The sequence below is a fragment of the Williamsia muralis genome (assembly GCF_002735905.1).
In the GTDB taxonomy this organism is placed as follows: Bacteria; Actinomycetota; Actinomycetes; order Mycobacteriales; family Mycobacteriaceae; genus Williamsia; species Williamsia muralis_A.
In genome coordinates this window covers 1-112,225 of the sequence record NZ_PEBD01000004.1, presented here as the reverse complement: position 1 = coordinate 112,225, position 112,225 = coordinate 1, and the positions used below count along the sequence as shown (strand labels likewise).

The window sequence follows — 112,225 nt, the reverse complement described above, 5'->3', positions numbered from 1 at the left end:
GCCGGCCTCATCGGGGATCTTGGCAGCGGATTTGGCCAGCATCGGTACCACCGGCGGCATCACAGGAAGGTCCATGATGTCCCATCCTTGCACTTGTACCCTCGTTCGGGTGAACGATTGCCGCCGAGACGAACCGGGCCGCCCGAGCGGTGCGGGACGGTACGCGCCGTCGCCGTCGGGTGATCTGCACATAGGCAATCTCCGTACCGCCTTGCTCGCCTGGTTGTTTGCCCGTTCGAGCGGCCGGCGCTTCGTGGTGCGAATGGAAGATCTCGATCGGGTGGCACCGGGGGCAGCAGACCGGCAGCTCGCCGATCTCGCGGCATTGGGGATCACCTGGGACCCTCCGGTGATGTGGCAGTCGGAACGTCGACTCTCCTACGACGCCGCCATCGACGACCTGCAGCGACGGGGACTGACGTACGAGTGCTTCTGCACTCGACGCGAAATCCTCGAGGCCCCGTCCGCGCCGCATGCGCCGGCGGGCGCCTACCCGGGGACGTGCCGCGACCTCACCGATGCGCAACGACAAGCCAAACGCGATACCGGCCGCCCGCCTGCCATCCGGCTTCGCGCGGAGGTCGCCGAGTTCACCGTCGTCGACACACTTCTCGGCCGTCATACCGGGATGGTCGACGACTTCGTCCTCCGCCGCGGCGATGGCACACCGGCATACAACCTGGCCGTGGTCATCGACGACGACGCCCAGGGAGTGGATCAGGTGGTTCGTGCCGACGACCTGCTCAGCTCAGCTCCTCGGCAGAGTTATCTGGCCGGGCTGCTTCGCATTTCACCACCTGCCTATGCCCATGTGCCTCTGGTCCTGAACACGGAGGGCGCAAGGCTCGCCAAACGCGACGGCGCTGTCACGTTGTCAGACCTGGCCCTGGGCGGCATTGCCGCACAGCGTGTTCTGTCACTCATCGCCGCGTCGTTGAAAATGGCAGCCCCGAACGAGCCGGTGACCATCGATCAGCTGCTCGCCCGATTCGATCCCGACGACTTGCCACGCGATCCCTGGGTCCTCGAACCGAGCGCAATGCTGAGTTGCTGATCGGCACCGGAACGCCGCGCCACAAGAACTTCACAGGCAGACGGCACGCCGAGGCAATCATTCGAATGGAATAGCGATCCGGCCTTGTATTCACGGTGCCGGTAACCAGTGATCGCCACAGACGCAGGCAACCGATCGACGTCGAAAATCGGCTGACCTGCTCAAACGCCAAGCGGCGGTCGATGATCGCTTACTCGAATCAACGCTGGCTAGACACCCCTCAGGGGTCGAAACAACCGGCAACGCACCTTTGTCCGGTTTAGACTCGTCACGACCATCAGGTAGGTGCGAAGCGTGCCTTCGCCGCGAGAGGAATCGAAAGTCATGAGCGGACCGCAGTACCCAGGCCCCGACCCCAACTACCCGGGCAACAATCCCCCGCCGAACCCGGACCTGGGTAAAGGCGGCCCGGCAGGTCCGCCTCCCGGTTCCTACCAGCAGCCAGGCACCCCGCCGCCGGCAGGTTCTTACCCGCCGCCGCAGGGCAACTATCCTCCGCCCTCGCAGGGCAGCTACCCCCCGCCGCCCCAGTTCGGCGACCAGTCCAGCTACGGGCAGCCGCAGGCGGGCGCCGGATTCGGGCAGACCGCAGGCGCCGGAATTCGCTTGGGCGCCAGGATCATCGACGCCATCATCGTCGGAGTGGTCTTGGCCATCGTCTCGACGATCGTCGTGCTGGTCGTCGACATCTTCATCGTGTCGCTGATCGTCTCCCTGATCCTGAGCCTCGCCGGGTTGGCCTACTTCGTGTTCTTCGAAACCCGTTCGGGCGCAACGTTGGGCAAGCAGCTCCTGAAGCTGAAGGTTCAGGGCGCGTCGGGCGGACTGCCCACCCAGGAAGAGTCACTCAAGCGGAACTCTTGGATGCTGATCGGCTTCCTGTCGTCGCTGCTCTCGTTCGTGCCGATCCTGCCGTTCCTGTTGAGCCTCGCCTCGCTCGGAATCCTGATCGCCATCGGCGTCACCATCAACAGTGACCCGAACAACCAGGGCATCCACGACAAGTTCGCCGGTGGCACCAAGGTCGTAAAGACCGGCTAGTTCACGAGGTTTTCGCCTGCGCGTAGTACCGGCCGAGGAACTCGTCCCGGAACTCGAAGTAGGTCCCGTCTTCGATGGCCTGGCGCGCCCGCTCCACCAACGTCACGATGAAGTGCTCATTGTGGATGGTGCAGAGTGTGGCCGCCAGGCCTTCTTTGGCTTTGAACAAGTGGTGGATGTACGCCCGGGTGTATTGCGTTGTGTAGTTCTCGATCTCGGGATCCAGCGGTCTGAAGTCGTTGCGGAACCGGCTGTTCGTCACGTTGTAGCGACCATCGAGTGAATAGATGGCCCCATTGCGCGCCACCCGCGACGGCGACACGCAGTCGAAAGTGTCGACCCCGTTCTCGATCGCCGTGAAGATGTCGTCCGGTTCGCTGATCCCCAGTAGATGTCGCGCTTTGTCCTGCGGCAGTTCCTCGTTCACCCACCGGACGATGGTGCCCAGGTTCTGTTTCTCCAGTGCGCCCCCGATTCCGTAGCCACCGAAACCGCGGCCGCCGTTGTCGACGTCGCGTTCGCTCATCGCCACCAGATCACGCGCTGCTTTGCGCCGCAGGTCTTCGTACTGCGCGCCCTGCAGCACTCCCCAGAGCGACTGGGTCGGTCGATGGCTGCGTTCGGCGGTCAGCCGGTTGTGTTCGGCCAGGCACCTGACCGCCCAGAGGCGCGTCCGCTCGAGCGACGTCTCCTGGTACTCACGGGTGTTCATCAACGTGGTGAGTTCATCGAACGCAAAGATGATGTCGGCGCCCAACTGGTGTTGGATCTGCATCGACACCTCAGGGGTGAACCGGTGGGACGACCCATCCAGATGCGATTTGAACGTGACTCCGTCGTCGTCGACGCGGGCCAGTCGTTCCTTGCCCTCGGCGATCACCTCGTCGTTCTGCATGCCGGTCACGTCCATCGCGATGACCTTCTTGAAGCCCGCACCGAGCGACATCACCTGGAAGCCGCCACTGTCGGTGTAGGTGGGACCGGGCCAATTCATGAACTTCCCGAGACCACCAGCCTCGTCGATGATGTGCGGACCGGGCTGCAGATACAGGTGGTAGGCGTTGGCGAGCACCGCCTGGGCGCCGAGGTCGCGCACCGCCTCGGGAACCACGGTCTTCACCGTCGCCTTGGTCCCGACCGGCACGAACGCCGGCGTCTTGATCTGCCCGTGCGGCGTATCGATCGTCCCGGTTCGACCGAGCGTGCCGGGCAGGCTGGTCCCGAGGGTGAAACTGCGGTCGGGGCCTTGTTGGGGATCGTTCACCGATGCATCTTCCCAGTGCGCCGCACCACCGGGCAAAACGCCGGGGAGTGGCGGCGCCTCCTTGACCAGTGGCGCCGGCGCTCAGCCGTCCGTCACGTCCGCTGCACGCGCCGACAACTCCGGCGCCGCCTGCGCGGCCAGCGATGCGAGCAGAGCGAGCTTCTCTGCGCTGTCGGATCCGGGCGCCGCGTGATAGATCACCAAGACAAGACCTTCGGATGCATCGACGGCAAGCCGGTCTTTGTAGAGCATCAGCTCGCCGACCTGCGGGTGGTACATCGGGGTCTGAGTGCCCACCCGCACCCGCACGTCGTGCCGAGCCCACAGTCGACGAAACTGCTCGCTCGCCAGGGACAGCTCCCCCACTATCTGCACCACACGCGGATCATCGACGTCGGTGCCTATCGACTGGCGAAAGCCAGCGACAAGGTGAGCCATGGCCAGTTCATGATTCGGGCAGAGTGCTTGTTCGCCGGGGTCGAGGAACAACGCCTTCAAACGGTTCCGACCGACGCGCAAGTTTGGTGACACGGCGCGGGCGAGGTCGTTGGCGGCGAGCACGTCGAAGTGTCGACTCTCCACGAAGGCCGGCATTCCGATGGTGGCAAGTAGTTGGCGGATACCCTCGGGCACCGTCTCGCGACGGTGACGTCGCGTGCGTTTGCGTGTCTGGGGCGCAGCGAGTCCGATGAGATAAGTGGTGGCCGTCTCGTCGAGTTGCAGTACGCGGCCGAGTGACTCGAGCACCTGCACTGACGGGTTGTGGTCGCGCCCTTGCTCCAGCCGGAGGTAGTAGTCGGAGCTGATGCCCGCGAGCATCGCCACCTCCTCGCGGCGTAACCCCGACACGCGGCGCTGCCCCACCACCGGCAGCCCGACGTCCTCTGGCCGGACGAGCTCCCGTCGGGCACGAAGGTAGTCGCCGAGTTGTCCGTTGCCGCTCATACGACGACCGTACTCAGACTTGCGGTCGACGTGACTGTCCCTGTCACTCCCAGGAAGACCGGGGCACTGGCACGGTCGCGTCGCTTCTCGCACGGTGGGGAGATGACAAACGCAACACGACTACCCGGCGGGGTCTTCCCCCTCACCGATAAGCTCAATCTCACCCGTTTCGGCTACGGCGCAATGCAATTGGCAGGTCCCGGCGTGATGGGACCTCCGGCCGACCGCAGCGCCGCGGTCAGTGTCCTGCGCGAGGTGGTGGAGTTGGGCATCACCCACATCGACACCAGCGACGCGTACGGGCCTTACATCACCAATCAGCTCATCAGACAGGCACTTCACCCTTACCCCGACTCGCTCCGCGTGATCACGAAGGTCGGCGCGCATCGTGACGCCCAGGGCGGATGGCCCCCGGCTCGATCACCCCAGCAGCTGCGCGACAGCGTCCATTCCAATCTCGCGAATCTTGGACTCGATGTGCTCGATGTGGTCAACCTGCGGGTGGGCAGTCCCATGGGCCCGGAGTCGGGATCCATCGAAGAGGCGTTCACGACCCTGGCGGAGTTGCAGCAGGATGGGTTGATCCGGCACCTCGGGCTCAGCAACGTGACACCTGAGCAGGTCGCCGAAGCCCGTTCGCTCGTGCCGATCGTGTGTGTCCAGAACTTCTACAACGTGGCCAATCGCCAGGACGACGCGCTGATCGACTCGTTGAACACCGAGAACATCGCCTTCGTGCCCTTCTTTCCCCTCGGCGGATTCAGCCCCCTGCAGCCGGAGGTGTTGAGTTCGGTGGCAACTCGGCTCGACGCGACGCCGATGTCGGTTGCTCTGGCGTGGCTCCTGCGGCGGTCGCCGAACATCCTGCTGATCCCTGGCACCTCATCGGTCACCCACCTGCGTGACAACGCGTCTGGCGCCGGCCTGCAGCTGTCCGACGCGGACTACGCCGAGCTGGACACGATAGCCGGGCCGTAGCCGAGTGGTTCCTCCCGCAAACGAACTCACCCCACCGGCTCAGCGAGCCGGTGGGGTGAGTGTTGTGCGCTAGGACGCTCAGACGGACACCTGTTCACGCCTGTCGAATTCCGCTTGCTCGGCGGCCAGCGTCTTGTTGAGCTTCTCGCCCTCGATGTCCACGTTGGGCAGGATCTTGTCCAGCCACTTGGGCAGCGACCACGCCTTGTCACCGAGAAGGGCGAGTACGGCCGGGATCAGCGTCATGCGGACGATGAAGGCGTCGAAGAAGACTGCGACCGCCAGCGCGAATCCCATCGCCTTGATGAACACCATCTCCTGCAGCATGAAGGCGGCGAACACCGAGATCATGATGGCGGCTGCGGCTGCCACCACGCGGGCGCTGTGACTGAAGCCCGTCACGATCGCGTCCTTGGCCGACGAACCGTGGACGTACGCCTCGCGCATCCGGGTCACCAGGAAAACCTGGTAATCCATCGCGAGTCCGAACACCACGCCGATGAGCATGATCGGCAGGAAGCTGACCAGAGGCTGCGGATTACCGATCAGCCCGAGGTCACCGTTGGTGAAGATCGCCACCGTGGCACCGAAGGTGGCGCCCACGCTGAGCAGGAAGCCCAGTGCGGCGGTCAGCGGGACCAGGATCGAGCGGAACACGATCATCAACAGGATGAACGCCAGTCCGACCACGACGATCAGGTACGGGATCAGTGCTGAGCTGAGCTGATCGGACACATCGATCTCGATCGCTGTCTGCCCGGTGACACCGTAGGTGAGGCCGGTCGACTCGGTGACACTCGATTCCAGGCCGCGTAGGTCCTTCACGAGCTGCTGCGTGGCCTCTTCTCCCGACGAACTCGCAGGGAGCACCGAGATGATCGCCGTATCGCCGGACGCATTCACGTCGCCGGGGCTGATCAGCGCTGTGGCGACATCGTCGACGCCCTTGATCTGGTTGACAAGACCGTTGAACGCGTCGATCCGCTGCGTCTCGTCCGCGATGGCACTGCCGTCGACAACCACCACAAACGGGTTGTTCTGGCCTGGACCATAGCCCTCGGCCACCAGCTCGTACGCCTTGCGCTGCGTTGTGCTGGGGTCGCCGCTGCCGTCGTTGGGCAGAGCCAACTTCAGACCGGCCATCGGAAGTGCGATCAGCGCGAGCAGGATGATCGGTGCGATCGCGAAGAGCGCGGGCCGCTTGACCACCTGGTTGATCCAACGCTGGCCGTTGTGGCGACGCGCCGGATCGGCGGGCGTCACATCAGGTGCGTTGAGGGCCTTGATCCGGCCGGCGAACACCTTGCCGCCGAAGAGACCGAGGATCGCAGGCAGCAACGTGAGCGCGACGAGGACGGCTACCAGCACCGTGCCGGCCGCGGCCAGGCCCATCGCCGTGAGGAACGGGATGTTGACGATGAAAAGGGCTGCGAGCGCGATGAACACGGTCGCACCGGCGAAGACAACGGCCGAACCTGCTGTGCCGACGGCTTTTCCGGCTGCTTCGGCACGAGACTTGGAGGTGTGCACCTCATGCCGGTAACGGGAGAGGATGAACAGCGCGTAGTCGATGCCGACCGCCAGACCGATCATCGTCGCGAGGATCGGGGTCTCCGAGCTGAGATCGAAGAAGAACGTGGCTGCCGTGACTCCCATCATGCCGATCACCACACCGACGATCGCGGTGATGAGCGGCATGCCCCAGGCGACCAGCGACGCGAAGGTGAGGATCATGACAATCGCACCGACGCCCATACCGATGAGCTCAGAGGTGAGACCGATCGCGGGTTGCGGCAGGGCCGTACCCGACATCTCGACCGTGAGGCCTCCCTTGCGCGCTTGATCGGCGATGTCTTCCATCTGTTCGTGAGCCTTTGCGCTCACGTCCGCGCTCGCTTCGACGTCGAAGGGCGCACCGAGCTGAACCATGGTCTGGTCCTTGTTGATCGGTGAACCGGCCTGCGCGTCGGCTGCCGCTTCGTCGGGCGACTTCCCGAACTGCTGGGTCTGGAACTCGGTGACCGCGTTCCAGCCGGGCCCGGGACTGTCAGGTGTGCCGTAGGTCTCGAATGGGTTGGCTATCGAATCCGGCTGCTTGACCTTGTCGAGCTGCTTCATCTGCTCGACCATGGCGTTGATGGTGGCCTGATTCTGCGGAGTGTTCAGATTCGAACCCTCCGGGGCCTTCACCACGTACTTGACCGACGTGTCCTCGGAGAACTTCGGCTTTTCCGGGAAGGCCTCGACCATCTGATTCTGAGCTTTTTCCGACGGAATGCCCGGAATCGAAAAACTCTCGGAATTGGGCTTCGACAGCGTTGCGGCCGCGACACCCATCGCGACCAGCACGAGTAACCAGATCGCGATCATCTTGAACTTGTTCAAATAGGCCCATTTGCCTATTCGATAGAGATAAGTGGCCATGTGCTGGTCCTTCCAGTGGGTCTTCGGGAGGTTCGGGAGCGCCGGTAGGCGTCAGGTCAGGGATGTGGTGTCGACATCGGGCGGGACAAGCCGCACTTGGTGAGACGGAATGCTTCGCCGAGGAATTCACGGAGGTCGGTGTGCGGGGCGAGCCCCTCGCTCCACATCTCCAACCCCACCCGCAGGGTCACCAACGCATTGCCGAAGACCAGGCGTTCGTACAGGCCCAAGTCGGTGGATTCACCGCGGCAACCGACCACCGACTCGAACCGGGCCTTCTGTTCCGCGGCCAGTCCGTCACTGTGTTTGTGGTCGGCCAGTGTCGGCTCGGTCTCGAGCAGACGGATCAGGGTCAGGAACTGCCCCGGATCGGCTTCGGTGTCGCAGGCGATCTCGGTCAAGGCGTACTCGACCGAGTCCCAGAGCACTTCTCCCCCGGGTCGTGACTCGATCAGATCGGCCAGGCGGTCGAGCATGACGCCGACGAAATAGATCAGCGCATCCTCTTTGCTCGGGAAGTAGTTGTGGAAAGTTCTTGCCGATACTCCAACCTCTGCAGCGACGGTCTCCACGGACACCGACTCGAGGCCGCCGTCCGAGGCATGTCGGAGCACCGCAGTCGCCAGAGCCAGCCGAGTGGCTGCCTTCTTGGATTCACGTAAGCCCATTTCTTGCACGACTTCCACCGTACGGAAGTTGCAGAGTTCTGCAACTTTTCTGTCGGGTGCAAAAATATAGAACACGTCACAGAGGGCCGCTGGAGTGGCAGGCATCACCCGATTCATGGATCCGTCGCGGTCATATGGGCCGGGATGCGGTTCGCTACGGTTGGCCCATGCGTACTGCTCTTCTCCGACTTGCCGGACCATTGATGATCGCCACGGGCGCGGTCGTCACACTTGCCGCCTGCGGCGGGGACGACTCCACCGCGTCTGGCAATTCGTCGACCGCGCCGAGTTCGGGCAACGCCTCGATCGGTTCGAGTTCTCCGGCGGAGTCCGGCGCCACCTCATCGCGCACAACGTCGACCGAAAACTCGAATGCACCCGCCGTACCCGGCCCGTCATTGCCACCGGCCACCTCGATACCCGACTCGAAGCGACTTCCCGCCATCGAGGGCGCCCGGTGCGAGACGGTCAATGGTCCCGACGGTGCGCTACAGGTCGTCATCTTCGCCGGAAGCAATGTGGATTGCGCCGCAGTGATGCCGGTCGCCAAAGAGTACGGCCCGAAGATCGCGACAGGGACTCCGCAGCAGGTCAGCGGCTGGGAATGTGGCCCATCACAAACCCGAGGGGTGCTCTCACGGTGCACCCGTGGATCGGACGCATTCGGCTTCGCCATCGAGTGATCTGGCTGTTCTGTCGCAGTCGGGGTCGCGTGCCTGATGGGCTGAGCGTTGGCGGGGCTTGCGAGCCCCTCGGCCAACCGGCACACGCTTGCCCCGTAGACCGAGCAACGGCAAGAACCGCGAGCCTGCGGAAGGTGCCGCTCACCCAACCCGCACACGCTCGCCCTACAGACCGCGCACCGACCAGAACCGCGAGCCTCCCGAAAGCGGCGCTCACCCAACCCGCAAACGCGCGGTCCGCAGACCGAGCGTTGGCAGGAATCGCAAGCCGGCCGATGCCGGAGGCCCCGCAGACCGAGCATCGGCCAGAACCGCGAGCCTGCGAGCCTGCGAAAGGTGTCGCTTGGTTAACCGGTAGTTGCTCGCCCTACAAACCGAACCTCGGCGACAATTCCAACCCCCGAAACCACCTTGTGCGACTTTTTCACACAGCAGTCAATCCACCTTTGTTTCGACTCCGAACACGTGTGGTAGACGTCACAAAATGCCGCATCGAAAAAGGAGCTCGAGAATGATTCGTTTCACTCGCAAGTCCGTCGTCGCCGCCGCAGCAGCCGGCGCGGGTGCCGCCGCCCTCACCTTCGCCGCCGCACCTACCGCCACCGCCGCTCCTGAGATCTGCCCGAGCCTGCCCGGCCAGACCAGTGCAGGTGCGAACTGCTACTCGTCCTCGGGTCCGACCGGCCTCACACTCGCCATCACCGCAGATGGCGGCGTCGCCGTGTCCACCGGCAACAACTTCTCAGGCCCGGCTGCCATCGCGCTGGGACCAGGGGCCGTTGTGGAGATGCAGGGCGTGAATCCCGGGTTGTCCATCGGTATCGCGGGGCCGGGAGCGACTGTGGTGGTCGACGGCCAGAACCGGGTGCAGTGCACTGACGGGATCAGCTTCGCCGGGGACTTCCAGACCTGGAGCGGCTGCTTCAACAACGGCACCACCCAGATCCCACTCGGCTGAGCGGTTGGGGCCCGAGACTCATCCATGTGAGTTTCGGGCCTCGATTCCGGCGATAGCGCTCACCCTCCATCACCTGGTGTTCTAGTTTGCTAAGTGAACCTTGCGTCGCGGACCGACCGCGATCGGTGCACTTGAAGATGGAGGAGCAATGCTCCGCACGGTGTTCGACGAAGAACATGAAGCTTTTCGAAAGGTGGTGCGCGACTTCATCGCACGCGAAGTCGCACCGGTGCACCACGAATGGGAGGAGCAGGGCCATCCGCCCCGCGACTTCTATCGCCGTCTCGGCGAGATGGGCATCCTCGGGATCGAGGCGCCCGAACAGTTCGGCGGAGGTGGAGCGGACACCTTCAAATTCAGTGCCGTGGTCACCGAAGAAGCGGCGCGCGCGGGTGTCACGTTCGGCACCTACTCGGTTCACTCGAACCTCATCCTGCCGTATCTGGTGAAGTACGCAACCGAAGAACAGAAGAAGCGCTGGCTTCCCGGATTCATCTCCGGCGACATCATGACGTCGATCGCGATGACCGAACCCGGCACCGGCTCGGACCTGGCCAACATCGCAACCACCGCAAAGCTGTCCGATGACGGCAGTCACTATCTGCTCAACGGCGCCAAGACCTTCATCACCGGCGGCGCCCTTGCCGATCTTGTCCTGGTGGTCTGCCGAACCGCGGCGAGCACCCCGGAGAACCGGCGCGGCGGTCTGAGCATCTTGTGTGTCGACACCACATCGCAGGGATATTCGGTGGGACGCAAGCTACAAAAGATCGGGCTCAAAGCCTCTGACACTGCTGAACTCTCGTTTGACAATGTCCGCGTCCCGGTAGAAGACCGACTCGGCGAGGAGGGCGAGGGCTTCAACTACCTCACCCACAACCTCGCGCAGGAACGCCTGACGATTGCGTTGCAGTCGTCGGCCGCCGCCCAGGCCGCGTTGCGGCATGCGCTGGACTACGTCAAGGACCGCAACATCTTCGGTAAGCCGCTGGCGGCTTTCCAGAACACCAAGTTCGTACTCGCCGAGTGCGCCACCGACGTCGAAGCCATCGTGTTGATGGCCGACCGTGCGCTCGAGCTCCACGATTCGGGTGACCTCACCGTGGCCGATGCGGCCAAGGTCAAGCTGTTCTGCACCGAAGGCGCGGGGCGGGTGATCGACAAGTGCCTGCAGCTGCACGGCGGATACGGGTACGTCACCGAATACCCCATCGCCCGTCTTTACGCGGACACGCGTGTGTCCCGAATCTACGGTGGCACAAGCGAAGTCATGAAGACCATCATCGCCAAATCCCTGGGCATCTGAAAGCCCGTCCCATCTCAGTGATCCGAAACAGCAGGAGAACAAACAATGCGTGATGCAGTGATCGTCGATGCCGTTCGAAGCCCCGTCGGCAGACGTGGTGGTGGTCTGTCCGGCATTCATCCGGTCGATCTGTCCGCCCAGGTGTTGCAGGCGCTCGCCGCCCGCAACGGCCTCGATCCCGAACGGGTGGACGACGTGATCTGGGGATGCGTTTCCCAGGTCGGTGAACAGGCCGGCTGCATCGGGCGGTATTCGGTCCTGGCCGCCGGCTGGCCCGAGTCGGTGCCCGGACTCACCGTGGACCGCCAGTGCGGATCTTCGCAGCAGGCAGTACATCTGGCTGCGGCCGGAGTTGTCGCGGGCCACTACGACGTGGCCGTAGCCGGGGGTGTGGAGTCGATGTCACGTGTGGTGATGGGTGCCGCACGCGCCAGTGGAGAGCACGGCGAACCCTTTGGGCCAATGGTGCGCGAGCGCTACGACAACTTCAAGTTCAACCAGGGTATCGGCGCAGAGATGATCGCCGACGAATTCGGTTTGAGCAGAACGGATCTGGACCAGCACGCCCTCGACTCCCACGAGAAAGCGGGCAACGCCATCGACGAAGGACGCTTCGTCGACCAGATCGCACCCATCACCGTCACGGCCGAAGACGGCACAACAACCGTGGTCACCACCGACGAGGGGGTTCGCCGAGGCGGCACACTCGAGAAGCTGGCGGGGCTCAAGACACCGTTCAAGGAAGACGGGGTGATCTCCGCGGGCAACGCCTCTCAGATTTCCGACGGCGCCGCCGCGCTTCTGGTCACCACAAGCGAACTCGCGTCGGTGTACGGATGGACCCCCATCGCCCGCGTGCATTCGGTGGCGGTGGTGGGCGCCGACCCGATCACGATGCTGAAGGGCCCGATCCCGGCCACCGCGAAGGTGTTGCAGCGCGCCGGAATGTCCATCGATCAGATCGGCACCTTCGAGATCAACGAGGCGTTCGCATCGGTGTCCCTCGGCTGGCAGAAGAGCACGGGCGCCGACTACAAGCTTCTCAATCCGGACGGCGGCGCCATGGCGCTCGGCCACCCGCTGGGCGGGTCCGGTGCGCGACTGATGACCACGATGATCCACCGGATGCGGGCGCAGGGCATCCAGTACGGACTGCAGTCGATGTGCGAGGGAGGCGGCATGGCCAACGCGACCATCCTCGAATTGCTCTGACCCGATCCAGCCGTTCAGGCGGCTGCCACCGGACTGGTGGCAGCCGCTCTGTGCGTCAACGGGTTCGAGTTGGTCCGTCAGTCTCCCGTGAACTGCCCGGGCCTACGCTCGACAAAGGCGGACAACGCTTCGCGATGATCAGCCGTGCCGTGCGAGATCGCCTGCATCGCAGCCGACAACTCCAGGATGCCGCCGAGGTGTTGCGTATCCGCTTCGCGTAACAGCTTCTTCGTGAGACGCAATGCATTCGGTGGATTCGAGGCCACGCGGGCGGCCAACTGTTTAGCGGTGTCCATGAGGGCGTCGGCGGCCACCACCCGCGACACGAGTCCCCACTCCAGTGCGGTCGCCGCATCCACGCGGTCCCCGGTGAAGGCCATCTCCGCGGCGCGTGCCGCACCCACTGCGCGCGGCAGCAGCCATGCGCCACCATCGCCTGGAATCAGGCCCAGCTTCACGAAGCTCTCCGCGAAAAAGGCGTTGTCCGAGGCGATTCGCATGTCTGCCATCAACGCCAGATCACATCCGGCGCCCACCGCGGGTCCGTTCACCGCTGCGATGATCGGCACCTCGCAACCGTAGATCGCCCGCGTCAGTCGCTGTATCCCGCTGGTGTACCCGTGCTGGATGTCGGCCTGATTGCCGCCGAACATGCCGACCCGGTCCACCATGTCCTTGACATTGCCGCCTGCCGAGAACGCCGAGCCGGCTCCGGTGAGGATCACCACGCGTACGTTTCGGTCTGCGTTGGCGGCCGCGGCCAGGTCCACCATCCGGGACACGACCTCGTCGCCTGAGATGGGATTGCGGGCCTCGGGCATGTTCAGCGTCCAGGTGGTGATGCTGTCCTCGGTATGAGCGACGACGACTTCATGTGACCCGGTCACATCGTTGGGGTTGGTCATGCAATGGATTCTCCCCCTTCGCACGCCGCCAGGCGATATGCTTTTCCCGCTTCGACCCGGGCTCCATCTTGCGGCACCCGAGCAGGATCGCGAAACGCGGAGCGAGCATGTACATGCCCTACCCTCGGACGGAAGTTTCCATGTTCGCTGTCATCGCCCGCACGGTGGTCGCTCATCCGTGGCGGTTCATCGCCGGCTGGGTGGTGATCGCTGTATTGATCATCCTGTTCTCGCCCAACCTCGAGGATCGCACGAGCAACAATCAGCAAGACTTCCTGCCATCGTCGTTCGAATCGGTCCACGCCCAGGAACTGGGGAACGAGTACTTCCCGGCCACGGCCGGGGCCGGCGGCAGCCTGGTGATATCTCGTCCGGACGGCGCCCCGCTGACGCCGCAAGATCAACAGACCGCCCTGGGTTTGGCAACAACGTTGCAGGACTCCAAGATTCCCGGCGTCACGAGCGTCATCGGTAGTCCCCAATCGTTCTCACCGGACGGCAAGGTTGCCGCGCTCCAGGTGACCTTCGCCGGGCAACCCGGTGACGAGACGGTCAACGATGCGGTGGCCGATGTGCGCGACGATGCCACCAAAGATCTCGAAGGCACCGGGCTCACAGCGGGTCTCACCGGCAATGCCGCGATATCCGTCGACAGCAACGCCGCCTACGCTGATGCCGAGCAGGTCATCACCATTGCGACGGTGGTCATCATCCTGCTCACGCTCGGGCTGGTGTTCCGCAGTCCCATCATCGCTATCCTGCCCATTGTCGTGATCGGCGTGGTCTTCATCGCTGTTCGTGGTGTGACAGCCATGGCCGCAGGCCTTTTCGACTTCGAGGTGAGCACCACCCTCGACGCGATCCTGGTGGTCGTGCTCTTCGGTGTAGGCACCGACTACATCGTCTTCCTACTCTTCCGGTACCGGGAGGAGTTGCGGCGGGGTGACTCTCACAATCCGGCGATCATTCTCTCGACGCGAGTTGTCGGTCGCGTGGTCGCGTCGTCGGCACTGACGGTGATCGGGGCCTTCTCCGCGCTGTTCCTCGCCAAGCTGGGCTCACTCAGTTCGCTGGCACCGGGTCTGATCATCGCTGTGGCAGTCATGCTGATGACCGCCCTCACGCTCATCCCCGCCATTTTCACCATCTTGCATCGCCACCTCTTCTGGCCCCTCGGACCGGGCCACGACCCCAGACGCTCGCCGTTCGCCGGGATCGGCCGATTCGTGGGCGGCCGACCGATCATCGTGGTCGGCACGGTGGTGGCGGGCCTGATAGTGCTGGCGGTCTTCAGCACCGGATACAAGGCCACCTACGACACCCTGGCCGAAATGCCCTCGGACACACCGTCTCAGCAGGCGTTTGACACGCTGGCCGACTCACTGCCTCCGGGTGCACTGAGCCCCACCCAGGTGTACGTGAAGACGCCCGGTCCGGTCCCGCAGGACCAGTTGGCCACGCTCGAGGCAAACCTGGCGAAGGTCCCCGGCGTGGCGTCGGTGCAGCCACCCAAGATCAGCCAGGACGGCACGGCCGCGCTGATCAACGTCATCTTGACCCAGAGTCCGTACACCACCGACGCTCTCGACACGGTGGAAGGCCCCGTGCGGCAGACAGCACACGATTCGATCCCCGGGGCCGAGGTCTACGTCGGCGGACAGACGTCGACCTTGGTCGACGTGCGCAAACAGCTCGGTTCCGACACCGGTCTGGTGTTCCCGGTGGCCGTGGTGATCGTCGGTGTGATCCTCGGACTGCTCCTCATGTCGGTTCTGGCGCCGATCAATCTGCTCATCTGCGTCGGGCTCACTTTCGCCGCCACACTCGGCGCCCTCGTCATCGTCTTCCTGCACGCGGCCGGCCTCGCAGGTATTGATTTCTCGACGCCGATCGTCCTCTATCTGTTCGTGGTCGCAATCGGCACCGACTACAACATCCTGCTCGCCGAGCGATTGCGAGAGGAGTTCCGCGACGGCCATTCACCTCCTGACGCGGCGCGGATCGCCATCGCCAACGACGGTCCGACCGTCGCCGCGTCGGGCACAATCTTGGCGCTGACCTTCGCCTCGCTCACACTCACCGGACTCGACAACCTGAAGGAGCTCGGTGCGGGAGTCGCGATCGGTGTCCTGCTCGCATCGCTTGTGATGGCTCCCACGCTGGTGCCTGCCCTCTCAGTGTTGCAGCGCAAGGCGTTCTGGTGGCCGGCGAACGACGTGCCCGGCGGGCCGAAGCAGTCGCCACCCTCGCGGTCCGATGGCGACGCGACCGCCAGCGGCCCCGCAGATTCATCAACTGCCCGCTCCTGACGGTGCCCGGCGCGTAGCATCGGGCTGGTGACAGAGGCACCGTCGCGTTCCAATCGTCTTGATGTGCTGCGGGTTCTGGTCTACAGCAGCGACGCTGCCACCCGCCGGCAGGTCATCGAGGCACTGGGCGACCACCCCCCTTCCGGACTCGCCCCGTTCACCTATGTCGAGGTGGCAACTCAGCCCGCCGTGCAAGCCAGGATGGACGAGGGCGGCATCGATCTGGTCATCCTCGATGGGGAGGCGTCTCCCGCGGGCGGCATGGGTATCGCCAAACAACTCAAAGACGAGGTGGACCGCTGCCCTCCCGTGGTCGTTCTCACCGGCCGTGCCGAGGACAGTTGGCTTGCCAACTGGTCGCAGGCAGAAGCGGTTGTCCCCCGGCCTCTTGATCCGTTCACCCTCACCCAGGCCGTTGTGGAAGTCCTGCGTCCCTCACGTTGACTCCCCTCTGACCCGCGTGGATTTATGCGCGATCGAGATAACTGGGATGACAAATCGGCAACCCGTGTCACCGCGAGAACCCTGCCGAGCACCGAGGTCTCACGAGTAGCGTGTGTCTCAGATCACACACAGCCCATGTGCGGTCGCACCTCGGACAGCCTGCTCGTCCGCCCGGTCGATGACCGCCGCTCCACCGCCACTCGCGGGAAAGGAGGATTCGGTGCCATGAATCTCTACGTGCCGATCCTCGTTCTCGGTGCCATCGCCGCCGCCTTCGCGGTCTTCTCGGCAATGCTCGCCTCGGCGGTGGGGCCCCATCGCTACAACCGCGCCAAACTCGAAGCGTATGAATGCGGGATAGAGCCCATTCCGAATCCCCTGCGAGGCAGAGACTCTGGGAGCGCCGGACTATCTGCCGGTCAGCGGATACCCGTGAAGTACTACCTGACAGCCATGCTTTTCATCATCTTCGACATCGAGATCGTCTTCCTGTACCCGTGGGCGATCTACTTCGACTCGCTCGGCTTGTTCGGCTTGATTGCCATGGCGCTGTTCATCTTCAACGTCTCGGTTGCCTATGCGTATGAATGGAGGCGGGGCGGCCTGAGCTGGGATTGATTGTCTGCTGGACACATTCGAAAAGAGAGTAACCACCATGGGACTCGAAGAGAAGCTGCCGAGCGGGTTCCTGCTGAGCACCGTCGAAGGTCTCGCCGGATACATGCGCAAGGGTTCCCTGTGGCCGGCCACCTTCGGATTGGCCTGCTGCGCAATCGAGATGATGGCCACCAGCGGTGGGCGCTTCGACATCGCCAGGTTCGGCATGGAAGCGTTCCGGGCGTCGCCGAGGCAGGCCGACCTGATGATCGTCGCCGGCCGGGTCAGCCAGAAGATGGCGCCGGTGCTCCGGCAGATCTACGACCAGATGGCTGAACCCAAATGGGTTCTGGCCATGGGTGTTTGCGCTTCATCGGGCGGCATGTTCAACAATTACGCGATCGTGCAGGGCGTCGACCACGTCGTGCCGGTCGACATCTACCTACCCGGCTGCCCGCCGCGGCCCGAGATGCTGTTGCACGCCATTCTCAAGCTGCACGAGAAGATCCAGGACATGCCGCTCGGGGTCGACCGGGTGGAGGCCGTCAAAGCTGCTGAGGCCGCAGCACTCACCGCCACCCCCACCATCGAGATGAAGGGGTTGCTGCGATGACGCCGCCCGATGACGAGCACTCCCGCGACGACGCTCCCGGCGAGGTCATCGGTGTCCGTCGGGGGCTGTTCGGCGTACGAGGCAGCGGCGACACGTCTGGTTACGGCCGCCTCATCCGGCCGATCACCCTGCCGGGCAGCACTCCTCGTCCGTACGGTGGCTACTTCGACGAGGTGGTGGACACCCTCGGGCAGGCGCTGAAAATGGTCGACACACCTGTCGAGATTCTCGACGCCCTCGAGAAGATCGTGGTCTACCGCGAGGAACTCACCCTGCATGTCTGTCCCGCGCATCTGCCGGTGATCGCACAGACACTGCGAGACGACCCGGGGTTGCGTTTCGAGCTGTGCCTGGGTGTCAGCGGAGTGCACTACACCGACGAGACCGGCCGCGAACTCCACGCCGTCTATCCGCTCATGTCGATCACCCATAACCGGCGAGTCCGGCTAGAGGTCGCCGTTCCGGACGCCGATCCGCACATCCCTTCGCTCCACGCGATCTACCCCACCACCGACTGGCATGAACGCGAGACCTACGACTTCTTCGGCATCGTCTTCGACGGCCACCCGTCGCTGACGCGGATCGAGATGCCGGACGACTGGGCGGGACATCCACAGCGCAAGGACTACCCCCTTGGTGGAATCCCTGTGGAGTTCAAGGGCGCGCGTATACCGCCGCCTGATCAGCGGAGGTCCTACAACTGATGAGCGACAACATCGACACGGGCAGCAACCTGTTCACCGCCACAGGCCAGGACTGGGACCACATCGTGAGTTCAGCCGCCGAGTCCGGCGAGGAACGCATCGTGGTGAACATGGGACCGCAGCATCCCTCGACTCACGGGGTGCTGCGGTTGATCCTGGTACTCGAGGGGGAAACCGTCACCGAGGCCCGCTGCGGAATCGGATACCTCCACACCGGCATCGAGAAGAACCTGGAGTTCCGCAACTGGACGCAAGGTGTCACGTTCGTGACCCGGATGGACTACCTGTCGCCGTTCTTCAACGAAACCGCCTACTGCCTGGGCGTGGAGAAGCTCCTCGACATCACCGATCAGATACCGGAACGGGTCAACGTGATCCGGGTGTTGCTGATGGAGTTGAATCGCATCTCCTCGCATCTGGTCGCGCTGGCGACCGGCGGCATGGAACTCGGCGCGGTGACCGCCATGCTGTTCGGTTTTCGCGAGCGCGAACTGATCCTCGACATCTTCGAGATGATCACCGGATTGCGGATGAACCACGCCTTCATCCGGCCGGGTGGGCTGGCTCAAGATCTGCCCGACGGGACGGCGGCGAAGATCGGCGAAGTTCTCGAGGTGCTCCCCGGGCGGCTGCGGGACATGGAAGGCCTGTTGAGCGAGAACTACATCTGGAAGGCGCGCACACAGGGGATCGGCTACCTGGACCTCACCGGCTGTATGGCGTTGGGGGTCACCGGCCCCATTCTCCGTGCGACCGGTCTGGCGCACGACCTCCGACGGTCTGCGCCGTACTGCGGTTACGAGAACTATGAGTTCGACGTGATCACCGATGTGGCATGCGATTCCTACGGTCGCTATCTGATTCGTGTCAAGGAGATGAAGGAGTCCCTGAAGATCGTCGAGCAATGCCTCGACCGATTGCGCCCCGGCCCGATCATGGTGGAGGACAAGAAGATCGCGTGGCCTGCCGATCTTGTCGTTGGCAGCGACGGGTTGGGCAATTCACGCGAACACATCGCCGAGATCATGGGCTCGTCGATGGAGGGGCTCATCCACCACTTCAAATTGGTCACGGAGGGCATGCGGGTGCCGCCGGGCCAGGTGTACGTGTCGGTCGAATCGCCTAGGGGCGAGTTGGGTGTGCACATGGTCAGTGACGGCGGGACCCGACCGTACCGGGTGCACTTCCGCGACCCCTCCTTCACCAATCTGCAAGCGGTGGCTGCCATGTGCGAGGGCGGGATGATCTCGGACGTGATCGCTGCGGTCGCGAGCATCGACCCTGTGATGGGCGGCGTGGACCGATGACTGCCGAGCCCGTCTTCCTCACCTTCGGTGATCCGGTGCCGCCGGCGCAGCGCTATCCCGCCGATGTGGTGGCCCGGCTCGAGCCGGACGCCCGCGAGATCATCGCCCGATATCCCGATGCGCGGTCCGCACTGCTGCCGCTGCTGCACCTGGTCCAGAGCGAGGACGGGTACATCACGCCGGCCGGGATCGCCTTCTGCGGAGGGCTTCTCGAGCTGACGCCGGCGGAGGTGACCGCGGTGTCCACGTTCTACTCGATGTACCGCCGGCGGCCGACCGGGGATTTCCTGGTCGGGGTCTGCACCAACACCTTGTGTGCGGTCATGGGCGGAGATGCGATCCTGGCCGACCTCATCGACCACCTCGGGGTGGCGCCGGGGGGGACCACCGCGGACGGGTCGATCACGCTCGAGCATCTCGAGTGCAATGCGGCGTGCGACTTCGCGCCCGTGGTGATGGTGAACTGGGAGTTCTTCGACAATCAGACGCCGGAGTCGGGCCGCGAGCTGGTTGACGCATTGCGTTCAGGCGAACAGGTCACTCCGACACGGGGTGTGCCGCTGTGCACCTTCCGCGAAACAGCCCGCATCCTGGCGGGATTCCCAGATCTGAGGCCTGGTTCCTCAGCGGCCGCCGGAAGCGCCGGCGACGCCAGTCTCGCCGGTCTCCGGATCGCCCGCGACCGGGGTATGGAGGCCCCCGCCTCCGATCACTCAGGCGTTCCGGACAAGGGATCTACCGACGTGGACCGGACCAATGAGGCCGACGAGGCAAAGGCAACCCAAACGGCCGCAGACAAGCCTGCGCCGGCACCGAATGCACAGTCAGACAACGATACTGCGACCACTGACAGCAAGGAGGTGTGAGATGCCGCTGGCACCGGTCCTGAGCCGCTACTGGGACGAGCCCGAGTCCTGGACGCTCGACACCTACCTCGAACACGAGGGCTACCAGGCACTTTCGAAGGCACTGGCGATGGAACCCGACACGGTCATCACCACGATCAAGGAGTCGGGCCTGCGAGGACGGGGAGGAGCCGGGTTCCCCACCGGGATGAAGTGGTCGTTCATTCCCCAGGGCGACGGCAAACCCCACTACCTCGTGGTCAACGCCGACGAATCCGAACCGGGTACCTGCAAGGACATGCCGCTACTCCTCGCCACCCCCCACGTGCTGATCGAGGGGATCATCATCGCCGCGTATGCCATTCGCGCGGCACACGCGTTCATCTACGTGCGCGGCGAGGTGGTCCCGGTCCTGCGCCGACTGCACAACGCCGTCGCCGAGGCATACGCCGCCGGATATCTCGGCGACAACATCCTCGGCAGTGGTTTCCATCTCGACGTGGTGGTGCACGCCGGTGCCGGCGCCTACATCTGCGGTGAGGAGACCGCGCTGCTCGATTCGCTGGAAGGGCGCCGCGGACAACCTCGTCTGCGTCCACCCTTCCCCGCCGTCGCGGGCCTCTACGCCAGCCCCACCGTGGTCAACAATGTCGAGTCCATCGCCAGCGTGCCGCCGATCATCCAGTACGGCAACGAGTGGTTTCGATCGATGGGGAGTGAGAAATCGCCGGGGTTCACCCTGTACTCGTTGTCCGGCCATGTGACACAACCGGGACAGTACGAGGCACCGTTGGGCATCACGCTGCGCGAGCTGCTCGACTACGCAGGCGGTGTTCGCGCCGGGCATCAACTCAAGTTCTGGACCCCCGGTGGCTCATCCACCCCGATCTTCACCGATGAGCACCTCGACGTCGCCCTGGACTACGAAGGCGTGAGCGCAGCCGGATCGATGCTGGGCACCAAGGCCTTACAGATCTTCGACGAGACCACCTGCATCGTCCGCGCGGTTTTGCGGTGGACCGAGTTCTACGCCCACGAGTCGTGTGGAAAGTGCACTCCCTGCCGCGAGGGCACCTACTGGCTGGTGCAGATCCTCCGAGATCTCGAGAACGGCAACGGATCCGAAGCCGACCTCGACAAACTCCTCGACATCTCCGACAGCATTCTCGGCAAGTCGTTCTGCGCTCTCGGTGACGGTGCAGCCAGCCCGATCATGTCGTCTCTCAAATATTTCCGTGACGAGTACGTGGCCCATGCCGAACACGGCGGCTGCCCGTTCGATCCGGCGCGAGCAACACTGTTCGCGTCAGCAGGTGCTCCGATGAACGCAGGTGCGCGATGACGGCCGTCGACAACAGCCCGGCGTCGGGGGGCTCGGCGGCCCTCGATCTCGTGACGATCACCATCGATGGCGTGGAGCTCAGCGTACCCAAGGGCACCTTGGTGATTCGCGCCGCTGAACTGATCGGCGTACAGATCCCGAGGTTCTGCGACCATCCCCTGCTCGAACCGGTCGGGGCATGCAGGCAATGCCTGGTGGAGGTGGAGGGCCAACGAAAACCTCTCGCCTCCTGCACCACCACCGCAACCGAGGGCATGGTGGTGCGCACCCAGATCACCTCGCCGATTGCGGAGAAGGCCCAGCGTGGGGTGATGGAACTGCTCCTGATCAACCACCCGCTGGACTGCCCGGTGTGCGACAAGGGCGGTGAGTGCCCGCTACAGAACCAGGCGATGTCCACCGGGCGGGCGGAGTCTCGCTTCGAAGGGGTCAAACGTACCTTCCCCAAACCGATTCCACTGTCGAGCGAGGTGCTGCTCGACCGCGAGCGGTGCGTACTGTGCGCACGATGCACCCGGTTCTCCGAACAAGTCGCCGGCGACCCGTTCATCGATCTCCTCGAACGAGGAGCCCAGCAGCAGGTGGGGATCGCGGCAGACGCACCATTCGAGTCATATTTTTCGGGTAACACCGTGCAGATCTGTCCGGTGGGGGCACTGACGGGTGCGGCCTATCGCTTCCGCGCCCGGCCGTTCGACCTCGTTTCCAGCCCCAGCGTCTGTGAGCACTGCGCAAGCGGGTGCGCACAGCGCACCGATCATCGGCGGGGCAAGGTGATGCGCCGACTGGCCGGGGACGACCCAGAGGTGAACGAAGAGTGGAACTGCGACAAAGGCCGATGGGCTTTCACCTATGCCACTGCTCGCGATCGCATCACCACACCCCTCATCCGGGACGCGGACGGTGAGTTGGTACCGGCATCCTGGTCACATGCGCTGGACATCGCCGCACGCGGACTGCGCGCGGCCCGCGGTCGGGCCGGGGTTCTCGTCGGTGGACGCGCAATGGTCGAAGACGCGTATGCCTATGCCAAGTTCGCTCGAACAGCGCTGCACACCAACAATATCGACTTCCGTAGCCGCGACCATTCGGTCGAGGAAGCACAGTTCCTGGCGGCCCACGTGGCCGGGCGGCTCCTGGACGTCACCTACACCGACCTCGAGAACGCGCCCTCAGTGCTACTCGCCGGCTTCGAACCCGAAGAGGAATCGCCGATCGTGTTCCTCCGACTGCGCAAAGCGGTGCGCACCAGGGGAATGGTGGTGCAGGCCATCGCGCCCTATCGCAGCCGCGGCCTGGAGAAGCTGTCGGCCCGGGTGATCTCGGTGGTACCGGGTGACGAACCCGGCGCACTCGCCGCGCTGACCGACTCGGCTCCCCTCACCCGGCCCGGCTCCATCATCGTCGTCGGCGAACGCCTCGCGTCCGTTCGCGGCGCATTGTCGGCGGCGGCCGCTCTTTCCCGTGCGACCGGCGCCAGGCTCGCGTGGATCCCCCGCAGAGCCGGTGACCGTGGTGCACTGGAAGTCGGTGCGCTGCCCGGTCTTCTGCCGGGCGGGCGACCGGTGGCCGACCCCGAGGCCCGCGCAGAGCTCGCAACCGTGTGGGGGCTCGATCTGCCGCAGGAACCCGGCTTGGACACCGGTCAGATCCTGGCGGCGGCGGGTGGTGGGTCACTGGGGGCGCTGCTCGTGGGCGGTGTCGAACTCGACGACCTTCCCGACCCTGACGCCGCACGCTCCGCACTGGACACCGCACCTTTCGTCGTGAGTCTGGAAGTGCGGACCAGCGACGTCACCGATCGCGCCGACGTGGTGTTCCCGGTGGCACCGGTGGTAGAGAAGAGCGGCACTTTCGTGGACTGGGAGGGGCGTCCCCGATCGTTCGCAACCGCACTGCCCGCCACCGACTCGATGCCCGATCTCCGCGTCCTTAATGCAATCGCGCGGCAGATGGGTATGGATCTCGGGCTCCCCGACCCCGGCAGAGCCCGAGCTGAGCTGGCCGGTCTCGGAGCCTGGTCGGGTGCCGGCGCCCCGGCACCCGACACGTCTGCGGCAGAACTGCCCACAGTTCGACGTGGCGAGGCCATCCTGACCGGCTGGCGCTTGTTGCTCGACTCCGGTCGTCTGCAAGACGGTGAGCCCCACCTCGCGGGTACGGCTCGGCGACCGGTGGCACGCATGTCGGCGGCCACCGCTGTCGAGAACGGCCTCGCGGCAGACGATCTCGTCACGGTCAGCACGGACCGCGGGGTCATCACTCTCCCGGTGGACATGGTCGACATGCCCGATCGGGTGGTCTGGCTGCCGCTCAATTCACCGGGCAGTCAGGTCTACGCCGAGCTCGGGCCGGCGATCGGCAGCATCGTCAAGGTGTACCGAGCAGACGCAGGGGTGCGGCCATGAACGACCTGTCCGAGTTCGGCCACGACCCCTGGTGGCTCATCCTCGCCAAGGCGTTGATCGTCTTCGTCTTCCTGCTGCTGACCACGCTGGTCGCCATTCTCGCCGAACGAAAGGTGATGGCGTGGATGCAAACCCGCGTCGGACCCAACCGTGTGGGGCCCATGGGAATGCTGCAGAGCCTGGCAGATGGTGTGAAGCTCGCCCTCAAAGAGGGCATCATTCCCCGTGGAATCGACAAACCGATCTATCTGCTCGCTCCGATCATCGCCGTCATTCCGGCCATCATGGCGTTTGCCGTGATCCCGTTCGGACCGGTGGTCTCGGTGTTCGGCCACCGAACCCCACTTCAATTGACCGATCTGCCGGTGGCCGTGCTGTACATCCTCGCCGTCACCTCGGTGGGCGTGTACGGCATCGTTCTCGCCGGATGGGCTTCCGGCTCAACGTATCCATTACTCGGTGGGTTGCGTTCGACAGCGCAGGTCATCTCGTACGAGATCGCAATGGGTTTGACCTTCGCAGCAGTCTTCCTCCATGCCGGCACCATGTCCACGTCGGGGATAGTCGACGGTCAACTCGACACCTGGTACGTCTTTCTCCTCCTGCCCTCGTTTGTCGTCTATGTGTTCTCGATGGTCGGCGAGACCAACCGGGCGCCTTTCGACCTCCCCGAGGCAGAAGGCGAACTGGTCGGCGGCTTCCACACCGAGTACTCATCGCTGCGGTTCGCGATGTTCATGCTCGCGGAGTACATCAACATGGCCACGGTATCGGCCCTCGCCGCAACGATGTTCCTCGGCGGATGGCATGCGCCGTGGCCCCTTTCGATCTGGGACGGCGCCAACTCCGGCTGGGTCCCACTGATCTGGTTTGTCGCCAAGGTCTGGGGCTTTCTCTTCTTCTTCATCTGGTTGCGGGCCACGCTGCCGCGGCTGCGCTACGACCAGTTCATGACGCTGGGGTGGAAGATCCTCATCCCGGTGTCACTGGGATGGGTCATGGTCGTCGCAACCATCCGTGCTCTGCGGGTGGAGGGCCACGACATCGGTTCAGTGGTCGACGTCATCGCCGGCGTGGTCTTCGCGATCGCCTTGCTGGCTGTGTTCTGGGCGATGAGTCGTTCCAAGCGACGTCGAGCCGGCGAGGCGAACGCAGGCCCCGACCTTTCCGCACCGTTCGACCCCATGGCCGGGGGATTCCCGGTGCCGCCACTGACCGGGCAGAGCCGGCCCGGCCAGACATCCCGAGGACAGACCGGATCCGCATTACCGGCCGCAAGACGTTCGGAGCCGACACCGGCCTCGCAACCCGTTCCGATGAAGGAGAGCAGCGATGCGTAATCCGCTTGAACCACTTGCCGGTTTCGGGGTCACGTTCTCGTCGATGTTCAAGAAGAACAACACCGAGTTGTATCCGGAGGAGAAGGCTCCGACGGCGGCACGCTATCACGGGCGACACCAGCTCAACCGCTACGCCGACGGACTCGAGAAGTGCATCGGCTGCGAGCTGTGCGCCTGGGCGTGCCCGGCCGACGCGATCTACGTCGAGGGCGCGGACAACACCGAAGCGCAACGCTTTTCACCCGGTGAGCGGTATGGGAGCGTCTACCAGATCAACTATCTACGCTGCATCGGATGCGGGCTGTGCATCGAAGCCTGCCCCACCCGGGCCCTCACCATGACAAACGAGTATGAGATGGCCGACGACAACCGGGCCGACCTCATCTATGGCAAGGACAAACTCCTCGCCCCGCTCGAACCGGGCATGGAGTCACCGCCCCACCCGATGCAACCGGGCAGCACCGACGAGGATTACTACCGCGGCTCGGTGATCGCCACAAACGAAGTGCCGCAATGAACCCGGCATGGGCAGCTGAGACGCTGACCCGGACGTCCACGGGCGAGGCGATCCAGTTCTGGGTACTCGGCACCGTCGCCGTCCTGGGCGCGCTGGGTGTGGTGTGCGCAACCAAGGCTGTGTACTCGGCAGTGTTCCTGGCCATGACGATGATCATCGTTGCGGTCTTCTACATCGCGCAGGGCGCGCTGTTCTTGGGTGTGGCCCAGATCGTCGTCTACACCGGCGCGGTGATGATGCTGTTCCTGTTCGTTCTCATGCTGGTCGGGGTGGACTCGTCCGATTCACTGGTCGAGACACTCCGTGGACAACGACTCGGCGCCATCTGCGCCGGGCTCGGATTCGGGATCCTGCTGATCGCTGGGATCGGAAGTGCCACGGTCACAACCTTCGCCGGAGTCGATGACTCGACGACGGTGGTGGCGAACCGTTCACCGGGAGGCGCGACCGGAGGCAACGTCGAAGGACTCGCCGAGCTGATCTTCGTCCGGTACCTGTGGGCGTTCGAGCTCACCGGCGCGTTGCTCATCACCGCGACCATCGGAGCGATGGTGCTGGCCCACCGCGAACGCCTCGGCGATCGGAACAGTCAGCGCGAGCTCTCCATCCGGCGCTTCCGCGAAGCCGGGCGCCGCACCCCTCTGCCGAATCCCGGTGTCTACGCCCGGCACAACGCCGTCGACATGCCGGCACTGCTACCCGACGGCTCGTTCTCCGACTCATCGGTGAGTGATGTTCTCGAGCCTCGGGATCCGACGGGCCCCAACCTCGGATCGGCCAAGTCGGATCGAGCCGGGGGGCGGCGCTCATGAATCCCGAGAACTACCTGTACGTCTCGGCTCTGCTGTTCACGATCGGGGCATCCGGGGTCCTGATCCGCCGCAATGCCGTGGTCGTGTTCATGTGCGTGGAACTGATGCTCAACGCCTGCAACCTGGCCTTCGTCACGTTCGCCCGGATGCACGGCAACCTGGACGGTCAGGTCATCGCCTTCTTCACCATGGTCGTCGCGGCCACCGAAGTTGTTGTGGGACTGGCGATCATGATGACCATTTTCCGAACCCGCCGCTCGGCCTCGGTCGACGATGCCGACCTGCTGAAGCTATGAGACACGGATGAACACAACCATCTGGATCCTTCCGGCGCTCCCGCTCGCCGGGTCGATCGTGTTGTTGCTCGGCGGCAGGCGCACCGACTCGTGGGGTCATCTGCTCGGCACCCTCATGGCGATCGCCTCTTTCGTCTACGGGTTGATGCTGTTCACCGACATGCTCGGACGCCCCGAAGACGAACGCGCCGTACACGAGAACCTCTTCACCTGGGTGCCCGTCGGTGAGCTGCGTGTGGACTTCGGTCTGCAACTGGACCAACTGTCGATGTGTTTTGTCCTGCTGATCACCGGCGTGGGCTCACTCATCCACATCTACTCGATCAGCTACATGGCCGACGATCCTGCTGAGATCGAAGGCAGCTCCGCAGGCTTCGTGCCCCGCCGCCGGCGGTTCTTCGCCTACCTCAACCTCTTCCTGGCAGCCATGCTTCTGTTGGTTCTCGCCGACAACTATCTCGGCCTCTACCTCGGATGGGAGGGCGTCGGACTTGCCTCCTACCTGTTGATCGGGTTCTGGCATCAGCGTCCGTCGGCGGCCGCAGCGGCGAAGAAGGCCTTTGTGGTCAACCGCGTCGGCGACATGGGTCTTGCCATCGGCATGATGATCATGTTCGCGACATTCGGGTCGGTGGGCTTCGCGGAGGTGTTCGCCGGAGCCGACGAGGCCGGTGAGACAGTGCTGACCTTCCTCGGCCTGATGCTGCTGCTCGCCGCGTGCGGCAAATCGGCGCAGGTCCCGCTGCAATCCTGGCTCGGGGATGCCATGGAGGGCCCCACGCCGGTGTCCGCGCTGATCCACGCCGCAACCATGGTGACCGCCGGCGTCTACCTCATCACCCGGTCGGGCCCGATCTTCGACCTCGCGCCGGGAGCCCAACTCGCGGTTGTGGTCGTCGGCGCGGTCACGCTCTTGTTCGGCGCGATCATCGGCTGCGCCAAGGACGACATCAAGAAGGCCCTCGCCGCCTCCACCATGAGCCAGATCGGTTACATGGTGCTCGCCGCCGGACTGGGGCCGGCCGGATATGCCTTCGCCATCATGCATCTCATCACACACGGCTTCTTCAAGGCCGGTCTGTTCCTCGGGGCCGGGTCGGTGATGCATGCGATGAACGACGAGACCGACATGCGCCGTCTCGGCGGCTTGCGTGCGCTGATGCCGATCACCTTCGTCACCTTTGGGGTCGGCTATCTGGCCATCATCGGAATCCCGCCGTTCGCAGGCTTCTTCTCCAAGGACAAGATCATCGAAACAGCTTGGGCAGCAGGTGGTGTGAAAGGGGTGATCCTGGGCATCGTCACCGTGCTCGGTGCCGGTATCACAGCGTTCTACATGACACGCGTGATGCTGATGACCTTCTTCGGCACGAAGCGCTGGCAGGCCGACACCCAAGGGGTGCACGCGCACCCACACGAGTCGCCTGCCCTGATGACCGGACCGATGATCCTGCTGGCCCTCGGATCCGTCTTTGCCGGTGGGTTCTTGGCATTCGGTGGTTCACTGCAGCACTGGCTCGAACCGGTGGTCGGTGAACACCACGACGAGCTGCCCGTTCCCATCTGGGTGATCACCGCCGGCACACTCGCGGTGGTGCTGGCCGGCGTCGCCGTGGCCTGGCGGCAGTACGCCCGCCGCGACATCCCCGTTGTCGCACCGAAGGGACGCGCACTCACCGTCGCAGCCCGCCGCGACCTCTACGGCGACGCATTCAACGAAGCGGCGTTCATGCGACCTGGCCAGAAGCTGACCGGAGCACTGGGGTCGGCGGACTCGAAAGGCGTTGACGGCCTGGTGAACGGACTCGCGGGCGCCGTCGGCGCCACATCCACGCTGATCCGAAGAGTGCAGACCGGATACGTCCGCTCGTACGCGTTGTCGATGTTCGCCGGGGGCGCCCTCTTGGTCGCGATGATGATGTTGGTGAGGGTGTGGTGAACGGAATCCCCTGGCTGACACTGTTGTGGGCGGTACCGGCGATCGGTGCGGTTGTCATCTTGATGTTGCCTCCTCGACTACGAGTGGTCGCCAAATGGGCGGCACTGGCAACGTCGGTAGGGGTGCTCGCCCTCGCCATTGTGTTGGCGGTCCGCTTCGATCCCGGTGGCGATCAATACCAGTTCGTCGAATCACGCTCATGGATACCCGCTTTCGGTACCCGCTACGAGCTCGGTATCGACGGCATCGCACTGGCGCTCGTGGTGTTGACCGCCGTGTTGCTTCCCCTCCTGCTCCTGGCCGGATGGAACGACGCCGACGCCGACCGACGGCGTGCGACCCATCGCTACATGGCACTGATGTTGCTGGTCGAGGCCATGGTGATGGTGTCGTTCACCGCGCTCGACATCTTCCTCTTCTACATCTTCTTCGAAGCCATGCTGATCCCGATGTACTTCCTCATAGCGGGTTTCGGTGCCGCAGAACAGGCTCCGGGCCAGCGGTCGCGGGCGGCGGTGAAGTTCTTGCTGTACAACCTCGCCGGGGGCCTGGTCATGCTGGCCGCGGTGATCGGCCTGTACGTGGTGACCGCCGACCAGGGCGGGGGTACGTTCGACTTCCGCGAGATCGTCTCGGCCGTCTCCTCCGGGTCGCTGGACATCGACCCCACTGTCGGCAAAGCCCTGTTCCTGGGCTTCATGTTCGCCTTTGCGGTAAAGGCGCCGCTGTGGCCGCTGCACACATGGCTCCCGGATGCGGCAGTGCAGGCCACCCCCGCCGGTGCGGTGCTGATGATGGCCGTGGTGGACAAGGTGGGCACCTTCGCGATGCTCCGGTACTGCGTGCAATTGTTCCCCGATGCGACAAGGTATTTCACCCCGTTGATCGTCACGCTGGCGGTCATCGGCATCATCTATGGCGCCATCCTCGCGATCGGCCAGACCGACCTGATGCGACTGATCGCCTATACGTCGATCTCTCACTTCGGCTTCATCATCCTGGGCATCTTTGCACTCACCAGTCAGGGACAGTCCGGTTCCACGCTGTATATGGTGAATCACGGCATCGCCACCGCGGCACTGATGCTGATAGCCGGGTTCCTGGTGTCCCGGCGCGGATCACGGGCGATCGCCGATTTCGGCGGGGTTCAGAAAGTCGCGCCGCTGCTGGCCGGCACGTTCCTGGTGGCGGGTCTGGCGACTCTGTCGCTTCCCGGTCTGGGTCCGTTTGTCAGCGAGTTCCTCGTCTTGATCGGCACTTTCACCCGCTACCCGGTGGCCGCCGTCTGCGCATCGGTGGCTTTGGTACTCGCCGCGATATACGTGCTGTGGATGTACCAGCGGGTGATGACCGGCCCCGTGAACAAGGGCACCGAGCGCCTCACCGATCTGCACGGCCGCGAAATGCTGGTGGTCGCACCCCTTCTGGCGCTGCTGCTGGCGCTGGGCATCTACCCCGCACCGGTGCTCGACATCATCGATCCCGCCGTGGGCCACACCCTCACCGTCATCGACGAGCGTGACCCCGCACCGGCTGTTGCCGAGCCCGATGGAGGTGACCGATGAACGGTTGGGCGCTGAATACTGCCCAGGACGTGCTGCCTGCGCCGTCGATCGAATACGCACAACTCTCACCGATGTTGATCGTGTTCGCGGCGGCGGTGGCCGCAGTACTGGTCGAGGCGTTTGCACCCGATCGATTCCGGTACGCGTTGCAGCTTCTCCTGAGCGTCGGTGGCCTGGTGGCAGCATTCACAGCTGTTGTGGCACTGGCAGGTACACGCGAATCGGTGGCGGTCGGTGCCGTGGCAGTCGACGGCCCGGCACTGTTCATGCAAGGCACGATCTTGGTGGTGTCGGCGTTGTCCATCCCCCTCATCGCCCAGCGCACCCTTGCGGGCGTGACCGTCGGCGCCGGGGTGGGCGCGGCCGCCGGTGGCCGGGTGAAGTCGCTGGACGCGTTCACATCTGCTGCGTCCACCGTGCCGGGCAGCGAGCCGGAACGACGAGCGACGACTGCCGGGCTCGCGCAGACGGAAGTGTTCCCCCTCATGCTGTTCGCGGTCGGCGGCATGCTGTTGTTCCCCGCGGCCGACGACCTGCTGACAATGTTCGTGGCGCTCGAAGTACTGTCGCTGCCGTTGTATCTGATGTGCGGTCTCGCACGCCGACGTCGGCTGCTTTCGCAGGAAGCAGCCTTGAAATACTTTCTGCTGGGAGCCTTTTCATCGGCGTTCTTCCTCTTCGGGGCGGCGTTCCTCTACGGCTACGCCGGGTCGGTCGATTTCCCGGAGATCGCGGCTGCCGTCGACGCCGAGGCCGGTGACAAGACGCTGGCTTTGATCGGGACGGGCCTGGTCTCGATCGCTTTGCTGTTCAAGATCGGTGCGGTGCCGTTTCACTACTGGGTCCCGGACGTCTACCAGGGCGCCCCAACGCCCATCACCGCCTTCATGGCCGCAGCCACCAAGGTCGCCGCATTCGGTGCGATGTTGAGATTGTTCTACGTGGCCCTGCCCGGTTTGAAAGACGAATGGCGTCCGGTGTTGTGGGCGATTGCGATCCTGACGATGGTCGTCGCCTCCGTCGTTGCGATCACCCAGACCGACATGAAGCGCATGCTCGCGTATTCCTCTGTGGCGCACGCCGGTTTCATCCTGGCCGGTGTTGTCGCCCTCAACCGGGCAGGACTGTCGTCCACGATGTTCTACCTCGTCGCCTACGGCTTCAGTACCGTCGGCGCATTTGCCGTGGTGACCCTGGTGCGGGACCGGGCAGGCGAGGTCGGCGAGATGTCGCGGTGGGCGGGTCTGGGACGGCAGTCACCGTTGGTGGCCGGGACTTTCGCGTTGTTCCTACTCGCGTTCGCCGGTATCCCTCTGACGAGTGGCTTCGTCAGCAAGTTCGCGGTGTTTCAGGCGGCCGCGTCCGGCGGCGCTGTTCCGCTGGTGATCGTCGGGGTGCTGAGCAGCGCAATCGCCGTGGTGTTCTACGTCCGGGTCATCGTGCTGATGTTCTTCTCCGAACCACCTGTCGACAACGCCCCCACCGTTGTGGTGCCGAACACCGCGACCACCTTTGTCATCGGTCTCGGTGCTGTCGCGACCATCGTCCTCGGCATACTTCCGCAGCCGCTCCTCGACCTCGTGGATCAGGCAGCGGTCTTTCTGAGTTGAGCCCCGCCCTCACACCTTGCCTTCTCGACTCGCGGACTCCACCCGCATGAGCCCGTGCCCGTTGAACCCTGCGGTCGCGGCGGTGAGGGTGATGCGTGCGCCGTGCCATGGCCCGTCCGTAAACCGCACTCTGACCACGTATTCGGCTCGGGGTACACGCTCGGTCGCCACCGCTATCTGGGCGTCCATGACCGTGGACATGTCGTCGGGATGGAACTCCGCGTTCTGAGTGGCCCATCGATCCAGCGGGGCAGGCGGCTCGGCCAGCCACTCGGTGACGATGCCCGTCGCGAAATCGACATGCCCGATGCCCCACTCCCCGTCCACAAGCCGCGCGACCACCCGGGCCGTCCGGCGGTTGTAGGCTGCGGCCGAGCTGGGTTCGCGCACGTCGGTGATGTCGTGGACGATTCCCTTCAACTCCCAGGCGTCGTAGCCATTCTTGACCGCGCGCATGGTCATGTACACCTGGGCCAGATCCCCGTCGTCCCGGCGGACGGTGATGTCGCTGTCGAATGCTTCACCGTCTGTGATGCTTCCCGACATGATGTCGGCCACATACGTGCCGAGTTCGCCCTCCCGGGGGAACGCCTCGAAATACTTGAACACCTCGGGGCTCACCCGCGTCGTCTGCGGATCGGTGATCCCGAGGATCTCGGTCTCGATGGTCGGTCCATGATGGGTCAGCTGTGTTGCCGGATCCCACAGGAACGCTCCGATCAGACGACGAGGCGGCGGCAGCTCGTGCTCGAGGCCCACCCACACCTGGACGCCGTACACGCTGCCTGCGGGTCCTTCGACAGGGTGCGCGACCATCCTCAGCGATTCGTTCTTGCCTGCGGAGAACACCCGGCGAACACTGCTCCGCGAGCCGACCACGTCGCCGACCATCGTCAACAGTGCCGCAGTCACCTGGGGACTCCGCAGATTGTCGCGCCGACGGATCGACGAATAGCGCCGTGGCCTCACCCTGTCGAACACGAGAGTGGGCTCTCCATTGCCCATACACTCGATGAGAATCCAGCCGTGACCCATGAACACCCCCACACAAGAAATCGCTGTCATGCAGCACCACCGCTGCGACGGATACCCCGGTCACCGATTACACCCCACCGTCCAGGTGCGACCTCATGCGGAACCATCGGACTCGATACAACACAGAAACAGCCCCCCACCTGGTTCAGGTGAGGGGCTGTTCGCTGGCGGTGGCGGAGGGATTTGAACCCTCGGTACGGGGTAACCGTACACAGCATTTCGAGTGCTGCACCTTCGGCCGCTCGGACACGCCACCGCCGAAAACTGTACCGCAGGGCCGGGCTGAGCCAACAATCCGCTGGTCAGTCCGGCTGTGCAGACAGCCTTCGGCGGTGTGAGCGGCTCTTAGTGGCCGGTCAGCTTGTCTTTGAGGTTGTCGACCCCACCCTTGACGGCGTCGGCGGCGTCAGACACCTTCTGCTTCGCTCCGGCGCTGGCCTGATCGCCCTTGCCTTCGTTCTTGAGGTCGTGGTCGTTGGTCAGGCTTCCTGCGGCTTCTTTCCCGCGGCCCTTGAGATCTTCGGCCTTGTTCTTGGCATCGTCGGATACAGCCATGGATCCTCCTAGTTGACTCGATCTGTGACCAAGGTGCTTCACACGCGACTGTCGCGTGATGCATGAGTACCCACTGCTACTCGATCCCAATCGGATACCCGGGAGTTCGAGATCACCGCGTCTGCTGTGCCCTCACGAGGGCCGTTGACCAGCAAAAAAGTCTCGCAGGACCGCAGCACACTCGTCGGCGAGTACACCGCCGCGCACCTGAGGACGGTGGACGTTGCGTCGGTCGCGCACCACGTCCCACAAAGAGCCCACTGCCCCTGTCTTCGGCTCCCACGCACCGAACACCAGCCGATCGAGTCTGGCCAGGGTGATGGCGCCCGCACACATGGTGCACGGCTCGAGGGTCACGGCGATGGTGCAACCAGTGAGCCGCCATCCGTCGCCGACCAGGTCGACCGCTTTTCGGATGGCAAGGATCTCGGCGTGTGCGGTGGGATCGGAGGTCACCTCGCGTGCGTTTGCGGCCTGCGCGATGGCAGTGCCGTCGGAATCGAAGACCACCGCGCCCACGGGCACGTCTCTGGGGTCGGCCCCGGCGGCGGCCGCCAGTGCCGCCTCGATCATCTGCTCATCGGTACCCATGTCATCCGACTCACGAAAAGTGTTCAGTGACCGAGCTTCTCGAGCGTCTTCGACAACTCGTCCGCGAAACCGAGTCGGGCGGCGATCATCCCGATCTGTTCGTCGGCATACAGATCCGTGTCACCGACGATGATGCTCATCACCGAGTCCGGCAGACCGAGGTCGGCGAGGATGGCCAGATCGCCTTCTTCCCACGGTTCGACATCGTCGATGTCGTCGGGGTCGATGTCGGGGATCTCGACATTGAGCACGTCGAGTACATCGGCGGCGATGTCGTAGTCGATTGCCGCTGTGGCGTCCGAGATCAAGAGTTTCGTTCCCGAGGGCGACGGCCGCACGACGATGAAGAACTCGTCGTCCACGTCGAGCAGTCCGAACACCGCTCCGGCGCTGCGCAGGCCCCGCAGCCGATTCTCGGCTTCACCGAGTTCGGCCAGTGCACTGCGATCCATTGCGGTGAGGGTCCACTTGCCGTCCTCCCGGACGACCGCAATGGCGAAACCATCTACATCATCCGCACCTGCAGCTGCCATGCGGTCACGGTAGCGGTCGGCGCGGGTAAACCCAACTCTCTACGAGCAGCCGCGTGACCTGCGTACCGCCCGCATGTGCCAATCTGATCGGGTGACCGCGACCTCGCCACAGCCCCGGCCCTCTGTCTGTGTTCTGGGCCTGGGTTTGATCGGCGGTTCGTTGCTGCGGGCACTGGCCGCCACCGGTCGGCCGGCCTTCGGTTACAACCGCTCCGACGCCACCGTCGCCGCTGCTGCCGAGAGCGGGTTCGACGTGTCGACCGACCTCGTCGCGACCCTCGCCCGCGCAGCGCAGCAGTCGGCGTTGATAGTGATCGCGACGCCGGCTCCCACAGTTGCCGCGATCGTCGCGGCCGTCGCCGAGCACGCTCCCCGGTGTCCGCTGACCGATGTGGTGAGCGTGAAGCAGCCGGTCGCCGACGCGGTTCACGCGCAAGGACTCGGCAGTAACTTCGTGGGCGGCCACCCGATGGCGGGTTCGGCCGAATCGGGCTGGACTGCCACCGACCCCACTCTCTTCGACGGCGCGGTCTGGGTGGTGGCCACCGACGACGGCGCCGATCCCCACGTGTGGCGGACCGTTGCGCACCTCGCCCTCGAGGTCGGGTCCCGCGTGATCCCCGCCGCGTCCGATGAGCACGATCGCGCTGTCGCGGGCATTTCCCATCTACCTCATCTAATGGCCGCCGTGACCGCTGTGGTGGGCGCCGGCGAAGGTGAACTCGCGTTGCGGCTCGCGGCGGGCTCGTTTCGCGATGGGACACGCGTCGCCGGCACCAAACCCTCTGCGCAGCGGGCCATGCTCGAGGCGAACGACATCGCCTTGCTCAATGCACTCAGCGAGACCATCGATCGCCTCACCCGTGCCCGCGACCAACTGCGCGACGAGGGCTCGGTGGAGATCCTCGTCGAAGACGGTCACCGCGCACGCAGGCGCTACGAGCAGATCAACGCTTCCGGCGACGTGCCCGTCACCGACGTGGTTATTGGTTCCGATGGCTGGGAGGCGGCCCTGCGTGACGCCGCCCGCCGCGGCGGGGTGTGGACGGGTCAGACCCGTTCGGCCAACCCCGGGTAGTTGATGACAAAACCGTTGTCGTCGACGGTGAGGGTGGTGTCGGCCACCGGTGAGACCACTCCGACTCCATCGTCACCGGGTGTGTACTGCAGCGTCGCCGACTTCACCTCACCTGTGGGTAGATATAGGTAGGCAACGGGGACGGCAACCGGCGTGGCCGCGGGTTTGCCCAGGCCCAGCCTGCGGATCGGCAGAGCGTTGAAGAAGGGGCTGAGCGCCAGGTCGACGTCTTGTGCACCGCCGAAGTCGCTGCGTTCCATGCCGCGGGCAGTCTGGACCAGCCAGGTGTCCTCGCCGTCGCGGGTGATCGAGATCTGGGCGTCCCCACCCGCTCGCACGAGGTGCAGCGACAACCGCTTGGTGACACCGGCATCGTTGGTGACCAGGTCGTACGACGCGCTGAAGGCCTCACGATCGGCGGTTGCCGCAGCAACGATCCGGCCGTACGCCTTCACCCGATTCCCGGTGACCGCGACACGCACCTGCTCGAGCCGGTCCTCGCCTATCCCACGCCAGGTCATCACTGTCTTGAAGTCGCTGTTGTCAGAGACACCGGCCGACCCTGGCTGGAGCACGGTTGCCTCTTGGGACACGTCTGGGGAATTCACACCTTCAAGGTAGGCGACCAGACCCCATGTTTCCGAACCAATGGCACACATTGGCCGGGCCACCCCTTTGATCAGGCGGTGGACAGGTCAGGAGTGCGTCGCAGCCGTCCAGTACCTGGGACGGATGCCCAGCTGACACCTGCGAGGATGCCGTCGAGAATCAGGGCCAACAGCGTGACCAGCAGCGACCCCGCGATCATCGGCGGGTAGTCATAGGTGGCGAGGCCGTCGAAGATCGGGCGTCCGAGGCCACCCAAGCCGGCGTAGGCGGCGATGGCTGCAGTTGCCACCACCTGCAGCGTGGCGTTACGCAGGCCACCCAGGATGAGTGGGAGTGCGTTTGGTAACTCCACTTTGAGCAGCACCTGCAGATGGCTCAAGCCCATGGCCCGGGATGCGTCGACCACTGCCTTGTCGACATTGGCGACCCCCGCATAGGTACCGGCCAGCAGCGGCGGGATAGCGAGGAGTATCAGCGCGATGATCGTGGGGGTGAGTCCGAGACCCATCCACAAGATGAAGAGCAGCAGGAGACCCAGGGTCGGCAACGACCGCAGCACGTTCACCAGTCCCACCACCGCCACCTCACCCTTGCCGGTGTGACCGATGAGCAGACCGATCGGGACCGCGATCAACGCCGCGACCGCCACTGCGTAGAAGGTGTAGCCGATGTGTTGGCCGATCTCGACCAGCAATCCCTCCGAGTCCTCGGTACCGGTCCAGTTCGTTCCGGTGGTCAGGTAGCTGACGGTGTCGCTGAAGATGTTGCTCATGCCGGTGCCGCCTCTTTGGCCAGGTTCATCCGGCTACGTGCCAACCTGCCCGGCCCCCGGCCGACGCGTGCCCACGGGGTCAGCACCCGGCCGATCACCACGAGGACCAGATCGATCACCAGTGCGAGAACCACAACGGCGATGATCCCGGCCACGATCTCGTCGGTGTAGTTGCGGCTATAGCCTTCGGTGAACAACCGGCCCAGGCCGCCGAAGCCGATGACCGCACCTACCGACACCATCGAGATGTTGGTCACCGACACCACGCGAATGGTGGCGATGAGCACCGGGATCGACAGGGGCAGTTCCACCTTGAGCACGCGTTGCCACGGCTTGTATCCGATGGCCTTGGCGGCGTCGACAGCGGCCGGAGGCACGGCGTCGAGCGCTTCTGGAACCGAACGCACAAGCAGCGCAGTCGAATACAAGGCCAGCGCCACCATCACGTTGACGTCGGAGAGAATGCGCGTGTTGATCAGCGAGGGCAGCACGATGAACAGAGCGATGGACGGGATGGTGAAGATGATCGAGCCGATCACGATCGTCACCCGCCGGGCCGGCCGGGACCGGTACACCAGGAGACCCAGCGGAATCGCGATGACCAGGGCCACCGCCAACGGGATCATCGATAGTTTGATGTGTTCGAGCGTCAGTTCCCAGACCTTCGAGAAGTGGTCGAAGAGGTAGTTCATGATGCCGACTTGCGCTGCTGTTCGAGAGCAGCGAGGACGTCGGCGGCGCGGACCCCTCCGCTCACGGTCCCTTGGCCGTCCACCACCACACCGATTCCCGAGGGCGATGACAATGCGGCATCGAGTGCCTGGCGCAACGAGCCGGACTCACTGAACAGCGACCCACCAGCTGAGCAACTGTCGTACAGCGACGCCCCACCGGAATGCGCCCGCACTCCATCGGCGTCGACCCAACCGAACGGGGTTCCGTCCACCGTCACCAGCCGCCACTCGTCGGCGCCGAGGACCAGCCCGTCGATCTGCGGTTCGGTGATCGGTTCGAGCGGCTCGACCTTCACGTCCTGACCCGAATTGAACTGCAGCAGACGATAACCGCGGTCGCGACCGACAAACGAGGACACGAACTCGTCGGCGGGCGCGGCGAGCAGTCGCGCCGGGGTGTCGAATTGGCGCAGGACACCGCCTTTGCCGAAGATCGCGATCCGGTCGGCGAGCTTGACGGCCTCATCGATGTCGTGGGTGACGAAGACGATGGTCTTACGCAGCTCGGCCTGCAGTCGGAGCATCTCGTTCTGCAGGTCCTCGCGCACGACAGGATCGACAGCACTGAACGGCTCGTCCATCAGCAGGATGGCCGGATCTGCAGCCAGAGCTCTTGCCACACCGACACGTTGTTGCTGCCCGCCCGACAGCTGGCCCGGGTACCGGGTGGCCACGGTCGAGTCCAGACCGACCCGCTCGAGGAGTTCGAGCGCCGCACGCCTGGCCGCCTTGCGCGACTCGCCTTCCAGCACCGGGACGGTGGCCACGTTGTCGACCACACGCTGATGCGGCATCAGACCGGCGCTCTGGATCACGTAACCGATACCGCGTCGCAGCGTCACCGGGTTGGTGGTGCTCACGTCTTGTCCGTCCACCTTCACGGTGCCGGACGTCGGATCGATCATCCGGTTGATCATGCGCATCGAGGTGGTCTTGCCACATCCCGACGGACCCACAAAGGCCGTGAAGCTGCCTTCTTCGATCTCCAGGGTCAGGTTGTCGACCGCGGTGGTGCCGTCGGGGTAGGTCTTGGTCACCGCATCGAAGGTGATCATCGGCTTCCTTCCATCGGTCATCTCATGACCCCAGTTGCTTGTTGAGCCCGTGGTCTCTCACCCAGCGTTCTGCCGCGTCCTCGACTTCGAGTTTCTGTGTGCCCGAAACCATCTCGTTCAGGCTGCGGAGTTCTTCGACGGTCAGCTGTGCCGACACCGCGTCGAGCACCTTGCGTAGTTCCGGCGAGTCCTTCGACTTCGCCAGCACCGGCACGATGTTGTTGGCGGGGAAGTTGTGTTTCGGATCTTCCAGCACCACAAGGTTTTCCGTGGTTATCGCGGGCGTGGTGGTGTAGATGTCGGCGGCGGTGACCCGTCCGCTGGTCAGCTCGTTGATGGTGGCCTGGCCGCCGCTGTCGTTGTTGGGTTTGAAGTCCACGTCCAGCCCATAGTTTCGGCGTAGGCCCGGTACCCCCACCTCACGGGTGGCGAACTCGCTGTTGGCCATGAAGCTGACGGTCTCCGACTGCGCCACCCGCGCGAGGTCTGCGATGGACACCAGGTTCCATTTCTCTGCGCTCTGTCGGGTGACGGTCACCGAGTCCGAGTTGGATCCGGGGAGCGGCGTGTAGGTCAGCAGATCGTCACCGAGTACTGCGGGCAACGCATTCTCGATGTCGGGCAACGACGTCAGCGACGAGTACTTCGTCACCTCTTCCTCGGACAGGCCGGGAGCGGACGCTGCCAGATACTGGAGCAGGTTGCCGATGTAGTCGGGAGCGATGTCGATGTCACCGGCGCGCAGGGCGGGAAGGTAACGCTCACGGGTACCCGAGTTGAGCTGGTTCTCGGCCGTGAACCCGTTGGCCTCGAGAACGTCGATGTAGATCTGACCGATGATCTGGCTCTCCAGCACGCCCCCTGATCCGACGACGATGTGACGGGGATCGGGATCGCGCGATCCCGCACGGTTGAGGGGATCGAAACATCCTGCCACGACGGTCGCCAGCAGCATGACGATCAACGGCACCAGGGTGAGCCTGATCCAGGTCCGCCGGCGAGGGAGCGTTCGCATCTGTTCCATAAAACACCACCGCAGCGATGGCGTCAGCACGGCCGGCCGATTTCGTTCATGGTGAGCCGAACTCGACAGACCGACCGCTCAGAGTCGGTGGGCGCGGTACACGTGCGTCCGGTAGGGCAACACGATGACGCCGTCGCCGTCGGCCACGTCATCCGCCAACTCCTGCACCCTCGCCAGGATCCGGGCGCGTTCGGCCTCGGCCGCGGTGATGACATGACTACGCGACGCTGCCATCGCAACAAGCTGTTCCGATGTCATCCGACGCTCCCAGTCGAAGGCCTTGTGTTCCAACGGACCGAAGTGCGTTCGTAACCGGGGTCCTCCCCTAAGCACGAACAATTCGGCAGCGCTGGCGGACATGATGTCGGTGAGCACGGCCACCCACGGAACCGACTCGTCCCGGATGTTCCACACCAGGCCGATCCGTCCACCGGGCCGCAGTACCCGGGCGGCTTCGGCGGTCGCCGGCTCGGGCTGCACCCAGTGCCAGGCCTGGCCGTAGGTCAGGACATCGGCCACCGAGTCGTCGAGTGTCGTCTGCTCGGCAGTGCCCGATACCGAGTGCACCGTCGGCAATGCCGAAGACAACGCGTCGAGCATCACCCGATCGGGCTCCACCGCGATCACCGTCCGTCCCGGCGAGAGGAGCGACGCGGTGAGTTTGCCTGTGCCGGCACCGATGTCGACGACCACTCGGGCGTCGGACGGAACGAGATGGGCGATCGCCGCTTCCGGATAGTCCGGCCGGCCCTTGCTGTACGACTCTGCCTCGCGACCGAACGACGTGGCCATCCGCGCTTGCCTGTCAGGGTCGGTCATTGCCACGACGTCCTGTCCCTGGTTGCGCTCACCACCACGTACGGGGCCGCGAAGGTCACCGAGCCGTCGGCGTGCGCGAGATCACCGAACACGTCCCGAAAACCGTTGACAACCTGCTGACCTCGTTCGTCGTCGATCATGGACAGCAGGTTGACGTGCACCGGGGACTCATTGGTCACCAGATGCATCGCCTCGTCCACGGAACCGAACTGCCACAGATGGTCGCGCTCGTCCACCACAACATCGATGAAGCCATCGGCCAGCCGCTGCTCGATGGCGGCCAGGTCGGCCCACGATTCGGGCGACACGTCACCGAACTGCGGCGCGGGCGACGGGCCGAGTACGTCGGCGATCGGAGCGAACAGCGGCTGCTCCGATCCCGACGCCCACGCGGTGTACGCGAATGTGCCGCCGGGCTCCAGCAATCTGCGGACCTCGGTGATCTGAGGTTCTGGCTGCACGAAGATGATGCCCACGCTGGAGAGCACCACGTCGGCCGGTGGCAGTCCGGTCGCGCTCGCGTCCGCACACACCCACCGGATGTCGAGGCCCGAACGTGCCGCCTCCACCTCTGCTTCTTCGAGCAGTTCGACGGTCAGGTCGACCCCCGTGACCTGCGCCCCTTCACGGGCGCAGAGCAGTGCCGCGCTGCCGGTTCCGCAGGCGAGGTCGTAGACGACCGCACCGGCCAAGGGGGTACGACGACCGGCAACGGCCACCAGGTCCCCCGCGAGCGGGACGAGGTGATCTGCCACCGTCCGGTACCGGCCCCGAGCCCATGGAGTGCTCATGAGCCGAGATGGACGCAGACCGCCAACACACCCTTCTCGTCGGCGACGACCTTCCCGTCGACCTTGATAGAGCACGTCACGTCATTGCCGTCGATCGAAAATGCACTGAGCTGCAACGTATCCGGCGCGCGGTCGATGGTCTTGGTCCACGGCGTGCGGGGATCGGACTCGGTCTTCTCGCCGTCACGATCGCTGTACAGGATCAGCATCGCCGAGCCGGTCACCTCGTACTCGACCGTTCCCGATGTCGAACCCGTGGTGGTGGTTTCCGTGGTGGTGGTGTCGTCGGTTTCGCGGGTGGTTGTCGTCTCCGTGGTCGTTGTCGCCGAGGTGGACGTCGCCGATGGGGAGTCGTTGTCGGAATCCCCCATCAGAGCCAGGGCCGCAAACGCTCCGCCGGCGACGACGATCAGTACGACCACCACGCCCAGGATGATCAGCAGGGCTTTCTTGCTGCCCCCATCGTCGGGCCCGTTCGGGGGACCGCCGTAGCCGCCTCCGTACGGAGGCTCTCCGTATGGAGGTCCGCCACCATAAGGGTTGTTGCCGTAGGGATTGTTCGGGTCGTACGGCTCCCCGTACGCGGGCTGACCTTGCGGACCGTAGGCGGGCGGGCCATACGCCGGTTCGCCGTATTGGTCACCGCCGTACTGGGGACCGCCGTACTGGGGACCGCCGTACTGGGGCGTCGAGCCGGATCCGTACGCCGGCATCTGGCTGGTGCCGCTGGGACCACCCTGGCCCGGCTGGTCCGGAGGCTGACCCCAGTACGGCTGTTGCGGTTGCCGAGGATCCTGGCCGCCCCAGTACGGTTCATCCGGCTTGTTGGGATCGTTCCCGTATCCAGGCCCCATACGTTTTGCTCCTCAGCTCGGCCGTCAGGAGTCAAACACTACCGGCGCGGCGTACGCAGGCCTAGAAACAGTTTCTCCGTATACGGGCACGGCAAACGGTACGATCAAAGCGCTTCGCGGGCGTCGAAAAGCACCGCGTCTCATCCAACGCGATGGAGTTCAAATGTCGAACGAACGTGGATTGATCGCTCCCGCATATACCGGCCGGCTCGCTGTCGAGGGTGTCCCGGCCCTGAGAATTCCGGACGATTCGATGGAACCGGAAATCGCGTACCGCTTCATCCACGATGAATTGATGCTCGACGGCAATTCGCGCCTCAATCTGGCTACATTTGTGACCACTTGGATGGATCCGCAGGCCGAGCGATTGATGGCCGAGACCTTCGACAAGAACATGATCGACAAAGATGAATATCCGCTGACTGCGGCCATCGAATCCCGGTGTGTGAGCATGGTCGCCGATCTGTTCCACGCTCCCGGACTCGACCCCGAGGACGCATCGACGGCCACCGGCGCCTCCACCATCGGCTCATCGGAGGCCGTGATGCTCGGCGGGCTCGCCCTCAAATGGCGCTGGCGCGAGAAGAAGACGGGTGGCACACCGAACCTCGTCCTCGGCAGCAACGTTCAAGTGGTCTGGGAGAAGTTCTGCCGTTATTTCGAGGTCGAACCGCGCTATCTGCCGATGGAGGAGGGTCGCTACGTCATCACCCCCGAGCAGGTGACCGAGGCGGTGGACGAGAACACTATCGGCGTCGTGGTGATCGCCGGGACCACGTACACAGGCGAACTCGAACCGGTCAAAGAGGTCGCCGCCGCCCTGGACAAGCTCGCGAGCGACGGCGGCCCGGACATCCCGATCCACGTCGACGCGGCCAGTGGTGGTTTCGTACTGCCGTTCCTGCATCCCGATGTGGAATGGGACTTCCGGGTGCCGCGCGTGGTGTCGATCAACGTCAGCGGGCACAAGTACGGACTCACTTATCCCGGAGTCGGTTTCGTGGTCTGGCGTGGCAAGGAGCACCTCGCCGAGGACCTGGTGTTCCGCGTCAATTACCTCGGCGGCGACATGCCCACCTTCACTCTCAACTTCTCGCGTCCCGGCAATCAGGTCATCGGCCAGTACTACAACTTCCTGCGACTCGGGCGCGCCGGCTACACCGACATCATGAAGGCGCTGTCGAGCACAGCCCAATGGTTTGCCGGGCAGATCGCCGAGGAAGAAGAGATCGACGTCCTGACCGACGGTTCGGCGATACCGGTCGTGACGTTCAAGCTGAATGATCCCTGCCCGTTCACGGTCTTCGACATCTCCCATGGTCTCCGGGTGTACGGCTGGCAGGTACCGGCCTACACGATGCCCGACGACGCCACGGACGTCGCCGTTCTCAGGGTCGTGGTGCGAGAGGGGTTCTCGCGCGACATGGCTCGCGTCCTGCACCAGCACCTCGTCGAGGTGATGAACGGACTGCGCAAGATACAAGCCGGCGGCCACATGGAAAGCCAGCATTTCGCCCACTGATTTTCAGGCGCAATTAGATGTGTCCTGAGTCACAGTTTTGTCGACGGGATTCCACCTCTCGCGACAATCGAGTCATTGTGGACGGAGCCGACACCATCCCCTCCCGGTGATTGGCCCGGGCTCTTTGCGCTCTCCGGTCGTTAATTTCGCATGTTCTTTTATTAACTCACCAGCAATTACTCATTGACCTGCGACAAGTAGGCGTCTCTCGTGCGACGGTCAGGGCAGTTGGCCAAGTGGCCAGCTGTCCAACCCATCCAGGGAGAACAAAATGCATTTGTCGACATGCCCACCGGTCACCACCCGAAAGCAGAGCGGTTTCGCAGCACGGGGGTTTGGAGCATGAAGGATCCGAAGCTGATGCTGAGTGTTGCCAATGCCATCGAGGAGCGCGCCGACTGGACCCGCACCATCCAAGGTGTCTCCGTCGGCATGTGGTTTGCCGTCGCGGTCCGTCCCGGCGCGTGCGGGTCACTTCTCAGCGGTATGGCCGCCATGTATTTCCCGGAAACCGAAGTGTTCGGCGACCCGGGTAAGGCGTTCTACGCCGCGGTGCAGGAGGCCCTGGTGATGAGTTGACCCACAGCCGGCCGTGCGATCGCCTCGGTGAGGAATGTGTTGCCTGATCGCCGACCATCGCGCCGCTGACTCTCGCAGCATGGCATGGACCACAACGAGGTGGTCCGATGTCATCCTCGAACTCCGTTCCCGCAGGATCACCTGGGACCGGAGGCGGTGACGCACGGCCGAAATCGTCCGAGCACGCTGGCGCAGGTGCCAGATCACTGATTATCTCTTAGGCTGACTCAACACCACACGTTGAGGAGAATGCCGATGGTCGACAAGGGCAGGGAGTCGACTGCATCCGACATCCCTCCGTCGGGCGCCGACGAGTCCGCGGGCGGAGCGGTCGCGGAGGCGGTCGCCGCGGTCCACCTCGACGACCACCGCTTCGAGATCCCGAGCCGGTTGGCCACAGAGATCTTCGACCAACTCGACGCGTCCATCGACACCACGCGCGCTGTCATGCTCACGCTGACCGACGATGCGTGCATCATGATCGCGCCCGACGACCCGATGGTCATCTTCGTTCAACGCGATGTGGTCGACACCGGTGCGTGATTCGCCGACGGGTGGTCATCGAAGGTTCTGGGTACAGGCCCGATATGACCCCAGCAGCGAGCACAGCGGACCAGTACTTCGACGTTCTGGTCATCGGCGGCGGTAACGCCGGGATCAGCGCCGCGGCCCGGTTGATCAAGAAGGGGATCACCGACGTCGCCGTCATCGAGCCTCAGAGGGTCCACACCTATCGGCCACTGCTGTCGTATGTGGGCGGCGGGCAGGCCACGTTGAACGACGCCGAACGAACCCAGCGATCGGTGACCCCCGAGCAGTGCACATGGGTACAGGACACAGCGATCTCGGTTGATGCGCCGTCGCAGACGGTGCTGTGCGCGTCCGGCCGTACCTACCGATACCGAGACCTGGTTCTCGGGCCCGGGCTCGTCCCGGATGCTGACGCACTACCCGGTGTCGACGCGGCCCTCGAATCCTCTGCTGTCGCCAGCAATTACGTGGACCGGGCCGAGGAGACTTGGGAGTTGGTCAAGACCATGCCCGCTCGGGGACGGGCCGTGTTCACCGTGCCTCGCGCGCCGGTGAGCTGTACCGGCACGACGCTCAAACCACTCTTCCTGGCCGCAGCCCACTGGCAGAAGACCGGCCGACTACCCGGGGTCGACATCTCCCTGGTGATTGACCGTCCCGAGTTGCTGGGTGTTCCCGACCTCGACGGCCGGCTGTACAGCCTTCTGGCCGACCTCGACGTGCGGGTGTTGCGCAATACAGCGGTCACCGAGCTCGATCCGGAGGGGCGGCAGATATCGGTGACGGGCGCCACCGGGTCGGTCGAACGACTGCCCTACGACGTGCTTCACCTGGTCCCGCCGTTCCGTGGGCCCCTGTGGGTCGAGTTGTCAGGACTTTCCGGCGCCGATCCCCGCGGTCTTGTCGACATCGACCCCCATACATTCCGTCATCACACGTATCCCGACATCTGGGGTGCCGGAGACGGGGCCGCGGTGGCCACTGACCCGTCCGGCGGTGCGCTGCGCCGGCAGATCGCGATCCTCGTCGACAACCTGATCGCTGCCCGTGAAGGAAAAGCGTTGGCGGAGTACGACGGATACACAGTCGCGCCCGTCGCCATCGACGGGCACAGGCTGATCGCCGGCGAGTTCGACAGGGCCGGCACCGTCGAATCATCGTTACCGTCGTTTGTCGACCCGCTCAAACCGCGACGATCGGCATGGGCCTTCGACCGCTACGGACTGCCGCAGATGTACTGGAACCTGATTCTCAAGGGTCGGCTCTGAGGTCGGAATGGGCTGCGGTGCGGACCATTCCGAGCGACACCGGCTCAGAGGTCGGGCAACGTCCACCAGCTGCCGAGTTCTTCATCGAAGGAATCCGGCGAATACCTGCCGAGCCCACTCATCGGATAGGCGGTGGTTTCGCCGAACCACACGTGTCCGTCGACGTCGTACAGATCGACTCGGAGGAAATCGAACCCGTGCGCGATGCGTTCGGCGATCGCGATCATCTCCGAGAGGTGAGGCGGCGCAGGCACCAGCGGGACATCCTCTGCCCCGGGATGCGTCGCGACCCGATTCCATGAGGTGTCGTAATACGAGGCCCGCGGATCTGCGACTCGGTCGGAGACCACCAGCACGTATCGCGCCACGCCTGCGAAGACGAAGAACTTGTAGTCCGAGGGGAGGGCATCGGATGTACCGATCCGCTCTTCGACCAGGATCCGCGGCGTGGCCCGGCTGTACCCCCACTCGCCCATCAGCTGCCAGTTCTCGTTGTCGAGCCACCCGTCGGTCCGGGCGAGCAGGTCGTCGATGTCGGGTTGCCCAAGGCCCACGATGATCTTGCCGAACCGGTGTGCCGGCTTGAGGATCCACCGATCGGGCAGATCGACCGAGCCCAGGTCCCGCAGATCGGTTCCCGCCCACAGGGTCTGCGGAACCCTCACAGAATCACCGGCGGCGGCAGACGCCAGTTCTTTCATGGCCAACTTGTCGCACGTCGGGGCCAGCAACTCGCGGCGGTCGTGGCGCACTCGCCAGTTGACCTTGTCGGTGAAACGTTGCGGATTCCGCAGACGCGGCAGGCGTCGGTGAAGGGCACCATAGAACAGAATTCGTCTCGGTGTCAGTGGAATTCGCATGATCGCGGCGAGCGCGACCCGCGCTACGGTGGTGTCAGACATCGGCATCAGACTAGCCCCCTATGGCGGAAGAGGATTACTTTGCAGGACATCACGATCCGGGATTGGTTCGACAGCTGGCGTCAGCTGATCGTCGACGTCGACTACGACAAGGCCCGCACGATGTTCGCCCCCGACGTCGTCGGCTTCGGGACCTACATGCGACTGGTCCGAGGCATCGACGAGTTGGAGAACGAGCAATGGCGTTCCATCTGGGGCCGTATCACCGAGTTCCGTTTCGATCTGGATTCGATGGTGACCGGCACGTCTGACGACAACCTCACCGGCTGGGGCCTGTGCCTGTGGACCTCCACCGGTTACACCGAGAACGGGACGCCGTTCGAACGGCCGGGCCGCTCGACGGTCTTGCTGAACCGATCCGACGTCGACCAACCGTGGCAGGCGATTCACACTCATCTCTCGCTCGTTCCCGGCACACCGCCGCGCACCTTCGGGCTCCCGCCCGCCGGCTGAGCCCACTCGAAACCGTTGCGGCCGTCCGTTCCTCGGTACCTGCTCAACCCGCAGCGGCTGCCGCTCACCGTGGGTGGGATCTTCGCAGCGGCCGTCCAGCTGATTGCCAGGTTGTCGATCAAGACTGATGTCATCCGGTTCGACGACTGAACCGGATGAATCGAGGAGGCAACATGACACAGCGCAGGCAAAGTGATTCGACACCGACCTACGAGGGTCGCCGACTGCCCCGGCCTGCCGACGAGGTGGTCGACCAGGGGTTGGCTTTCGACGTGGATACGTTGTTCAGTCGGCGCAGGATGCTGGCAGTGTTCGGATTGGGTGCAGCCACCGTCGGATTGGCGGCGTGCGGAGGGTCGAGCAATTCGAACTCGGCCACCGGCTCGGCGACGACGCCTGCATCGACCACGACAAGCGCTGGATCATCGACGGCACTGACCGAAATTCCTGACGAGACCGCAGGCCCGTACCCCGGGGACGGGTCCAACGGCCCCGACGTACTCGAACAGAGCGGTATCGTCCGCACCGACATCCGCTCGAGCTTCGGCGACTTCAGCGGCACTGCCGACGGGGTGCCGATGACCTTGCAGCTGACGGTCTCCGACCTCGCCAACGGAGGTGTCCCACTGCAGGGCGCAGCTGTGTACGTCTGGCACTGCACACGCGAAGGTGGGTATTCGCTGTACTCGGAAGGGGTCACCGACCAGAACTTCCTGCGAGGCGTCCAGATAGCCGACGCCGACGGAAAGGTCGAGTACACCAGCATCTTTCCCGCTTGTTACAGCGGCCGCTGGCCCCACATCCATTTCGAGGTCTATCCCGACCAGAACAGCATCACCGATTCCACCAATGCCATCGCCACCTCGCAGATCGCGCTTCCACAGAACGTGTGCGACGCCGTCTATGCGACCGCCGGGTATGAGAATTCCGTGGGCAACCTCGCCCGGGTCGGGCTCGACAGTGACAACGTCTTCGGGGACGATTCCGGTGCCACCCAGCTGGCCTCGGTGACCGGCGACGTCACCAGCGGTTACACGGTTGCCCTCGCCGTGGGGGTGGACGCCACCACGCAGCCCACCGGCGGCCAGATGCCCGGGGGCGGTGCCCCACCCCGAGGAATGCCGAACGGTGGCCCGATGGGCTAGCTCGTGCGACCGTCCACCAGCGCATCACGAAGCTGCAGGACCGCCGCTTTGACCCAGATGTTGGCCCCGAGCCCGCCGTGGCTGTCGAGGTAACTGCTGCAGAGCTCGGGCATCGTCGGTGCGTACACGGCCAGCTGTGCGTTCACTGCCGCATGCAACGTCGCCGAACTCACTGTCGCCGAGGCAGGACAGTGCCGGTCGATGAGGGCCATGTACTCGGTGAGCATCTCCGACGTCACGCTGCCCATCTGCTCGCCGGACGCGGCCGATGCCACTTCTTCGGGTAATTCAGCCAGCATGATCAGCGCCAACGGGTTGTCCGCCACTGTGAGCGCACGAGGTTGGGTCATACGTTCAGTGTGCACGTGACCACTCGAAATGCATATCGATTCGCACGGGCAGACAGGGTGGGGCGACGCGGGCGCCTTGCCGTGTCACCGATTCTTAGGCAGTGTTGGGGCATGAGCGAAAACACGAAGGTCACAGTCGAACGCACCATCGATGCGCCCGTCGACGCAGTTTTCGACGTTCTCTCCAACCCCGAACGCCACCAAGAGCTCGATGGCTCGGGGTTCATCCGTGGCGTGGACCACGCCGATCGGATCCAGCAGGTCGGCGAGGTGTTCACCATGAACATGCAGGGCGACCACATGGGCGGCGAGTACAAGACCGACAACCACGTCTCCGGTTACGCGAAGGACAAGTTGCTGGCATGGAAGACCGCACCCGCCGGTACGGAACCTCCCGGCTGGGAATGGCTGTGGGAGTTGGAGTCTCAGGGCCCCAACGAGACGCTGGTCCGGCACACGTACGACTGGTCCAAGGTCACCGACAAGAAGCTCCTCGAGCAGGTGAAGTTCCCGCTCGTCACCGAGGACCAGTTGACCGACACTCTTGCGCGACTGGCCGCCGCGACTGCTTCCTGACCTGCGCGCCAGGGATTTCGGCAGCGAGGACCTCGCGTTATCGACGGGACTCGGCGCTCGGCCGCGAATGTCCCGACGGCCTGCCTCGAAGGAAGCTATATGCTGGGCTTCGTGTTCTTCATCTTCGGTTTCGGCACCAAGCAGAAACACCTCGGCCCGGGGCAAACCCACACATGCCCTCACTGCCACAACACCACGCAGTGGGCACGGATCCGGCAGTACCAGCAATTCACGTTGTTCTTCATCCCGATCGCGCGTTGGAAGCGGCGCCAATTCGAGCAATGTGGCGTCTGCGGCATCGTCGCCGCGGTGTGAGTGATCAGATCGTTCCGCCCGAAGAAGTGATGGGCCAGCCGATCTCGGTTGTCCCGTCTTGGCCGGGAGTGCCTTCCAGGTAGGTTTCCCGCACCGGACCGGGTGCGCCGATACCGTGTTCGTTGACGTAGCCGCCGAGGTCTGCGTACACCTCGCCGATGGTCGCATCGTTGCCCCGGTGCGTCGCCACCGCCAGCGTCGCGGCGGGCAGTGATTCCAGTACGACCGGGCCGCCTTCGGGCGGTGCACTCGAGGGCGCAACCGGTTGAAAGAGGGCGCATTCGCCGTGTTCGTCCAGGAACAACTCGGTCGACCACAGTCCACCGCGCGGCCCATCGGTGGTGATGCTCGATCGCATGACAACGTCATCGAGGCCCGCGTTGGCACTTGTGAACCAAGCACCCAGATCAGCCAGATCGACGGTGTCGCGGATGACCAACGCAGACATGCTCGCGATGTCACGTCGTTCGATCCGCACCGGCTGTGTGTGGTCCGTCAACAATCGACGTAAAGACTCCACCGCGGACTGTGTGTGCGCCAGCCGTTCTTCCATACGCTGCAGATGGTCGGCGATGATGGCGTTCTTTGCTTCTTCGCCGGATGCCTGCAGCGCTCGGTGGATGTCCTCGACAGGCATGTCGAGCGAGCGGAGATGGTGGATGACCCGTGCATCCTCGATCTGTCCTCGACCGTAGTAGCGGTACTGGTTGTTCGGGTCCACGGCAGCGGGTTCGAGCAGGCCCACACGGTGATAGAACCTGAGCGCTTTGGCACTGAGACGCGTCGCGCGGCTGAAGTCACCGATGGTCATCAAACTGGGCACCACCTCAGTCTCCCCCTTCCCCAGAGGAGAATCGCAACCTTCGCGGTGACGTCGCCGGGCAGTTGACCTTCCCCTGAGGGGAACGGCCAGGGTGGGGTCTGCAACCAACCTCACGCCCGAAAGGAACCATCGAGATGACATCCGAAACCACTGACCTGCCAACCGCCGTAACCGAGTACCTCCAGGCGGCCCCGGACGCCGATCCCGCGGCCCTAGCGGACCTGTTCACCGAGGACGCCATCGTGGTCGACGACGGGAAGACCTACCGGGGTCGCGGCGAAATCGCCTCCTGGCGTTCAGAAGTCGCACGTTCGTTCACGTACACCACAACGCGGTTGCGAACCGAAGGGCATGCCGACGCAATCGTTGTGATCAACCGCATCGAAGGAGACTTCCCAGGCGGCCGAATCGACCTGGCGAACCGGTTCACGATGGACAAAGCGAAACGGATCAGCGCCTTGACGATCGCGCCGGCGACGGAGGGCTAGCTCACAAAGACTATGGCCGCGTTCCGCGCCGCCGCCGATTCACGCCGACCCACCCGACCGCGGCGAGGACAAGTCCACCTGCGACAACCAGCAGCGGCAACGGGACTGCCGCCGTCACCCTCGTCCACCAGCTGCTCGTGGCCGGGACCTCATCGGCGGCATCGAGCAGTGGGGTCGGCGTGGCGGGGTTCGGCGGCCGTGGTGGTCCGAAGTCCCGTTCGAGTACACCCCTCACGTCGGACGGCGACAGTGTGGCCGGCCCCATGCACAGGTTGCTCTCCCAGCCGCGGCCCACTCCTTCGCTGAGGCCGGCGTCGACGAAGAGCAGGTAGTCACGGCCAAGCTCGAACTTCCCGCCGCAGGAACCACCATCGGGTGCGGTGCCCACAACGGTGACAGCGTCCACCTCCCCCTTGAACACCTCGGCCACAGCGAACTCGTAGATGTCATCTGACCCGGACGACGCCTTGCCAGTGGCTCGGGCGAGAAAGACACCATCCGCGTTCGATGCGGCTTCCTCCGTCGTGTATCCACGGCAGCTGCACGCACAGGCCGGCCCGGCCGCACCTGCCGAAACCGCCAACGAGACGAGCGCTCCACAGAGCGCAACGGCGATCAGTCGCGGAATGGACGGCCGGAGCCGGTGCATGCGGCTGAGCCGCGGCCTGGGTTCTTCACTCATCATGAGCCGATCACCGGGCTGGTGCGGATCACCAACGCTCCGCTCAGCATGGCATCACCACAACCACCTGCGGGCCCCTTCATCGACCGCAAACGAATGACTTTGCAAGCTGCTGGCGCGGAACGAATCCGGCCACCTCGGTACCGGCGCAGACATTGCACTCGTCGCAATCCTCCGAAAAGGATTCGCAATTATTCTTGTGACTGCTGCCACATCGTGCTACTCATGTTACATAGAAACAGTTCTCGTATCACTGGACCAGTCGGGGTGGCAGAAAATATGTCCACAACCAACAGAATGCCGCACTGGCGCGAGAACTGATCAGCACAGCAGGGGGATCAATGAACGCTCTTCAACCGTGGCATATCGTTTTCGTCGTTGTTGTTTTCCTGATTCTCTTCGGATCGAGAAAACTACCCGACGCCGCACGCGGACTCGGCCGCTCGATGCGTATTTTCAAGAGCGAGATCAGCGAGATGAACAACGACGACAAACCCGCCGGAGATACTGCATCACAACCTGATTCGCATCCCGCTCTGGACAGCGGCGATGCCGTGCGGACAGGTACCGACCCGCACCACAATAGCCGAATGCAACGGCCCGCGTAGGTCACGATTCCCGGCCCAGAACCGTAACAGATACGAAAGGAGAAACGTGCTGTCAACATTCTTTTACCTCATCGAAGTCATCGGAAACACTTTCGGCGTTATCGCGCAGGCTGTAGCAACCGGAAGCGCCGGATGAGCAAGCCCGTATCGCAGGCCGCCACAGATATACGGCGGCCTGCGGTGCGGACGCAGCCAGAACTACGAGGGCAGGCAATGTCTTCCGCTTTTGAACCCGTCTCGGTGAACACTCCGCCGCCGTCGCCGACCCGGTCGACGACCGAAGATCCAGAGATGTACAGCCACGGCAGCCCCGCCACTGGCAGCCCGTTGAGATCGCTGATGGCCACGCGACGCAATGTGGCCCACTGGTTGTTTCCCCGGCGACTGTCCGAGTGACCTTCCATCCCGCGAGCAGCCCAGCCTGCGGTCATTGTGGGAGTTCCTGACTGCACTGCCCGCGCAGGCGACTACGCCGGCCACCGCATCGCGGACTCGCCAGTGCCATTTACCAACCAAGCACTTGCTAGGTATGGTGTCGAGGTGACTATCCCGAGCCCTCTCACCGCTTCCGAGCTTGGCGTCGACACCACCCCGGTGGCGTACGAGACCGTGGGCGCCGTCGCGTACGTGACGTTGAACCGTCCCGACTATCGCAACGCGCAGAACTCGGTCATGACGTACTCCCTCGACGCGGCGTTCGTGCGCGCCGTCAACGATGCCGACGTCAAGGTCATCGTCCTGCGTGCAGCGGGCAAACACTTCTCCGCCGGTCACGACATCGGCACGCCTGAACGCGACTTCCACGTCGAATACCCGAACACCGCCACCCTGTATTGGGACCACACCGACCGCACCGGCGGTGACCAGCGCCTGGCCCGCGAAGTCGAGGTGTACATGGGGATGTGCCGCCGCTGGCGGGAGATCCCCAAACCCGTGATCGCACAGGTGCACGGTGCCTGCATCGCCGGCGGGATGATGCTGGCCTGGATCTGCGACTTCATCGTCGCCTCGGACGACGCGTTCTTCTCCGACCCGGTCGCCCGGATGGGCATCCCCGGGGTCGAGTACTTCGCCCACGCATTTGTGCTCGGCCCACGCCGCGCCAAGGAGATCCTCTTCACCGGCCAGCGGTTCGGAGCCAAGGAAGCCCTCGACTGGGGCATGGTCAACCACGTTGTCCCCCGCGACGAACTGGCCGCGAAGGTCGACGAGATCGCCGGGAACATCGCCGAGATGCCCCAGCTGGGACTCGCGCTGTGCAAGAAGGCCGTCAACATCTGTGAAGACCAGATGGGCATGCGGAACGCGATGGACTCGGTCTTCGGCTGGCACCACTTCGCACACAGCGCCAATGCCGAAGCACCCGAGGGTGACCCCTTGGGCGGCATGGACGCCAAGTCGATGAAGTCCAGCGCTACCAAGCAGGAGTCCTGATGGATCTGCTCTTCGACGACGCGGCGAACACCTTTCGCGAAGAGGTCCGGGGCTGGCTGTCCGAGAACGTCCCGGAAAAGCCGCTGCGGTCCATGGACAGCGCCGAAGGCTTCGAACAACACCGACAGTGGGAGGCCACCATGGCCGATGCCCGCATGTCGGTGGTCAGCTGGCCCGAAGAGTTCGGCGGTCGCGAGGCACCGCTGCTGCACTGGCTGATCTTCGAAGAAGAGTATTACCGCAGCGGGGCTCCGGGCCGGGTCAGCCAGAACGGCATCTTCCTCCTGGCACCAACGCTTTTCGAACATGCTCACCCTGATCAGCTGACACGGATCATGCCGCGGATGGCACGGGCCGACGACATCTGGGGTCAGGCGTGGAGCGAACCCGAGGCCGGCAGCGACCTCGCGTCGCTGCGATCCACCGCAACTCGTACCGAAGGCGGCTGGCTGCTCAACGGTCAAAAGACCTGGAGTTCACGATCGAGCTTCGCGGACTGGGGTTTCGGCCTGTTCCGTTCCGACCCGGACTCGGTTCGGCACCGCGGGATCACCTATTTCATGTTCGACCTGCGCGCAGAGGGTGTCACCGTCCGGCCCATCAATCAGCTCGACGGCGAGCCAGGATTCGCAGAGCTGTTCCTGGAGAACGTCTTTGTGCCCGACGATCCAGATCAGCCCGGCGAGTCCGGAGTGATCGGCGAGGTGAACAACGGCTGGAAGGTGGCCATGAGCACCGCGGCCAACGAACGTGGACTGTCCCTCCGCTCCCCCGGCCGTTTCCTTGCCACCACCGACCGGCTGCTGAACCTGTGGCGCGACACCGCACCCGAGCTGCGCGCCGGGCTCGGCGACCGCGTCGCCGATGCGTGGATCGGTGCCCGAGCGTATGAGCTGTCCACGTTTGCCACCGTCAGCAGACTGGCCGAGGGCGGACAGCTGGGCATGGAGTCATCCATCAACAAGGTGTTCTGGTCACAGTGGGACATCGCAACCCACGAGACAGCGTTGGATCTGCTGGGCCCGGAATCCGAAGTCGCGCTTCGGCACCCGTCGGGCGACTGGACCGACGGGTACCTGTTCTCACTGTCGGGGCCGATTTATGCCGGTACCAACGAGATCCAGCGAAACGTGATTGCCGAACGACTGCTCGGACTTCCGCGAGGGGACCGCTAGATGAGATTTCTGCTGGAAGACGAGCACCGCGATCTCGCCTCGTCGATCGACGCGATGCTCGCCAAGAGCGATCTGCCCGCGGTGATTCGCGCGTGGAACACCGGGGACCTCGAACCAGGGCGCAAGGTGTGGTCGAAGCTGGCCGAGACCGGCGTCAACGCACTGCTGATCTCCGACGACAACGGCGGCATGGGCGCCGGCGCCGTCGAGATGGTCGTCGCGGTCGAGGCACTCGGCCGTTACGGAGTACCCGGGCCCGTTGCCGAAACTGTTGCTGCAGTACCGGTTCTGCTTGCCGATGCCGCACTGACCGAACCGTTGGCCGCATTGGCAGAAGGTGCACTGGCCACGCTGGCTCTGCCTCCCGAGGTTCCTTTCGCAGTCGATGTGGAAGTCGCCGAACAGACCTATCTCGTCGACGGCTCGACCTTGAGCACCGGGATGGGTACGGACCCGCGCCCGTCGGTGGATCTGGCGCGCACGCTCTCGGTAGTGCAGGCCGGCGAACGGCTGGCCGATGTCGATGCTTCCCGCGCATTCGACTTCGGTGCCCTGGCGACGGCGGCGCAGCTCATCGGCCTCGCGCAGACCATGCTGACCCTCACCAGCGAGTACGCGAAAACGCGGAAGCAGTTCGGCAGGGAAATCGGTTCATTCCAGGCCGTCAAACACCATCTCGCCGATGTGGCGATCGCCGTCGAGATGGCACGACCACTCCTGCACGGAGCAGCACTCACCCTGGACGGACAAGTACCCGAACCACAATTCGCCTCGCGCGATGTGTCAGCGGCCAAAGTCGCAGCGGGAGAGGCCGCCTACCTCGCCTCCCGGGTCGGCCTGCAAGTGCTCGGCGCCATTGGCTACACCCAGGAGCACGATCTGTCGCTGTACCTGACGAAGACCCGAGCCCTGCTGTCGGCGTGGGGTACGCCGGCCGTCCACCGGTCCCGCGTTCTGGAGTCGATCAGCGCATGAGCATCTACTCCCCCGGGATCGACACCGAAGAGCAGTCCGCACTACGTGATTCGGTTGCTGCGCTGCTACGCCGCAGTGGCGACTCCGCAAGCGTGCGAGCGGCGATGACGTCGGAGAACAGGTACGACCAGGCTCTGTGGTCCACCCTGTGCGAACAGATCGGCGTCGCCGCACTGGCGATCCCGGAGCAGTTCGACGGTGTCGGCGCGACGCTCACCGAAACCCATGTGGTCCTCGAAGAATTGGGCAAACACCTCTCCCCTGTTCCGATGCTCGGTTCTGCGGTTCTCGCCACGCAGGCCCTGCTCCTCAGCAGAGACGACGAAGCCTGCGCGCGTACCCTTCCTGACCTGGCATCGGGCGAGAAGGTGGCCGCACTGTGCTGGGCAGGCGAATCCGGCTGGAACGAACCCGGAGTGGAAGCGAGCAGCGGGATTCTCTCCGGTACCAGCCACTACGTACTCGACGGAGAGTATGCCGACGTGTTGTTGGTCCTGGCCCGCTCGGGTGAGCACGTCACGCTGCATCAGGTGGATGCGAACGCCGACGGCATCACTCGAGTAGCCCGTCCCACCATGGACCCCACGCGGCCGCTGACAACCGTCACCTTCGAGGATGTCGATGCCATCGCCATCCCCACGGCCGAGAATCTGGTGACCAACCTCCGGGCGACCGCATTCGTCGCGATCAGCGCCGAACAGGTGGGGGCAGCTCGCGCAGCGCTCGACCTGACCGTCGAATACACGAAGTCGCGCAAACAGTTCGGACGGGTCATCGGCTCATTCCAGGCACTCAAGCACCGGATGGCCGACATGTACGCGCTCACCGAGACTGCGCATTCCATCTCCTACGCAGCCGTCGACGCACTCGTCAACGGAACCGACGAAGCGCTTGCGCTCGCCGACGCTGCCCGGGTGTACTGCTCGGACGCGTTCAACCACATTGCCGCCGAGACCATTCAGCTCCATGGCGGAATCGGCATCACATGGGAGCACGACGCGCATCTGTACTTCAAGCGTGCACATGGGACTGCTCAGCTGATCGGTCAGCCCCACCACTCACTGGGACGACTGGCACAAGCGGCCGGCCTTTGAATTTTGCACCTCAGGCGCCGGATAGGGACGCCGAGCACCTCGGCACGGGTGTACCGGTGCTCGATTGGCGATTCACTGTGTTGACAGCCTGATCCGGCACGCGCCATCTCTCACCTCTGCTCATTCGATCAAACGCGGTTGGACGCTCCTCAGTCCTGACGAAATTCCAACACGTCATACCCCTTGACTGCCGGTTTGCTCATAAGTGACGATTTACTCAATTACCTGAGGAGATCACTTATGACGGTGCCGGCACACACCCCGCATGCCGATCTGCACAGTGGCGATGGCGCTCGCCCTGGCGATCCCGAGGACCGAGCGGCGGCACCCGTCATCAAGGTTGTCGACCTAGCCTGGCTCGAGTTCGAGAAACCGAACATCGCGCAGGCCGAACGGTTTGCTCACGACTTCGGTTTCACCACCGTCTCTCGGACCGCCGATCAGCTGTCCTTACGCGGTACCTGGGCCGGGGCGCCCTGCGTCCTGATCCGGCGGTCACATCGATCGAAGTTCATCGGACCGGCGTTCCGTGCGGCCGGCAAAAACGACCTCCTGCGACTGTCCCGTGAAACTGGGCGGCGCGTCTACCCTCTCGGCGACCTCGGCGGCGCGGCCATCGACCTCACCGATCCGTCCGGGATGGTAATCCGGGTGGTTGCAGGGCTGACCGACCTACCTTCGCTCCCCGACCAAGATCCTCTGACGTTCAACTTCGGGGGAAAGGTCGAGCGGGTCAACGGTGTCCAGCGTCCGCCTCGCGAACCTGCGCGAGTACAGCGCCTCGGACACGTCGTGATCGAGACGCCACGTTTTCGCGAGAATCTTGCGTGGTACCAGGAGATGCTGGGATTGATCGTCAGCGACTTCCTCTTCTTCCCCGGTCAACGTGACCGCGGTCCGACGATGGCATTCATGCGCTGTGATCGTGGTGGTGAGCCGGCCGACCATCATTCTCTGGCAATGACTTTGGGGCCGATGTCCCGGTACATCCACTCGGCGTATCAGGTGGCCGACCTTGATGCCGTCGCCGCGGGGGGCGCCTACCTCGCCGATCGCGGCTATCACCACGCGTGGGGAATCGGCCGTCACATCCAGGGCAGTCAACTCTTTGACTACTGGCGGGACCCGGACAGATTCATGGTGGAGCACTTCGCCGACGGGGACATGTTCGACAGCACCATCGAGGCGGGATGGTCGCCGATGACCGCAAGCGGACTGTCGCAATGGGGGCCGCCCGTGACCCGCGATTTCCTCGGCGCCAGCCCTGATCCCGATCTGGTCAAGGGCATGGTCGCCGGCCTTCGCGACGACAACGAGTTCGACATCCACCGCCTTCTGGGCCTACTGAAAGTGGCACGTTCATGACCACAACCGTCCTGCGAACCGACACCGGCTGGTGGGTCCAGCGCGATCAGACCGCCTACCCCATCCGCACATCCGCGAAGACCACGGGCGAGCTACTGACCGATCGTGCCGCAATAGACGCCGCATCCACCGACGACGGTTCCGGCGGGACCCCCGTGGCGGACTTGACCCTCCTCTCCCCCGTGACCGCGCCGTGCCGCGTGGTCGCGCAGATGGTCAACTACCGCAGCCACGCACAGGATTCGGGGATCAATCCCGACAGGGTGTCGGCCACCTTCTTCCGCAAATCGTCGGGTTCGATCACAGGCCCGTTCGACGACATCATCAAGCCGGCGCACGTCGCACTGCTCGACTACGAGGTGGAGATCGGTCTCGTCGCCGGAGCCTCCATCGCAGTCGGCACTTCCGTCACCACCGACACCCTCAGCGAGTACTTCGCGGGAGCCGTGATCACCAACGACGTCAGCGCTCGCGATGTGCAATTGCCGAAAACCCAGTTCTACGAATCAAAGTCGTACCCCACCTTCACACCGGCGGGACCTCGGCTGGTGCTGCTTACGCACGAGGAATGGCGCCGGTTCGACCAGCTTCGCCTGCAACTCTGGGTCAACGGTGAACGTCGGCAGAACGGGCGGGTCGGCGGCGACATGATCATCGATCCGGTGAGCGCGCTCGCCGTGCTCACCGGCTTTCAACGCCTCGACGCCGGAGATCTCCTGCTCACCGGCACTCCCGGTGGCACCGCGCTGACCGCGCCACCCAAGCCCATCGAGATCATTGGTGCACTCATTCCGCCGCACGTAAAATGGAAGACCTTCTTCAAGCGTCAGGCAACAAACCCCAAGTACCTCAAAGACGGCGACGTCGTCGAGGTCCGTATCGCGACCGACGACGGTGCCATCGATCTGGGCCGTCAACGCTGCCACGTCACCTACGCATGACCGCCCAGCGCGACCCCGTCGTGATCGTCGGCGCGGGCCCAGTCGGGCTCGCCTGCGCTCTGCTCCTTGCCAAACGCGGTGTTGCCACGGTGATCCTGGAGCGTCACCGCGAACCGTATCCGCTGCCACGCGCGGTGCACCTCGACGACGAGGTGTTCCGGATACTGCAGGCCGCCGGCGTCGATGAGAAGTTCGCGCCGCACACCCGGGCGATGCCGGGCATGAGGCTGATCAACGGACGCGGGCGAGTAATGACCGAGTTCGCCCGCAGCACCGAGGACGGCGCCAACGGCTACCCGCTGGGAAGCATGTTCGACCAGCCCGACCTCGAAGGTGTTCTTCTCGACGAAGCAGCGTCCGTCGACCTCATCGACCTGAGGCGTGGTTGCCAGGTCACCGATGTTGCCGGCGGCGCACGGCCGGTGGTGTGCTACGAGAACAGCAGTGGCGGCACAGACTTCGTTGATGCGGCCGCTGTGATCGGGTGCGATGGGGCCAACAGCCTTGTGCGCGATCAACTCGGTATCACCATGCGCGACTTCCACTTCGACGAACGATGGTTGGTGATCGACGTCCTGACCCCGGCACCGCTCGACGTGTGGGGCGGTGTCCATCAGATCTGCGACCCCGACCGCGCTGCGACGTTCATGCCGGTCACCGGAAGCCGATACCGCTGGGAGTTTCGTGTGCACGACGGCGAAGACCTCGACGCACTGCGATCCGAGCAGACGTTGCAGAAGCTGTTGTCACCGTGGATGACCCCGTCTGAACTCGCGGATTCGCAGATAATGCGCCAGGCCGTCTACACCTTTCGCGCACGGGTGGCCCACACCTGGCGCAACGGTCGAGTCTTCCTTGCCGGCGACTCCGCTCATCAGACACCGCCGTTTGTCGGGCAGGGACTCGGCTCGGGATTACGCGACGCGTTCAACCTGACGTGGAAGTTGGCCGACGTTCTCGACGGTTCTGCACCTGAGTCGCTGCTTGACACCTACGAATCCGAACGAAAACCGCATGCCACCCGAATCATCCTGACGGCGTTGGCAGTCGGATGGGCCCTCACCGGTGGGCAGGACCGTCTCGCTTCCGTCCGCAGAGCAGCAGTCACAGCGGTATGTCACGTTCCTCGCATCGCACATGCTCTGCCCGATGCAAGCCCTTCCCTGCGCCACGGGCCACTGGTTCGGCGCCGCGGAATACTGTCGCGCCTCAACGGAACCCTGTTCCCGCAACCGCGGGCGTGTACGGCCGGCGGCATTCACCGGCTCGACAACCTGCTCGGACCGCGCTACGCATTGATCACCCGTGGTCCCTTGCGGGATGACACGGCCCATCGGCTCGCGCGTATGGGACTGACGCACATCGACGTTGAGGCTCTGGCGTGTATCCCGTCGACGAACCCATCCCCGTCTGAGGTGATGCGGGCACATCACACGTATGCGGTGCTCCTCCGGCCCGACCGTGTCGTGATGGCATCAGCCCGAACCGAAGCCGATGTGGAGCAACTGCTGTCCGTCTACCGACGCGCACACCGTACCCCCATCACGAACGTCGCGGCATGACAGCCCGATCACCTCTTGGAGGCATAGACATGCTCAACACGCGGTCGCGCCGAGATGTCCCGGTGGTCGATGTCGACTTGTACGGACAGACGGCACTGATCGATCCGCAACCCGTTTACCGGCAGATCCGCGACGCGGGCTCGGTGGTGTGGCTGCCGAAACACAAGGTGTGGGCGATGGGTCGTTTCGACGACGTCCGGAGTGCACTGCGTGACAATGCCACCTTTCGTAGTGGCACCGGGGTCGCGGCGAACCCGGTCGCGAATCTGCTCGGACGTAAGACCGTATTGTCCAGCGATGATGAACGCCATTCGGCCCGTCGTCGAATACTGATGCAGTCGTTGGTATCACGCGCAATCCGGCCGTCGTTGCCCGTCCTTCGCGACGAAGCACGCGCGACCGTGGACCGACTGCTGGAACGGGACTCATTCGACGGAGTTGCGGACTTTGCCTCCCGGCTTCCGATTGCGGCAGTTGCAGATCTCGTCGGTGTCGAAGTGGGACCGCAGCAGTTACTCACCTGGGGTGCCGGCACATTCGACATTCTCGGTCCGCTGAACCGACGAGCCATCGACGCGACTCCGACGGCATTGGGGTTGCTGCTCTACACGATGCGACTGCGCCGTTCGCAGGTCACGCCCGACGGATGGGCGGCCAGTGTTTTTGATGCTGCCGACCGCGGGGAGATCAGCAGGTCCGAGGCGCGAACCATGGTGATCGACTTCGTGGCACCGAGTCTCGACACCACCATCCTCGCGACGAGCCAGCTGCTCTGGAGCCTGGGCCGCGATCCGAAGCTCTACGCTCAACTCAGAGCCGACCCCGAATTGATCCCTACCGCCGTGGTCGAGGCGGTGCGCGTGGCGTCACCTGTTCGCGGCTTCACTCGAAGGGTGAGTCACAACACGGACATCGACGGTGTGAGGATCCGGGCAGGTGAGCGCGTTGTGCTGCTTTACGCCGCGGCGAACATGGACGAGCGCCACTTCGACGATCCCCAGACATTCTCACTGCACCGACGAGGCAGCAATCTCGGCTGGGGACACGGGATGCACACGTGTGTAGGCATGCAGCTGTCCAAGCTCGAGATGCAGACCCTGCTGCGCGAGTTGATCGCGCGGGTCAAGACCATCGAAGTGTCGGATCCGGTTCCGCTCTCGAACAACTGTCTGCAAGGTTTCGCCTCATTCCGCGCCAGGTTCAGCTGAGCCGCAGGCCGGCACACCTGGGTGGCCCCGTCGGTATACTGCCGAGGGCCACGATTGACTGTCGAAAACGCAGGAGCCCGAGTGACGCAGGGTAATCGACTCGAGCGCCGCAAGGCGCGCACCCGGGCGGCGCTTGTCACCGCTGCGCAGGGTTTCATCGCCGACGGCAGGGTCAATGCACCCGTCCTCGAGATCACCCAAGCCGCCGACGTCGGAATGGGCTCGTTCTACAACCACTTCGAGAGCAAGGAAGACCTGTTCAGCGCGGCAATCGACAGCGCACTCGAATCGGTCGGGGCGTACCTCGACACCTTGACCGAGGGGCTCGAAGACCCGGTCGAGGTGTTCACTCAGTCATTCCGGCTCGCCGGGCGGCTGTTCCGCCTCGAGCGAGACCTGAGCCGAGTGCTCCTGAACTCGGCGATGTCGCCGATCACCTCCGATCTCGGACTCGCTCCGCGATCGCGCCGCGACATCCTGGCCGCATCGCAGCAGGGCCGATTCGACGTCAAAGACGTTGAGCTTGCACTGGCGTTGGTGGCAGGATCCCTACTGGCACTGGGACGTCTGTTGCTGGACGACCCTGATCGTGACAGCGAAGCCGCGGTCGACCGAATGGCGACAGACGTATTGAGAGCGCTCGGGGTGCCGCTGTCCGAAGCCCACGAGCTCTGCCACCGGCCCCTCCCCCCGTCCTACGACTCCGCGCTTCGCTCGGTCATCGAACGAGCCATCCCACCGTCAGATCCCGCCTGACCGTTCAGGAGTCTGTGGTTGTTTCCTCGTCTATGTCAGCCGGGCGAGGACCCCATCTCCTCAAACCCAGGGATTCGAACCCGACGACGTAGATCAGCGTCCACAATACGAGCCAGTCGATGAATCCCAGGGCGTTACCGTTCACACCGGCTGCGACTTCGGGCTCGTGCAGAACGTGCTCTGCGACCACCGAGTAGTAGAGAAGGAACGTGCCGACGGCCAGCACCAAGGTGAGTACAGCGCGCACCGGTGGAGCGAACCTGTTGCCGAAGCCATTCGCCCAGAAGATCATCCAGAATGCCCAGCACACGCCGATCTGAGCCGGGAACTGATGCAAAACGCTCCCCAATTCATCGGATGCCTGCGAACCGAGCAGAACCTCGGCGAGTGGGATCATCAGGAAATAGATTGCGGTGCCGAGGCAGAGGTTGCCCAAGGTTGCGGCAACAGCGGTCCTACCGCCGCCTCCGAACAACTTCCACGGCCAGTTGTCGAGCGTCTGCCCGGTCAGGATCACAGCCACCACGATCGAGTAGAACCAGCCGAGTACGGTGTCGACCGTCATCAAGGGATCGGTCGCGGACAACGACACTGACGGCAACCCGAAAACAACATAGAGCGTAAGCGTGGGGACAGCGATGAACGCTATCTCGCACAAGCCGATGAGGGGCTGCGTCATCTTCAGCGCGGTCCACGGCCAGTGTTGCCAATTGAGTACAACCATCACCCAGGTCGCGAACCCGAACAGTACGAACAGCGCGCCGGTGAAGTAGCCGAGCCCACCTTCGCGACTGCCGGCGAAATCGGGAGAGATCGAGCCGAGCCCGCTTCCCAGAAGCCAGGTCACCGCGACCGCAAAGACGGACGTCGATCCCAGGATCGCCAGCCCTCGCAGCGGTTGGGAAAGTCTGTCGAATCCGACAAAACCGCAATTGAATCCGATGAAGACTATGAACAGGATCGCCCAGAAGAGAGCAGCATTGAACGGCAACGGGTAGAAGCTCCACGGACTTGTTGTCGGGTCAGCCAGCACGTACCAGGTGACCATTGAAATAGCCATGGCGACAATCAGATTCGCAAACCCAAACGCCAGCCAGCGACGTTGTGGCGACTCGGGTTCGGTGGTCGGTGGCGCGTCCGGTTCGGCGCCTGCGGTTGCGGTCATTGTGTCGTCTCCTCGAGGTGTGTGCGGTTGGCGTCGCAACTATGAGCTGGATCACAAAGCCGAGGGGAGGGTTGCGGACGGTTGCAAGGTGAGGCGTAGACATCCAGACACGTTGCAACGTCCTGCAACCCTGTTGCTTGTGCGCCAGGTCACATAGACATGGATGCATCGGATAGAGCCGATGTGACCCGTGAGGAGTAACCCGATGCGCGCAGCTGTGTATTACGGCCCCAACAAGGTGGAAGTCGCCGACGTACCCGAACCGTCACCTGGCGAGGGGGAGGTGAAGGTCAAGGTCGGGTTCAACGGGATCTGCGGTACCGACCTCCATGAGTACTACGCGGGGCCGATCTTCATTCCCACCGAACCGCACGCACTCACTCACCAGCAGATGCCGCTCGTGCTCGGACACGAGTTCTCCGGCACGGTCGTCGAAATCGGTAAAGGGGTGACCGGAACCAAGGTCGGGGACCGCGTCGCGATCGAGCCCCTGTATCGCTGTGGGCAGTGCGGGCCCTGCCAGTCCGGCAACTACAACATCTGCCAGCAGATAGGTTTTCACGGCTTGATGTCCGACGGCGGCATGGCCGAGTTCACTGTCGTTCCGACGAACATGATTCACCATCTACCTGACAACGTCTCACTCGAACTCGGCGCGCTCGTCGAGCCGATGTCGGTCGCGTTCCACGCCGCAACCCTCGGAGATCCCGAACCTGATGACACCGCAATGGTGTTCGGTGCAGGCCCGATCGGTATCGGGCTGTGGTTCGCGCTCCGCGGAAAGGGCCTGAGCGAGATCTACGTCGTCGAACCGTCTGCTACGCGTCGGGCCTCCATCGAAGCACTCGGCGCGACAACACTGGACCCGACAGCGGTCGACGTGCCGGGCTTCATCGCAGATGCGACGGGAGGCCGTGGTGCTGACGCGATCTACGACGCAGCCGGCGTCCAGCCCGCCGTCGAATCCGCTCTGGCGTGTATCGGCGCACGCAAGCCACTGATCAGCGTGGCGATTTACGAAAAGCCCCTCACCACACCGTTGCAGCGGATTGTGATGAACGAATCCCGGATTCAGGGGTCCTTGTGCTACACCTCCGCCGACTATGAGTCGGTGATCGAATTGATGTCGCAGGGCAAGTACGACACGACTGGCTGGGTCGACAAGATCACCCTCGAGTCGGTGATCGATGACGGCTTCGAGGCGTTGCACGCCGGCACGAAGATGAAGGTACTGGTCGACCCCGCGAAAGGACAGTCATGAGCATCGCTCTCATCACCGGAGGCGGACAGGGAATCGGCCGAGGTATTGCGCTTCGCCTCGCGAACGACGGTCATGACATCGCTCTCGTCGATGTCAACAGGGACTCGGTCGAGTGCGTCGCCGCCGAGGTCCGCGAGATCGGTCGCAAAGCAACCACTTTCGTCGCCGACGTCAGCGATCGAGACGCTGTGTTCGCAGCTGTGGACCATACGCACGACTTCCTGGGCGGGTTCGACGTCATGATCAACAACGCCGGTATCGCGCAGGTCGCACCGATCGACGATGTCCGTCCGGCCGACGTACAGAAGATCTGGGCAGTCAACGTCGACGGGGTGTTGTGGGGAATACAGGCTGCAGCAGCGAAGTTCAGGTCCATCGGCGGCAGGGGCAAGATCATCAACGCCTCGTCCATCGCCGGGCACGACGGGTTCGCGATGCTCGGTGTCTACAGTGCCACCAAGTTCGCGGTACGCGCCCTGACTCAGGCGGCGGCCAAAGAGTATGCGGCACATGGAATAACCGTCAACGCCTATTGTCCAGGCGTCGTCGGGACCGACATGTGGGTGACCATCGACAAGCGATTCGCCGAACTCACGGGCGCCGCGGAAGGCGCAACGTACGACAAGTTCGTGGATGGTATTGCGCTCGGAAGGGCCCAGACGCCGGAAGATGTGGCCGCATTCGTGTCGTATTTGTCCGGCCCGGACTCGGACTACATGACAGGCCAGGCCGCACTGATCGATGGCGGACTGGTCTTCCGGTAGCCCACCTCCTCGTTGGTGATGGAGCACAACAGCGATGACTCGGTCGCCAGGCCCTGAACCGGCCTTGTCTGCGGGTGAGGATCCCCTCCGCTACGCGCAGATTCTGTCTGCTGTGTATGACGCAACCATGGGCGGAGGAAAATCTCCCGCACGTCCGCGCGAAGTGGTCGGCGCTTCGTGGCGCCGTCTGCGCGGCCTCGGAATCGACCCTGAACAACCCCGTCCGGACGTTGATCACATGGACATTGCGGAATTGGAGTTCAGGCGACGCGAATCAGGGTTGTCCGAGATCCTTGGCGACCTCGCGCACGGGTTGGAATCAGTTGTGCGGGACGGAGAGAACATCCTCGTGGTCGCTGACCACCATGGACGGGTGTTGTGGCGCAGCGGCTCTGCGTCGGTACTTGACAGAGCCAACGCACTTGGCTTCTCCGAAGGAGCGAGCTGGGCAGAAGATTCTGTGGGGACCAACGCCATCGGAACCGCGCTGGTCTCGCGTCGGGCGGTACAGATCTTCTCGGCGGAGCACTATGTCCGCAGCCACCATCCGTGGACATGCGCCGGAGCTCCCATCAAGGACCCCAGGACGGGCCATGTCGTCGGCGCGGTGGACGTCAGCGGCCCGGCCAGAACCGTCCACCCGACCACTTTGGCATTGGTCGATACCGTCGCTCGACTGGCCGAGTCACGATTGCGTGAAGCTCATCGGCAGCACCTGGACCGGTTGCGGTCGATCGCCGCGCCGATGCTCGCCCGGTTCCAGTCCCCTGCGCTCGCCGTGGACTCCGACGGGTGGGTTGCGGCGGTCGAGTCGGTTGCGTTGCGAGACCGCGTCCTGTTGCCGGACGATCTCGCCATCGGCCGGTGCTGGTTGCCCGAACTCGGGGTGTGTGACTTCGAGCCTCTACCCGGCGGCTGGCTTGTCCGTCCGTGCGTATCAAGACTCGGTGAACCCGCCTCCGGAACCGGTATGGTCACGACCATCAGCATCAATCTGCGTCAGTCCCAACACCCTCGAGTCCACATACGCAGCGAACTCGGCGAATGGACACACGAGCCCACACCTCGCCACACCGAGATCCTCTACCTGCTTGCCATGCATCGAGAGGGCCGCAGCGCGGCCCAGTTGGCTGTCGATCTGTTCGGGACCGGAGGACGCGCCATCACCGCCCGGGCCGAGATGTCGCGCCTCAGAAAGCATTTCGCGGGAATCGTGCTGGCACAGCCTTACCGCTTCGACGAAAGAGCCGGCGTCGAACTTCTGCTTCCCGCCGACCGCGAGAATCTCTTGCCATACTCCGCCGCGCCTGCGATCGCTCGGGCACGGCGCCGAGAGTCGGCCAATACCCGACCGTGAGCACTGAAGTGCATCACCGGCTGCTTTGCCACACCAGCAGGACCTACCGTTGAGTGGTGAGACTCAGACGTCGTTGTGTTGTGTGCTCGGATGGTCTGCGTTGACGAGCCGGCCACAGATGTCGACCACAGGGACGTTGGTGTCCTGCGATAGTTCCCGCAGGATGCCGAAGGCCTGGGCAGCGTCGATCGCAAACCTTTCCATGAGCATCCCTTTGGCTTGTCCGATGAGATCTCGTGACTCCAAGGCTCTGTTGATGTGCTCGAGTCGGTCTGCCGCCGACAAGGCGATTGCGGCGTGGGTCGCCAGGATGACCGCATCTTCTCTGATCTCACGAGTGAATGCCGAAGGCTCGACGGCGAACAAGTTGAGCGCCCCGAGAGTTTGGTCTGCAGCCCTGAGCTGAATCGACATCAATGATCTGATCTCGGTCTGCTCAAGCACCGCAGCCATCAGAGCAGGCCATCGGGTCTCGGTGGTCACAGCGTTGACCGTCAGCGGCCCGGGTTGCCACACTGCGTCAAAGCAAGGACCGGTTCCGTGTTCGTGGTGCAACGCATCGATGCGCGTGGAGACATCCTCGTCGACGAAGGACAGACCGATCTGGTTCGTGCGACCGCGCACTTGCCTACTGACCAAGGTCACACTCGCGTAGTCAACCGCCGGCAGTAGTCCGACAGCTGCTCTACGCACCTCTCGAAGTACGTCATCGGGCGTCACGCCAGTCCAGGGCCCATGCAATCGAAGGGCGCACTCGGCCAGTTCTTTGTAAAACATCGAATTGTGCTGGTTGCGTTCGGCGTCCACTCTCAAACGCTGCATCTCGGACGCGGCCGGTCGATCAGCGCTAGCCGCCGGTCAGCTTGTTCTTGATGTTGGTGGCGGCGTCCTCGGTGTCTTCGACACCGTCTTTGACTGCTGCCGACAACTGGTCGGCCTTGCCCTCGCCCTTGAGTTCATCGTTGCCGGTCAGGTCACCGGTGACCTCTTTCGCTTTGCCACCGAAGTCTTCGGTCTTGTTGGACAACTTGTCATCGATTCCCACTGGTTTCTCCTTCTTCATAGAAACGCCGGTCGCCAGGTCGGCGGTTGTCAGCGTTGTTCTCCATGTGCAGCAGTGCCTGAACACGCAGGTCTGCGCCATCAACCGCGGTCCGGATCAGCTCAACGCTGTCCTCCACCACCGCAGAGATTTCGTCGTAGGTGTGATGTGGCTGCGCGGTTACGGTGATCCGTACCAGCTTGCGTCCACGATCGTCGGTGGCAACCGCTTTCACTCGGTCGAACATGCGGTGCCCGCGCAGGTCGTCTGCCACCGACGAAGCCAACAGCTTCGGTGGAATTGTCAAAGACCCGCCGGAATCGCTTCCCGTCAGCTGTATGTCGTCGATCTTCCCGGTTCTGAGTGCGGTCAAGACCAGTGACGTTCCCCAGAAAAGCGCGATGATTGCGACAGCGGCCAGCACTGCGGGCCACCAACGACCGTCTGCTGCCCGTTGCGGCGCATCGAAGTCGATCCTGTTCACCAGTTGGCGAATCGAGTCGACCCCGAGTCTCCACCCGATTGCCGCAACACCCGCTGCCACCAACAGTGCGCCGATCAGCCCAACCGTGAAACGGTGCCCCGCCGCCGGTCCGTGGTTCATCGCCGACCACCCTCTGCCACACGGGGAACCGAGGTTTTGATGTTGGCGCGCAAAGGTAAGTCGATTGCGGACAACACCTCGTCAACTGCGGTGCGTACGGTGTCGTGAACGCCGGAGGCGTCGACCGTGACCTTCACCCGGCGCCGACCGACGACGGTTTCGGCGTGTACGACGCCAGGGAGTGCGGTCACCGCGCTGGTGCATCGCCTCGCGATGTCGCTTCGCCGGGTCCACAGCGCTTCATGCCCGGCGAGCTGAACGTACTGTCGCCGGCGAGGGCGAAGCGACTGCCACAAGCAGCCCAACCCGACGGCTACGGCGGCGGCCGAAGCCGGCCACATCCATTGTTGCCACGAGCTTTCCGCCACCCATCGTGCGGCGGAGTGACTCCACTGTTGTCCCCTGACCCATCCGATCTCGATCAGTAGATCGTGTGTGGCGATCGCGGCGACAGCGAGCATGATCACTCCGAAAACTGCCCCCGTCCTGGCCGCCGCGGGCGCTCCACTCGGTGGCGGCACTCTTGCCGGGCGAGGGCTCGTGAATTGTTCTGGCGCAACATCTACACGGTCAGGTGCATCAGCTGTTGCGGAACGATGTCGCGCACTCAAGCCTGCTCACCCACTCCCCTGTACTCGCGTTCTCCTTCAGCGGTGGGTAGCTCCACCAGCCTGGCATGCGACCGACCTGCAATGCCGTGTCCGCCATGGCGGTCCGAACTCGATATCATCTGCGCCACAGACACATCGACTCGCGACGGAGCCAGGCCCGTCAGGCGGTTCATGTCGTGCGCCACCTGCCGACGGACCTGCCTGCAGACTTCGGCGACTGCGCTCGGCCAGCGCAGAGCCACAATCACCATCAACTGCGGACCGGCGCTCGGCGCCATGTCAACTCGCACCTGCGGGTAGGTCGCACCGACGACTGCACCCAGTCCGCTGTGGTGTCGCACCACAGCATCAACCGAGAGTGCCGCGCGTGTAGCAATTTTCGCGGCCACCCGGTCGGCGATGACGAGGGTGCCACGGTCCGCGCGAGCGGTCGCGTCGGCTGAATCAGTCACGATCGCGTCTCCGCACGAGCGCACTCAGGTCGATGACCCCGTCTCGTTGCAGTCCGAGAGCAAGTCCGATTCCACCCAGGAGTACACCGATCACGAAGCCGCCGAATCCACCGGTGACCGCCGCGATCGCCAGCAGCAGTCCGGCCAGCAAACCGATGCCGGCGTTGGTGCTCATGTGAGCTCGTTTCGGTGGGCAACAGTGCCATCTCTGGTGGTGATGTCGTCGATCGTGACCAAAACCGGTTTGCCGGTGATCGATTCGGCGATGTCGCGCGCACGGGCGCCGACGGCCAGCAAGTCCGAACCTGCCGTGGCGACGATGTGCACCTCACCGCGCGCGTCGGACAGGGCTACTCCGTTGATTCGAGTTCCCGGCAGGTAGGTTGCGATCTCGCCGAACACGCCGCCATAGAGGCCGGCGACGCCGTCGATCTCACACACCGCATCGGCGACCTGCCGGGCCTCCACACCCAATCTCCCTGACGCGGAGGACCTCTGGCTGCTCTGCATCACTGCACTCGTGGGTTGTCAGAGGCGTCGTCGTCCACTGCGATGTCGTGAACGGTGACGTTGACCTCCGTCACTTCGAGTCCTGTCATCTGCTCGATCGCATTGACCACATTGCGACGGATTGCGGCAGCCAGCTGGTGAATTGCCACTCCGTAGTCGGCCACGATGCCCACGTCGACGGCTGCTTGCCGCTCACCGACCTCGACCTCGATCCCCTGGGTCGACGCCGTCGAGGTGCCCGGCAAGACGTCACGGACGCGTCCGACCACTCGCTCCGCACTTCCGCCCAGGTCGCTGACCCCACTGATCTCGCGGGCAGCGATTCCTGCGATCTTCGCGACCACGGTTTGGGAGATTGCCGTGCGGCCTCGATCACCACTCGTGGGAACCACACTCTTGCCACCACTGGCTGCGCCCTGTGCGCTTGTGTCGTGTGCAGGTGTGGTCGTCGTGTCAGACATCAGCAACTCCTTGTGCCCATTTCTTCGGCTCGTCCCCGGAACTCGCTGGACGTTGGCCCTTCACCGAGTTAGTCCCGCGGGCAAAGTGAAACGGCACGCACGACGTCAAGCGATCTACGTCACAGGACCACGTCCACCTCGCCGCACGGACGGCCATCTCGACAAGCAATTGAGCATTGCTATGCTTCGCGCTGGGATTGGGGATCATTCGCGAAAAGACTGCCTCGGGTGGACTGCCACCGGATGGACTGACCTGTCGATCGTTGGTCAGCGGTGGAGTTGCATCGGCCGGTCGATCGGGGTGAGTCAATAGTAGGCAGCGTTCGATGACCGGCCGAGAACTCAGTCGGTTCGACACCGATCAACGCTGCCCTCGGGTGTCGGCCCGCTTCACCGAAGCGCGGCCGGGGGCAAAGGAGTAGCTGACGTTCATGTCAACGGTTCATCAGGGACATTCGACTCGGGCCGCCCGGCCAGATTGCCCGACGGCCAGCCAAGCACCTCCCTCGCCATGTGGACAAGGAACTACGACGTCATTGGGTAACCTTGGTGAACCGTCCTGACAACGGAAGTATTCGTGCAGCGTGTAAAAAGGCGCGCGCATGACCGAACGCGACCACGAGAAGCCTGACGCGGGTCCGGCCGACGAGTCGCCCGATGATCGGTCGGCAGACACGCATCGGATGGGTGGTCGGCTATCGCTGACCGAGCTATCCGATGACGAACTCGCCGGAGCAGCAGCGGTAGGGGACCAGGAGGCGTTCGGTGTTCTCATCGCAAGGGTGTCTCCCATATTGCTGCGATATCTGCAGCGGATGGCCGATCCCGTCAGCGCTGAAGACCTCGCGCAGGAAACCCTGCTCAGTGTCTGGAAAGGGCTTCCCGACTTTGACTTTCGCAGCTCGTTCCGAACCTGGATGTTCACCATCGCCTATCGTCGTCTGGCCGACTCACTGCGGAAGAAGCGTGATGTCCCGACCGACGAAGCACGATTCGTCGATCTCGAATCACCAGAGCCACTGCCCGCTGAAGTCGCCATGGGCACCTCTCTGCTCGAGGCGCTGCGCACCGAACTGGACGCTCTTCCGCCGACGTCACGATCCACATGGTGGTTACGTGAGGTCGAGGGACTGTCGTTGGCAGAGATCGCCCGCGTTCTCCAGATCAGCACAGGCTCCGCGCGCGGCCACCTTCAACGCAGCCGGCGGTATCTGGCCACACGCCTGGCGCCCTGGCGCCCCGGCAGCACCGAGCACACGTCGGAGCCGGACTCCAATGGAGCGTCTTCATGAGTGATGACGTCTACGACGACCATGACGACGATCTCGATCCGACCGATGCGTGGTTGGTCGAGGCCAGCCACCGTCTCGATGACACCGACAGCGATGTGTCGCGTCTCGTGGCCCGAATCTCGTCCAGTCTCAATCGGGTTCGTCGACCCGCTCGTGCACTGGCAACGGATATGCCCGGGGTCTGGATCAGCGACCGCGTTGTCAAACAATTACTGGCGACGCAGATCAGAACCGGACTCGGTCGCCTGGTGGTGTTCGCTTCACTCGACGGTGCCGGTGACCAGATACATGCTGTCCGAATCGGATTGATCGCGCGGTATCGAGATGATCTGCCCGTCATGTCAGATCACGTTCGCGATGCAGTCGAGGACGTGCTCGTGCGCACCTTGGGTGCCAAGGTCACTGCACAGGCTTGCCGCGCAATCCACGTGCGCTGGCAAGACGTGTACTCACGCGAATGGCTCAGCTGAGCAGTGGCCGCGGCACCGTTCAGCCCTCGACGGCGACGACCACCTCGTTGATCGACTGAGCCAGGCACTGGTGGTGGGTTTGCGTGAGAGGCGCCAGCGCACCAGAGGATGTACGGGCCGTGACGGCGACTGCACCAAAGATGGGTACGTGGGCCCCGTGGCAACGCACGAGCATCACCGAGGCGATCGCGTTGAACGCCGGATTTCGTTGATAGACATCAGGTTCGATCGGAACCCACATATCCAGGTGATTGTCCAACAACTCCAGTCCAAAAGCCCGGACGGGGCCGCCGAGCAGCCGTCCGACATCACCCTCTGACCGCAGCGAGCCCAGCGTTGTATAGACCGAACGCGTATCGGAAACGACAAGCGCATTCATCATTGCCTCCTATGGCCACGGATCATCACGGCGAAGTCGTCACGTTTGCTGATGCTCACCGGCCACCGTGCCGGCCATCCCCTCGATACGCCTCAGGCGCAGCGGCGAAAATGTAACATACGCAATCCGCCGTGCAGGATCAAGACGGATTCTGGGCGTAGGCGGCGCGTATCCATGTGACGCAGATCACTGATAATTCGCCGTGCGCTTACCCCTGCGTGAACCGACTAACTTTCGAAGCCCCAGAAGAAAGGTGCTCGATGCGGAGGAATCCCGACGAACCCAGCCCGTTTCCCAAAAGGCTTCGCACTCTGCTCGATTCGATACCCGGGCAGGACGGTGAACCGATGACGGGTACCGAATTGGCCGCACGAGCGAACGCGAGAGGCTTCGCACTGTCCAAGTTGCGTGTGCAGCAACTTCAAAACGGTCTCGACCCCACCTTTTCCGACGTCGAGGCAATCGCCGGCGGACTGGACGTCGATATTCGCTACTTCCTCGAGGCCCCGGGCTCACGCCGAATCTCTGGTGTAGCCGGAGAGCGAATTGTTCAGGAGGCCCTGACTCCTACCGCCGACGCCGCAGTCCGTGAGATCTTGATCGGCCTGGTCGGACTGTCCGACGCCGCTGTTGCGACCGTGGCCGACGTCATCGAAACCTTGGGTAACAGACCCGCGCAATCACATTCGGGCTGACGATCACCCTTCCTGCTCCTCGTCCGTTTTGCACAAGAAAGGCGTTGCCGCGCAGGCAAGTTGCCAGGAACAGCAGTTGCAGTCGTGGCCTGATGAGAACTACAACGCGCTGCCGGCCACCCACTGCTCCCAGGGAATGCTCCAGTCACCGTTCTGCCACTGTTCCAACGGCGGCCCGCCGGTGTTGCGCACCTCGACAACATCTCCCGTCACCGACAGGTCGTAGAACCACCTGGCGTTGTCCGGGTTCAGGTTCAGACAGCCCGACGACATGTTCGTGTTGCCCTGTTGGGCGATTGTGTCCTCGAGCTGGTGCAGGTAGATCCCGTCGTTGCTGATGCGGGTGGCGTAGTAGATGGTCTCGCGGTAGCCGAGCCGGGAGTTGACCGGAAGGCCGTAGGTCGAGGAGTCCATGACCACCGGGTTGGCCTTGCTGAGAACGGTATAGACGCCTGACTGGGTCCAGAAATGAATGGTTTTGCCGTTGACGGTTTCGGTGCCGCCGCGGCCCATCGAGGTGGGCATCGTGCGTGCGAGTTGCCCGTTGACGTACACGCTGACTTGCTTGGTGGTGTCGTCGGCGATGGACACGTGGGAGTCGCCGATCGTGAATGAGCAGGCGGCGTTGTCCTGGCCGTAGAGCCCGTTTCCGAGGTCGATGCCGTACACGTCAGCGCGGGCCGTGACCCGCGTACCCGGCGCGAAATACTCACGAGGGCGCCAATGCACGTTCTGATCGTCGAGCCAGCTCCACTGGCCTTCCACGGCGGGCTCGGTCTGGATCGACAGGCACCGTTGAGCGGCAGCCCGGTCGGGCACAGGTTCGTCGAAGTGCACCACCGTCACGATCCCGATTCCGAACGTGGCCCCGTCGACCAGCGCATTACCACCGGTGGTGACAAAGGACGGCATGGTCAGATTGTTCGGCGCAAGGGTGCTGAACGAGCTCGAATGAGTACGGGTGCGGCCCGCGTCGTCACGCGTAGTCACCTGCAGTGCATACGTTTTGGTGTACCCGAGCGGCGTCTCGGGTTTCCAGGCGGTCCGATCGGGTGTCATCACTCCCGGGACGACGCGGCCCTCGTTGTTCGTCATCACCACATCGACCAGAGTTCCTTGGGTCACCGAGACCAACACCGGACCCAGCGGATCGAAGTTCGCCGCACCCGCGGCCGGTTCGAAGGTCACCACGGCCTCTGGAGGAGGCGCCGATGCGGACTTTTTCTGTGGGGAAGATCCGCCGTCCGTCGAGCACGCGGCCACCACAGCCGCCAGCGCACCTCCCCCGGCGATGAGCAGCCCGCGCCGACTGATCAGACCACCTTGATCCCGATGGCTTTCGACCACTCGACACACTCCTCCACGACGACTACTACAGACAGCTGACAGTTTACGGATTCTTTAAGAAGACCGTCATCCGTCCGATCGGGCCCGAGAGTCCGACGATCAGCCGAGGAGACGACGTTTGGCCCGCTCGCGCGAGATCGGGCCGACACCTGGGTGGCGACCGGGGAGCACAGCCGCATGCTGCTGGCCGGGGCCTGGCCCACGCCGAGCTGCGAGGGCGTCTGTGATGACTCCCGTGGTGAAGGCGTACACGGCTTTGTGAAGGACGTCGATCGCGATCTCTGACCGCGGCCATGTCTCCGGAGGGGCGCCGACACCGGTCGCGTTCTCCAAGATCTGGTCGTTGGTCAGGCGAACGACGGTGAACTTCGCCGACGCCACCGGGCCACGCAGACCGACCTCCGACATCACCGACCGGAGAACGCCCAGCGCCGCGGCCTGGCCGTAATGCATCGCCCAGTTCGCCCACACCGGTTGCTGACCGGGCTTCTCGCCCATCCCGGTCAACCGTTCGAGCACCCGCGCCGGAACGTACGAACTCGGGCGTCCGGTCAGTTTCTGTTCGAGCTTTTCCCCGAACGTCATCACGGCGCCTCCGACGGTGCCGGCGACCAATCCCTCGACCACAGTGTTCTTCAACATGTGCCCAGGGGTACCCACTGCGCGCACGCCGAATCGAGTACGCCTTCCCGCACCACCGATGCGGCCCCGATGTTCCCGCCGATAATCGGTTCCTTCGCGGGTTGCTGCACACCGTCGAACCTTCTCCTGGCCTCCTCTCGAAGCGCTGATCGGGACCGACCGGCGTCAGGATTACATCAACCATTGTTACACTGTTGAATGACAACATACCGCCGATGAAAGTGCTCATGACGAATACCTCACCTTGGGTGACTCCTGATCTCGATGCCCTACGTGGACTGATCAAGTCGTTCCTCGACAAGCACGTCATTCCGAACACCGAGAAGTACACGTCGCAACACCATGTGGATCGCGAACTGTGGAACCAGGCCGGCGAGTTGGGGCTGCTGTGCATGTCGATTCCAGAGGAGTACGGCGGCGGCGGCGGCACATTCGCTCACGAAGCGGTGTTGATCGAAGAGCAAGCGCGAGCGGGTGATTCGTCGTGGGGTGTGAGCCTGCACAACGGGATCGTCGCCCACTACCTACTCGAATATGGATCCGAGGAGCAGAAGCAGCGTTGGTTGCCGAAGATGGCAACGGGCGAGGTTGTCGGCGCCATCGCGATGACAGAACCCGGCACGGGCTCCGATCTGCAGAACATCTCGACCAAAGCGATCCGCGACGCAGACGACTACGTGATCGACGGGTCCAAGACGTTCATCACAAACGGATCGCAGGCCGACCTCATCATCGTGGTGGCCAAGACCGACACCAGCAAAGGCGCAGACGGCATCTCACTGATTCTCGTCGAGGGTGACCGGCAGGGTTTCCGCCGCGGCCGGATTCTGGACAAGATCGGGCAACGCGGACAGGACACGTCGGAGTTGTTCTTCGACAGCGTCCGGGTGCCGACCGCGAACCTCCTGGGGACCGATGAAGGATTGGGCTTTGTCCAACTGATGCAGCAGCTACCTCAGGAGCGGTTGATCATCGCAGTGGCGTCGGTCGCCGGGATGGAGTCTGCCGTCGCCCAGACACTGGCCTACACCAAAGAGCGGACGGCGTTCGGCCGTCCTATTTTCGGGTTCCAGAACACCAAGTTCAAACTCGCCGAAGCCGCGACAGAGACAACGATTGCCCGCGTCTTCATCGACGACTGCATCTGCAAACACCTCGCCGGCAACCTCGACATCCCCACGGTGGCGATGGCCAAGTGGTGGACTTCGGACCGCGCGATGACAGTGCTCGACGACTGCATGCAACTCTTCGGTGGATACGGGTACATGAGCGAGTACCCCATCGGCCGCATGTGGGCAGACGGACGGGTTCAGAAGATCTACGCCGGCACCAACGAGATCATGAAGGAAATCATCGCGCGCTCACTATGATTCAGCTCTCGGGTTGTGAAAGTCCTTGTTCGAAGCTGAACACACCGGTCGGGTCGTACTGCGCTTTGATCGCCTTCAATCGTTCGACGCCAAATCCCCAGTAAGCGGTTTGCCAGTCGTCCATGTCGGCGTTCGGGACGTTGCTGTACGCCCCGGAAACGTAGGGCGCCAGCGCTTTCGTGAAGTCGTCCACCCATGACAAGCACTCTGTCGTCAGGAGATCCGCCGACGCGGCCCCTGTTCCCCGTGTTCCCCATCCGGCACCGGGCTCGGCATAGAAGATTGCGTTGCGGTGCGCGAATACCGACCCACCCGACGGCTCGGTGTGGGTCGCGGCGCCTCCGAAGGCGTTGGTGAAGTAGTTGCACTCTGCGGTCGGAGCAGTCGCGATGTACTGGTAGATCAGGTCGATCGCTTCGGGCGGGAACGGTTCTGAGATGAACTGGGACTGGAACTTCCAGTTGGCCGGCTCGTCGTCGGTCGGAATCTGGAATGCCGTGTAAGTGTCCACCCAGCTCGCGTCCGACGCGGTCACCTCGGGTGCACCGACGGCCAGGATCGGACCGAGCAATTCCAACGCCTCATGTGGTGCCCCCGCTGCCAGAACACCCAGGAGTTGGACTTGGTCGCGGCTGATCTCGATCTGGCTGGTGAGCCGGTTGTCCGTCGTCGGGGCCGAGCGCTGCCACGCATCGAACACAGCGTGCAAATCGTCGAGCCCAGACCATGTGGCGGTGACGTAGATCGTCTGCGCCAGCGGATGGACGCGGTAGGTCAACGACGTCACGATCCCGAAGTTGCCGTTGCCCGCACCACGTAGCGCCCAGAGCAGATCCGGGTTGCTCGTCTCGTCGACCGTGATGACCTCTCCACCTTGGTCATTGTCAGCGACGACGATCTCGGCTGCCAACAAGTTGTCCGATGCCATGCCGAGGTAGCGGGTCAACAGACCGAAACCGCCTCCGAGTGTGGCGCCGACCAGTCCGACCGTGCCCTCGGTTCCCGTGGGTGCCGCAAAGCCCGCGCGCCCCAACGCAGTCACGGCTTCGAGTTGGTTGAGTCCGGCGCCCACCGTCACCGTCTGTGAGTCCGCGTCCAGCGACACCGATTTCATCTCACTGACATCGATCACGATGCCGTCGTCGACACTCGACCACCCCTCGAGGCAATGTCCCCCGCTACGCACCCGAAGCGAGACCGCGTTCTGCCGTGCCCACGTGAGCGCATTGACGATGTCCTCGGTGACCTGCGGATACACCACAACCTGGGGCGTCTGGGTGAACAGCAGGTTCCAACCGGAACTCGCCTCGTGATATTGCGGGTCCCCGGGGCGCACGATTCGGCCGGTCAGTTCTACCGGCCCGGACACTGATTTGCTCACTCGGTCATCTCGACAACCGCGTCGACGGCGTCGCCGCCGGCAGGCTCGGTCTCGAGCACCTCACGGTTGAAGATCATCATCTTGGCGAAGTACACGCCACCCAACAGGATGAGGCCGGCGACAATCACGTTCGACGAGGTGGAGTCACCTGGAGTGACCAACACGAACAGCGCGAAGGCGACCCAGATCAAGGCTGCCACGGCAATGGGGAGTTCGAAGCGGCCGAGGCTGAACCCATCCTCTTTTGTTTCCAACCGCTTGCGCACCACCAGATAGAGCACAACGATGGCGCCGTAGATGAGCGCAGGCAGAAGTGTCGAGGCGGTGATCAACTTGATCAGCGCATCTCCGGGCAGCACGACCAACAAGACGACACCGACGACCAGGATGAGGAGGGTGGCCGGTACCGGGGTCTGGGTCCGGGGATTGACCTTACGCATCAGCCCATGTGCCGGGAACCGTTCATCACGGGCCATCGCGAACACCTGACGTGAGCACGCCGCCATCACCACCATTCCGGCGCCGAAGATCGCAAAGACGATGGCAGCGAGGAGGATCCGTTCCATCACCGGACCGAGTTGGTCTCGGATGATCGCTGCGACCGGCGACCCACTCTTACTGATCGCGTCCACATCGTCGATCGCTACGGTCAGCGCGAGCAAGAACAAAAACCCTGCCACCCCGGCGGCGAGCACGGAGGCAACGATCGCGCGCGGCACACTCCGGAACGGATCCTTGGCCTCCTCGGCGAGATTGGCCGCCGAATCGAATCCCACCAGCGTGGTCAGTCCCATCAGCATTCCGGCCATCAGTCCGCCGCCGATGGCGAAGTAGTTGCTGTCGCCTTCGGTGATTCCCCGCGACGTCAGGTTGCTGACCTCACCGCTACCGGTGAACACCACCACCGCTGCCAGCGCGACAACGAGTATCGCGACGATCGCGAGCTCGACACCGACAGCACCCGAGGTGATCAAGCCCAGCAACCGGGTTGAGGCAATCACCAAGACAGCCTGAATGACCATGATGATCACCGTGATGATGCGGGCGGTGTCCTCGTTCGGATCCATCCCCACCAGCGGCATGAACGCCTGACTGGCCAGCGCACTGTCCATTGCGACGACTGCCGTGGCCAGGTACCAGAAGGTCAACCAGCCGAACAGCCAACCGACCTTCGGGTTCGCCAGCCTCGACGCCCACTGGTAGGACGAGCCGCTCAACGCGATCCGGGCCGCGAATTGAGCGACCACGAGGGCAACCAATGTCTGGCCGACTGCCGCGATCAGCCACAGCCAGATACCAACCGGGCCAGCGGTGACCAGCACGTCTCCGTACGTTGCGAAGACTCCCACCGCCACCGAGATGAACGCGAAGGAGATCGCGAACACCTGGAATCCGCCGAGAGTCCGCTGCAACTCGGGACTCGAATCCTGTGGGGGTAAGGAACTGTCGGCCGAAGATGCGTCTGTCAGGGGCGTGGGCACGCGAAACACCTCGATCGTTGTACGGAGGGCATCCCGTGCCTGCTGGTCGGAACGTCGGTACAACGCTAACCCGGATTAAGCAGCCTTGCGCTGAAACTTGCAGTAATGGGTGGCTCTGTATCAGACGAGCCGTTTCGGGCCCGGTCGACCCACGACTCAGAGATCGTCGATCAAGACGATTCCATCCTGGATGGCGCGTGCCACCAGAGCTGCTTTGGTGGGTGCACTTCGGCCGACATCCCTGTACTTGACTCGAATGCGGGTGAGGTGGGTGTTGACCGTGCCGAGCGAGATGCACAACCTCTGCGCGACAGACGATTTGGAGTCGAGTGCCAGCCACGCCCGCAATACCTGAACTTCTCGATCGGACAGGCCAGGCGAGCGATAGGCGGGGGCAACGGGCATGGCTCGCGCGGCCACGGCCCGGTCCGGCAGAGGCATCTGACGCTGCCGAAGTTGTGCCAGCGCCTCTTCACGGGTCGGGCGATGCCCAGCCCTGGTCCGACCGGGGTTACCAAAGTGGTTGCGCGGTAACGTCATCAAACACTCCTTCCGTACGTGCCGTCGATCTTCGACGACAAACACGGACGAGTACACCCGGGCCACCCCGCTACCGATCCCGACAAGACAGACAGCTATCTCGCTGTCGAAGCGCCACCTGGGCGACGAGCCCCACCAACTTCATCCCCCAGCGCAGTCGCGGAGGGCATATAGCCGTCCATTACCGCCGACGGGGTCGATCCTGGTGCGAATGCGCCGGCGGCCCGATTCGACCCCTACGTGGAGCCGCTGTTTCCTACTGTGGTCGACGAGCAACTCTCGTTCTTGAAGACGACCGTGCCCCTCGCGCACCCGAAAGGCGAAGGCGCCACACACTGAGCTCGCCTTCCTCCTGTTGCCGACTGACGACCGCAGGTGACAACACAGCCTTGTCGCCGGCGGCGACTGCTCAGCCGGCGCCCAGGAGCTGGCTCATCTGCGAGTAGAACGCGGCCGGGTCTCCGGCCAGCGACGCCTTCACCATCGCGGTCCAGTCGTCGACGATCACCTCGATCAACCCGTCGGTCAGTCCGTCGAGTGAGCGACGCGGCACGTCGCGAGGATCGATTTTGGGCCCGTCATACCCGGCGGAGATGTCCGTGTCGGCTGCGCCCAACAGGACACCTTGCACAAACGTCCCTTGCGATGACAGTTCCTGCCGCACACCGTTTGTCATGTTCCATTCAGCCGACTTGGCGGCAGAATACGACCCGCTGCCGGGAGCGGTGAACCACGACAGAGCAGACAAGACGTTGACGACCGCACCCCCTCCCTGGGCCGCCAGCACGGGGGCGAACTCCCGGATCACGTCCAGCGTGCCCCAAAAGTGCGTGTCCATCTCGCGGTGAATCTCCGCCAGGTCACCGGTGACGAGCGGAGCCCCGGTGGCGATGCCGGCGTTGTTGACGAGCAACGAGACATCGCTTGCGGCCGCTGCAGCAGCCACGACGGACTGGTGGTCGAGCAGGTCGAGCCGCAGTGGCACCACCCGGTCGTCAGCGAACTCCAAGGTCTCGGGGCGGCGGGCCGTCGCGTACACCTTGCCCGCTCCACGATCGAGGAGTTCGAGTACGAATTGACGGCCGATTCCGCGGTTTGCGCCGGTGACGAGTGCGATCTGGTTGGTGATGTCCATGGGGACCATGCCTTCTACGAGAAATCTTGTTTCTATGATCGGGCCAGAACTGCCCGACATCGGCTACTCTAAAACTTCACGTTGACGTCAAGGGCAAGTCTGCTCACAGATAGCTCGATCACAGGAGGCGAAGGCATGCGAATCGGCGATGTCGCAGTCCGCGCAGGAGTGAGCACGAGAGCGCTGCGCTATTACGAAGAGCAGGGCCTGCTCGAGTCCGAGCGCACCTCGAGTGGCCAGCGCACCTACCCGGAGTCCGCCATCGAGCGCGTGAAGCTGATCCAGCAGTTCTTCACTGCCGGCTTGTCCAGCCGGGTAGTCCTGCAATTGCTGCCGTGCGTCGACAGCGGCACGGCCTCCCCCGAGGTCTTCGAGATCCTGGCCTCCGAGCGCGAGCGCATCACCGCAGCCATGGCAGACCTGGCCGCCGCACGCGACGCCCTCGACCGGATGATCGACATCGCCCACCATCCGACGCCCGAGCATTGCCCGGGCCTTCGCGAAATCCCATGGGAGGACTACGAATCCAGCGTGGGTGGCGCCGCAACTGGCTGATGCGCGGCGGCGCTCGGCTTTGTTCCTCGCGCACGTGCTCATACACGGGCGCGCGGCTCAACAGCGTGCGGGAGCTACATGCTGGGAGGAGCGGGCGGAAGCCAAATGGATCGCAGGAACTCACTTACCGGAAACACCGATATGGCGCGCCGATCACCGAAAGTGCCTACGCTCGGACCATGTCGAAAAAGCCCGACATTGCGCAGCCAACCACTGGTCAGAGACTGTTGTCGGCAGTCTCGCTGTCGCAATGGATTGCTCTGGGCCTGACCGTCATAGCGATCGTATTCATCGTGCAGAATCGAAACAGCGTCAGCGTGGACCTGTTCTGGGTGAGCATTCAATCCCCGCTGTGGTTCATCTTGGTCATCGTCCTGGCACTCGGCTGGGTCGCCGGCGTGCTCACCGGCCGCGGACACAGCAAACGAAAAGCGAAGCGTCAGTAGCCCGATCGGCGCTGCCGTTCACTCTGCCAAGAAGCAGTTGCGCGCCGGCGCTGATCAGCATTCCCGAACAAGATGATCCCAATGAGCAGCTTGCCAGCAGCAATTGCGGTTTTGATTCGTTCGGACCCGGGCTGATTCACTCATGTTTCTCGGTGCGGAGACCTAGGTTCCCTCACACTGGGATGCTCATGACCATGATCGACACACGCAACGTTCTCGACCGCACCCGTGCCCGGTTGCGGACCACTACGCGAGGCCGCGCGGCTGTCCGTGTCGTCTTCGAGGTGCTCGAGGTCGGAGTGGTGGATCGTGCGATGACGTTGGCAGCGCAGTCGTTCACCTCTCTGGTTCCGGTGATGATCGCCATCGGGACACTGGGCGCAATGGACCCGGTATCGGATGCACTGCGATCCGATTACGGGCTCGATCTCAGCGACCTGGACGGGGCCGAGGAGGCATCGGCGACCGCGTTCGGTGTCGTCGGTGTGTTCATGTTGGTCATAAGCGGGACCTCGTACGCCCGAGCTCTGGCCCGTAGCTACGGACACATTTGGAGCAGCGCGATCCCCACCTATCGGCAGGGTTGGCGGTGGATCGTGGTGATTGTCGCAGTCGCCGCCGGCGCCATGGCAATCGGCGCTGCCCGAGCACTCGATGATGTACCTGTTGTCGGCTCTTGGCTCATGGCGATAGCTCAATTCGCGATCTGGCTTCTGGTCTGGACTGCCATACCAGCGTTGCTGTTACCTCTTGGATTACCCGCGCGGGCGCGCTGGTCAACCGGTGCGCTGACGGCGTTGGGGCTCACTGTGTTGCAGGTCGCCAGCGTGGCCGCGCTCCCCCGGATCATGAACAGCGCGGTCAAGCAATTCGGTGTCCTCGGAATGGTGTTCACCATGATCGGCTGGCTGTTCGTCTACTCGGCGATCGTGGTCGTTTCTGCGACTGTTGTGCATGCCCTCACCCAAGATGATGAAGCCGACGGTCCAGGACGGTGGCTACGCAACTCCCCGCCGTAGAGCGAACCCTGATCCAACCGGCCTGTTTGCCCCGCCCCTTGCCGTTCGCTGCAATGACCTCCGAGTGGTGCTGCTAGGCTCCACCACCTATGGGGCTTCCGGCTGAACCGGCCGGCCACCAGAGGTTTGCCCACGGCTTCAGCTGGGTAGACGCTGCTGCAGCGGCCCGTGAAGAATCTCGGCGGCCTCCGCGCTGGCGGGCGGTGGCCCGGATCCGGCGTAACGCACAGATGGTTGATTCAGCCAGCAGGAGATCCGTCGATGACAGCAGAGGCGCCCACGGCCGATATATCCAAAGAGACTTCCCCCGCTCAGCGCTCACTGTTGAGCTATCTGTTGGTTCCACGACCCAACGACCTCATCAAAGGCTTGATGATCGCGGTCCCCTACGTCGTCGGCGTTCTGGGGGTGGGAGACCTGAGCGTCGAGTCCGTATGTCGGGCTTTGATCGTGATTTCCGTAGTCGAGTTGCTGATTTATGCTGCGCGCTACCAATGGAACGACATTCGCGGGTTCAGGTCCGATCAGCAGCATCCGGACTGTGCGGCCCGGGGCCGCCTACCGGGGCCTCTCAGCAGGGAGGGGTCGCGCAAGACCACCAGCCTGGCGGTCGCGGCCATCCGGCTGATTGTCGTTGTCTTGCTGGCGATCCTTGTTTCCGGTTTGAACCTCGGCACGATCCTGGCATGGTCGGTAGTCGGTGTCTTCGGCGCCGCCTTCTTGTACGAAAGTCTCCGGAGGGTCGCCACAGAGCGACCGCAGGATGGCACCCGGGCGTTGCGGCCGGCTGTCGTGGCGTTGTGGTTGGTCGTCGGCGCCGGCTACGCGGTTCGAGGTCTGATCGGTCTCGGGTTGGCCATTGACCTCACCGCATATCCGGGGCTGGTAGCTGTAGCAACCGTGACGTTCTGGGCGTACGGCATCGCCTTCGTCACAAGCCGGTGGGCGGTGGAAGCCACGGCCTTTGCACAATCGCATTCCGGAACCATCGAGTGGAATGCCAGCGCTTCTCAGGCCCGTGAACATCAAATTGCACTTGCGCGTTGGCTTCCCGACGATCTCGGATTGTCCCGGCCCGCTGACGATGGACGCACGGCGGTCCGCACCTGGGCGCCCCTGAGCGGCCGCACTTCGTTCCTTGCGCCGTGGAACATCGCCATGACCGTGGCCGGCTCTGGCGCCGCCGCGACCGGGTACGCCGTAGCCGAAGGGGCCATCTCGTCACTGACGGCCGCGTTTGCTGTACTGGGCGCAGTCCTGGCGTTCGTCACCGTCATAGTGTCTTCCCGTCGGCGGCCCATCAGTGTTGTCGTCGGTGCGGCCGTGATAGGAATTTCAGCTGTCGTGCTGCATGTTTCGAGCCCGGTAGTTGTGTCCCTCCCGTGGCTACTGCTGATGGGTGCATACATGTTCTTCAGTACCAGGACGCTTGCCAAACTCGAACGCGGAGGCCCGATCCGCGTCTCAGTTGATCAAGTGATCCATTGGTCTCGGCGCCGGCGCGCCCCCCTACCGCCCGGCACCGAGGGCACCGTCGACTCGACACCACCGGCTCGACAATGACTGCGGGCGGGCGCGACGATCTGCTCACTATTGCGAAAGATGCTGCACGTGAGGGCGAGCGGGTCGCGATGGAATGGTTCCACCAACTCGACCGGCTATCTGTTGAAGAGAAGGCCGGCCCAGGGGACCTGGTGAGCCAGGCCGACCGTGATACCGAAGACGCGATCAGAGCGACACTCAACAAGGCGAGGCCCCAGGACGCGATTTTCGGGGAAGAGACGGGTCGATCAGACGGCGCAAGCGATATCGAGTGGCTCGTGGACCCGATTGACGGCACCACCAACTACCTGTACGGGCGGGCAGACTGGGCAGTCAGTGTGGCCGCTCGCAGGCTGAGTGACAAGGCGATCGTCGCCGCAGCGGTGTCGGAACCAGTTCTTGGTCGTCTGACTGCCGCCTCGCTCGGGCAAGGCACCTGGGTCGAGGGAACTCGGATGACGATCCTCGATTCGGTAGATCTCGAGCGGGTCCTGATCGAGGTCAACTTCGGTCGCGCAGAACAAAAACCATTCGCAGGCCGAATGATCGACGGCCTCATCCCCCACGTGCGCGACGTTCGGCGCGGCGGCAGCGCGGCATGCGCACTCGCTCAGGTGGCCACCGGACGGGCAAACGCAGCCTGGCTACCAGGCCTTCAACCCTGGGACGGCGCAGCCGGTCTACTTCTGGTCCATGAGGCGGGAGGAACAGTGGGTGATTCAACCCGAGAGTCGCCCGGCGCATGGCCAGAGTCGGGCGATGTCTTGGCTGCCGGGCCACAATTGTGGAAAAGCCTGCAGCAGTTACTGATCTGCGCACCTCAGATGTGACGTGTGCGTAGCAGGTTTAGTCGGCGCCGCTACTGGCTACTTCTGACCAAGCGTTAAAGACCAGCGCTCCCCGTCAAACCAGGGAGCCGTGCTGCGCTCCCCTGCACCTTCCTAGGGGGAGTGCCATGCCGAAAGCGCTTCGACTGTTGTCCGATACTCACCTTGAGCTGACCGACGCGAGTCTGCCCGAGGTGTGCAAACGATTATCGCGACCTGCCTACGATCGCGCGGGCCTCTCCCCATCGATTGTGCATATCGGCGTCGGAGGCTTTCACCGCGCGCACCAAGCCGTTTATCTCGATGAGTTGGCGTGCCGGGGGATCAGTACCGACTGGGGTGTGGTGGGAGCGGGTTTGCACGGGCGGAAGATGAAGGAGGCCTTGGAACAACAAGCTTGCCTGTACACGGTCGTTGAGCGCGGCGCCGACCGCGAGCAAGCGCGAGTGGTCGGCTCTATGCTCGACTACCTGTACGCACCCGACGATTCGCCGAAGTTGCGACGACGACTGGCGGACCCCAACACCCGTATCGTGAGCCTGACCATCACCGGAAACGGGTATCACCTCGTTCGTGAGACCGGCGAGCTGGATGACTCATGTCCGCAGATCGTCGGCGATCTCGCCAATCCAGACCACTTCGCCACGGCCGTAGGCTATTTGGTCGACGCCCTTCGCTGCCGACGTCACGCGGGAACACCGCCCTTCACAGTGCTCTCGTGCGACAACATCCCCGACAACGGGGTCGCGGCCCAGAGAGCAGTTGTGCGCTTCGCCGAGCTTCGCGACCCTGAGCTCGCACGGTGGATCGAACGTAATGTGTCCTTTCCATCAACCATGGTCGACCGGATCACACCGAGGACAACCCCGTCCGACCGGGTGATGGTCGAGAAGAGATTCGGCATTGTCGACCGGTGGCCAGTACTCACAGAACCGTTCTCGCAGTGGGTCATCGAGGACAATTTCTGCAATGGACGGCCGCCTCTCGAGGAGGTCGGAGTCGACTTCGTCACCGACGTCGCACCACACAAGCTTGCCAAGACTCGACTTCTGAACGGGGCTCATTGTGCCCTCGGCGTCATCGGCGGGCTGCTCGGCCACGAAACCACAGACCAGGCAATGAACGATCACCTCGTCAGCAGATACATCGAGCAATTGCTCTGTGTCGAGATCTCTCCCCTCGTTCCACCGGTGAACGGGCTTGACCTGGGCCAGTACTGCAACACCCTGCTGGAACGGTTCGCGAATCCGAAGATCGGTGACCAACTGTCGCGCTTGCGAGCTCGCGGATCGACGAAATTCCCGTCCTATCTCTTGCCGTCCCTAAACGAAGCACGCCAGCAGGGCCGGCCGTCCACGTTGCTCATCGTTGCAGTCGCTGCGTGGATGTGCGTTCTGCGCGGCACCGACTCGCAGGGACGGACGATGGACATCGAGGATGCGCGAAGCGACGAGTTGCGGGCTTTGGCTCCACGGGGGAGTGATCCCCGGCCTCTGCTCGATCTGGCAGACGTGTTCGGTTCTCTCGGTGAAGATGCCGTGCTGGCCGCCGAGCTCGAGGGGTGCATTCGGGCCATCGATCGCGAAGGGCTTCGTCGCGTGCTCGGGCAATCAGCTCGACGCTTCGAGACCGGGGCATCGGCATGAGAACTGACGGGGCCGGCGACGTGATCCGGATCAGCGAGTTCGATCGGACCGCAATTAGCACTCTGTTGTGCGACGCAGACGGGAATCTCTTCCCGTCCGAAGAACCGGCGTTTGATGCTTCGACCGCCGTCACCAATGACATGTTGGCCGCCGCTGCTGTACCGCAACGTTTTACGGCGTCCGAGCTTCGTCTGACCACCACGGGCAAGAACTTCCGCAGCACCGCAAGTGACCTGCTCAGGAATGCAGGAGCAGAAGCCATGTCGCCGCAGGCGTTGGAGAGGTGGGTCCGAATCGAGCGCGATCGTGTGACCGAGCACCTGGGGAACCACCTGCAGCCGGACGCGTTGGTGACTGACCCGCTCGAAAAGCTGAGCAAACGTTATCGCTTGGCAGCCGTCAGTTCGAGTGCCTCGGTCCGTCTCGAGGCCTGTTTCACTGCCACTGAATTGGGGGGGCTGATTCCGCCAGAGTTGCGGTTCAGTGCCGAGGACTCACTACCTACGCCCGTGAGCAAGCCCGATCCGGCAATATATTTGCACGCTGCGCTCGCCCTCGGAATCGACTCGTCACAAGGGCTCGCCATCGAAGATTCGATACCCGGTGCTCTGTCCGCAGTGCGCGCCGGCTTCCCCACCGTCGGCAACGTCATGTTCGTTCCCGCGTCCGAAAGACATGACCGCATCAACGGACTGCGCGAAGCCGGCGTCAGTGCGGTGGTCAGTTCGTGGGACCAGCTGGTCCAGTTCCTGGCATAGTCTTCTGGTTCGCCAACTCTCAAAGGCTCGACGCCCACTCGTTGGCGTGTAGGTGCGATCGACGTGCCGGAGACCTCGAGCCTCGACTGCTGGGCGACAAAGCGACGACCCCGTATGCGGGCCCGAAGTTTCCCGCATCCCCGCCCGGCGCAGACACTCGGTCCGTCAACCAATGGTTGACGATTCTGTCTCGTCAACCTACGGTTGACGACATGACTACTCCAGCTCCCGTCAAACAAGTTCGCCTCGACGACCTGATCGAGGCCATCACCAAGGTGCACAGCGACACCCTCGAGCAACTGTCCACCGCAGTACTCACCGCCGATCATCTCGGAGATGTCGCCGACCACCTCATCGGCCACTTCGTCGACCAGGCGCGGAGGTCGGGCGCGTCCTGGACCGACATCGGCGCCAGTATGGGTGTCACCAAACAGGCAGCGCAGAAACGCTTCGTACCCAAGCCCGCATCGACTCCCGCTCTCGACCCCAGCCAGGGGTTCAACCGGTTCACGTTGCGAGCACGGAATATCGTGATCAACTCGCAGGAAGAAGCACGAGCCGCCGGCCACGCCGAGATCACCACGGGTCACCTGATTTTGGGTCTGATCGACGATCAGGATTCGATGGCGGCGAGAACCCTCACCGGAGTCGGCATATCGCTGGATGCCCTGCGCGCGACCGTGATGGGCACACTTCCTGAAGAATCATCGGACCTACCGGCCCTCATACCGTTCGACTCGTCGGCCAAGAAGGTTCTCGAACTGACATTCCGGGAAGCGCTGCGCTTGGGCGCCGACAATGTCGGGACCGAGCACATTCTGCTCGCACTCTTGGAGCACGAGAACGGCGACGGCCCCCTGTCCGGACTCGAGCTGACGAAGGTCGCTGTGGAGGCGCAACTGACGACACTGTTGTCGGTGTCGGAGAACGAATGATTTTATAGCGCAACTTTTCTGGACGCCCGGCTGGCGGCCCCCTGCTCGCATCTACTCGTGGGGTGGCTCGCCTGTCACCATGTGGTCGGCATGATTGATTCCTTCGAGAATCAGTCGGGTCAGGTGCCCGTCGACTATCCGGTAGATGACCCGGCGGCCTTCCTTGCGGGTACTGACCAGACCACTGAAACGCAGCTTGGCCAGATGTTGGCTCACAGACGTTTTGGAGCTTCCGGTCTGTTCGATGAGAGCGGCGACATCAGCCTCACCGCGGGTCAGGATCCACAAAACATGCAGGCGAGTCGGATCGGCCAGCATGCGAAAGGTGGCGGTCGCAGAGTCCAGGCGCTGACGATCGGGCGCCCCGGGATGGACCAGGCTCGCAGTAGATGCTTTGGTCACCGGCTTCATCACATCGACCTTCCTGCAGACACCACCTCGAGCCGCGCCGGCCAGATCCGGACAGCGACCAATGCTGCGAGTGTAGCGAGCACAGTTATGGCCGACGCTGCGCTGACCTGTCCGATGTGGGCGCCGACCCACCCGGCCAGCGGGTAGGTCAGAATGAAACAGGCATGCGACAGCGAGAATTGCGCAGTGAACACCGACGACCGATTCTGCTCGTCGGAGTAGGCACGCAACAGCCGCGCGGACGGCGTGGTGATCAGCGAGGTCCCCGCACCCAGCACGGTCCAGACTGCGCCCAGCACAACCCATCCCGTTGTCGTGGGGGGAGCGATCATAAGAATTAGCGTTGTGACCACCAACCCGCCGGCCACAGTCGCCGATCCGGTCGTCATCACCCGGCGATCAGGCAACGAGGCGAGCAGTCGAGGCAGCACGAGCGCCATCGCCATGGAGCCAGCCCCAAAACACCCCAGCGCCAACGCAACTCCGATGTTCGACCCGCCAAACAGATCGCGCACGTACACCACCGTGTTGACCACCACGAGCGCGGTCGCCGCAGCGACCACCATGTTCAAGGCCAGCAACCCACGCAAGACCGGGCTCGCGAACATCACCCGCGCACCGAGTGTCATCCGGTCGACCAGCCGCAGCGATCGATCAGCCGGGATCGTCCGCGGCAGCACCGTCGAGATGACCAACAACGCCGACGCGACGAACCCGGCAACTGTGCCCAGGAACAGGAAGTTGTAGCTGACCACCGTCAGCAGCGCCGCCGCAAGCACCGGGCTGACCAGAGATTCGAGGTCGTAGGCCAGCCGCGACAACGACAAGCCCCGCGTGTAGTCGTCTTCGTTGACCAGCACGGCTGGAATGATCGACTGGAAAGCCGGCGTGAACGTCGCCGACGCGGCCTGCAACACAAAAATGAGCACATACACTTGCCACGTCTGATCGACGAGCGGTAACAGTACCGCCACCGCTGCCCTGATCACATCCGCTCCAACCAGTAACACTGTGCGCGGCACGCGATCGGTGAGCGCGGAAATGACCGGCGCCACAGCAACATACGCCACCATCTTGATCGTCAGCGCAGTCCCCAACACCGCACCGGCTCGAGAACCGGCCAGGTCGTACGCCAACAGCCCCAACGCCACGGTCAGTAGCCCTGTCCCCACGAGTGCCACCACCTGAGCTGCGAACAACCGGCCGAACGTCCGGTTACGCATGATCTCCAGCATCGCCCGCGACCCCTTCATCTCGTGCCTGCGGCCACTCGAGAGAAATCCTAATCGCATAAATGCGCAACTGCGCAACTGTTGGACGTGCGCGACGCTCCGCAGTGGTCAGCGGTTGCGCAGTCCCCACGATCGTTGAGAAAGCAGACGCATCCCGTTGAGTGCAACGATGACCGTGGAACTCTCGTGGCCTGCCACGCCCAGCGGCAACGGCAGCGTGGCGGCCAGGTCCCAGATCACCAAGATGATGATGAACGCTGCAGCGATGGTGAGGTTGGCGACCACGATTCGGTGCGCTCGTTGCGAGAGCCTGATGACGTTCGTAAGCGGCGAGAGATCATCGCCGATGAGTACCGCGTCTGCGGTATCAAGCGCGAGATCGGATCCCTTGCGGCCCATGGCAACACCCGCGTGAGCTGTCGCAAGAGCCGGCGCATCATTGACTCCGTCCCCGACGACCAGCACGGTACGGCCTTGGTGCTGCAGCTCCCGCACGGCTGCGGCTTTGTCCTGTGGCAGCAATTCGGCGCGGATGTCAGTGATGCCTATCCGTGCGGCGATGGCATTGGCCACCCGCGAATTGTCTCCGCTCAAGAGAACGGGCGTCCGACCAGTGAGTGTCGTCAACGCTGCGACTGCCTCTGCGCTTTCGGCCCGAATGGTGTCGCGCAGACCGAGCAGTCCCACCGGCTTGTAGTCGACACTGACAACAACAACGGTGAGCCCGGATTGTTCGAGCTCCACCACGAAAGTGTCGAGTGCGGGCCCTTCCGAGGTGCCAGGGCCGTGTGCCCGCGGCCGGCTGACGTCGATGCGCCGTCCGTCGATCGTGCCGAATACCCCTGCGCCGGGGGTAGAACCGAACTCTTTTGCATGCTGCGTTGGATGTCCGGAACTTTCGGCGGCCGCGATGATGGCTGCGGCAAGTGGATGTTCGCTGTGCCGTTCGACCGCTGCCGCAATCGCGAGGATCGCCTCATTACCCACCGTGGCACCCTGCAGAGCGCGGATCGCCTCGAGGCGTGGGGCCCCCTCGGTGACTGTGCCGGTCTTGTCGAATGCCACCAAGTCGATGGCCCGGAGTTGCTCCATCACCACAGCTGATTTGACCAGCACACCGTTGCGGGCGGCGGTGGCCATGGCTGCGAGCAGGGGTGGCATGGTCGCCAACACCACCGCACATGGTGATGCGACGATCATGAACGTCATCGCCCGTAGCAACGCGGAGTCGAGTTCGGAGCCGAAAGCCAAAGGCACAGCGAAAATCACGAGCGTGGCCGCCACCACGATGGAGGAGTAATACTGTTCAACCCGCTCGATGAACAGTTGGGTTGTGGCTTTGGTCGACGATGCATCTTCGACCATCGTCACGATCCGCGCGATGACGGTGTCCGAGGGTTCCCTGTCGACGCGGATGGTCAAGGCGCCCGTGCCGTTCATGGTCCCGGCGAACACCTCGGCGCCGCGCGTCTTCTCAGCTGGTATCGACTCACCGGTGATCGTCGACTGGTCGACATCGCTTGCACCCCAGACCACCGTCCCGTCGCCGGCGATACGCTCGCCCGGACGGACCACGATGATGTCGCCGATGACGAGGTCAGCCGCGTCCACCGTTGTCTCGTCGCCTCGTTCGTCGACCCGGCAGGCTCGTTCAGGAGCCAAGTCCAAGAGCCCCCGAACCGAGTCGGCCGTGCGTCGGGTCAAGACCGCTTCGAGCGCGCCGGACGTTGCAAAGATGACGATGAGCAGGGCACCGTCGAAGATCTGGCCGATCGCCGCCGCACCGATGGCAGCAACGATCATGAGCAAGTCGACGTCCAGGGTGCGCCCCCGCAACGCCCGTAACCCCTCGATGGCCGGTTCCCACCCGCCGGCCACGTAGCACGCCAGATACATCGCCCAGAACGTCCATGCGGGTAGCGGCGACAGCTGCAGAATCAAGCCGCAGATGAACAGCGCCAACGCAAAGGAAGCCCAGCGAACCTCATCGATGGACAACAAACGGGTGCCGCGCCTGGCGTGCGCAATGCCACCGGCGGCCGTGACGGGAGTGGGTGTTTCTGTCGTCATGCCAGCTTCCGCGCTCGGGGACGTTGTTTCACCCGAACCATACACGTACGCATGAAGAGGTGTACATGCGTGCACATTGACTATGATCGCTGCATGGGTCACGGAGTCGAGGGCAAAACAGCGCCGCCGGCGCATCTTGATGCCGAGTCCGCCGCGACCGTTGCCGCCACGTTGCAGGCCTTGGCCACCCCGAGCCGGCTGCGGATCCTCACCGAGCTACGGCACAGCCCACTCGGAGTCACCGCCTTGGCCGAGGCCGTCGACATGGAACAGTCTGCGGTCTCGCATCAGCTGCGCCTACTCCGGGCGTTGGGGTTGGTCACCGGTACCAGGGCGGGCCGCAACGTCACCTATCGGCTCTACGACAACCACGTCGCAATGCTGCTCGATGAGGCGATCTACCACATCGAGCACCTGGGCCTGGCCGATCGCGACGCAACGAGCGATACCGCGTGAGAAGAACATCTGACACACCGCCGAAGTCCGGCATGTGCGCTCCCGCTGGATAGACTTCGGGTGTGACAGCCGACGCGGAGCTCGTGTTTCGCCTCACCGGCGGTGTGACTGTCACTTTCGGTGGTCGTGAAGCCGATCCCCGCATCGTCGGCGGACCGAGATGTGCGTTGGTCCTCGGGTTCCTCGTGGTCAACCGTCATCGCGATGTGTCGTTGGAAGAACTCGCAGAGGCCGTGTGGCCGGCTGACCGCCCGCAGTCGTGGAACGCGGCACTTCGTATTCTTTTCTCCCGGATCAGGGACACGTTTCGTCTCGTCGGATTGCCCGCGGACGGCCTCCGTTCGCGAAGCGGCGGTGTTCGCTTGACGCTGCCCGCCTCGCTGCGATCCGATCTGGAACTCGCTGAGATGTACTGCGACACCTCACTCGGCAACCCTCAAGCGGTACTGCACAACGCACGAAAAGCGCTGGGGCTGCTCACATCTGCACCGTTGGACGGTATCACTGGGTCGTGGGCAGACCACGTCCGTGCCGAGGCGACGCGCATTCGGATCAGGGCTCTGGAGATCGACGCCGACGGGTCACTGAGGGCAAGCGAGTATTCGCGCGCCACGCAGTCGGCCCAGTCCATCATCGCCATCGATCCCTTCCGCGAGAACGCGTATCGGATCGCCATGAGCGGGTACATGGCCCTGGGTGAACGGGGCCAGGCGTTGGCGGCGGCCGCCAGGTGCCGGCAGGCGCTGGCCGAGGAGTTGGGCACCACGCCTTCTGCGGAAACCGAGAACCTCTATCTCGAGATACTGCGCAGCGACGACCACCCGACGCGGGTCACCGTGGCGGCCGCCACGCCGTCAATAGAGAACAGCGCGGTCAGAATCGAACGCACGGCTGAACGGGTCACCATCGACGAGGCCGTGATCGGTGCCGCTCACGGACGCGGCCAGTTCATCGCGGTTGTGGGCGAAGCCGGTACCGGCAAAACCACCCTCGTTCTCGAAGCAATGGACCGCGCACGGGCGATGGGAACAACGGTCTTGTTCGGTCGGTGCAGCGAGGAGTCGCTGGTCTCCTTCGAACCGTTTGTCGAGGCGATCGGTCGTGAACTCGATGACCTGGACCCGGTGACTGTGCAGGAGCGGCTCCGCACCGCCGGCCCGGGACTTGTGAAGTTGGTCCCGCAGAGAGTGCGGGAAACCAGCGACGGACTTGTCCCCTCAGTCGAGGACGACGACCGGGCATTGACCATGTCGGCCGTCCTCGAGTGGCTCACCTCGCCCACGCGGCGCTCCCCCACGATGTTGGTGGTCGACGACCTGCACTGGGCGTCGACGGCCACTCTGGACGTGCTGCGATTTGTCATCCATGGATCCGAATCCGCCAGTCTCACAATCATCGCGACCGTACGCGAAGAGTTCACCGACCGCGCAGATCTTCGCTCGGTGTTGATCAGTCCGTCCAGAACTCGCGGTGTACAGCGCATCGAACTCGGTGCGTTCGACGTTGAACAGGTGGCGGCTATGGTCGAGGCGTCGGGCAGCGACCTCGATCCAGCGGCTCTGCACGACCGGACGGGCGGGTTGCCATTCTTTGTCTCGTCACTGCTTACGACCGACGCTCTCCGGTCACATCAACAACTGCCGACATCCGTTGCGGAGTCGGTTGCCCACCGGGTGAGAGTCCTCGGTGCCGATGCGTTGGAGCTGCTGGAGGTCTGTTCGGTCATCGGCCTGGTGTCACCGCGTGGTGTGCTGCGATCGGCGGTGGAGCCCATGGACGACGGTGCTTTCGCGGCCGCGATCGACGAGCTCTCCCAAGCACGATTGATCACAGAGTTCGTCTCATCCAGCGAGGTGATGATCCGCCACGCACTGGTTCAAGAGTCCGTCTACGTTCAGATGCCAGGCGTACGTCGCGTCCACGCGCATTCCCGAGTCGCCCGCGCTTTCGAGGACCACGGAGTCGATCACGAGCCAGATGGGTTCGCGCGTATGGCGTATCACCTGAGTCACGGGCTCGACTCCGACCGTCCGCGCTCAGTGGACTACTCGATCCGAGCCGGCGATGCGGCCAACTCGATCGGCGCCTACGAAGACGCTGTATCGCTGTACCAGTTCGCCGCTGAGCGCCTCACCCCACGCGGCGATTCGTCTGCGCGTTGTCGGCTCCTCATCAAGTTGGGACGGGCACAGCGCAAAGCACGCAATCCGGCGTTTCGTTCGACTCTGCTCGGCGCTGCAGCGATGGGACGCCGACTCGGCGATGTCGACCTGCACGTGTCCGCGACACTGGCGAACAACTTGTACGGAATCCTCTACGTCCACATACACATCGACCACGAACGCATCGCCAGTCTCAACGACGCCCTACACGCGCTCGAGGCGACCGGCCGCGATGACGGCTCGTCGACCGCCCACCTGCTGGCGCAACTGTCCATCGAACAGATCTGGACCACTGACCACCACACCAGGCGTGACCTTCTCCTCCGAGCAATCGACGCGGCCCGAGCAGCCGACGACACCGATGCACTCATCGCAGCACTGTCAGCGGTATTGGTCTCTCTGCGCACACCGCACATGGCCACCATCCGCCAAGACGCCTACGAGGAGCTGGAAAAGATCAGCAGCATCGCGCCGACGCGCACGCTCGACCCCATGCTGACCGTGTGGTTGGCCCGCGCGCAGGTGGTGAACGGCGAACTGGCGAAGGCGCAGCACACAATCGGCAGAGTTTCCGCGGCCCACACGAGCCGCGATCGCGAGCTGGGATGGCTCGTTTCGAGTATCGACTTCGGCATATCCCTTGCCGCCGGGCGCCTTTCCCAATGCGACCAGCAACTCGAAGAAATTCGGAGCATTCCTGCCTCACCGATCGAGACCTACTCCTTCGGCCGTCTTCTCGCATTCGTATGCGGCCTGCGGACCCTGCGAGGCGACATGCGTGAGATCGTCGACGCCGCAAACGACATGACCGAACGCTTCGACCTCGTCAGCTCATACCGGCCCATTCTGGCCCTGGCGATGGCAGATGTCGGCGACGTCGAATCCGCGGCCCGCCTCTTGTCCTGGTACGACAAGCCACGCGTCGCGGCCATCGAGGTGAATCATGTGTGGGCCAGCTCGATAGCCGTTCTGGGTCGGGTGGCCGCGCAGATCGGCAACACCACCGTCTGCGAGGCGGTCTACGACCTGATGGTCGATCACGCCGACGAGACGATCAGTGCGGTGGCTGTCGTGTACGGCGTGACCCACCATCATCTGGCGGACTTGTCGATTGCGCTGGGGCAGTACGATCGGGCGAGGCGACACCTCGACGATGCACTGCATGTGCACCGCGCCCGTGGATTCGACGCCTGGTACGCCGAAACCCTGTATCTCGAAGCACTTCTGGCCGCGAAGTCATCCGGCCGACAACCGACGGATGCGATCGACCGCGCGCGTCGTGCCGCGGACGACACCGGGGCCACCGCAGTGCGCAGACGTATCGATGCACTGGCCGGTCAGTGGAAGGCGTAACAATGTCGGGCACAACCGCTTCCGAGGTGCGCCTCGTCATTGCCGGGCGCGCCGGTGTCGGCTCGACGATCAGCGCCACGCGCACGCAGGTGGGTCAGCGCAGTAGTGCGCGTGACATCACCACACGCTGGATCTGGTTGGTGCCCTCGTAGATCTGGGTGATCTTGGCATCACGCATCATCCGCTCGACGGGGAAGTCGCGGGTGTACCCATACCCACCGAACAACTGCACCGCGTCCGTGGTGACCTGCATGGCCACATCAGAGGCGAAGCACTTCGCCGCCGCGGAGATGAACCCCAAGTTCTTCTCCCCACGCTCAGCACGCGCAGCCGAGGTGTACACCATCAACCGAGCAGCCTCGATCTTCATCGCCATGTCCGCCAACATGAACTCCACACCCTGAAACGAACTGATCGACTTACCGAACTGCTTGCGCTCCTTGACATAGGCGATCGTCTGATCCAGGGCGCCCTGCGCAATACCCAAAGCCTGCGCACCAATCGTCGGACGCGTGTGATCAAGAGTTTCAAGCGCCGTCTTGAAACCGGTGCCCGGCGCCCCGATGATCCGATCACCAGGAATGGTGCAGTCCTCGAAATACAACTCCGCCGTCGGCGAACCCTTGATACCCAGCTTCTTCTCCAACGGACCCACCGTGAACCCGGGATCATCCTTGTGGACCATGAACGAGGAAATACCGTTGGCGCCCTTCTCTGGGTCGGTCACCGCCATCACCGTGTACCAGCTCGACTTCCCGCCGTTGGTGATCCAGCACTTGGAACCGTTGAGCACCCAGTTGTCGCCCTCTTCCCGGGCCCGGGTCTTCATCGCCGCCGCATCCGACCCCGCCTCACGCTCAGACAACGCATACGACGCCATAGCCTCCCCCGACGCGATCGACGGCAACACCTGCTGCTTGAGTTCCTCAGAGCCCTTCAAGATCAAGCCCATCGTGCCCAACTTGTTGACCGCCGGGATCAACGACGCCGACGCATCGACCCGCGCGACCTCTTCGATCACGATGCACGCAGCTACTGAGTCACCACCCTGACCGTCGTACTCCTCGGGCACATGGATCGCGTTGAACCCTGACGCCGTCAATGCCGCCAGCGCCTCCTCGGGAAAGCGGGAGTTCTCATCCACATCAGCAGCGTGCGGCTCGATCTCCTTCTCCGACAGAGCCCGAATCGCCGCACGTAACTCGTCGTGCTCTTCACCGAGCTTGAACAGATCAAAATCGGGGTTGCCGGCCATCAGAACACTCCTCGTGATCACTGTGCGCGCGAACCTCGGGCGCCTTCTACGGTACTTAGTACCACAAGTGTGGTACTAAGTACCAGTGACAGGAAAGGGCATGCCCGCAGCAGTATCGACCCGCCAACGCCTTGCACGGGCGGCTTTTGCACTGTTCGAAGAGCACGGGTACGACGCGACCAGCGTCGACGACATCGCCGCACGCGCGAAAGTCGGCCGGACAACACTGTTCCGCCACTTCGGGTCCAAAGAAGCCATCGTGTTCCCCGACCACGACTCACTGCTGCACAGCGCCCACAGCCACCTCGCCGAAACCGACCCCGAGATGATGCCGTCCGCGGTGATCGACGTTGCGCGCTCAGTCTTCGACAGCTACCTCACCGAAGGTGAACTGGCGCAGGCGCGTTATCGCCTCACCCGAACTGTTCCCGCGTTGCGCGACTACGAGGTCGCCACCGTCTCCAAATACGTCCGACTGTTCAACCGGCACCTGCAACCGACAACAAACGATGCCACCGCACAGCTTCGCCACGAACTCTTTGCGAATGCAGTTGTCGCCGCCCACAACCACGTACTGCGCCGATGGCTACGAGGCGACATCACCGACGCCCACCAAGAGTTCACCGACGCAATGACGACTGCCCGGACAATCCTCCACATCCGCGCGAACGATTCGACCACTTCAGCGGTTGTGATCCTGTCCACCAACCAACCGCTCGACTCAGTTCTTCCGCGCATACACGAGGCGATAGGCGATCTGGGTTCGTCGCGCTAGACCGCTAGGCCACGCCAGCCACTCGCCCAAGGCCCCGGTTTCTTGTCGCCCCCTAAGTCCAGCCGGCCGTTTCCGCCGCCGCGCGGTGTGTTTGCTCAAGGAAGTTCAGAACTATGGCGCCGGGATCGGGTGACTGACGCACGAGATGGTACGGAAGCACGTACTCCCCCAGTGAGGCGTCCCAGAACGCAGGAGCTTCGACGGCTGGATGGGTGTCATATCCGTCGGGATGGGGGTACGCGTATGCGTAGAAGACGCCTTCCTCAGCACCACCAGGCCAGTAGCCAGCGCTCGAGACCTCGTCACTGTAGGCCTCGTGCATGACCCAGTCGGGGCAGTTCGGAATACCACCGGGATGCCTTGGGGCAGGTCGCCCCGAGAACCGTGTGACGGCGAGATCGAATGCGCCCCAAAAGAAATGGACGGGTGAAGACTTTCCTCGGAACTCACCACGGAACTTCGACAGGACACCATGCGCACTGACAAGTGACCGCCAGAAGCGACACATGGCGTCCGCGTCGTACGAGGCGTGCACGGTGTCCTCGGCGAACGGGATCGCCTCAGGCAGTTCGACAGGGGTGCCGACCAGCGTTATGTCGAAACCGAGTTCATCGAGGTGACCGGTGTATTCGGCGTAGAAGTCGGCGACGGTCCGCGGTTCGAGCTTCATCCGGCGGGTGCTGCCGTCGGTGACGAGGAACAGCAGTTCGTGCTCGATGAAGTCGAAGCGGATCTCAAGGCCGCGGTCGCCGACGGCCATCAGTGACGTGGTGAGCCCGCGCGCGTCCACATACAGCGCGACACCCCACCAATGATTGATCTCTGGCCCGAGAGCCATCCGGGTCTTACCGACGATCTGAGTCCACAGCTGAACCGTGTCCCTGGTGTCGATCCACCTGTCCACCGGAAGGGCAGGCCAAGAGTCGTCCCTGGTGCTCATGAGCCCATGATTCCCGAAGTTCGCTCGACTCGCGCAACCGGGATGGATGCCTGGCCACGGAGCGGGCCAATTCGCAAGATGGCGGTTCAGAGCCTAAACCGAGACGATGTGCCCGACCGATCGGAGTGCAGCGCAAGCACTGTCCAGCTGAGCGCTCTGGACCAGTACAACATCTGCGACGGCGGTGGAAACGACAAAGATCGGACATCCTGACGCCGACAGCGGCGCAGCAATCGACACCGTCATCCCAGGCTCGTCGAGCCCGTGTGCAGATCCACCCGAGTAGAAGGCAAGCCAGCGATCATCCTCGTCGGGTTCAGCTCGACGAACCCGAGTTGTGCCCTCGGGCGACTTCGCCACCATCAGGTCGTCGGGCGCGCCAGGCATTTCCACACCGGGCGGTGTGTGCTCGATCTTGAACTCGCCGTCGAGTCGCGCGATGCGCTGCGGAACTATCTCGATGGTCAACGACGTCACGACAACACCGTAGCCATTCACCCGACTCCGACATCGACGCATGCCTGCTTCGTCGGCGAGGATCACGAAGTCTTTCGGCCATGCGGAGTTTGCGTTGGTTGGGCGGAGACGACAGGTAGAAACGTGTGAGGTCGACATGGTCGACACCCTGGCGGTGCAGCCGTGCCCTTGTCTGCTGAGTCAGTTCGCGGAGTCGTAGCGGGTGCAGATCACGATCGCCTCATCCAAGGCGGCGGCGCTCCCCAGAGCATCTTCGAGTTCGGAGCGTTCCAAAGTTACGGTCACCGGTTCGGCGGCTGTGGTCACCATGATCGTCATGCTGAATGGGCGGCGAGCGAGCCGGTTCACCAGCCCGACCGGGATACCGAGGTCGCGGGCCACCTCCTTCTGAGTGCCTGGGGCTTGTGTCAGTCGACCTTTGATCTCCACCTGCCAGCGAAAATCTTGAACCGCCTCTGCGCGAATTACATCCGATGGAACCGACGAACGAGCCAGGCTTGAGATGTCGGCGCGTGGGCCGAGCTTGTTGAGTTGGCGCCGTTGTCTCCAACGCCGAAGCCGCGTGTGCATCGGACCAGAGTAGGACTCACTCTTGTCTTCTGCGTTGCAATGTCCGCTATGAGTAGATTCGACCGCGATGAGCTACACACGGCTATCGGACCGGCGACCAGGCTTCTGACTTTTGTCATCAGCCGCAGGTGGCACAGCGTGTAGATACCGATGAGGGCTACCTTCACTCAGAGCCGCTCTTCCTGAGTCGGCGAGAGCGTGAAGAACGAGTCGCACCATAAACCAAGATGCATCTGATCTCATGCGCGTGAGGGTTCCTCATGCACATCGGACTATCTCAGGGCGTCTTCAATCCAGTTCGAGAACTCGCAAGCAAGGTGCCATCGGTGTTGGCTGACCATTGTCGGCAGGGTTGGAAACGGGAACTCTACGGTCAAGATCGCTTCGAACCCCGTCTCGGTGTCGCAAAACTGGTGCCGAACACCGCCAATCGGCCGGTCCTTGCCGCCGAGCGCGACCCCGGCAATCTGGAGCGGATACTTTGGGTGCGCAGGTGTCACAAGCCCTTCAGCGTTGGTGTAGTCGACGCTGAATCTTGCTGCCAGCGGGCTACCACCGGTCGTCTCGAGCACTTCCTGACGCCCATCCTTACCGGTTCGGATAACGAAGTGGTCAGGACATGCCCGCAGCATCGCAGGCTCGTTGGACTGGGCGGTTTCCTCTCGGAACCACGCGACGAACTCCCGCGCCGTCCCACCGGTCACCGCGAGACGCGTGACGCTGACCCGGCGCCGCGAACTAATAGCAGCCTGCGCCCTTGCCAACGGCTCCGAGACTCGAATGTCTCGGCTGAGCCGATCAATGATGGTCTCGCTACCGAGGGCCAGCTTGGACTGCAAGAGCGCTTCTCGCCGAGTTGCGACACTCCCAGAGGCAGGCACATCCACCCTGAGACGCTTTGCGGCGGCTGTGATTCGGCGCCCCTCCCAGGAAAGAATCTGCTCACGGCCCAGGGTCCGGCCGCCCAAAGTCGAGCTGATCGATAGTCCGCCGGATGGCATGGCAACCTCTTAACGCTAGATTCTGTAGTGTTAAGACGACAGTAGGCTGTGGCCTCGACAAAGGTCAATCAGCGGAGGAAGCCAATGCGGGGGTGCATCACGTGACAAGCGAGAGCGTTCCCCAGGCCCCTGTGACCGCCCGTCGACATGGCGGGCGAACCGCGCGCGTTCGGCGCGACGTCCTGAATGCAACACTGCGTCATATCGCTGAGCGAGGTCTCGAGGGACTGACTATTGCCGCGATCGCCACCGCGGCCGGAGTCGCACAGACCACCGTGTACCGCCGGTGGCCGACCCCCCCGTCACTCGTTGCCGATGCCCTCTCCGACTTGGCAGCAGAGCGCAACCCAATACCCGACACTGGCGACATCCGACTCGATCTATATCAACTGGCCGATCAGATCGCGCATCTTCTGGCCGAACCGGCAATCGTGCGACTCCTAGGTGTCTCATTGGCCCTGTCGGCCGATCCCGACGTCGCCACCGCTCGAACGCTGTTCTGGGAAAATCGCTTTCGGCTTTCCCAGCCTGTGGTCGACCGTGCGATCCGTCGCGGACAACTCCGACCACACTCAAACCCCCACGAAGTCATCGAGACCCTCGTCGCACCCCTTTACTACCGACTCCTCGTGTCAGACCAAGCAATCGACCGTGACCTAATCCATCGGTGCGTAGACACCACATTGAAATTGCACGCTCAACGCGTGAAAGACAGACACCACGAAGAGACCACCACAGACGGATATAGAGGACCCAACGGGCGCAGCCCTGACTGAAAGCTACCGCGCGTCACTGGATCTGGCGTGGCTTCCACTCACACCCTAGAACGACTCTTGCAGCTCAGTCCGTCTCGTCATCAGTGATGAAAGTTTCGGGCGCTTCTCGTACGTAGCTGGTTCAAAGGCGATCGGGCCCCGCCGAGCTGCCAGCGCGTTGGCGGACGGTCGATGGGGAGCCTGAGTCTGGACAATCCACGCCACTGCCCTTGCACTCCCCCACTCCCCCCCAATTGTGGGACTTACCTCCCGGCAACACGTCTTCATACGATCTTGGCGGACCGCCCGCCAGAGCCGGAAGCTGGTGCGCCGCTCACGTTCATGCACTGCGGCCGTTGGGGAAAGACCCCATGCGGCACCCACTGAAAGGTCGATGTCGATGCGTAAGAATGCTCTTCGTTCCGCTGTGATCGGTGCGCTGGCGGTGCCGGCAGTCGTGTTCGGAGCTGTCGGTACCGCGGGGGCTGATCATGTCGATGTTCCTAAACCGACGTCGCCGCCATGGACTGAGCAGCGGGACGGGCTGACCTGGTGCTATCGGGAGTGTCTGAACTGGGACAAAACCGATCATTACGTGTGCACGACCGGAAGCCCTGCGTGGGTGCTGTGTGACGGGATCATGATCGCGGTCCGGGTATTGCCCCCGCTGAACGTCGGCGATCTCGTACCGCACAACATCATTCCCTAGATTTTCCGCCTCGAACGCTATGTCGAAAGTGCTTGATAGATGACTGTTTACGAACTAGTGGTGCTCGTAGGATTCATTGGATACGCCGTGTACCGGCAGTCCCGCAGACACGAATTGGTGGGCTCTTCCCGGTTCAAGATGGCTTTGATCTACATCGTCGTCGGACTCGTCATCGGTGGGCTGCACTTGCCGGTCGGAGTGATCGGCTACGGCTTCCTGGCCGCCAGCATCGCCCTGAGCGTGGTGGTGGGTCTGATCCGAGGCCGCTACACCCGACTGTGGCGTGAAGCTGATGGGCGCGTTTACGTCCAGGGCACGACGTTCACCATCGGCATCTTCGTGGCCATGGTCGTCGTCAAGTTTGGTCTCGGTACCGCCGCCTACCTACTCGGCAACAGCGACCACGGCGGAATCGGCGAAATCGTCATCATGATCGGCACCATGATCGCCGTGCAGGCCGAATTACTGTGGCGCCGGGCGCAACCCCTACATCCCCGCACAACCGACCGAACCGACGCCCGCCGCACACCGTCCAGTCATCGACCATGAGGAGACCCGACACTATGAGACGACGGACCTACGCCGCGACAACGGCAGCACTGTGTGCGGGACTGCTCCTGCTGACCGCCGCGTGCACCGATGACGACTCCGCATCGACCCCCAGCTCGTCATCATCAGTAATCACCACTACCGCAACCGATTCCGCTGATCACGACAGCGGCAGCAACGGCGCAGGGGGCGGAGGCAGGAGCACGACCACAGTGGAGCCGCCGACAACAACGACGGACCCTCCTGACTTGACCGGCGTGACGCGCGAAACACCACCGAACCTGACCGGCGTCACCCGCAACACCAACATCAACCCACCCGCGTCGCAATGAGCACTACACCTCCGGGACAGTGGCACCGGGTAGGACAGCGGTACCAGACAGCAGAACCCGCGGCGTGAATGCTCGGCCCGCGCCCGGCTTCTCAGCGCCCGCCCGGCTAGCTGCAGGTTTCCGCCCGGGGTCGCCAGAAGACTCCGACTCCGGGCCCTCCCCGATTACGACGTCGCCGCACGAGGGATTTCGGGGCCCTAGTTGGGGGCACGTTGCGGTGGTCGCCGCAGCGGCGGTGGCGGTGGGAATATGGCATGTAGTCGCGATACCGATCACCGATCCGCACTACTCGATTTTCGGCAATTACGCCGATCTGCAGATCTACCGTGCCGGCGCGCAGGCTGTCCGCGCGGGTACCGGCCTCTACAACGGGCCTGTGCTGTGGGGAATGCAGTGGACTTACACCCCGTTCGCCGCTGCACTTTTCACACCACTAGCGGTGATGAGCCAGCACCTCGCCAATATCGTCTGGTGGAGTGCCACTTTCGCTGCTCTCGTCTTCGTGGTGGGCCGTTCAATGTGCAGCCTGGGCTATCGGGTCACCATCCGAACTGCGCTGTCGTCTGTGTTCTTGGCCTTCGTCGTCACTTCATTCGAACCGATCCGCGACACCTTCTGGTTTGGCCAGATCAATGTCTTCCTGATGGCACTGATTCTGTGTGACCTTCTCCAACCCAGTAAGTCACGGCTGCGGGGGTTCGGAGTCGGCGTAGCGGCCGGCATCAAACTCACCCCGCTGTTGTTTCTCATCTATCTGATGCTCACCCGACAATGGCGAGCCTGTCTCAACGGGCTGCTCGGATTCACGTCCACGATCGTCGTGGGTTACGTTGTTGCGCCTCACGATTCGTGGACGTACTGGAGTGGACGGTTCCTTGATGCAGCGAACGTCGGTGGCGTCGACGCCCCGGCCAACCAATCCATCAACGGTTTCTTCGCCCAGATGCTCCGGTTCTACGACATCACCCGCTACCTCAATGACGCCACCGGGACGTTCGAGTCACCCATGTGGTTGTGGCTCTGCGCCGCCCTACCGGCACTGGGCCTGGGTTTGTGGGCCGCTGCCGTCGCCCACCATCAGCGTCAGGAACTTCTGGCCATCACCGTGACAGCGATGACCGCAACCGCGGTGTCCCCGTTCTCCTGGGGCCACCACTGGGTCTGGTTCGTGCCTCTGTTCATCATCACGCTGCACTCCGCATGCACACGTCCTTCCGCACTGCGGTTGATGGCGCCCGCGGCCCTGGCGGTCCCGGTGTTCGCGTGGTGGTGGAACTATTGGGGCAGCGGACCCTGGCGCGACACCGACCACGTCATCGGCATCGGACTGTTCATGCTGCCTCGGCCCGACAACCCTCACTGGTGGCAACAGCTGACCGTCCCCCTTTACGCCGGGTGCTACGTGCTGATATTCGTCGTCGTCACCTCGTCAATTCTTGTGTCCCGACGCCGATAGCCGTACCGGCATGACACCCTTGCCCGCTTCTCAACGTCGGCGTCCATGTAGTTCCTCGATTTCCGGGTGTGCTCGCCGTGGCACACCCGGGATTCACTTCGTTTCGACTGTCTGCGCGCTTTCGCAAGCGGCGTGGTCGTATTCGTGGCGCACCGTGGCGCTGGCGGTGGCCTCGATGACGGTGGCCAGGTGTGGGCGTCCCGGGGGCGCGACGCGAATAGTGACTGAACCCGATTGCGCGGCATCGAGGTGCAGGGCCGCGGCGTGCTGAAGACGGGCGGCGACGAGGGTTTCGGCGTCATCTAAGGCGCCGTCGTCGAACAACAGCACAGAGACACCGCGGGCCCGGGCCGCCCATGCCGCCCGAGCCACGTCCGGAGTGTCGAACGCTCTGGCACGGATGCTGTCGCGCAGGCGCGCCTCGAGAAGAGTTGCGTTCGTTCGCTGTTGATCTGACAACCCGGCCTGGTCAGCTATTGCGGTGAGCATGGGCCGGGCCAGTTCATCGAGACGTCGGAGTTGATAGGCGCGTTCGACCCGAGCCGCTTCGATAGCAGCCCGCTCGGCACTGCGCGCAGCGTGTTCAGCACGCAACCTGTAAATATCACGGGCGGCAGGACGCAAGATCGCTGCAAAAAAGGTGGCCATCATCATCACTCCCGCGTTCGACAGGTACACCGGCACTGCCACCTCCGGTCCCTGACCTGTCGCGATTCCCCACCATGCGTACACCGCACATGCCGCGACCTGACCGGCCCACGCCCAGCCGACCCGACCCCGAACGCACAGGAACGCACACACGACCACGCCGCCACCGACGGTCGCTGAGGCCTGCAGCGGATCGCTCAGAGGAACTGGAAGGCCCGGCCACACCACGGCGATCTGCAACGCCGGGACCGCCGCGCAGACCATCCCCGCCCACCGGTGAATGGGATCTCCGCGCGCAGCGACGACCACGACAACTCCCGCCGCCAGTAGCGCCAATGACCCCATCGCCGGAGCAAGTGACATGCCAGAAGCGAAAGAGCCCGCCGTCGCTACGACAGCGCAGGCCACAAACCCCGCGGCCACCGCCGTTGCCCATCTGGTTTGCATGCCGATGATCGTGGAGGCATCACCACGATGCGCACCCTCAGCCCCATCCAGCAGTATCTGCCGCCGGTGGAGCGCCCGGAGTGCACGACCGCGTGATCGGGACGAGACACCGCCGAGGGAACCGGTCGATGACGCTGTTCGCGGTGTACCCGGGCCCGCGGGTTGCGCCCATTCGAGTTCGACCACGGTTCCAGCACCTCGTTGACTGACGATCGCCGAACGGCCACCAGGCACACTCTTCAACCGTGCGGTGATACTGCCTGCGATTCCGAAACGGCCCATCCCTGCCGTCTCGGGATCAAATCCTTGACCGGAGTCGACGACGTCGACCTTGAGTCGACCGGCAGCGAGCTCGATGTTGACCCGGGTGTGGGCGGCCGGCCCTGCGTGTGATGCGCTGTTACGCACTGCTTCTGCCATGGCAGCAGCAACTGCCGACACAGCGTCTACCGGGAACGTCAGAGCCGGGTCGTGGACGTAGGTGGTCAGCGCGACGTCGTGGTCGCAGTCTGCCAGGGCTCGCTGTAGCCGCTTCATCACCGCTGCCGCCGATTCTGGGGCGCTGTCGCCGGTAGGGGCGGCAAGCCCATCGAGTGCGGTCAGCGCCGCCCTCGCCTGCGCCGGCAGACGTCGGGGGGTGTTGGTACGGGCAGCCTCGAGCAGCGTGGCAATCACCCGATCGTGCACCAGGGCATCAAACCGGGCGCGTTCGCCATCACGGGCAACCCGTGCCGCGGCGGACGCAGCGTCTCGGCCCACCTCCTCACGGGTGGCATCCAGCTCCCCGGCGGTACGTACAGCCATCATCACTCCGGCGACGAAAACACCGCTGAATCCCAAGGCCCACACAGTTTCTGTACTGACCCGCACCCACAGGTCCTGCGGCGTCCGCAACGGCAGTTGATTGATCACCGACGATCCTGCGGTGGCGGCCGCTTGCACCGCACACACCCAGACCGGCCGCCACACCAGCGCGGCGCACAACCCGACCAACCCCGAAAACGTCACCAACCATGTACCGCGGGTCCCGGTGAGACCTTCCCCCGTCCACGCCACCAGCCACCCCGCCGCTGCCACCACATACCCCGCCACGGCCGCCACCGCGAAAACCCGAACATAGCGCGTACCAGTGCCAAACGTTGCCGCCAACAACGCAACGCCTGGGCCGAACACCACCACGATCGCCGTCGGCGTCCACCATCCCGAAACCACCGCCGCCTCACGCCACATCTCTGGCAGTGCCACTGCAAAGTAAGCCACATATCCCGCTCCGATGAACCGGGCCACCAGACGGACAATCCACGCGCCGTCGACCGCGGCCGCGGGGCGCATCGCCGACCTGGCTCGTACAGCCATGCCAACGGCGCTTTGGACGTAGGGCACGGTACTCACTGGCGCGGTGTGCGCCCAGGCATCGGGAGCCAGCCATCCTCCACGGCCCGCTTGAAGAGGTCGAGCTTCGAGCGGGCAGGCCGTCCGGCCTGTGCATACTTCTCCCGAATGCGCTTGAGGTACTCGTGGACGGTATCGACCTGCACCCCCACTTGCTGGGCTACCCGCCCCGAGGTCTCGCCCGAGGCGTATAGCGCCAGCACCCGCTGCAACTGTGGACTCAGGTGCACTGCAACAAGATCGGGATCACCGTCGATCGCCGCGGCCCACTCGGTACCCAACACCGCCTCACCCCGCCCGGCCGCCCTGATCGCAGCGAGCACATCTCGCTGCGGCGCCGATTTGAGAACCACGCCCAGCGCCCCTGCCCGCGCAGCCGACCGCAACAGCTCCGGATACTCCCCCGACGTGTACACCAACACCTGCGCACCCGCCTGGTGCAACTGCTCCACGTTGTCTTGGGGACTCGACCCGTCAGCCAATCTCAGATCGAGCACCACCACATCTACATTCGGTGCCAACGCCATCAACTGCGGCACCGATGTCCCGGCACCCACCCACTCCAGATCCGCACACTCGGACACGACCCGCTCGATTCCCCACACCGGGGACTGATGATCGTCGACCATTCCCACCCGACACCCAGACACAGCTCACTCCATCCACCCCGACAGCAGATCGGCCCCAGTCACTCAAACTACCGCCATGGACAGGCCCCCGCAGACATTCTTCGACGTCGCGTATCGAAGCTGATCCCCCCAGTTATGGGACTAACCCACCCGATCCCCACGCTCTATCCTGGCCGAGCATGGCAAGCCGCCGCACCCCGTACGTCCGAAACATCAAACGCCTCAACAGTAATGGAACCTCATGCCATGAGTAGCAGCCGAACCATCATCGATCAGCACATCGACGCTTTCAACAATCGCACCCCGGACACAGAACCGTGGGCCACCGACGCTGAACTCGTATCGCCTGGCGGAACCTTCACCGGCCGCGACGAAGTGCTGGGTTTCCTGTCAGTGTTCCAACACGCCTTCTCCGATGGCACGCTCAGCGTCAACTCGGCCATCATCGACGGTGACCACGTCTCGGTCGAAGGTGCGTTCAACGGCACTCACGACGGCATCTTGCACAGTCCGTCCGGGCCCGTGCATGCGACCGGCAAGGCGGTGTCGTTCCGCTGGAGCGCCAGCTACGTCGTTCGTGCATCCGAACTCGCTTCTGAACACCTCTACTTCGACCAACTCGATTTCCTTGCCCAGCTCGGGCTACTACCGGTCGAACACACTCCCGCACAATAGAACCAGCGCTACCAAAAGGTGGCTCAGTCGCGTGACCGCCCTTGCCCCGACCGCCTGTCAGACGAAGCCGCAAAAGGACGCCGCCACGTGCTGTTCGCTTGGCAGCTCAGCGAGGACGACGCCGTCGACACCGTCCCATTTCGGGGACTGTTGAACTACAGCTCCGCGCGGTTATCGTCGCCTGGCGTGCTGGCCCGGGGCGCTGCTCAAAGATGTTGACAGAGAATGGATGTGTGCCATGACGGGGAGGAACAGGGTACGGCCAGGAGTGCGACCACACGGTGCGATCGCGGCAGCGGGCGCAGTGTCAATGCTCGGCGCGTTGCTGGTGGGCCCCGGGATGGCCTCGGCCGAGCCGCCAACGGCAGGGTGTACGCAGCCGGACCGCGCCGGGGTGGTTCGGTGCATCTACACCACCGCAGGCACCCACGCCCTGACTGTGCCACTGAACGTGGGGTCGGTGCAGGTGAGCGCTGTAGGTGGCCGCGGTGGGTCCCACCAAGGAACATTCGCACATTCGTCAGGTGGTCAGGGGGCAGTGGTGACAGGAACGGTGTCGATGCCAACCGGGACAAGGACACTGTTCGCAGTGGTCGGGGGCAACGGCGGAGACACCGTCGAAGGACCCGACGACACCCCAGGGGCAGCAGGCGCCAATGGCGGCGGCAACGGAGGTCGTCCCTACTGGCCAGGTCGTGAAGATCAGGCTCCCGGAGCGGGCGGCGGCGGCGCATCCGATGTACGCACCGACGCAACTGACCTCACCTCTCGGGTGCTCGTCGCAGCCGGTGGCGGTGGCGCCACCTACTTCCTCGACGGCAACGATGCAGATACCCCCAGCACCCAAGTCGAAGCCGGCCAGGCAGCCACAGCCACCGCCGGAGGCGCAGGAGGACAAAGCCGGTTCAGCTCAGTCGGCTTCGGAAAACCAGGCCGGCTCGGTGTCGGCGGAGATGGCGGATCAGTCATCGCCGGCCAAGGTGTAAGCACGATCATCGGTGGCGGAGGTGGCGGTGGCGGACTCTACGGCGGCGGCGGCGGCTCAGTTGATGCTCTTGGAAGCGGCGGCGGCGGCTCCTCCCTGCATCCCGCGGGAGGCGCGACTGCGCTGAGCGCAGAAGCCCCCTCGATCACCATCACCTACCAGCTACCCAAGCCCCCCTGCACCGGGTTGATCTGCATCACCCCAGGAAGTCTCGGCAGCAGCTGACACAAACGGGCCATTCCGGTCGCCCCAGGAAGCCGCTTACGCTGACGCATGACCGCGAACGCGTCCCCGACCTCGGGCCGAAACCCATCTCGTTCTCTGACCTATTGGGCGTTCGCCCTCGTCGTTGTGCTGTATTTGATGATCATCCAGGTCGGTGGACGCGTCATCGGCGGCCTCGCCGACGAGGACAACACCTTCACCATCCGCGGTGTGGTGGCCACCATGGCGGTGCCACTGGGGCTTGCCCTCATCTTCACCTATGCGGCGTCACGTGCCTTCCAGCGCAACACCCCGCGACAGTAACGTTGTGGCCGGGCAACTCGAGCTGGGAGGGACGATGGCGGCGAACATGAACGGGCGATGCGCAACACCGCCGGCACGGTCGCACGAACGCGAGGTGCTGAGGCTGGCAACGCGATGTGCCGGCGGTGTTTTCGCCGCGGCCACGGTGGTGATGTGGCGGTATGAGCGTTTGATGCACGAGACGGGCGGCCCAGGAATCATCGCTCTGGAGGTCGCCGGAACGCATCGGCGCGCAACCGAGATCATCAGCACCTGGGGACCGCAAGGCGTTGCGGCGGCGCGTAAATCGGTGTGGCTCGATTTCGGCTACATGAGCATTTACGGCACGTTCGCAGCCCTACTGTCTGAAAGGGCACGCCGCCGACACAGTGACCGTGCGATAAGCATTCCGCAGTACCTGGTTCCGGCGGCGTGCCCTTTCAGAC

The 112,225-nt window shown here is 63.7% G+C and carries 119 protein-coding genes and 1 tRNA gene (1 of these 120 cut by a window edge); 70 read left to right on the top strand and 50 right to left on the bottom strand.

From position 1 onward, the window contains the following. Positions 1–75, bottom strand: partial view of an ATP-dependent DNA ligase gene (locus CSW57_RS01175; protein ID WP_099381109.1) — the beginning only. It extends 966 nt beyond the left edge of the window; the window shows 75 of its 1,041 coding nt (coding positions 1–75); the start codon lies at positions 73–75; its stop codon lies off the left edge, out of view. A 1-nt stretch (position 76) separates the two neighbouring features. On the opposite strand from CSW57_RS01175, the gene gluQRS reads away from it, so the two are divergent. After that, positions 77–1,054, top strand: coding sequence for a tRNA glutamyl-Q(34) synthetase GluQRS (gluQRS, locus tag CSW57_RS01170; protein WP_099381108.1), 978 nt, complete (start codon positions 77–79; stop codon positions 1,052–1,054). A 324-nt stretch (positions 1,055–1,378) separates the two neighbouring features. Beyond that, positions 1,379–2,095 carry an RDD family protein gene (locus tag CSW57_RS01165; RefSeq protein ID WP_099381107.1) on the top strand — a complete coding sequence of 239 codons (717 nt, stop codon included), beginning with the start codon at positions 1,379–1,381 and terminating at the stop codon, positions 2,093–2,095. Position 2,096: 1 nt separating this feature from the next. On the opposite strand, the gene tgt is transcribed toward CSW57_RS01165, so the two are convergent. Then, positions 2,097–3,359 carry a tRNA guanosine(34) transglycosylase Tgt gene (gene tgt / locus CSW57_RS01160; RefSeq protein ID WP_099381953.1) on the bottom strand — a complete coding sequence of 421 codons (1,263 nt, stop codon included), beginning with the start codon at positions 3,357–3,359 and terminating at the stop codon, positions 2,097–2,099. A gap of 81 nt (positions 3,360–3,440) precedes the next feature. Continuing rightward, complete coding sequence (locus CSW57_RS01155; RefSeq protein ID WP_099381106.1) at positions 3,441–4,304, bottom strand: helix-turn-helix transcriptional regulator; 864 nt, start codon at positions 4,302–4,304, stop codon at positions 3,441–3,443. Positions 4,305–4,406: 102 nt separating this feature from the next. On the opposite strand from CSW57_RS01155, the gene CSW57_RS01150 reads away from it, so the two are divergent. After that, positions 4,407–5,282: an oxidoreductase gene (locus CSW57_RS01150; protein WP_099381105.1), complete on the top strand. Its 876-nt coding sequence runs from the start codon at positions 4,407–4,409 to the stop codon at positions 5,280–5,282. 78 nt (positions 5,283–5,360) lie between these two features. Here CSW57_RS01150 and CSW57_RS01145 read toward each other — a convergent pair whose 3' ends face one another. After that, positions 5,361–7,706, bottom strand: coding sequence for an MMPL family transporter (locus CSW57_RS01145; protein ID WP_099381104.1), 2,346 nt, complete (start codon positions 7,704–7,706; stop codon positions 5,361–5,363). Positions 7,707–7,762: 56 nt separating this feature from the next. Beyond that, the gene (locus CSW57_RS01140; protein ID WP_223249074.1) at positions 7,763–8,374 is read right to left on the bottom strand and encodes a TetR/AcrR family transcriptional regulator; all 612 of its coding nucleotides are present in this window, start codon (positions 8,372–8,374) and stop codon (positions 7,763–7,765) included. Positions 8,375–8,541: 167 nt separating this feature from the next. Between CSW57_RS01140 and CSW57_RS01135 the strand changes: the two genes are divergently transcribed. The 4 genes from CSW57_RS01135 to CSW57_RS01120 all read left to right on the top strand — a co-directional run bounded on the left by CSW57_RS01135 (position 8,542) and on the right by CSW57_RS01120 (position 12,533). After that, positions 8,542–9,057 (top strand): hypothetical protein, encoded by a 516-nt coding sequence (locus CSW57_RS01135; protein WP_223248974.1) that lies wholly within the window; start codon positions 8,542–8,544, stop codon positions 9,055–9,057. 511 nt (positions 9,058–9,568) lie between these two features. Beyond that, the gene (locus CSW57_RS01130; RefSeq protein ID WP_062795053.1) at positions 9,569–10,015 is read left to right on the top strand and encodes a DUF6764 family protein; all 447 of its coding nucleotides are present in this window, start codon (positions 9,569–9,571) and stop codon (positions 10,013–10,015) included. 148 nt (positions 10,016–10,163) lie between these two features. Further along, positions 10,164–11,321: an acyl-CoA dehydrogenase family protein gene (locus CSW57_RS01125; RefSeq protein WP_099381103.1), complete on the top strand. Its 1,158-nt coding sequence runs from the start codon at positions 10,164–10,166 to the stop codon at positions 11,319–11,321. A gap of 45 nt (positions 11,322–11,366) precedes the next feature. After that, positions 11,367–12,533 (top strand): thiolase family protein, encoded by a 1,167-nt coding sequence (locus CSW57_RS01120; protein ID WP_099381102.1) that lies wholly within the window; start codon positions 11,367–11,369, stop codon positions 12,531–12,533. 77 nt (positions 12,534–12,610) lie between these two features. Here the strand turns inward: CSW57_RS01120 and CSW57_RS01115 are convergent, their stop codons facing one another. Then, on the bottom strand, positions 12,611–13,438 hold the full coding sequence (locus tag CSW57_RS01115) for a crotonase/enoyl-CoA hydratase family protein (RefSeq protein WP_189339097.1): 828 nt from the start codon (positions 13,436–13,438) through the stop codon (positions 12,611–12,613). 140 nt (positions 13,439–13,578) lie between these two features. Here CSW57_RS01115 and CSW57_RS01110 point away from each other — a divergent pair, with 140 nt between their 5' ends. The 16 genes from CSW57_RS01110 (at position 13,579) to nuoN (ending at position 32,086) form a co-directional block, all read left to right on the top strand. Then, a complete protein-coding gene (locus CSW57_RS01110) occupies positions 13,579–15,747 on the top strand; it encodes an MMPL family transporter (protein WP_099381101.1) in 2,169 nt (722 codons plus the stop codon). A gap of 27 nt (positions 15,748–15,774) precedes the next feature. Beyond that, positions 15,775–16,191: a response regulator transcription factor gene (locus CSW57_RS01105; protein WP_030168730.1), complete on the top strand. Its 417-nt coding sequence runs from the start codon at positions 15,775–15,777 to the stop codon at positions 16,189–16,191. Between the two features lie 225 nt (positions 16,192–16,416). Further along, on the top strand, positions 16,417–16,809 hold the full coding sequence (locus CSW57_RS01100; RefSeq protein ID WP_099381949.1) for an NADH-quinone oxidoreductase subunit A: 393 nt from the start codon (positions 16,417–16,419) through the stop codon (positions 16,807–16,809). Positions 16,810–16,846: 37 nt separating this feature from the next. Continuing rightward, a complete protein-coding gene (locus tag CSW57_RS01095) occupies positions 16,847–17,401 on the top strand; it encodes a NuoB/complex I 20 kDa subunit family protein (protein WP_030168726.1) in 555 nt (184 codons plus the stop codon). Then, positions 17,398–18,105 (top strand): NADH-quinone oxidoreductase subunit C, encoded by a 708-nt coding sequence (locus CSW57_RS01090; RefSeq protein WP_099381100.1) that lies wholly within the window; start codon positions 17,398–17,400, stop codon positions 18,103–18,105. The genes CSW57_RS01095 and CSW57_RS01090 overlap by 4 nt, the downstream gene beginning before the upstream one ends. Beyond that, positions 18,105–19,412, top strand: coding sequence for an NADH dehydrogenase (quinone) subunit D (gene nuoD / locus CSW57_RS01085; RefSeq protein ID WP_099381099.1), 1,308 nt, complete (start codon positions 18,105–18,107; stop codon positions 19,410–19,412). The genes CSW57_RS01090 and nuoD overlap by 1 nt, the downstream gene beginning before the upstream one ends. Next, positions 19,409–20,278 carry an NADH-quinone oxidoreductase subunit NuoE gene (nuoE, locus tag CSW57_RS01080; RefSeq protein WP_099381098.1) on the top strand — a complete coding sequence of 290 codons (870 nt, stop codon included), beginning with the start codon at positions 19,409–19,411 and terminating at the stop codon, positions 20,276–20,278. Before nuoD ends, nuoE begins: the two co-directional genes overlap by 4 nt. A 1-nt stretch (position 20,279) precedes the next feature. Continuing rightward, positions 20,280–21,599: an NADH-quinone oxidoreductase subunit NuoF gene (gene nuoF / locus CSW57_RS01075; protein ID WP_099381097.1), complete on the top strand. Its 1,320-nt coding sequence runs from the start codon at positions 20,280–20,282 to the stop codon at positions 21,597–21,599. Continuing rightward, positions 21,596–24,007, top strand: coding sequence for an NADH-quinone oxidoreductase subunit G (locus CSW57_RS01070; RefSeq protein ID WP_099381096.1), 2,412 nt, complete (start codon positions 21,596–21,598; stop codon positions 24,005–24,007). The genes nuoF and CSW57_RS01070 overlap by 4 nt, the downstream gene beginning before the upstream one ends. Further along, on the top strand, positions 24,004–25,347 hold the full coding sequence (gene nuoH / locus CSW57_RS01065) for an NADH-quinone oxidoreductase subunit NuoH (protein WP_099381095.1): 1,344 nt from the start codon (positions 24,004–24,006) through the stop codon (positions 25,345–25,347). Before CSW57_RS01070 ends, nuoH begins: the two co-directional genes overlap by 4 nt. Continuing rightward, complete coding sequence (gene nuoI / locus CSW57_RS01060) at positions 25,340–25,864, top strand: NADH-quinone oxidoreductase subunit NuoI (protein ID WP_099381094.1); 525 nt, start codon at positions 25,340–25,342, stop codon at positions 25,862–25,864. The genes nuoH and nuoI overlap by 8 nt, the downstream gene beginning before the upstream one ends. After that, on the top strand, positions 25,861–26,676 hold the full coding sequence (locus CSW57_RS01055) for an NADH-quinone oxidoreductase subunit J (protein WP_099381093.1): 816 nt from the start codon (positions 25,861–25,863) through the stop codon (positions 26,674–26,676). Before nuoI ends, CSW57_RS01055 begins: the two co-directional genes overlap by 4 nt. Beyond that, positions 26,673–26,972, top strand: coding sequence for an NADH-quinone oxidoreductase subunit NuoK (gene nuoK, locus CSW57_RS01050; RefSeq protein ID WP_099381092.1), 300 nt, complete (start codon positions 26,673–26,675; stop codon positions 26,970–26,972). The genes CSW57_RS01055 and nuoK overlap by 4 nt, the downstream gene beginning before the upstream one ends. A 7-nt stretch (positions 26,973–26,979) precedes the next feature. Further along, the gene (nuoL, locus tag CSW57_RS01045) at positions 26,980–28,911 is read left to right on the top strand and encodes an NADH-quinone oxidoreductase subunit L (protein WP_099381091.1); all 1,932 of its coding nucleotides are present in this window, start codon (positions 26,980–26,982) and stop codon (positions 28,909–28,911) included. Then, positions 28,908–30,476: an NADH-quinone oxidoreductase subunit M gene (locus tag CSW57_RS01040; RefSeq protein ID WP_099381948.1), complete on the top strand. Its 1,569-nt coding sequence runs from the start codon at positions 28,908–28,910 to the stop codon at positions 30,474–30,476. The genes nuoL and CSW57_RS01040 overlap by 4 nt, the downstream gene beginning before the upstream one ends. After that, complete coding sequence (nuoN, locus tag CSW57_RS01035; protein ID WP_099381090.1) at positions 30,473–32,086, top strand: NADH-quinone oxidoreductase subunit NuoN; 1,614 nt, start codon at positions 30,473–30,475, stop codon at positions 32,084–32,086. The genes CSW57_RS01040 and nuoN overlap by 4 nt, the downstream gene beginning before the upstream one ends. 9 nt (positions 32,087–32,095) lie before the next feature. Here the strand turns inward: nuoN and CSW57_RS01030 are convergent, their stop codons facing one another. The 5 genes from CSW57_RS01030 to CSW57_RS01010 form a co-directional block, all read right to left on the bottom strand. Then, entirely contained in the window at positions 32,096–33,151 is a 1,056-nt protein-coding gene (locus CSW57_RS01030; protein ID WP_143696445.1) for a GAF domain-containing protein, read from the bottom strand. 135 nt (positions 33,152–33,286) lie between these two features. Further along, positions 33,287–33,377 (bottom strand) — tRNA-Ser (locus tag CSW57_RS01025). An 89-nt stretch (positions 33,378–33,466) separates the two neighbouring features. Continuing rightward, positions 33,467–33,676, bottom strand: coding sequence for a CsbD family protein (locus CSW57_RS01020; protein WP_023956656.1), 210 nt, complete (start codon positions 33,674–33,676; stop codon positions 33,467–33,469). Positions 33,677–33,808: 132 nt separating this feature from the next. Continuing rightward, on the bottom strand, positions 33,809–34,267 hold the full coding sequence (locus CSW57_RS01015; protein WP_099381088.1) for a nucleoside deaminase: 459 nt from the start codon (positions 34,265–34,267) through the stop codon (positions 33,809–33,811). A gap of 23 nt (positions 34,268–34,290) precedes the next feature. Next, positions 34,291–34,800, bottom strand: coding sequence for a tRNA adenosine deaminase-associated protein (locus CSW57_RS01010; RefSeq protein ID WP_099381087.1), 510 nt, complete (start codon positions 34,798–34,800; stop codon positions 34,291–34,293). Positions 34,801–34,873: 73 nt separating this feature from the next. Here CSW57_RS01010 and CSW57_RS01005 point away from each other — a divergent pair, with 73 nt between their 5' ends. Next, positions 34,874–35,878, top strand: a complete 1,005-nt coding sequence (locus tag CSW57_RS01005) for a prephenate dehydrogenase (protein ID WP_099381086.1) — start codon at positions 34,874–34,876, stop codon at positions 35,876–35,878. Here the strand turns inward: CSW57_RS01005 and CSW57_RS01000 are convergent. The 8 genes from CSW57_RS01000 to CSW57_RS24605 all read right to left on the bottom strand — a co-directional run bounded on the left by CSW57_RS01000 (position 35,851) and on the right by CSW57_RS24605 (position 42,536). After that, on the bottom strand, positions 35,851–36,399 hold the full coding sequence (locus CSW57_RS01000) for a putative glycolipid-binding domain-containing protein (RefSeq protein WP_370623920.1): 549 nt from the start codon (positions 36,397–36,399) through the stop codon (positions 35,851–35,853). The two genes, CSW57_RS01005 and CSW57_RS01000, sit on opposite strands and share 28 nt — an antisense overlap. Positions 36,400–36,557: 158 nt before the next feature. Then, positions 36,558–37,259 (bottom strand): ABC transporter permease, encoded by a 702-nt coding sequence (locus CSW57_RS00995; RefSeq protein ID WP_099381084.1) that lies wholly within the window; start codon positions 37,257–37,259, stop codon positions 36,558–36,560. Next, positions 37,256–37,951: an ABC transporter permease gene (locus CSW57_RS00990; RefSeq protein WP_023956668.1), complete on the bottom strand. Its 696-nt coding sequence runs from the start codon at positions 37,949–37,951 to the stop codon at positions 37,256–37,258. The genes CSW57_RS00995 and CSW57_RS00990 overlap by 4 nt, the downstream gene beginning before the upstream one ends. Continuing rightward, complete coding sequence (locus CSW57_RS00985) at positions 37,948–39,048, bottom strand: ABC transporter ATP-binding protein (protein ID WP_099381083.1); 1,101 nt, start codon at positions 39,046–39,048, stop codon at positions 37,948–37,950. The genes CSW57_RS00990 and CSW57_RS00985 overlap by 4 nt, the downstream gene beginning before the upstream one ends. 22 nt (positions 39,049–39,070) lie before the next feature. Then, a complete protein-coding gene (locus CSW57_RS00980) occupies positions 39,071–40,063 on the bottom strand; it encodes an ABC transporter substrate-binding protein (protein WP_099381947.1) in 993 nt (330 codons plus the stop codon). 87 nt (positions 40,064–40,150) lie between these two features. Continuing rightward, positions 40,151–40,891 carry a class I SAM-dependent methyltransferase gene (locus CSW57_RS00975; RefSeq protein WP_223248972.1) on the bottom strand — a complete coding sequence of 247 codons (741 nt, stop codon included), beginning with the start codon at positions 40,889–40,891 and terminating at the stop codon, positions 40,151–40,153. Then, positions 40,888–41,682 (bottom strand): class I SAM-dependent methyltransferase, encoded by a 795-nt coding sequence (locus CSW57_RS00970; protein WP_099381081.1) that lies wholly within the window; start codon positions 41,680–41,682, stop codon positions 40,888–40,890. The genes CSW57_RS00975 and CSW57_RS00970 overlap by 4 nt, the downstream gene beginning before the upstream one ends. Next, entirely contained in the window at positions 41,679–42,536 is an 858-nt protein-coding gene (locus tag CSW57_RS24605; RefSeq protein ID WP_099381080.1) for a hypothetical protein, read from the bottom strand. Before CSW57_RS24605 ends, CSW57_RS00970 begins: the two co-directional genes overlap by 4 nt. Before the next feature lie 163 nt (positions 42,537–42,699). On the opposite strand from CSW57_RS24605, the gene CSW57_RS00960 reads away from it, so the two are divergent. The 4 genes from CSW57_RS00960 to CSW57_RS00945 all read left to right on the top strand — a co-directional run bounded on the left by CSW57_RS00960 (position 42,700) and on the right by CSW57_RS00945 (position 46,436). Then, positions 42,700–44,058: a glutamate decarboxylase gene (locus CSW57_RS00960; RefSeq protein WP_099381079.1), complete on the top strand. Its 1,359-nt coding sequence runs from the start codon at positions 42,700–42,702 to the stop codon at positions 44,056–44,058. A 342-nt stretch (positions 44,059–44,400) separates the two neighbouring features. Further along, positions 44,401–44,637, top strand: a complete 237-nt coding sequence (locus CSW57_RS00955; protein WP_099381078.1) for a hypothetical protein — start codon at positions 44,401–44,403, stop codon at positions 44,635–44,637. Positions 44,638–44,892: 255 nt separating this feature from the next. Next, positions 44,893–45,180 carry a hypothetical protein gene (locus CSW57_RS00950; protein WP_143696443.1) on the top strand — a complete coding sequence of 96 codons (288 nt, stop codon included), beginning with the start codon at positions 44,893–44,895 and terminating at the stop codon, positions 45,178–45,180. 44 nt (positions 45,181–45,224) lie between these two features. After that, a complete protein-coding gene (locus tag CSW57_RS00945) occupies positions 45,225–46,436 on the top strand; it encodes an NAD(P)/FAD-dependent oxidoreductase (RefSeq protein WP_099381076.1) in 1,212 nt (403 codons plus the stop codon). A gap of 44 nt (positions 46,437–46,480) precedes the next feature. Here the strand turns inward: CSW57_RS00945 and CSW57_RS00940 are convergent, their stop codons facing one another. After that, positions 46,481–47,338, bottom strand: a complete 858-nt coding sequence (locus CSW57_RS00940; protein WP_223248971.1) for an ATP-grasp fold amidoligase family protein — start codon at positions 47,336–47,338, stop codon at positions 46,481–46,483. Between the two features lie 39 nt (positions 47,339–47,377). Between CSW57_RS00940 and CSW57_RS00935 the strand changes: the two genes are divergently transcribed. Further along, entirely contained in the window at positions 47,378–47,809 is a 432-nt protein-coding gene (locus tag CSW57_RS00935; protein WP_189339096.1) for a YybH family protein, read from the top strand. A 173-nt stretch (positions 47,810–47,982) separates the two neighbouring features. Continuing rightward, positions 47,983–48,954: an intradiol ring-cleavage dioxygenase gene (locus tag CSW57_RS00930; RefSeq protein WP_099381074.1), complete on the top strand. Its 972-nt coding sequence runs from the start codon at positions 47,983–47,985 to the stop codon at positions 48,952–48,954. Here the strand turns inward: CSW57_RS00930 and CSW57_RS00925 are convergent. Then, positions 48,951–49,304, bottom strand: coding sequence for a hypothetical protein (locus CSW57_RS00925; protein WP_099381073.1), 354 nt, complete (start codon positions 49,302–49,304; stop codon positions 48,951–48,953). The two genes, CSW57_RS00930 and CSW57_RS00925, sit on opposite strands and share 4 nt — an antisense overlap. 111 nt (positions 49,305–49,415) lie before the next feature. Here CSW57_RS00925 and CSW57_RS00920 point away from each other — a divergent pair, with 111 nt between their 5' ends. Together CSW57_RS00920 and CSW57_RS00915 are read left to right on the top strand one after the other, a co-directional pair. Further along, positions 49,416–49,880 carry an SRPBCC domain-containing protein gene (locus CSW57_RS00920; RefSeq protein ID WP_030168645.1) on the top strand — a complete coding sequence of 155 codons (465 nt, stop codon included), beginning with the start codon at positions 49,416–49,418 and terminating at the stop codon, positions 49,878–49,880. Positions 49,881–49,979: 99 nt separating this feature from the next. Then, positions 49,980–50,195 carry a zinc-ribbon domain-containing protein gene (locus CSW57_RS00915; RefSeq protein WP_099381072.1) on the top strand — a complete coding sequence of 72 codons (216 nt, stop codon included), beginning with the start codon at positions 49,980–49,982 and terminating at the stop codon, positions 50,193–50,195. Positions 50,196–50,199: 4 nt separating this feature from the next. Here CSW57_RS00915 and CSW57_RS00910 read toward each other — a convergent pair whose 3' ends face one another. Then, a complete protein-coding gene (locus tag CSW57_RS00910) occupies positions 50,200–51,018 on the bottom strand; it encodes a MerR family transcriptional regulator (protein ID WP_189339095.1) in 819 nt (272 codons plus the stop codon). A gap of 134 nt (positions 51,019–51,152) precedes the next feature. Here CSW57_RS00910 and CSW57_RS00905 point away from each other — a divergent pair, with 134 nt between their 5' ends. After that, positions 51,153–51,506: a DUF4440 domain-containing protein gene (locus tag CSW57_RS00905; protein ID WP_099381070.1), complete on the top strand. Its 354-nt coding sequence runs from the start codon at positions 51,153–51,155 to the stop codon at positions 51,504–51,506. 10 nt (positions 51,507–51,516) lie between these two features. Here the strand turns inward: CSW57_RS00905 and CSW57_RS00900 are convergent, their stop codons facing one another. Next, positions 51,517–52,191, bottom strand: coding sequence for a hypothetical protein (locus CSW57_RS00900; RefSeq protein WP_099381069.1), 675 nt, complete (start codon positions 52,189–52,191; stop codon positions 51,517–51,519). A 338-nt stretch (positions 52,192–52,529) separates the two neighbouring features. Here CSW57_RS00900 and tatA point away from each other — a divergent pair, with 338 nt between their 5' ends. After that, complete coding sequence (gene tatA, locus CSW57_RS00895) at positions 52,530–52,796, top strand: Sec-independent protein translocase subunit TatA (RefSeq protein WP_099381068.1); 267 nt, start codon at positions 52,530–52,532, stop codon at positions 52,794–52,796. A 98-nt stretch (positions 52,797–52,894) separates the two neighbouring features. Here the strand turns inward: tatA and CSW57_RS24205 are convergent, their stop codons facing one another. Next, the gene (locus CSW57_RS24205; RefSeq protein WP_143696441.1) at positions 52,895–53,227 is read right to left on the bottom strand and encodes a hypothetical protein; all 333 of its coding nucleotides are present in this window, start codon (positions 53,225–53,227) and stop codon (positions 52,895–52,897) included. Between the two features lie 109 nt (positions 53,228–53,336). On the opposite strand from CSW57_RS24205, the gene CSW57_RS00890 reads away from it, so the two are divergent. The 9 genes from CSW57_RS00890 to CSW57_RS00850 all read left to right on the top strand — a co-directional run bounded on the left by CSW57_RS00890 (position 53,337) and on the right by CSW57_RS00850 (position 63,306). Further along, a complete protein-coding gene (locus CSW57_RS00890; protein WP_062795746.1) occupies positions 53,337–54,230 on the top strand; it encodes an enoyl-CoA hydratase in 894 nt (297 codons plus the stop codon). Beyond that, complete coding sequence (locus tag CSW57_RS00885) at positions 54,230–55,405, top strand: acyl-CoA dehydrogenase family protein (RefSeq protein WP_099381067.1); 1,176 nt, start codon at positions 54,230–54,232, stop codon at positions 55,403–55,405. Before CSW57_RS00890 ends, CSW57_RS00885 begins: the two co-directional genes overlap by 1 nt. Beyond that, a complete protein-coding gene (locus CSW57_RS00880; protein ID WP_099381066.1) occupies positions 55,406–56,380 on the top strand; it encodes an acyl-CoA dehydrogenase in 975 nt (324 codons plus the stop codon). Beyond that, on the top strand, positions 56,377–57,474 hold the full coding sequence (locus tag CSW57_RS00875) for an acyl-CoA dehydrogenase family protein (RefSeq protein WP_099381065.1): 1,098 nt from the start codon (positions 56,377–56,379) through the stop codon (positions 57,472–57,474). The genes CSW57_RS00880 and CSW57_RS00875 overlap by 4 nt, the downstream gene beginning before the upstream one ends. Positions 57,475–57,714: 240 nt before the next feature. Then, positions 57,715–58,839: a VOC family protein gene (locus CSW57_RS00870; RefSeq protein WP_099381064.1), complete on the top strand. Its 1,125-nt coding sequence runs from the start codon at positions 57,715–57,717 to the stop codon at positions 58,837–58,839. Then, positions 58,836–59,780, top strand: coding sequence for a fumarylacetoacetate hydrolase family protein (locus tag CSW57_RS00865; RefSeq protein WP_099381063.1), 945 nt, complete (start codon positions 58,836–58,838; stop codon positions 59,778–59,780). The genes CSW57_RS00870 and CSW57_RS00865 overlap by 4 nt, the downstream gene beginning before the upstream one ends. After that, positions 59,777–61,342, top strand: a complete 1,566-nt coding sequence (gene mhpA / locus CSW57_RS00860; protein ID WP_099381062.1) for a bifunctional 3-(3-hydroxy-phenyl)propionate/3-hydroxycinnamic acid hydroxylase MhpA — start codon at positions 59,777–59,779, stop codon at positions 61,340–61,342. Before CSW57_RS00865 ends, mhpA begins: the two co-directional genes overlap by 4 nt. A 29-nt stretch (positions 61,343–61,371) precedes the next feature. Next, positions 61,372–62,550, top strand: coding sequence for a cytochrome P450 (locus CSW57_RS00855; RefSeq protein WP_099381061.1), 1,179 nt, complete (start codon positions 61,372–61,374; stop codon positions 62,548–62,550). 81 nt (positions 62,551–62,631) lie between these two features. Beyond that, on the top strand, positions 62,632–63,306 hold the full coding sequence (locus CSW57_RS00850) for a TetR/AcrR family transcriptional regulator (protein WP_099381060.1): 675 nt from the start codon (positions 62,632–62,634) through the stop codon (positions 63,304–63,306). A gap of 4 nt (positions 63,307–63,310) precedes the next feature. Here CSW57_RS00850 and CSW57_RS00845 read toward each other — a convergent pair whose 3' ends face one another. Further along, positions 63,311–64,471, bottom strand: coding sequence for a hypothetical protein (locus CSW57_RS00845; RefSeq protein ID WP_099381059.1), 1,161 nt, complete (start codon positions 64,469–64,471; stop codon positions 63,311–63,313). 205 nt (positions 64,472–64,676) lie between these two features. Here CSW57_RS00845 and CSW57_RS00840 point away from each other — a divergent pair, with 205 nt between their 5' ends. Genes CSW57_RS00840 through CSW57_RS00830 form a run of 3 tightly spaced genes read left to right on the top strand, consistent with a single transcriptional unit; the run spans position 64,677 to position 67,853 of the window. Continuing rightward, positions 64,677–65,732 (top strand): 2,3-butanediol dehydrogenase, encoded by a 1,056-nt coding sequence (locus tag CSW57_RS00840; protein WP_099381058.1) that lies wholly within the window; start codon positions 64,677–64,679, stop codon positions 65,730–65,732. After that, entirely contained in the window at positions 65,729–66,496 is a 768-nt protein-coding gene (locus CSW57_RS00835; protein ID WP_099381057.1) for an acetoin reductase, read from the top strand. The genes CSW57_RS00840 and CSW57_RS00835 overlap by 4 nt, the downstream gene beginning before the upstream one ends. 34 nt (positions 66,497–66,530) lie before the next feature. Then, positions 66,531–67,853 (top strand): GAF domain-containing protein, encoded by a 1,323-nt coding sequence (locus tag CSW57_RS00830; protein WP_099381056.1) that lies wholly within the window; start codon positions 66,531–66,533, stop codon positions 67,851–67,853. Positions 67,854–67,916: 63 nt separating this feature from the next. Here CSW57_RS00830 and CSW57_RS00825 read toward each other — a convergent pair whose 3' ends face one another. From CSW57_RS00825 to CSW57_RS00790, 8 genes are all read right to left on the bottom strand, one after another. Next, the gene (locus CSW57_RS00825) at positions 67,917–68,573 is read right to left on the bottom strand and encodes a GAF and ANTAR domain-containing protein (protein ID WP_189339094.1); all 657 of its coding nucleotides are present in this window, start codon (positions 68,571–68,573) and stop codon (positions 67,917–67,919) included. A gap of 127 nt (positions 68,574–68,700) precedes the next feature. Next, on the bottom strand, positions 68,701–68,898 hold the full coding sequence (locus tag CSW57_RS00820; protein ID WP_099381054.1) for a CsbD family protein: 198 nt from the start codon (positions 68,896–68,898) through the stop codon (positions 68,701–68,703). Then, on the bottom strand, positions 68,885–69,499 hold the full coding sequence (locus CSW57_RS00815) for a hypothetical protein (RefSeq protein ID WP_099381053.1): 615 nt from the start codon (positions 69,497–69,499) through the stop codon (positions 68,885–68,887). Before CSW57_RS00815 ends, CSW57_RS00820 begins: the two co-directional genes overlap by 14 nt. Then, complete coding sequence (locus CSW57_RS00810) at positions 69,496–69,960, bottom strand: DUF6286 domain-containing protein (RefSeq protein ID WP_143696440.1); 465 nt, start codon at positions 69,958–69,960, stop codon at positions 69,496–69,498. Before CSW57_RS00810 ends, CSW57_RS00815 begins: the two co-directional genes overlap by 4 nt. A 146-nt stretch (positions 69,961–70,106) precedes the next feature. Then, entirely contained in the window at positions 70,107–70,562 is a 456-nt protein-coding gene (locus tag CSW57_RS00805) for an Asp23/Gls24 family envelope stress response protein (RefSeq protein WP_223248970.1), read from the bottom strand. Then, entirely contained in the window at positions 70,555–70,737 is a 183-nt protein-coding gene (locus CSW57_RS00800; protein ID WP_099381051.1) for a DUF2273 domain-containing protein, read from the bottom strand. The genes CSW57_RS00805 and CSW57_RS00800 overlap by 8 nt, the downstream gene beginning before the upstream one ends. After that, positions 70,734–71,030, bottom strand: a complete 297-nt coding sequence (locus CSW57_RS00795; RefSeq protein ID WP_223248969.1) for a hypothetical protein — start codon at positions 71,028–71,030, stop codon at positions 70,734–70,736. The genes CSW57_RS00800 and CSW57_RS00795 overlap by 4 nt, the downstream gene beginning before the upstream one ends. A 41-nt stretch (positions 71,031–71,071) precedes the next feature. Further along, positions 71,072–71,533 (bottom strand): Asp23/Gls24 family envelope stress response protein, encoded by a 462-nt coding sequence (locus CSW57_RS00790; protein WP_099381049.1) that lies wholly within the window; start codon positions 71,531–71,533, stop codon positions 71,072–71,074. Between the two features lie 683 nt (positions 71,534–72,216). On the opposite strand from CSW57_RS00790, the gene CSW57_RS00785 reads away from it, so the two are divergent. Together CSW57_RS00785 and CSW57_RS00780 are read left to right on the top strand one after the other, a co-directional pair. Then, complete coding sequence (locus CSW57_RS00785) at positions 72,217–72,825, top strand: RNA polymerase sigma factor (RefSeq protein WP_099381944.1); 609 nt, start codon at positions 72,217–72,219, stop codon at positions 72,823–72,825. Continuing rightward, positions 72,822–73,295 (top strand): hypothetical protein, encoded by a 474-nt coding sequence (locus tag CSW57_RS00780; protein ID WP_099381048.1) that lies wholly within the window; start codon positions 72,822–72,824, stop codon positions 73,293–73,295. The genes CSW57_RS00785 and CSW57_RS00780 overlap by 4 nt, the downstream gene beginning before the upstream one ends. A 19-nt stretch (positions 73,296–73,314) precedes the next feature. Here the strand turns inward: CSW57_RS00780 and CSW57_RS00775 are convergent, their stop codons facing one another. Beyond that, positions 73,315–73,674: a hypothetical protein gene (locus tag CSW57_RS00775; RefSeq protein WP_143696439.1), complete on the bottom strand. Its 360-nt coding sequence runs from the start codon at positions 73,672–73,674 to the stop codon at positions 73,315–73,317. A 260-nt stretch (positions 73,675–73,934) separates the two neighbouring features. Between CSW57_RS00775 and CSW57_RS00770 the strand changes: the two genes are divergently transcribed. After that, a complete protein-coding gene (locus CSW57_RS00770) occupies positions 73,935–74,369 on the top strand; it encodes a hypothetical protein (protein ID WP_099381046.1) in 435 nt (144 codons plus the stop codon). Between the two features lie 99 nt (positions 74,370–74,468). Here the strand turns inward: CSW57_RS00770 and CSW57_RS00765 are convergent, their stop codons facing one another. Both CSW57_RS00765 and CSW57_RS00760 read right to left on the bottom strand, forming a co-directional pair. Further along, the gene (locus CSW57_RS00765) at positions 74,469–75,686 is read right to left on the bottom strand and encodes a L,D-transpeptidase (RefSeq protein WP_189339144.1); all 1,218 of its coding nucleotides are present in this window, start codon (positions 75,684–75,686) and stop codon (positions 74,469–74,471) included. 129 nt (positions 75,687–75,815) lie between these two features. Continuing rightward, a complete protein-coding gene (locus CSW57_RS00760) occupies positions 75,816–76,358 on the bottom strand; it encodes a hypothetical protein (protein WP_099381045.1) in 543 nt (180 codons plus the stop codon). A gap of 227 nt (positions 76,359–76,585) precedes the next feature. On the opposite strand from CSW57_RS00760, the gene CSW57_RS00755 reads away from it, so the two are divergent. Continuing rightward, on the top strand, positions 76,586–77,728 hold the full coding sequence (locus CSW57_RS00755; RefSeq protein ID WP_099381942.1) for an acyl-CoA dehydrogenase family protein: 1,143 nt from the start codon (positions 76,586–76,588) through the stop codon (positions 77,726–77,728). A gap of 1 nt (position 77,729) precedes the next feature. On the opposite strand, the gene CSW57_RS00750 is transcribed toward CSW57_RS00755, so the two are convergent. The 4 genes from CSW57_RS00750 to CSW57_RS00735 form a co-directional block, all read right to left on the bottom strand. Beyond that, positions 77,730–79,109, bottom strand: coding sequence for an FAD-binding oxidoreductase (locus CSW57_RS00750; protein WP_223248968.1), 1,380 nt, complete (start codon positions 79,107–79,109; stop codon positions 77,730–77,732). Then, positions 79,106–80,590 carry an APC family permease gene (locus tag CSW57_RS00745; RefSeq protein WP_099381044.1) on the bottom strand — a complete coding sequence of 495 codons (1,485 nt, stop codon included), beginning with the start codon at positions 80,588–80,590 and terminating at the stop codon, positions 79,106–79,108. Before CSW57_RS00745 ends, CSW57_RS00750 begins: the two co-directional genes overlap by 4 nt. Before the next feature lie 156 nt (positions 80,591–80,746). After that, positions 80,747–81,130: a LuxR C-terminal-related transcriptional regulator gene (locus CSW57_RS00740; RefSeq protein ID WP_099381940.1), complete on the bottom strand. Its 384-nt coding sequence runs from the start codon at positions 81,128–81,130 to the stop codon at positions 80,747–80,749. Between the two features lie 409 nt (positions 81,131–81,539). Further along, on the bottom strand, positions 81,540–82,265 hold the full coding sequence (locus CSW57_RS00735; protein ID WP_099381939.1) for an SDR family oxidoreductase: 726 nt from the start codon (positions 82,263–82,265) through the stop codon (positions 81,540–81,542). Between the two features lie 135 nt (positions 82,266–82,400). On the opposite strand from CSW57_RS00735, the gene CSW57_RS00730 reads away from it, so the two are divergent. The 8 genes from CSW57_RS00730 to CSW57_RS00695 all read left to right on the top strand — a co-directional run bounded on the left by CSW57_RS00730 (position 82,401) and on the right by CSW57_RS00695 (position 89,993). After that, complete coding sequence (locus CSW57_RS00730) at positions 82,401–82,820, top strand: MerR family transcriptional regulator (RefSeq protein WP_099381043.1); 420 nt, start codon at positions 82,401–82,403, stop codon at positions 82,818–82,820. A 179-nt stretch (positions 82,821–82,999) separates the two neighbouring features. After that, a complete protein-coding gene (locus CSW57_RS00725; RefSeq protein ID WP_099381042.1) occupies positions 83,000–83,266 on the top strand; it encodes a lipopolysaccharide assembly protein LapA domain-containing protein in 267 nt (88 codons plus the stop codon). Between the two features lie 194 nt (positions 83,267–83,460). Continuing rightward, positions 83,461–84,285: a hypothetical protein gene (locus CSW57_RS00720; RefSeq protein ID WP_223248967.1), complete on the top strand. Its 825-nt coding sequence runs from the start codon at positions 83,461–83,463 to the stop codon at positions 84,283–84,285. Positions 84,286–84,546: 261 nt separating this feature from the next. Next, entirely contained in the window at positions 84,547–85,848 is a 1,302-nt protein-coding gene (locus CSW57_RS00715) for a hypothetical protein (RefSeq protein ID WP_099381041.1), read from the top strand. Then, positions 85,845–86,657, top strand: coding sequence for an inositol monophosphatase family protein (locus tag CSW57_RS00710; protein WP_099381040.1), 813 nt, complete (start codon positions 85,845–85,847; stop codon positions 86,655–86,657). Before CSW57_RS00715 ends, CSW57_RS00710 begins: the two co-directional genes overlap by 4 nt. 125 nt (positions 86,658–86,782) lie before the next feature. Continuing rightward, the gene (locus CSW57_RS00705) at positions 86,783–88,300 is read left to right on the top strand and encodes a mannitol dehydrogenase family protein (protein WP_099381039.1); all 1,518 of its coding nucleotides are present in this window, start codon (positions 86,783–86,785) and stop codon (positions 88,298–88,300) included. Further along, a complete protein-coding gene (locus tag CSW57_RS00700; protein WP_099381038.1) occupies positions 88,297–89,058 on the top strand; it encodes an HAD family hydrolase in 762 nt (253 codons plus the stop codon). Before CSW57_RS00705 ends, CSW57_RS00700 begins: the two co-directional genes overlap by 4 nt. Positions 89,059–89,270: 212 nt before the next feature. Next, entirely contained in the window at positions 89,271–89,993 is a 723-nt protein-coding gene (locus tag CSW57_RS00695; protein WP_099381037.1) for a Clp protease N-terminal domain-containing protein, read from the top strand. Between the two features lie 51 nt (positions 89,994–90,044). Here CSW57_RS00695 and CSW57_RS00690 read toward each other — a convergent pair whose 3' ends face one another. From CSW57_RS00690 to CSW57_RS00680, 3 genes are all read right to left on the bottom strand, one after another. Further along, complete coding sequence (locus tag CSW57_RS00690; protein WP_099381036.1) at positions 90,045–90,404, bottom strand: ArsR/SmtB family transcription factor; 360 nt, start codon at positions 90,402–90,404, stop codon at positions 90,045–90,047. Then, positions 90,404–91,639, bottom strand: coding sequence for an MFS transporter (locus CSW57_RS00685; RefSeq protein WP_099381937.1), 1,236 nt, complete (start codon positions 91,637–91,639; stop codon positions 90,404–90,406). The genes CSW57_RS00690 and CSW57_RS00685 overlap by 1 nt, the downstream gene beginning before the upstream one ends. Before the next feature lie 105 nt (positions 91,640–91,744). Next, a complete protein-coding gene (locus CSW57_RS00680) occupies positions 91,745–93,706 on the bottom strand; it encodes a heavy metal translocating P-type ATPase (protein ID WP_189339093.1) in 1,962 nt (653 codons plus the stop codon). Between the two features lie 93 nt (positions 93,707–93,799). Here CSW57_RS00680 and CSW57_RS00675 point away from each other — a divergent pair, with 93 nt between their 5' ends. Then, positions 93,800–94,162, top strand: coding sequence for an ArsR/SmtB family transcription factor (locus tag CSW57_RS00675; protein WP_099381035.1), 363 nt, complete (start codon positions 93,800–93,802; stop codon positions 94,160–94,162). Positions 94,163–94,224: 62 nt separating this feature from the next. Then, on the top strand, positions 94,225–97,677 hold the full coding sequence (locus CSW57_RS00670; RefSeq protein ID WP_099381034.1) for an ATP-binding protein: 3,453 nt from the start codon (positions 94,225–94,227) through the stop codon (positions 97,675–97,677). 94 nt (positions 97,678–97,771) lie between these two features. Here CSW57_RS00670 and CSW57_RS00665 read toward each other — a convergent pair whose 3' ends face one another. Then, on the bottom strand, positions 97,772–98,932 hold the full coding sequence (locus CSW57_RS00665) for an acyl-CoA dehydrogenase (protein ID WP_099381935.1): 1,161 nt from the start codon (positions 98,930–98,932) through the stop codon (positions 97,772–97,774). A 100-nt stretch (positions 98,933–99,032) separates the two neighbouring features. Between CSW57_RS00665 and CSW57_RS00660 the strand changes: the two genes are divergently transcribed. After that, the gene (locus CSW57_RS00660; protein WP_099381033.1) at positions 99,033–99,707 is read left to right on the top strand and encodes a TetR/AcrR family transcriptional regulator; all 675 of its coding nucleotides are present in this window, start codon (positions 99,033–99,035) and stop codon (positions 99,705–99,707) included. A 52-nt stretch (positions 99,708–99,759) separates the two neighbouring features. Here the strand turns inward: CSW57_RS00660 and CSW57_RS00655 are convergent, their stop codons facing one another. From CSW57_RS00655 to CSW57_RS00640, 4 genes are all read right to left on the bottom strand, one after another. After that, positions 99,760–100,647, bottom strand: coding sequence for a DUF5996 family protein (locus CSW57_RS00655; RefSeq protein ID WP_099381032.1), 888 nt, complete (start codon positions 100,645–100,647; stop codon positions 99,760–99,762). 93 nt (positions 100,648–100,740) lie between these two features. Next, complete coding sequence (locus CSW57_RS00650) at positions 100,741–101,124, bottom strand: ACT domain-containing protein (RefSeq protein WP_189339092.1); 384 nt, start codon at positions 101,122–101,124, stop codon at positions 100,741–100,743. 180 nt (positions 101,125–101,304) lie between these two features. Continuing rightward, positions 101,305–101,694, bottom strand: a complete 390-nt coding sequence (locus CSW57_RS24200; protein ID WP_143696437.1) for a hypothetical protein — start codon at positions 101,692–101,694, stop codon at positions 101,305–101,307. Between the two features lie 272 nt (positions 101,695–101,966). Beyond that, on the bottom strand, positions 101,967–102,533 hold the full coding sequence (locus CSW57_RS00640) for a hypothetical protein (protein WP_223248966.1): 567 nt from the start codon (positions 102,531–102,533) through the stop codon (positions 101,967–101,969). Positions 102,534–102,688: 155 nt separating this feature from the next. Between CSW57_RS00640 and CSW57_RS00635 the strand changes: the two genes are divergently transcribed. The 5 genes from CSW57_RS00635 to CSW57_RS00615 all read left to right on the top strand — a co-directional run bounded on the left by CSW57_RS00635 (position 102,689) and on the right by CSW57_RS00615 (position 106,496). Next, on the top strand, positions 102,689–103,471 hold the full coding sequence (locus CSW57_RS00635; protein WP_099381934.1) for a TetR-like C-terminal domain-containing protein: 783 nt from the start codon (positions 102,689–102,691) through the stop codon (positions 103,469–103,471). 379 nt (positions 103,472–103,850) lie between these two features. Beyond that, the gene (locus CSW57_RS00630; RefSeq protein WP_143696436.1) at positions 103,851–104,159 is read left to right on the top strand and encodes a hypothetical protein; all 309 of its coding nucleotides are present in this window, start codon (positions 103,851–103,853) and stop codon (positions 104,157–104,159) included. Positions 104,160–104,219: 60 nt separating this feature from the next. Beyond that, on the top strand, positions 104,220–104,708 hold the full coding sequence (locus tag CSW57_RS00625) for a DUF1453 domain-containing protein (protein WP_223248965.1): 489 nt from the start codon (positions 104,220–104,222) through the stop codon (positions 104,706–104,708). Between the two features lie 14 nt (positions 104,709–104,722). Continuing rightward, positions 104,723–105,040: a hypothetical protein gene (locus tag CSW57_RS00620; protein ID WP_099381026.1), complete on the top strand. Its 318-nt coding sequence runs from the start codon at positions 104,723–104,725 to the stop codon at positions 105,038–105,040. A 217-nt stretch (positions 105,041–105,257) separates the two neighbouring features. Further along, a complete protein-coding gene (locus tag CSW57_RS00615) occupies positions 105,258–106,496 on the top strand; it encodes a glycosyltransferase 87 family protein (RefSeq protein WP_099381025.1) in 1,239 nt (412 codons plus the stop codon). Positions 106,497–106,589: 93 nt separating this feature from the next. On the opposite strand, the gene CSW57_RS24360 is transcribed toward CSW57_RS00615, so the two are convergent. Both CSW57_RS24360 and CSW57_RS00605 read right to left on the bottom strand, forming a co-directional pair. After that, complete coding sequence (locus CSW57_RS24360; protein WP_189339091.1) at positions 106,590–108,947, bottom strand: ATP-binding protein; 2,358 nt, start codon at positions 108,945–108,947, stop codon at positions 106,590–106,592. Positions 108,948–108,979: 32 nt separating this feature from the next. Further along, positions 108,980–109,612, bottom strand: coding sequence for a response regulator transcription factor (locus CSW57_RS00605; RefSeq protein WP_099381024.1), 633 nt, complete (start codon positions 109,610–109,612; stop codon positions 108,980–108,982). A 246-nt stretch (positions 109,613–109,858) separates the two neighbouring features. On the opposite strand from CSW57_RS00605, the gene CSW57_RS00600 reads away from it, so the two are divergent. From CSW57_RS00600 to CSW57_RS00585, 4 genes are all read left to right on the top strand, one after another. Next, positions 109,859–110,287 carry an ester cyclase gene (locus CSW57_RS00600; RefSeq protein WP_099381933.1) on the top strand — a complete coding sequence of 143 codons (429 nt, stop codon included), beginning with the start codon at positions 109,859–109,861 and terminating at the stop codon, positions 110,285–110,287. A 229-nt stretch (positions 110,288–110,516) separates the two neighbouring features. Then, positions 110,517–111,497, top strand: coding sequence for a glycine-rich protein (locus CSW57_RS00595; RefSeq protein ID WP_370623866.1), 981 nt, complete (start codon positions 110,517–110,519; stop codon positions 111,495–111,497). A gap of 48 nt (positions 111,498–111,545) precedes the next feature. Continuing rightward, positions 111,546–111,800: a hypothetical protein gene (locus tag CSW57_RS00590; RefSeq protein WP_099381022.1), complete on the top strand. Its 255-nt coding sequence runs from the start codon at positions 111,546–111,548 to the stop codon at positions 111,798–111,800. Positions 111,801–111,804: 4 nt separating this feature from the next. Continuing rightward, positions 111,805–112,225 (top strand): hypothetical protein (locus tag CSW57_RS00585; RefSeq protein WP_223248964.1); only part of this gene is annotated, 421 nt, incomplete at its 3' end.

Coding starts and splice junctions, on each gene's coding strand:
- gluQRS (WP_099381108.1), top strand. CDS start 77: ATGTCCCATCCTTGCACTTGTACCCTCGTTCGGGTGAACGATTGCCGC.
- CSW57_RS01165 (WP_099381107.1), top strand. CDS start 1,379: ATGAGCGGACCGCAGTACCCAGGCCCCGACCCCAACTACCCGGGCAAC.
- CSW57_RS01155 (WP_099381106.1), bottom strand. CDS start 4,304: ATGAGCGGCAACGGACAACTCGGCGACTACCTTCGTGCCCGACGGGAG.
- CSW57_RS01150 (WP_099381105.1), top strand. CDS start 4,407: ATGACAAACGCAACACGACTACCCGGCGGGGTCTTCCCCCTCACCGAT.
- CSW57_RS01145 (WP_099381104.1), bottom strand. CDS start 7,706: ATGGCCACTTATCTCTATCGAATAGGCAAATGGGCCTATTTGAACAAG.
- CSW57_RS01140 (WP_223249074.1), bottom strand. CDS start 8,374: ATGGGCTTACGTGAATCCAAGAAGGCAGCCACTCGGCTGGCTCTGGCG.
- CSW57_RS01135 (WP_223248974.1), top strand. CDS start 8,542: ATGCGTACTGCTCTTCTCCGACTTGCCGGACCATTGATGATCGCCACG.
- CSW57_RS01130 (WP_062795053.1), top strand. CDS start 9,569: ATGATTCGTTTCACTCGCAAGTCCGTCGTCGCCGCCGCAGCAGCCGGC.
- CSW57_RS01125 (WP_099381103.1), top strand. CDS start 10,164: ATGCTCCGCACGGTGTTCGACGAAGAACATGAAGCTTTTCGAAAGGTG.
- CSW57_RS01120 (WP_099381102.1), top strand. CDS start 11,367: ATGCGTGATGCAGTGATCGTCGATGCCGTTCGAAGCCCCGTCGGCAGA.
- CSW57_RS01115 (WP_189339097.1), bottom strand. CDS start 13,438: ATGACCAACCCCAACGATGTGACCGGGTCACATGAAGTCGTCGTCGCT.
- CSW57_RS01110 (WP_099381101.1), top strand. CDS start 13,579: ATGTTCGCTGTCATCGCCCGCACGGTGGTCGCTCATCCGTGGCGGTTC.
- CSW57_RS01100 (WP_099381949.1), top strand. CDS start 16,417: ATGAATCTCTACGTGCCGATCCTCGTTCTCGGTGCCATCGCCGCCGCC.
- CSW57_RS01095 (WP_030168726.1), top strand. CDS start 16,847: ATGGGACTCGAAGAGAAGCTGCCGAGCGGGTTCCTGCTGAGCACCGTC.
- CSW57_RS01090 (WP_099381100.1), top strand. CDS start 17,398: ATGACGCCGCCCGATGACGAGCACTCCCGCGACGACGCTCCCGGCGAG.
- nuoD (WP_099381099.1), top strand. CDS start 18,105: ATGAGCGACAACATCGACACGGGCAGCAACCTGTTCACCGCCACAGGC.
- nuoE (WP_099381098.1), top strand. CDS start 19,409: ATGACTGCCGAGCCCGTCTTCCTCACCTTCGGTGATCCGGTGCCGCCG.
- nuoF (WP_099381097.1), top strand. CDS start 20,280: ATGCCGCTGGCACCGGTCCTGAGCCGCTACTGGGACGAGCCCGAGTCC.
- CSW57_RS01070 (WP_099381096.1), top strand. CDS start 21,596: ATGACGGCCGTCGACAACAGCCCGGCGTCGGGGGGCTCGGCGGCCCTC.
- nuoH (WP_099381095.1), top strand. CDS start 24,004: ATGAACGACCTGTCCGAGTTCGGCCACGACCCCTGGTGGCTCATCCTC.
- nuoI (WP_099381094.1), top strand. CDS start 25,340: ATGCGTAATCCGCTTGAACCACTTGCCGGTTTCGGGGTCACGTTCTCG.
- CSW57_RS01055 (WP_099381093.1), top strand. CDS start 25,861: ATGAACCCGGCATGGGCAGCTGAGACGCTGACCCGGACGTCCACGGGC.
- nuoK (WP_099381092.1), top strand. CDS start 26,673: ATGAATCCCGAGAACTACCTGTACGTCTCGGCTCTGCTGTTCACGATC.
- nuoL (WP_099381091.1), top strand. CDS start 26,980: ATGAACACAACCATCTGGATCCTTCCGGCGCTCCCGCTCGCCGGGTCG.
- nuoN (WP_099381090.1), top strand. CDS start 30,473: ATGAACGGTTGGGCGCTGAATACTGCCCAGGACGTGCTGCCTGCGCCG.
- CSW57_RS01030 (WP_143696445.1), bottom strand. CDS start 33,151: ATGACAGCGATTTCTTGTGTGGGGGTGTTCATGGGTCACGGCTGGATT.
- CSW57_RS01020 (WP_023956656.1), bottom strand. CDS start 33,676: ATGGCTGTATCCGACGATGCCAAGAACAAGGCCGAAGATCTCAAGGGC.
- CSW57_RS01015 (WP_099381088.1), bottom strand. CDS start 34,267: ATGGGTACCGATGAGCAGATGATCGAGGCGGCACTGGCGGCCGCCGCC.
- CSW57_RS01010 (WP_099381087.1), bottom strand. CDS start 34,800: ATGGCAGCTGCAGGTGCGGATGATGTAGATGGTTTCGCCATTGCGGTC.
- CSW57_RS01005 (WP_099381086.1), top strand. CDS start 34,874: ATGTGCCAATCTGATCGGGTGACCGCGACCTCGCCACAGCCCCGGCCC.
- CSW57_RS01000 (WP_370623920.1), bottom strand. CDS start 36,399: ATGACCTGGCGTGGGATAGGCGAGGACCGGCTCGAGCAGGTGCGTGTC.
- CSW57_RS00995 (WP_099381084.1), bottom strand. CDS start 37,259: ATGAGCAACATCTTCAGCGACACCGTCAGCTACCTGACCACCGGAACG.
- CSW57_RS00990 (WP_023956668.1), bottom strand. CDS start 37,951: ATGAACTACCTCTTCGACCACTTCTCGAAGGTCTGGGAACTGACGCTC.
- CSW57_RS00985 (WP_099381083.1), bottom strand. CDS start 39,048: ATGATCACCTTCGATGCGGTGACCAAGACCTACCCCGACGGCACCACC.
- CSW57_RS00980 (WP_099381947.1), bottom strand. CDS start 40,063: ATGCGAACGCTCCCTCGCCGGCGGACCTGGATCAGGCTCACCCTGGTG.
- CSW57_RS00975 (WP_223248972.1), bottom strand. CDS start 40,891: ATGACCGACCCTGACAGGCAAGCGCGGATGGCCACGTCGTTCGGTCGC.
- CSW57_RS00970 (WP_099381081.1), bottom strand. CDS start 41,682: ATGAGCACTCCATGGGCTCGGGGCCGGTACCGGACGGTGGCAGATCAC.
- CSW57_RS24605 (WP_099381080.1), bottom strand. CDS start 42,536: ATGGGGCCTGGATACGGGAACGATCCCAACAAGCCGGATGAACCGTAC.
- CSW57_RS00960 (WP_099381079.1), top strand. CDS start 42,700: ATGTCGAACGAACGTGGATTGATCGCTCCCGCATATACCGGCCGGCTC.
- CSW57_RS00955 (WP_099381078.1), top strand. CDS start 44,401: ATGAAGGATCCGAAGCTGATGCTGAGTGTTGCCAATGCCATCGAGGAG.
- CSW57_RS00950 (WP_143696443.1), top strand. CDS start 44,893: ATGGTCGACAAGGGCAGGGAGTCGACTGCATCCGACATCCCTCCGTCG.
- CSW57_RS00945 (WP_099381076.1), top strand. CDS start 45,225: ATGACCCCAGCAGCGAGCACAGCGGACCAGTACTTCGACGTTCTGGTC.
- CSW57_RS00940 (WP_223248971.1), bottom strand. CDS start 47,338: ATGTCTGACACCACCGTAGCGCGGGTCGCGCTCGCCGCGATCATGCGA.
- CSW57_RS00930 (WP_099381074.1), top strand. CDS start 47,983: ATGACACAGCGCAGGCAAAGTGATTCGACACCGACCTACGAGGGTCGC.
- CSW57_RS00925 (WP_099381073.1), bottom strand. CDS start 49,304: ATGACCCAACCTCGTGCGCTCACAGTGGCGGACAACCCGTTGGCGCTG.
- CSW57_RS00920 (WP_030168645.1), top strand. CDS start 49,416: ATGAGCGAAAACACGAAGGTCACAGTCGAACGCACCATCGATGCGCCC.
- CSW57_RS00915 (WP_099381072.1), top strand. CDS start 49,980: ATGCTGGGCTTCGTGTTCTTCATCTTCGGTTTCGGCACCAAGCAGAAA.
- CSW57_RS00905 (WP_099381070.1), top strand. CDS start 51,153: ATGACATCCGAAACCACTGACCTGCCAACCGCCGTAACCGAGTACCTC.
- CSW57_RS00900 (WP_099381069.1), bottom strand. CDS start 52,191: ATGATGAGTGAAGAACCCAGGCCGCGGCTCAGCCGCATGCACCGGCTC.
- tatA (WP_099381068.1), top strand. CDS start 52,530: ATGAACGCTCTTCAACCGTGGCATATCGTTTTCGTCGTTGTTGTTTTC.
- CSW57_RS24205 (WP_143696441.1), bottom strand. CDS start 53,227: ATGACCGCAGGCTGGGCTGCTCGCGGGATGGAAGGTCACTCGGACAGT.
- CSW57_RS00885 (WP_099381067.1), top strand. CDS start 54,230: ATGGATCTGCTCTTCGACGACGCGGCGAACACCTTTCGCGAAGAGGTC.
- CSW57_RS00880 (WP_099381066.1), top strand. CDS start 55,406: ATGAGATTTCTGCTGGAAGACGAGCACCGCGATCTCGCCTCGTCGATC.
- CSW57_RS00875 (WP_099381065.1), top strand. CDS start 56,377: ATGAGCATCTACTCCCCCGGGATCGACACCGAAGAGCAGTCCGCACTA.
- CSW57_RS00870 (WP_099381064.1), top strand. CDS start 57,715: ATGACGGTGCCGGCACACACCCCGCATGCCGATCTGCACAGTGGCGAT.
- CSW57_RS00865 (WP_099381063.1), top strand. CDS start 58,836: ATGACCACAACCGTCCTGCGAACCGACACCGGCTGGTGGGTCCAGCGC.
- mhpA (WP_099381062.1), top strand. CDS start 59,777: ATGACCGCCCAGCGCGACCCCGTCGTGATCGTCGGCGCGGGCCCAGTC.
- CSW57_RS00855 (WP_099381061.1), top strand. CDS start 61,372: ATGCTCAACACGCGGTCGCGCCGAGATGTCCCGGTGGTCGATGTCGAC.
- CSW57_RS00845 (WP_099381059.1), bottom strand. CDS start 64,471: ATGACCGCAACCGCAGGCGCCGAACCGGACGCGCCACCGACCACCGAA.
- CSW57_RS00840 (WP_099381058.1), top strand. CDS start 64,677: ATGCGCGCAGCTGTGTATTACGGCCCCAACAAGGTGGAAGTCGCCGAC.
- CSW57_RS00835 (WP_099381057.1), top strand. CDS start 65,729: ATGAGCATCGCTCTCATCACCGGAGGCGGACAGGGAATCGGCCGAGGT.
- CSW57_RS00830 (WP_099381056.1), top strand. CDS start 66,531: ATGACTCGGTCGCCAGGCCCTGAACCGGCCTTGTCTGCGGGTGAGGAT.
- CSW57_RS00815 (WP_099381053.1), bottom strand. CDS start 69,499: ATGAACCACGGACCGGCGGCGGGGCACCGTTTCACGGTTGGGCTGATC.
- CSW57_RS00810 (WP_143696440.1), bottom strand. CDS start 69,960: ATGCTCGCTGTCGCCGCGATCGCCACACACGATCTACTGATCGAGATC.
- CSW57_RS00800 (WP_099381051.1), bottom strand. CDS start 70,737: ATGAGCACCAACGCCGGCATCGGTTTGCTGGCCGGACTGCTGCTGGCG.
- CSW57_RS00790 (WP_099381049.1), bottom strand. CDS start 71,533: ATGTCTGACACGACGACCACACCTGCACACGACACAAGCGCACAGGGC.
- CSW57_RS00785 (WP_099381944.1), top strand. CDS start 72,217: ATGGGTGGTCGGCTATCGCTGACCGAGCTATCCGATGACGAACTCGCC.
- CSW57_RS00780 (WP_099381048.1), top strand. CDS start 72,822: ATGAGTGATGACGTCTACGACGACCATGACGACGATCTCGATCCGACC.
- CSW57_RS00775 (WP_143696439.1), bottom strand. CDS start 73,674: ATGAATGCGCTTGTCGTTTCCGATACGCGTTCGGTCTATACAACGCTG.
- CSW57_RS00770 (WP_099381046.1), top strand. CDS start 73,935: ATGCGGAGGAATCCCGACGAACCCAGCCCGTTTCCCAAAAGGCTTCGC.
- CSW57_RS00760 (WP_099381045.1), bottom strand. CDS start 76,358: ATGTTGAAGAACACTGTGGTCGAGGGATTGGTCGCCGGCACCGTCGGA.
- CSW57_RS00755 (WP_099381942.1), top strand. CDS start 76,586: ATGACGAATACCTCACCTTGGGTGACTCCTGATCTCGATGCCCTACGT.
- CSW57_RS00740 (WP_099381940.1), bottom strand. CDS start 81,130: ATGACGTTACCGCGCAACCACTTTGGTAACCCCGGTCGGACCAGGGCT.
- CSW57_RS00735 (WP_099381939.1), bottom strand. CDS start 82,265: ATGGACATCACCAACCAGATCGCACTCGTCACCGGCGCAAACCGCGGA.
- CSW57_RS00730 (WP_099381043.1), top strand. CDS start 82,401: ATGCGAATCGGCGATGTCGCAGTCCGCGCAGGAGTGAGCACGAGAGCG.
- CSW57_RS00725 (WP_099381042.1), top strand. CDS start 83,000: ATGTCGAAAAAGCCCGACATTGCGCAGCCAACCACTGGTCAGAGACTG.
- CSW57_RS00720 (WP_223248967.1), top strand. CDS start 83,461: ATGATCGACACACGCAACGTTCTCGACCGCACCCGTGCCCGGTTGCGG.
- CSW57_RS00715 (WP_099381041.1), top strand. CDS start 84,547: ATGACAGCAGAGGCGCCCACGGCCGATATATCCAAAGAGACTTCCCCC.
- CSW57_RS00710 (WP_099381040.1), top strand. CDS start 85,845: ATGACTGCGGGCGGGCGCGACGATCTGCTCACTATTGCGAAAGATGCT.
- CSW57_RS00705 (WP_099381039.1), top strand. CDS start 86,783: ATGCCGAAAGCGCTTCGACTGTTGTCCGATACTCACCTTGAGCTGACC.
- CSW57_RS00700 (WP_099381038.1), top strand. CDS start 88,297: ATGAGAACTGACGGGGCCGGCGACGTGATCCGGATCAGCGAGTTCGAT.
- CSW57_RS00695 (WP_099381037.1), top strand. CDS start 89,271: ATGACTACTCCAGCTCCCGTCAAACAAGTTCGCCTCGACGACCTGATC.
- CSW57_RS00690 (WP_099381036.1), bottom strand. CDS start 90,404: ATGAAGCCGGTGACCAAAGCATCTACTGCGAGCCTGGTCCATCCCGGG.
- CSW57_RS00685 (WP_099381937.1), bottom strand. CDS start 91,639: ATGCTGGAGATCATGCGTAACCGGACGTTCGGCCGGTTGTTCGCAGCT.
- CSW57_RS00680 (WP_189339093.1), bottom strand. CDS start 93,706: ATGACGACAGAAACACCCACTCCCGTCACGGCCGCCGGTGGCATTGCG.
- CSW57_RS00675 (WP_099381035.1), top strand. CDS start 93,800: ATGGGTCACGGAGTCGAGGGCAAAACAGCGCCGCCGGCGCATCTTGAT.
- CSW57_RS00665 (WP_099381935.1), bottom strand. CDS start 98,932: ATGGCCGGCAACCCCGATTTTGATCTGTTCAAGCTCGGTGAAGAGCAC.
- CSW57_RS00660 (WP_099381033.1), top strand. CDS start 99,033: ATGCCCGCAGCAGTATCGACCCGCCAACGCCTTGCACGGGCGGCTTTT.
- CSW57_RS00655 (WP_099381032.1), bottom strand. CDS start 100,647: ATGAGCACCAGGGACGACTCTTGGCCTGCCCTTCCGGTGGACAGGTGG.
- CSW57_RS24200 (WP_143696437.1), bottom strand. CDS start 101,694: ATGCACACGCGGCTTCGGCGTTGGAGACAACGGCGCCAACTCAACAAG.
- CSW57_RS00635 (WP_099381934.1), top strand. CDS start 102,689: ATGGCATGGCAACCTCTTAACGCTAGATTCTGTAGTGTTAAGACGACA.
- CSW57_RS00630 (WP_143696436.1), top strand. CDS start 103,851: ATGCGTAAGAATGCTCTTCGTTCCGCTGTGATCGGTGCGCTGGCGGTG.
- CSW57_RS00620 (WP_099381026.1), top strand. CDS start 104,723: ATGAGACGACGGACCTACGCCGCGACAACGGCAGCACTGTGTGCGGGA.
- CSW57_RS24360 (WP_189339091.1), bottom strand. CDS start 108,947: ATGGCTGTACGAGCCAGGTCGGCGATGCGCCCCGCGGCCGCGGTCGAC.
- CSW57_RS00605 (WP_099381024.1), bottom strand. CDS start 109,612: ATGGTCGACGATCATCAGTCCCCGGTGTGGGGAATCGAGCGGGTCGTG.
- CSW57_RS00600 (WP_099381933.1), top strand. CDS start 109,859: ATGAGTAGCAGCCGAACCATCATCGATCAGCACATCGACGCTTTCAAC.
- CSW57_RS00595 (WP_370623866.1), top strand. CDS start 110,517: ATGTGTGCCATGACGGGGAGGAACAGGGTACGGCCAGGAGTGCGACCA.
- CSW57_RS00590 (WP_099381022.1), top strand. CDS start 111,546: ATGACCGCGAACGCGTCCCCGACCTCGGGCCGAAACCCATCTCGTTCT.